We start from the raw sequence: 90365 nt of genomic DNA, 5'->3' as shown, positions 1-90365 counted from the left end.
CTCCATATCAGAGCGCAATGCTTTGTGCCTCGACCATGGCGAATGTATTAGAAGGTGACTATGGGGTGAAGGGCTGGTCAAGAGCAAAGGGCAGACCAAGGTTACTCCATGCCAGACCGCAATGCTTTGTGCCCCACCGTACACTTGTTTGGAAGAATCCATAGTTAGAACCAAGGTTACCCCTCTGTCACACCGCCTCGCTCTTTGCTTCGACCATGGCGATCTTTATGAAGGCAAGGTTCAGGGGAGAACAAGGTTACTCATTCAAACTCAAGAGCATCAAATGTCCCCTAGTAGGTCGATCGGACATTGGTTCCGTTATTCGTGCATAAAGGCCCGAAAAGGAGGACGGATCGGACCGTGGTTCCGTTATTGGCACAAATTCGGCTTGCTTTGGGCGAAAAATCGCTCAATAAGTGCATCTGTGTCCGATACGTGTGTGTTTTCGATGTATTTCATCGAAATAGCGGATCTCTTGTCCGATCGACTACCCTTCTCCCATCAGAGAGGGTAGTTGTTGGCATAGCCTTTTACACTGCCATGCGCAATACAAGTAACTATAGTTTCTTAACTAGAAAAGAGCGGCAAGCAGCCGCTCTTCTCCATATCAGCAGGCGCCGATTAGAACGCCCAGTTACCCTTGCGGAATACCGGCTCTTCCGTACCGTCCGCGGTGACTCCGAAAATATCCATCTCAGCCGATCCGATCATAAAGTCGACATGAGTCAGGCTCGTGTTGAGACCTCTTGCCTTCAACTCGTCCTGCGACAAGCCCTTGCCGCCTTCGAGGCAGAACGCATAGGCGCTTCCGATTGCCAGATGGTTCGAAGCATTTTCGTCAAACAGCGTATTGTAGTACAGGATGTTCGACTGCGAGATAGGCGATTGGTGCGGTACAAGCGCGACTTCGCCGAGATAATGGGAGCCTTCGTCCATTTCGATCAGATTTTTCAGCGTGTCTTCGCCTTGCTGGGCTGTTACGTCAACAATCCGGCCGTTCTCAAAGGTAAGCGTGAAGCCGTCGATGATGTTGCCGCCGTAGCTAAGCGGCTTCGTGCTGGACACTTTGCCGTGAACGCCGGTTGCATGCGGAGCGGTAAACACTTCCTCCGTAGGCAGGTTGGCCACAAACGCATTGCCCTGCTCGTTGATGCTGTCCGCGGCGACCCAAATGTGGCCTTCCGGCAGCTCGATGACCAGATCGGTGCCTGGCGCTATGTAATGGAGCTTCTTGTATTTTTTGGCGTTCAAGTAATCGGATTTTGAGTTCAAGGTTTGGATGTGCTTCTCCCAGGCACCGACCGGGTCGGCTTGATCGACGCGCACTGTTTTGAAAATAGCGTCCCACAGCTTGCTGACTTGCTCTTCTTCCGGAAGCCCCGGGAATACTTTGGCAGCCCAGGCTTTGGATGGCACGGAAACGACGCACCAGCTGAATTTGTCGGACTGCATGTACTGACGGTACTTGGCCATTGCTTTGCCGTAGGTTTTTTGATGATTGACGATCCGCTCCTGCGGTATGCCCTTCAGCAGATCCGGATCGGACGAAACGATGCTGATCACGGCGAATCCTTTTTCCGCAAGCTCCAGCATCTCGGCCGCATACCATTTGGGTTCATCGAGGAACGAGGCGTCGGGAGCCAAGTCGTAGCGCAAACGGGTTACGGTATCGTCCGTCCAGTTGACCTTGACGTGGTGGGCGCCGGTTTCGTACGCTCTCTTGACGAGAAGGCGGACGAGCTCTGCCGCATCGATAGTGGCATTGATGACCAGAGTCTGGCCTTTTTGGATATTCACGCCGATATTCACAATGATATCCGCATATTGCTGAAGCTGCTTTTCAAAACTCGTCATAAGTAAGCCTCCTTTGGAATGGGTTTCCTTCTTTATCTTAACAAAAAACCAACGCAGACTCCAAGTTGAACAAAGCATAAATCGAGGCGGCAGAAAAACGAGGTAACGCGGCGCCTGAATCAAGGACCGGACGAGCTTGCCGTACTTGTGCTGCACAGATATGTCCTCGTCTTCACAAGGGCGGCAAAAATGTGAAAAGGATTTTTTTTGAATAAATGTTGCACTAGAGAAACAAATTTGTATATAATAAAAATAAATTGTACAGGGAAACAAAAGTTGATGAGGAAAACAATTAGAGCCTCGGTCAACTTTTTAGGGGAATAACCATATACTACCCAAAGGAGTGGAGCTCAAGTGAAAAGCAAGCCAATCTCATCGTTCAGAAGGTTTATTATGACGCTTCTTTTTTTATCCGTAGCAGCAGCGCTGGCGGCATGCGGCAATCAGGGGAGCGGCAGTCAGGCGAACGGTAAAATCAAAGTTACAACCACGATCGGAATGATTGCGGATATTACAAGACAGGTCGGAGGACAGCACGTAGAGGTTACCGGGCTGATGAAGTCGGGTGTCGATCCGCACTTATACAAAGCGTCTCAAGGGGATGTCAAGAAGCTGGAGCAGGCGCAAATTATTTTTTATAACGGACTTCATCTGGAAGGCAAAATGATTGAAATTTTCGAGAAGATGACCAAGGATAAACCGACTGTGGCAGTGTCCCGGAACATTCCCGAAAAGCAGCTGAGAGGCTGGGAGGGCGGAGAAGCGTCCCATGACCCGCACATCTGGTTCAATGTGAAGCACTGGATTTCGGCAACGGAAGTCGTACGCGACGAGCTGAGCAAGCTCGATTCCGCACATGCCGCCGACTACAAGAGCAATGCCGAAGCTTACATCAAGCAGCTGAAGGAGCTTGACGATTACGCGACGAAGCAAATCGCCTCGATTCCGGAGAAGCAGAGAGTGCTTGTAACGGCCCACGACGCGTTCGGCTATTTCGGCGACGCCTATCAAATCAAGGTGATGGGGCTGCAAGGCATCAGCACGGCATCCGAGTACGGCTCCAAGGACGTGAGCGATCTTCGTGAATATTTGGTCAAAAATCAAATCAAAGCGGTATTCGTCGAATCGAGCGTACCGAAGAAATCGATTGAAGCGGTCATCGAAGGGGCCAAAAAACAAGGCCATGAAATAAAAATCGGCGGAGAGCTGTTCTCCGATGCGATGGGAGAAGAAGGCACGCCGGAAGGCACTTATATCGGAATGGTTCGCCACAACGTCGATACGATTGTAAAAGCTCTGAAATAAAGAAGCGGAGAGGATGGAGAGATCCTATGAAACAAGCAGCGCCACTCAGCATAACGAATATGACGGTAGCTTATCAGAAAAAGCCGGTTTTGCGGGACATCGCCTTCGAGATTCCCGAAGGGAAATTGATCGGGATCGTCGGCCCTAACGGAGCGGGCAAATCGACGCTCATCAAGGCGGCGTTGGGACTCATTCCGCGCGTAACCGGTGAGGTGAGCATTTACGGCAAGCCCTATGCGGAGCAGCGCAAGCTTGTAGGCTATGTGCCGCAGCGGGAATCGGTCGACTGGGATTTCCCGACGAGCGCTCTGGACGTAGTCATGATGGGACGTTACGGGCATTTGGGCTGGTTCAAGCGGCCTGGCGCGAAGGAGCGGCAGACAGCGATGGAATGTCTCGAGAAGGTCGGCATGGCCGACTTCGCGGGAAGACAGATCAGCCAGCTGTCGGGCGGACAGCAGCAGCGGATTTTTCTGGCGCGGGCATTGGCCCAGGACGCGCGCCTTTACTTTATGGATGAACCGTTCGTCGGCGTCGATGCGGCGACGGAGAAAGCGATCATTACACTGCTGAACGAGCTGAAGACACAGGGCAAGACCGTGCTGGTCGTCCACCACGATCTGGCTACCGTCAAGGAATACTTCGACTGGGTCATGCTGCTCAATGTGCAGCTGGTGGGAATCGGTCCGACGGAAGACATCTTTACGAAGGAACAGCTGCAGCGCACATACGGCGGCAGGCTGACGATGTTAAATCACGACGATGAATCGATCATCGTCTCAGCGAGGTGAGGCGGCATGGAAGGATTCAACTTGCTGGAGCTTTTTCGCGATCCTAATGCGCAGTGGATATTGCTCGGAAGCATCCTGCTAGGCTTGAGCAGCGGGGTTCTCGGCAGCTTTGCCTACCTGCGTAAGCAGAGCCTGATGGGGGATGCGCTGGCGCATGCCGCACTTCCCGGCGTATGTATCGCGTTCATGCTGACCGGCTCCAAATCGATATTTTTCTTCTTGATCGGCGCTGCCATCTCGGGACTGATCGCGACGTTCGGCGTCGGGTTCGTGACGAGAAACTCCCGCATTAAGCAGGATTCTGCTCTCGGTATCGTGCTGTCGGTATTTTTCGGCTTCGGCATCGTTCTGCTGACGCAAATACAGCACGGGTCGAGCGGCAATCAGAGCGGTCTGGATAAGTTTCTGTTCGGTCAGGCCGCATCCATGATTCATTCGGACGTGGTTATCATGACGGTTGTAGCCCTTGTGCTCGTTCTTGTATGTACGCTGCTGTTCAAGGAGTTCAAGCTGCTCAGCTTCGACTCCGGCTTTGCCAAAGGTCTCGGCTATCCGGTAGCTTTTCTGGATCAGCTGCTCATGTTCTTGATTGTCGTTGCCGTTGTAGTGGGAATCCAGGCGGTAGGCGTGGTGCTGATGTCCGCGCTGCTTATTACTCCCGCCGTATCCGCAAGATATTGGACGGAGCGGCTCGGCGTGATGGTCGTATTGTCCGGCCTGTTCGGCGCGATCAGCGGGTTTATCGGCACCTTGATCAGCACGACCTCGAGCAACATGCCGACAGGCCCATTGAGCGTGCTGGCGGCAACGGCATTGTTTATCGTATCGGTCGTATTCGCTCCGCGAAGGGGCATTTTGGCAAAAGTGCTTCAACGGGTATCGGTGAAAAAGGCGGTGCTGGAGGAGAAAAGCCGTCCGGTCAGACCTATCGGCAAAACGACGGCGCAGCCAAGCAAGGAGGGGCAAGCATGAATGACTTTTGGATATTGCTGACGGCGGCATTGGTGGCCTGCTCCTGCAGTCTTCTCGGATGCTTTCTCGTCCTCCGCAAAATGGCGATGATCGGCGATGCGATCAGCCACTCCGTGCTGCCGGGCATCGTTATCGCCTTCTTGCTGAGCGGCTCCCGCGATTCGTTCTTCATGATGCTCGGGGCGGCAATTCTCGGCTTGATCACCGTATTCTTGATCCAGATGTTCCAGCAGAGCGGCGTGCAATCCGACGCTTCGATCGGGGTAGTGTTTACCGCCTTATTCTCCGTCGGTGTCGTTCTCGTAAGCATTTATACGCGGCAGGTCGATCTCGATCTGGATTGCGTGCTGTACGGCGAAATTATCCGCGTACCGTGGGATACGATTACGTTCGCCGGCATGGAGATCGGCCCTAAGGCAGTATGGGCGCTGGGGCTAGTGCTGCTGCTGAGCGGCTCGGTGATCGGCTTGTTCTACAAGCAGTTCAAAATATGCTCCTTCGATCCGGCAATGGCGGCGGCGGTAGGAATTCCCGTAGCGTTCTTCCACTATTTGCTGATGGGGCTAGTGTCCATGACAACCGTCGCTTCCTTCGAAAGCGTAGGCGCGATCCTCGTTGTCGGAATGCTCGTAGTGCCTGCAGCGACGGCCTATTTGCTGACTGAGCGTCTGGGCGTCATGATCGTATACAGCATGATCATCGGCGTAATCAGCTCGACGGCGGGTTATTACGTATCCATGCTGCTTGACGCATCGATTGCAGGTTGCATGATATCGGTAGCCGGAGTATTGTTCGTTATCGCCCTGCTGTTCTCTCCGACACACGGCGTCGTATGGCGCAAAATGAAACAGCGCCGCAGCTTGGTGGAAGAAGCGGCTTAACAGCACATAAGAAAGAGGCCGGTCAATCGACCGGCCTTGTCGTACTGCCAGGCTCTTGTAGAAACCTTATTTTTTCGAAATGTTTGTAATACGTAGGTGGGGATATGCCTCGGAGGAGTTTACGTCCGCCTTTGAAACCTGTGAAAATACCGCTAAATCTATCCGATTCACAGGATTCAACAGCGGCTGGAGGGGCATATCCCACCGGAGTATACAATCAAATTTCGAGTTTCTTTGGTTTCTTAACAAGCTCAGGCCGGTCAATCGACCGGCCTTGTTGTGCTGCCGATATGCATCTCGCATTGAATGCGGATATGCTCAAAGGGAAGCGTCGGGTTGGCGATCCGCCACAGCATCCGGTCTGCGGCACGGTAGCCGGTTTCACGGATCGGCAGAAGCGGGCGTGTAAAAGGCGGCAGGGGACTGCTCCCGGTCTGCTCGTTCAGGAAGCCGATCAGCGACACATCCTCCGGCACCCGCAGCCCAAGCTCCGAGCAGAGCTTGTACACTAACGGCACCTCGCCGTCGATGCCGCAAATGATTGCTGTCGGCTTCCAGCGCCTCCACTTCTCCTTTAAGTCCTCCAGCCAATCCGTGTGCGATTGGCGCGGAGACGTCGAATGCTTCGCAGGATCGACGGCTGTGCCGAAATCGCTCATGGCCTGGCCAAAAGCCTGCCAGCGAAGAGCAAACCCCCGCTGTACATGGATGTCTCCGACATACATGATGCTCGAGTGGCCAATGCTCCGCAAATAGGCGACCGATTGGTACGTTGCTTCGTACACATCCCAAATGACGCTGTCCAGCCGCGTTCCGGGTGGAGGGAAGCTGAGCAGAATCCGCGGCATTGCAAGCTCGAAGAGCGGTCTCTCCCAAGCTTTCGGCACGATGCTCGGCGCTATAAAAATGCCGTCGGCGTATTGTACTTCATGCTCCTCAAGCCATCGCGCCATCGCTCTTTCGCCGATCGTTTTGGGCAGCAGCAGCGTATCGATCTGATGGCCGAAGGAAGCGAATCGTTCATGCAGCCCTTCTAACAGCAGGCGGTTGTAGTTGACCGATTCTTCGGTCTGCACAAGAAGGAAGCGCTGCCGCTCCAACGGATAAGGAGCAATATGCTGCAGCCTCAGGCTGCGGATTTGCTCTCTAGTGTAGTAGCCCGCTTGTTCAGCCGTCCGGACGATCAGCTGGCGGGTCGCTTCGGACATCCCCGGCTTTCCCTTGAGCGCCTTGGAGACGGTCTGTACCGTCAATCCGAGCTCCTTTGCCAACGATTTCAGCGTCACTGCTTTGCGGACAGGCATATACGCCCCCTCCTCGTAATCCCAATGATTGTTCTTCCATCGTATCACGTTTCCCCGATGCAAGTGAATGATAAGTTAAACTAAAGTGAAACTAGTTCCCTCCGTACGGCTTACTATAATGTAAGTATCAGCACCCCAAGCCGGGTCTAAGGAGGATGTTACAATGTCTATTTCAGCCAATGGAAAGTCTTTGAATACGATGACCGTTCCGTCCCAGCAGCTTCCGGTATCCTATACGCCGGATGTCGTAGTGGTAGGAGGCGGGCCGACCGGAATAGCGGCGGCTATGGCAGCGGCCCGCAACGGAGCGGATACACTGCTCATCGAGCAAAGAGGCTATTTGGGAGGGATGGGTACGGCAGCGCTCGTGCCTGCGTTTTGTCCCTACACGGATGGAGAAAAGCCGGTAATCCGCGGCATCGGCCTTGATCTGCTCGAGCGGATGAAGCAGGAGGCGGGAGCGGATTTCCTGAACCGCTACAAGGATCGGCTCGATTGGGTTCCGATCGATGTGGAAACGCTGAAGCGCGTCTACGACGATGCCGTGCTGGCGAGCGGGGCGAAGCTGCTGTTCCACACGTTCGCGGATCAGGTGCTGCTGGACGGGGACCGGATTCAAGGGCTTGTCATCAGCAACAAGACCGGCCGATCCGTCGTTCAGGCGAAGCTGTATATCGACGCTACGGGCGACGCCGATTTGGCAGCGCTTGCCGGTGTGCCGTTCCAGGTAGGCGGCGAGGAGAGCGAGCTGCAGCCGGGCACCATGTGCTACGTAGTCACGGGGGCGGATAAAAGCCGCTTCGACCGGTTCATCCAAGAAACGGGCCAAGGCGGGCAGCTGGAAAAGACGATCGTAGAGGCGCAGCAAAACGGCGACCTGCCGGACGGGCGCAAGCGCATTTCCGGCATCGCCTGGATATCCGATACGGTGGCCGGCTTTAACTTCGGCCATATCTTCGGCATCGACGGCTCGAAGGCGGAGGATTTAACCCGTGCCGCGGTAGAGGGGCGCAGGCTGATCGAGACGCAAATCCGCTTCTTGCGCAAGTATGTTCCCGGCTTCGAGAACGCTCATCTCGTTCATTCCGGCGATCAGATCGGAATCCGGGAGACGCGGCGCATCGCCGGCGACTATACGCTGGTAGTGGACGACTTCCTGTCCATGCGCACCTTTGAGGACGATATCGCGAGAAACTCCTATTTCATCGATATTCATTTGGCGAATGCAACGAGTACGATGACGATCAAGCATTTGCCGAAAGGGCAGTCGCACGGCGTACCGTACCGCTGCATGCTGCCGCAGGGCAAGTCCAATCTGATCGTGGCCGGGCGCTCGGTCTCCTCCGATAGGCCGGTGCAGGGCTCGCTCAGGGTGATGCCGAATTGCTTTGCCATGGGGCAGGCGGCGGGAACGGCCGCGGCGATGCTGAGCGTAACGGGCGGAGGCTTCCGCGATATTCCGATTCGGGAGCTCCAAAGCAAGCTCATAGAGCAGGGCGCATGGCTCGGCGAGCGGCCGGGTCAGGCGGACGGCGGGGTCACGGTTGCCGCCGGCCATGTCACCTATGATGAGGAAAATGAGTAAAGGTGGTTCCTCACCCGCCTCACAGCGATGAGCCGGGGTCACCACGTGAAAGGTAAATCGCATCGCGGCATGACGCGGCTGGCCGCATTTTGCTACTAAAATCCGATCCGTCCCTGGAGGCTCGTCCTCCGGGGCTATTCCTATTAATGACAGTTTTCTTTTGCCGGTGCCTGTGCTTTACTTGGGGTATCTATCATAAATGAAGGGGGCCGGGATTGCATGTATACACTTGTCATCGTGGACGATGAGCCTCATGTCCGTTACGGTCTTCGTCATTATTTTCGCTGGAGCGATTTCGATATCGAGGTGGTGGATGAGGCGGATGACGGGCTGACGGGGCTGCAGACGGTCGAGCGCGTCAAGCCGGACATCGTGCTGACGGACGTTCGGATGCTTCATATGGACGGTATCCGGATGTCGACGGAAATTCGCGACAAATATCCGCATATCAAGATCGTATTTGTCAGCGGACATGACGATGCGGACTATTTGAAATCGGCGCTTCAGGTGAATGCGATCGATTATATTTTTAAGCCGGTCAATATGCAGGAGCTCGAAACGGTTGTGAAACGGGTTACCCGTGAGCTGGAGGAGGAACGGCGGGAGCGGAATCTCATCGCCGATATGCAGGTGAAGCTGACGCAGAGCATGCCGCTGCTCAGAGAGAAATTTCTCATGTCCATAATCCGTGACGGGGTCGGACAGCCGCTGCGTATACAGGACCGGCTTGATTTTCTTGGCCTTAAGCTGCCTGCGGAAGCTTCTTACTGGGTAATAATCGTGCAGATCGACGACAGCGCGGATGTGGTCGAGGTGCGCTCCGAACGGGATAAGCAGCTGCTGGCTTATGCCGTAATGAATGTGTGCGGGGAGCTGATCGCCCGCTATATGGACGGATACGCCTTTGAGAACCGCAGCGGCGAGTATGTCGGCATCGTGTACGGGGAGCACGGACAGGAAGGGCTGGAAGATCAATTGTTCCTGCTGGCCGAGGAGATACGAGACAATTTGGCCCGTTGGCTGAAAATCAGCGTCACTATCGGCGTAGGGGAGCCGGTGCATAAGCTTACCGCTCTGCCGTTGTCGTACACACAGGCAAGGGAGGCTGCCGACCGGAAATGGTATTTGGGCAAAAACCGCATCATTACTATGGATAGTCTGGAAACGGATGAAGACAGCCCTTACCGGTTCGATATGTCTCAGGACGAACGGTTTTTGTCGGCGCTAAAGGCGGCCGAGCCGGAGCCGCTGCTCCGCGAGCTGGACGTCTGGTTCGAGAGGGTGGCGCGAAACCGCAAGGACGGCTTCCACTACGGGCGTATTTTCTCGCTGGAGCTGATTCTTATGTCGAATCGGCTGCTGCTGGAGCTGAACATACATGACAGGGAGCTGGAGAAGAAGGAGACGGAGCTGTGGAGCCGCATTCATAAACAGGAAACGATTCGTGATGTCCGGCTGCTGCTGGAGCAGCATCTGCTCGACGTTTGCAAGCGGATTCAAGAAAAGCGGAGCGGCAAAGCCCGCAACGTGATCGAGCGCATCCGAGCGGTCATGGAGCAAAGGTACGCGGAGAATCTTACGGTAACCGATGTGGCGGCGAGCGTTTACTTAAGCTCCACTTATGTCAGCTTGCTATTTAAGCAGGAAACCGGAGAGACGGTATATGAATATTTGACGAAGGTCCGGATTGAGAAGGCGAAGGAAATGCTTGCCGATCCACAGTACAAGTTTTATGAGGTATGCGAAGCGGTCGGCTATTCAGATCCGAGCCATTTCAGTAAAATTTTCAAGAAATATACGGGGCTCACACCCAGCGGCTACAGGGACCAATTGACATAAGAAGGGGCTAGATTCGGATGAAAAAACGGTACCCAAGATGGATCCGCCAGCTTCCGGCGCTCTTCCGCGGCATCATCGAAGCAAGAAACTGGCTGTTGGCCTATGTGGTGTTCATATTGGTTCCCGCCGGATTTCTTCTGTATACGTACTACCAGAAATCGTCGGCGATTTTGGAGCAGGAGGTCACCCGGACGATGCTGCAGACGATCAAGCAAACCGGGATCAACCTGCAATATCAGCTCGACCGCGTTCGCGATACGTCTAACTCCCTGTTTATGAGCCCCAGCCTGTACCGGTATTTGGCCGAGCCCGATTCCGTGTTTCCGATCGATGTCATGAAAAATTTGCGTTCGCTGCTGGAGGTTGCTGAGAACAACGAAAATGTATTCCGGGTACGGCTCTTCGTCGACGATTCCAAGCTGTATGCCGGGGAGAAAGTCAATTTTTTTCCGGTGGAATCGCTCAAAGGCAGGCCCTGGTATCCGCATGTGCTTGAAGCGGGAGGCTCTCTGGTATGGACGGAAACGTACAAAGAGCATTATATCGACCGCGACGATGCCTACGTCATTTCGGCGGTGCGGATGCTGCGCGATCCTGCGGACTACGACCGGTTCGCAGGAGTACTAATCGTCGATATGAATGAGCAAACGATCGGGAGCTTATTGGGCCGCGTCGAGCTGTCCAAGCGGAATGCGCTGTATATTATCGATAAAAATGGCGCGATCGTTTGGCATCCGGACAAAGCGCGAATCGGGCAGCCGGCTGAACCTAGGGAGCTGCTGTCCCGCATAGTACAGTCCCGGGAAGGAATAGAACAGGCATTGGAAAACGGTGAAGTCAATTACACGGTGTTTACATCGATTCAAAATACCGACTGGAAGCTGGTTGCGGAAGTGCCGGCAGGGGAAATTTCCAGGCAGGCGGTGACGTTGAACCGGTTCTCGGGAGCGGCTATCCTTCTAGGCGCTTCCGTCTTGTTCCTGCTCCTTGTCTTCGTGCTTCTTGCCTTCGTCATCCGGGGCATGAACCGGCGGGTGCAGCTCGTCATTCGTGCCATTCACCGAGAAGGGCTGGAGCGCCTGGACGAGCACAACGTTCGTGAGGGCGGGAGTCTGAACGTACTGGAGCGGAGTGTCGACCATATGATGCACAAGGTCAAAGGGCTGATGGAGGAAACGTACGCCGCCAAAGTTCAGGAGCGGGAGGCGCAGCTGCGGGCGCTGCAAGCCCAGATCAACCCGCATTTTTTGTACAATACGCTCGATATGATCAACTGGATTGCCGTGGGGCGCGGGGCTACGGATATTAGTCAAATGATCGACGCCTTGGCCAAGTATTTCCGGTTAAGCCTGAACAAGGGCAGAGATATGGTAAGTGTGGAGGACGAGCTCGATTTGGCGAAGGTGTATTTAGACATTCAGCAAAGCCGCTTCCCGCAAAGCTTCGAGTTTACTATAGAGGCCGATCCCGAAGTCATGGGCTTCATGATGCCCAAGCTGACGCTGCAGCCGATTGTCGAGAATGCGCTGCTTCACGGCATCCGCAAATCGAAGCGGGGCAAAGGCTCCATCCGTGTGGAAGCACGCCGGGAAGGGAGCGATGTACTGCTCGCCGTCTCGGATGACGGTGCAGGCATGGAGGAGGAGCTGGCCGCCAGGCTGCTGACGGAGCCGCATTCGCAGACCCGGATGGACGGAACAGGCAGCTCCTACGGGCTGTACAATGTGAACGAGCGAATTCGTTTATATGCGGGTGAAGGATACGGATTGTCGGTTCGTTCCAGCCCAGGTGAAGGTACGACCGTGAATGTGCTCTTTACAGCGATACGTCCTGGCCGGATGAATTGAAAACTCCATAGGATTGAACCAGAAACCATAGAATCACCATCTACAGCCGATGACCCTCACCTCCTATAATTACATTATAAGAAGTTGTTTAAAAAGTTCACTTTGACCACATCAGAATGATCGGGTGCTAACTAGAACGGCATTCTGATTGGCGAATAAACCTACTTCTTAACGCGGTCGTTCATCTTCGAAATACCTCGAAAGTAGGTTTATCTCATAACGAAGTCAACCGAGAAGCTACTCGACATCGAATCTTGAACGAAGCCGGGAAGTCCAACCTTCTCGGTTCTGAAACCGAACTTTTTAAACACGCATTATAAGCACTCGGAGGTGACGCTAACATGAACACTACAACCGCTGCCGATATCGACAGCAAGCCTGCGGCAAGAGCCCGTGCTCAGCGGGACAGCCGGTGGAAGCTGTTCCGAAGCCATATCGAGATGTACGTCCTGCTGATTCCGGGCCTGATCTTTTTACTTCTGTTCAAGTACACGCCTATGTACGGCATCGTGATCGCGTTTCAGGATTTCAACATTTTCGACGGCATAGCCGGAAGTAAGTGGGTAGGGCTGGAGCAGTTCCGCAAGCTGATGCAATCGGAGGAGTTTGTCCAGGTGTTTACGAACACACTGCTCATCAGCGTGTACAAAATCGTGCTCCTGTTTCCGGTCCCTATCGTCGTGGCGCTCTTGCTGAACGAGATCCGGCGCATGTTTTTCAAGCGGACGGTGCAGACGATCATTTACCTGCCGCACTTTTTATCGTGGGTCATCATTTCCGGATTGTTCATCAACATTTTGTCGCCTTCCGGCGGGCTGGTCAACCAATTTCTGGCCTGGCTCGGCATGAAGGAGATTTCGTTCCTGCTGGACAACGATTATTTCCGCAGCGTCGTCGTATTCACGGCTGGCTGGAAGGAAGTCGGCTGGAACGCGATTATTTTCATCGCCGCTATTGCGGGGATCGAGCAGGAGCAATATGAAGCCGCTTCCATAGACGGGGCGGGAAGAATCAAGCAAATGTGGTATATTACACTGCCCGGCATTTTGCCTACGATCGTCCTCATGTTCATTCTGCGGATAGGGCATTTGCTCGATGCGGGAACGGAACAAATTTTGACGATGTACAACCCCGTCGTCTACCAAACCGGCGATGTCATCGGGACGTACGTGTACCGTGTCGGTCTCGGTAAAATGGACTACAGCTTCAGCACAGCTGTCGGCTTGTTCAATTCCGTCGTTGGCTTCCTGCTCATCGTATTCGGCAACACGCTCAGCAAAAAACTGCTTCACCGAAGCATTTGGTAAAGGGGGAGAACTCATGCGTAAAAAAACGATCGGCGACATCGGTCTGGATTTGTTTTCTTATACGGTGCTGCTCTTGATGGCCGTCGCCACGCTGCTGCCCTTTGCCAATGTGCTCTCCAAATCGGTGAGCGAGGAGTGGGCGGTCGTCTCGGGCAAGGTCGGTATTTTTCCGGTAGGCTTTCAACTGAAAACGATGGCTTATGTCGTCACCTCCAACCAGTTTATCCAATCGTTTCTCATCTCTGTATTGGTGACGGTCATCGGAACAGCACTTTCGATTCTAATAACGGCTGTAACGGCCTACCCGCTGTCGAAGCGCCACTTGCCTTTCATGAATGTTATCATGGTGCTGTTCGTCTTCACGATGATGTTCAGCGGGGGTATGATTCCGAATTACCTGCTGATGAAAAATCTTGGCTTAATCAACAGCTTGTGGTCGTTAATTCTTCCTGCGGTGATCAGCGTGTTCAATATGCTTGTGATCAAAAGCTACTACGAGAGCTTGCCGGAGGCGCTTGAGGATTCGGCGAAAATGGACGGGGCGCGAACGTTCACGATCTTATTCCGCATTATTTTGCCTCTAAGCGGTCCCGTAATCGCCACAATCGCCTTGTTTTATGCGGTGTATTATTGGAATGATTTCTTCAATCCGATGCTGTATATCAACGATCCTTCGCTCAAGCCTCTGCAGCTGTATTTGCGGGACATCGTTATGGATGCCGACTCGTCCTCGGCCGTCAACAAGAGCGTCGACGATCTGATGAATGTTTCTCCTGAAGGAGTACGGGCGGCTACGGTTATCGCTTCTACGGTGCCAATCCTGCTGGTTTACCCGTTTTTGCAAAAATATTTTATCAAAGGCGTGCTGATCGGCTCCGTCAAAGGGTGATGCGAGGTTTATATTTCATGGGTCGGAACGCCTGAGCGGCATTCCGGTCTTAAGAAATTGAAGCCATAGAAGACAATTCAAGGAGGGTTCATATGAACAAAAAGAAATGGATCGCCGTTACGCTTGCCGCTTTAACTCTCACTTCCGCCGCATGCTCTTCCAAAGGGGGAGACTCTTCCTCAGCTTCATCCGGTACGCCGGCTGCGGGGAATAAGGAAGCGAAGCCGCAGCTTAAGTCGCTGCAAATTTGGCAAAAGGACGATTACAATACGTATCCGGTAGCCAAATTGCTCGAAGAAAAAACGGGCTATAAAGTGCAATACGATATGCTGCCTCAGGACAAACCGCAGGATAAGCTGAATCTGCTGATAGCTTCCTCCGAGCCTTACGATGTGATCACGACGAACGGCGGCAGCGAGTTCAAGGCGATTTATGCCGATTATGCAAAAAAAGGAGCGCTGACCGATCTCGGACCGCTTATCGATAAATACGGACCGAACATCAAAGCGTCCGTTTCCCAGGCAACCCTCGATGCGGCCAAGGTGGACGGCAAGCTGTATGCGATTCCGACGACGGCGATTTCTTTTTCGGGAAGCAGCCTCATGTTCCGTCAGGATTGGCTCGACAAGGTAGGGATGAAAGCGCCTACAACACTGGATGAGCTGGTAGCGGTTTTGAAGGCGTTCAAGGAGAAGGATCCGGGCGGCAACGGCGATAAAAATATTCCGATGACCATCAAAGGCGACGATCCCATCGTAGTCAATATTTCAGGCGCATTCGGGCTTGCCAATTCGTATAACGATGTGAACGGCAAGCTGACTCCCCGGGTTCTGGACCCCGGATATAAGGAATATGTTGCTTTTATGACCGATTTGTTCAAGCAAGGCCTGCTTGACAAGGAATTCGGCGTGAACAAGGATGCGACGATGAAGGAGAAGTTCTCCAGCGGACGGGCGGGCGTCATTCCGCTGCACTGGGCCGACGTGCCAACGGTAGCGGACGCACTGAAGAAAAATCAGCCGGATGCGAAGATGGCCTACGCCCCTGCCATGAAAGGCAAGGACGGCAAGATGGGCATCTCCGCCTCGTCCGGGTTCGACCGGATCAGCTTCATTCCTAAGGCGTCCAAACACCCGGAGGAAGCAATCAAATGGATCAACGCCAAGCTGGATAAAGATACGTTCAAGCTGATGGCGATCGGCGAAGAAGGAAAGCACTATACGTTTAAGGACGGGGCTTACATGCCGATCCTGCCGATTTTCACCGACGAGCGCAATCAAGCGAACAACTTCCTCATGGGTGTCGACGAGAAAAATTATCCGACGTATTGGCAGGCGCGCGTCCGCAAAGACCCTCGCTTGTTCGAGGCATGGGAGTTTCTGAATGTGAAGCAGCCGGCCGAAATGAGAAAGGTCGATCTGCTCGGCATCTCGCCGTTCATGCCGGAGTACTCGAAAAATATCCAGCAGTTGGGCACGATGCTGAACGATTACACGGTCAAGCTCATATTCGGTGCGGAGCCGATCAGCGGACTCGAAGCGTTCCAGCAAAAATATAAAGCGGCCGGCGGAGACGCAAGCTTCAAAGAAGTGAACGATTGGTATACCACGTTGAAAAAGTAAGTGGATAGTATGCCGGTACGGTTTACGGTTAAAGAAAGAACATGATATGCAGTCAGGCTGGCGCACGGGGGGTCCCGGCGTCGGCTTGTTTGCACTAGAGGAGGATGAAACGATGGGAACGATTATCGAAGCGGATGTTGTCGTTTGCGGGGGAGGACCCGCAGGAGTTAACGCGGCGATTGCTGCAGGCAGAAGCGGTGCCAGGACGGTGCTGATCGAACGATACGGCTTTATCGGAGGCATGTCGACGGCTGCTCTGGTCTACCCGTGGATGACCTTCCATACTACGGAAGGCAAGCAGGTGATCAAAGGCATCGCGCAGGAAATCATCGACCGGCTGAAGGAGCGGGGCGCGTCTCCCGGCCATGTTCGCGATACGGTCGGATTTGTGCATACGATCACTCCGTATCATCCGGAGCATTATAAGGTGCTGGCGCTGGAGATGCTCAGGGAAGCGGGCGTGAAGCTGCTGCTGCACAGCTTCATCGACCATGTGGACACAGTCGAGGATCAGAGGATTCAATCGGTCCGGTTGACGACCAAATCGGGCAAAATCGATGTTCGCGGACGCGTATTTATCGACGCTACCGGGGACGCCGATATCGCCTATTTGGCAGGCGCTCCGTGCTTGCAGGGACGAGACGGCGACCGGCTGACCCAGCCTATGACGATGAAATTCCGCATGAGGGGCGTTGATCTGGCGCGTGTGAAGCAGTATATGCTTGAGAATCCGGACGAGTTTTATAAAAAAACGCCGTTCGAGGAGCTGCCGAATTTGCCTCTATCCGGCGTTCTTGGCTTCTTTAAGCACTGGAAGGAAGCGAACCTGCCGATCAATCGCGATCAAGTGCTGTTCTTCACAGGTCCCGAGGACGACGAGGTGCTGGTCAATACGACCCGCGTCCAAGGGCTGGACGGCACCGATGTCGAGGACTTGACCGAAGCGGAGGAGCTCGGGCGCAAGCAGGTGCTGCTCGTCGCCGAATTTATGCGGAGCCGGCTGCCCGGGTTTGAACGTGCGTCCGTCTCGTCCGTCGGAGCGCAAATCGGCATCCGCGAGACGCGGCGGATCGACGGGGTCTACGCGCTGCAGGTCGACGACGTCGTGCAGGGCCGGCGGTTCGCCGACGTTATCGCGCGAAGCGGCTACCCGATCGACATCCATGATCCGTCGGGCAAGGGAGTTACGGCCGCTTGGGTACAGGGAGACGGCGCCTACGATATTCCGTACCGCTGCCTGCTGCCGCAAAGGATTACGAATTTGCTCACCGCCGGACGCTGCATCTCTACGACCCACGAAGCGCTGGCGACGACCCGGCTTACGCCAAGCTGCATGGCAACGGGGCAAGCGGCCGGCTCTGCGGCGGGACTGGCCGTCAAGAACGGCGTTGCTCCCGCCGATGTCGACATGGCTGAGCTTCAAAGTGTGCTTGAAGCGGACGGCGCTTTATTGAACTAACGGCTAGAGACGGGAAGGAGAACTGCACTTATGCAAGTAGAAGGCGAAGAAGAAGTATCCAAGAGATGGCATGGCAGAACCTGGGGGACGCTCGGCGACAGCATTACTGCAGCCGGGGGTTACCAGCCTCATGTTCAGAAGGCGGCAGGTTTTCGCAGCGTGACGAATTACGGCGTCGGAGGATGTCCTATGACCGCGGGGGGCGAAACCGACTATGGCGCTACCGTAAACGTCGGGGAGCGGATCGATTCGTCCCTGGACTGTGTCACGATCTTTGCAGGAGTCAACGATTTCCGGCTTAACAAGCCTATTGGCGTGCAGGAGAAAAGGGACCGCACGACGTTTCTGGGAGCTTACGCGACGCTGGTCGAGCATATTATGGAACGGAATCCGCAGGCCGTTATCAATGTCTGGACGCCGCTGCAGCGGGACAAGGACGGCTACGATATTCATTATGTCAATGCTGCGGGGCATCGTCTGATCGACTACGCAGAAGCTGTGAAGCACATCGGGGAGGCGTATTCGCTGCCTGTCCTCGATCTTTACGCGATAAGCGGATTTACGAAAGAGACGCTGCCGCAGTACACTACGGACGGGCTGCATCCGAACGAAGCCGGCCATCTGCGGATCGCAGAGCTTGCGGCGGAATTTTTGATAAGGCTGTAAGCAAGAGAACAAGCCGTGGCCTCTGGCCGCGGCTGTTTGATACATTGCGCCGGGTTGTGACGTAGATATCACAGCCGTGTTCGCCTATTGCTTAAGGAACAGCAGTATTCGCAACATTTTCCCATAAATTTCCGTCTCTATTTAGAGTTTTTCAAAGGAGACGGTTGCGATCAAGAAAGAGCGTTATTTTGCCGTTTGGATTATCTTGTTATTAATTGAACTAGCGTACTTTTATAATTTGCTGCATCAGGTTCATGACGTAGAGGAAACGGTTTTTATTACCGTCGTTATTGCAGTTACTCTTGTTGTTGGCGCAACCGTCATCATCGTTTCCAATAATCGTTGAAGGGTTTGGGCGGTAATGAGTACTTATTGATACAGAAACACGGTGAAATCTTTCCTTAATATAATATTACTGTGCAGGAGGTGCTAATGTATCGGTAGCTCCTCTTTTTATTTTGATATGGATTTTATTGGCAATATGAAATTTATCCGCAATTCTATACTCTATTTTCAGAAGTCGCTGCGAATATGGTATACTATACTATCGAATATTTTTAACCGTTGCTGTAAGGACATTTGAGGAGGAAGCAATACGATGTGCGGTATTACCGGAACGATGTATTTTGAAGATAGAGAACCGTCCCATGCGATGCTTAAAGCGATGACAGACGTTATCGTTCACCGGGGGCCGGACGATGTGGGCTTTTGGAGCGAGAACCGGATCGGCTTGGGCTTTCGCCGGCTGTCCATCATCGATATCCGGGAAGGGCACCAGCCTCTCGCCAACGAAGACGACACGGTATGGATCGTGTTCAACGGAGAAATTTACAATTACAAATATTTGCGCAACACGCTTCAGGAGAAGGGCCATCAGTTCAAAACCCATACCGATACGGAGGTTATCGTCCATCTATATGAGGAGTATGGTGAGGATTGTGTAAAGCAGCTGCGCGGCATGTTCGGGTTCGTTATTTGGGACCGCCGCAAAAAGCTGCTGTTCGGAGCGCGCGACCAGTTCGGGATTAAACCGTTCTATTATTATAAGGATCATAGACGGTTCTTGTTCGGATCGGAAATTAAAAGCCTGCTTGCGGCCAACGGCATGGACCGCACGATTCATACGGAAAGTCTGCTCAACTATTTGACGTTCCAGTACGTTCCAGAACCCGATACGATGTTCCGAGGCATACATAAGCTTCCGCCTGGTCACACGATCAAGATAACATACGAAGGTGAGATGTCGATCCAGCGTTACTGGGATCCGATGTTCGAGCCGGAGGAGCGCCCGTTCGACTATTACGTCGAGCAGATCCGCGAAGGTCTGAAGGACTCGGTCATCCATCATATGCAAAGCGATGTGGAGCGCGGCTGTTTCCTGTCGAGCGGCATCGACTCTACCGCGATTGCTACGCATATGCGTTCGATCGAGCCGATTCGTACGTTCTCGGTAGGATTCGAGGGCCCGAACAACGAGACGGAGATCGCGCGTCAAACGGCTTCTGCGTTGGATACGGAGCATTTTTCCAAAATCATTACGCAGCAGGATTTCTTCGACACTCTTCCCAAAGCCGTATGGCATCAGGATGAGCCGGTTGCGGACCCATCAGCCATCGCACTGTATCACGTTGCTCAGCTTGCCCGCGAGCAGGTAACGGTTGTTCTGTCGGGTGAAGGCGCCGACGAGCTGTTCGGCGGCTACCGGATCTACTGCGAGCCTCAGTCGCTGCAGCCTATCGAACGGCTCCCGCACGGTCTCAAGCGGATTTTGCATGCGATAGCCAGAATGCTGCCTAGCGGGCTGTACGGCCGCAACTACGTGCTGCGCGGTACGACACCGCTGGAGGAGCGTTTCCTCGGCAACGCGAAAATTTTTACCGAAGAGATGAAGGCGGAGGTCGTCCGCATCGACAAGGAGATGCTGAGCAGCTACACCAACCCGTGGGCCATTGCGAAGCGCTTTTACGATAAAACCCGCCATCTCGATCCGGTGACGCGGATGCAGTATATCGATATGAATCTGTGGCTGCCAGGCGACATTCTGATGAAGGCCGACAAAATGACGATGGCTCATTCTCTGGAGCTTCGCGTACCGTTCCTGGACGTCGAGCTGTACGAGATAGCAAGGAAAATCCCTGCACGCTACCGGATTGCCGAAGGCACGACCAAATATATTTTCCGCAAGGCGATGGAAGGGATCATTCCCGAATTCATCCTGAACCGGCCGAAGCTCGGATTCCCTGTTCCGCTCCGCGATTGGGTGAAGGGCAATCAGGGCAAGGTGATTGTGGAGCAAATCGCCGCCAGCGGCATTGAAGATTACATCAACATCGATACGGTCCGCCAAATGCTGCACAAGCATCAAAACGGGCAAGGCGACTATGCGCGCCGTCTGTGGACGATTTATATGTTTGCTTTATGGCATGTAACCTATATGGAAGAGCTGCCGAAACCGACACTGGCTGAAGCGCTGTAGGAAGGGGTTAATTACGGCATGGGGAAGTATAAGCTGATTGCGTTAGATATGGACGGAACCTTCTTGACCGAGGAAAAAACGGTATCCGCCGAAAACCGGAAAGCCATTGAAGCGGCTGCGGCTGCCGGAGTGACAGTCATGTTCGCTACGGGCCGGGGCATCCCGAACGTGATGCCGTATGTGGAGGAGCTGGGGCTCCAGTCTCCCATTGTAACGGTAAACGGCAGCGAGGTATGGTCGGCGCCGAAGCAGCTTCACAGCCGGACGTTTCTCGAGCCGGAGCTCGTGAAGAGCATGCGTGAGATTGCTCAGAAATACGATACATGGTACTGGGCTTATGCCGTCAACGGGATTTACAACAAGGAACGGTGGACGACGGAGTCGCTGGAGACCGAGCAGTGGCTCAAATTCGGTTATTATTACGAGGATGAAGTAAGCCTGAAGGCTATTCACGACCAACTGGTTTCCTGGGGGCAGCTGGAGATAACGAATTCCCATCCGTGCAATATCGAGCTCAATCCCAAAGGAGTCAGCAAAGCTAGCGGACTCCATGTCGTATGCGGGCTGCTCGGAATCGATATGTCCCAGGTCATTGCTATGGGCGACAGCTTGAACGACGTATCGATGATCCGGGAAGCGGGCCTCGGCGTAGCGATGGGCAATGCCCAGGATGCCGTCAAAAGTTTGGCGGACGTCGTCACCGGGACGAACGAGGAGCACGGGGTTGCGCAAATTATCGAGAAGTACGTATTATCTTGATGGAATCGGGATGTTCGTATGTTAAGGATTAGAGGTGACAGCCTGTGGTCATAGCGGCGTGGATTATCGTTATTTTGTTGTTTGTCATCGGGATGGCCGGAGCGGTATACCCTGTTCTCCCGGGAGCGTTGGCTATTTATGCGGCGTTCTTCGTTTACGGCTTCATGGTGGATTTCAGCCCCTTCGGCTTCTGGTTCTGGTTTATCCAGACTACGATTGTGGTCGTTCTTCTGATAGCCGATTATTTGGTCAGCGCGCTGGGTGTGAAAAAATTCGGCGGCACCCGCGCCTCGGTCATCGGCAGCACGATCGGCCTGCTGCTCGGTCCCTTCGTCATTCCGGTGGCGGGCTTGCTGCTTGGGCCATTCATCGGTGCCGTCATTGGGGAAATGGTGGTCGGCACGGAGTGGAAGCAGGCGCTCAAGGCGGGCGTCGGCGCTGTGGTCGGATTTTTCTCGGGCCTCGTGGTCAAAGTGATTTTGCAGCTTCTGATGATCATTTTGTTCTTCATTTGGGTGCTGCTTTAGTAATCGGGCGGAGACGGCCGCTTGTTTCGTAAATGGCTGCCGCCCGGTTTAATTCATCAGGGGGAAGGGAAAGTCTTGGCAAAGGATTCGCTAGTCAAAGGTACGTTAATATTAACGTTAGCGGCGCTGGTTGCGCGTGCCCTGGGGGTCGTGCAGCGGATTCCGCTTGTTTTTCTGTTGGGCGAAATCGGGATGGCCGCCTACGGGATCGCATTTAACTTGTATTCGATGCTGCTTGTCGTGGCGACGGCGGGAATACCGAGTGCGCTAAGCAAAATGATTTCCGAGCGAACGGCGCTCGGACTCCATGCGGAGGCGAACCGGATCTACCGTGCAGCTCTTTTGTTTGCCGGGGGAGCCGGTCTTGTCATGACCTTGTTCCTGTACGGGGTCGCTCCGTACTACGCGGACAGCATTTTGAACCCTCAGGCGACGCTGCCGATACGGGCTCTCGCTCCGGCGCTGCTGCTGTTTCCGCTTATCGCCATTATGCGCGGATATTTTCAGGGCCGCCGGATGATGATGCCGAACGGCTTGTCGCAGATCATAGAGCAAATCTTCCGCGTCGTGACCTCCGTCGTGCTCGCATACATGCTGTTAAGCCATAGCATGGAGTGGGCCGTCGCCGGCGCTTCGTTCGGCGGCGTAATCGGCAGCATCGCCGCAGCTGCCGTCATGGTGTACTATGCGCTGCGGCTGCGGCGCACGGACACGGCGGAGCGCGCGGCGGTGAACGCCGGCGCTGACCGGACCCAGGAAGGCGTCGCGACCAGCTCGCTCGCCTTCAAGACGATTTACAGCCAGCTGTTCCGGCTGTCGATTCCGATCGTCATCTTCTCGATGACGGTGACGCTCATCTACACGATCGATTCCTCCATCGTGACGCTGCTGTTGAAGGACCAGGTCGGGGAAGAGAGCGCGCGGGAAATTCTCGGGATTCTCGTAGGCCGCGCCCAATCGCTGGCAGGAATCCCGATCATTCTGGCGGTTGCGCTCAGCCAATCGATCGTGCCGATCATTTCATCGGCCTATTCGCAAAAGGACATGAAGCAGGTGTCCGACCAGACGGGAAAAGTGCTTCAGATCTCCATTCTGAGCGGATTGCCTATGGTACTGCTGATTTGTCTGGCCGCAGGGCCGATTAACGAATTTATATTCGGCAACCCGAAAGGTTCGGCAGCCGTCGATACGTACTCGGCTCCTATCATTATCGCGCTCACCATCAGCGCCATATTCCAGATCGTCATGCAGACGTCCGGAGCCGTGCTGATGGGGATGGGCAAGATGCGGGCACTCGTGCTTGGGGTTATTGCAGGCATTGCGGTCAAGCTGGCCGCCAGCTTCGTATTGGCTCCATGGCTCGGAATTTACGGTATCATTGCCGCTACCTGCCTGTGCTTCGTCGTGATGACGTGGATTAACCTGAGCGTGCTGCGCCGGGAGATCAAGTTCCGCGTGCTCGGCGCCCGCTGGGTAGGCTTGATCGTTACGACGGCCGTCATTACTGCCGTCGGCATCGCGTTGGACTGGCTCGTCCAAGCCTATGTGACGCCTTTCGGCAGTCCGCGCCCGGATGCGTTCCTCCAGACGGTTATCATCTGCGCGGTGGCCGGTGCCGCCTATCCTGTACTGCTCATGCTTACGAGAACGGTTCGCCTGACTGATCTGCAGCATATGCCGGGACCGATCCGGCGCTTGGTCGGCCGCTTTGCTCCGCGCTTGTTGAGCGGCGGCAAGGAAAAGCAGGGCAGCTAATTATTTGTCTGGAAACAACAGCGGCTTGAGGAGGTATCCCGCCGGGGGACCTTGCAAAAATTTCAATAATAGGTTGCTCAACAAGCTCTACCGGAGATACGTTATGGTATCTCCGGTTTTTCTTACCCCAATGTTCCCATAAGCTATCGCCGGTGGTAAGATAAGAGTTATTTATTTCATAAGGAGACTTGCATATGCCGAATACAAACATCATGGTTAGACGAGCCGAGCGGAAGGATGTGCCGCAGCTGGCGGAGCTGATGAAGCAATATATGGAGTTCTACCAAAGGCCGCTTCCGGAGGACGGGAAGCTTCAGGACTTCATCGTCCATTTGCTGGATCACCCCGATTCCGGATTGCAGTTCGTAGCTGAATCGGACGGGGAGCTATCAGGCTTTGCAACCCTTTACTATACATTCAGTACGCTGCAGCTGAAGCGGGCTGCCGTTATGAACGACCTGTTCGTAGCCGCCGATGCTAGGGGCCGCCGAATTGGCGAAGCGCTGTTCCAGGCGTGTCTCGCTTACGTCCGGGAGCACCATTACGCGTATATGACTTGGGAAACGGCTCGCGATAATCATTCGGCGCAAGCCTTTTATAACAAAATGGGCGGACAGCGGTCGGACTGGGTCGTGTACGAAATCAATTAGCCCAGGGACGGAAAGATCGGAGCAGGAAGGACGTTTGCTTGAGTCTGATGCCTTTCTTGCGGCCATATAGTTGAAAATTCGTCCGTATCGGATATACTGAAACTAATTTTGAAATATTTTCAGCTGATGGTGGTGTTCCGATTTGTCGCTTTTGGGCCAGGAAAGAAAAGAAATTATACTGCAGACATTATTGCGCGACGGGAAAGTAAAAGTGATTCCCATGGCGGAGCAGCTCGGGGTATCTACAGAAACGATCCGCAGAGATCTGGATGCGCTGGAATCCGAGGGAAAGCTGCAGCGGGTGTATGGGGGAGCGGTCCGGTCGGGGTACGAGCACGGTGAGCCGACGTTCCAGCAAAGAACCGAGCTGCATGTCGATGCCAAGAAGAAAATCGGGCAGCGTGCGGCGGAGCTTATCGAGAACGGCGATACGATTGCGCTGGATGTAGGCACAACCATGATGGAGCTGGCCCGGTCGATCGTCGGCAAAAAGAATCTGACCATTCTCACCAATTCGCTGCCTATCGCGTCCTACCTGTCGGATGCCCTGAACCATAACCGGTTTACCGGCAAAGTCATCGTGCTCGGAGGACAGCTGAATCCGGAGCAGCAATCGCTTACTGGCCCTCTGTGCGAGCAGATGATGGGGCAGTTTTATTTGAACAAAGCATTCCTGTCCATAGGAGGGCTGTCGTTAGCCGGCGGTGTGACCGATTATGATATGAATGAAGCCTATATATCGCGACAATTTGCCGGTGCGGCCCGGGAAGTGATCGTTCTTGCCGATCAATCCAAAGTCGGGGTGCAGGCCTTTACCCGGATAGCTCCACTGGATGATGTAGACATCATTGTGTCCGATCAGGAAGCTCCGAAAGATTGGAACGGGCTTTTGGAGAAAAAAGGCATTCTCTGGCTGACCTGCGAATAGGGAAGAAGGTTCGGTAATGACTTTGACCGAACCTTTTTTTGCGGATGGATTTCTACCCAATCTAATCCTTTAGTATTTATCCTCTGAACGGGGTCTCACTCCCGCCGGAGACTGTCTGCACGGACAATCTCCTTTATTCGATATCACACTATCTCCAGCAGCTCTGTCAGCCGCGTAATTTCATAGGAAGGTCGGTTGCCGGAAGGCGCTGTCCTCCGGTGATGATTGATCCATACGTTCCTCATTCCTACTCCGTTAGCCCCGCGAATATCCGTATCCAGATTGTCTCCTACCATCAGAGCTTCCCCTGCAGTTACATCCAGCAGCTTGAGCGCATGCTGAAATATGGCAGGAGCAGGCTTCCCGGCTCCGAAAGTACCGGAAATGACAATGTGCGCGAAAAAGTCCGCCAGCCCCGGTATGCTGTCCACCTTCTCCTGCTGCAGATCGGGCGCGCCATTGGTAAGCAGCAGCAGCTTGAACTTCCCGCTGAGCCGCTCCAGCACCGCGAACGTATCGTCGTAAATCAGGGGACGGCGCCTTCTTTCGTCGGCAAACCGCAAAGCAAGCGTCCGGGCGAGCTCCGGATCGTCCGTGCCCGTCTTCAGCAAGCCGCGGGACCAGGCTTCCGTCTGGTATTCGGGTGCAAGCTGCTGAAGCTTCAGGAACGCAGGGTTCCCGCAAGAATCAAACCGGCCCCACAGTGCTTCCAGATAGGTTACTTCTATCATATTGGCCCATTCATAGATTTCCATGGAAGTGAACAGCTCCGAAGCGGAGTCGCGAACGGCAGTCTCAAGCTGTTCTGGGGCAGCGCCCGTTTGGTCCGCTGCGAAAGTACAAACAGCTTGGAATGCTTCGTCTATACTTTTTTCATCCCATAGTAACGTATTATCCAGATCGAAAATAATAGCTTTTGTAGTAGACATCCTACTCATCCTCTCGATAGTCTACTATTAATTTGCAACAACAAACAACATAAGTCAACACTAAAAACCAAAATAACAAACATTATTATCTAACTCCACAAATCTCCGGCAAGCACAGCAAGCTCGATTTTATTGAGTCCAAAGCAATATTCATGAGTCATATCAAAGGAAAAAGGCGGCTCCACAGACGCAAGATATCGAAGCGAGGCGTCGAGAGTTTCCGCGCTCAGCCAGTCCTCCGGTTCGATCTCATCGACAGGACGATCTTTCCACACATCGGTAAGACGGGGGCTGTACAGCGGTACGGCACCCGGACGGAGGGAGCAGCCGTCAAGCCATTCCTTCAGCTGTCCTCTCGGGACGGGCGGCGCTTGACGGATCGGGGCGAACAGATGCGGCCAGTAGTCGGAGCGGGAGCCGGTATGACGCTGAGCTGCGGCGTAGCGCACAGCCCCTTCCAGTACGACAGGGATGCCGAACAGGATGGCATACAGCTTCTTGCCCAGCTCGATTCGCTCCTGCAAATCGCTGAAGCTTTCCAGAATAAGACCTGCGAGCCGAAGGCGGCCGTCGATGTAATAAGGAAACACCACCTGGTTCAGCTGCAGCTTGGATTGCGCGTTGAAGAACAGCGTGTCCAGCACGGTCGTGCGGTAGGTCGGATGGCGCACCACTCTGTGCTCTATGTAATGCTGCTCGTTCACGATCAGCGCCATTGTAAGCAGAGCGGAATCGCGCCGCTCCCAGAATAACTCCCAGACAGGAAGCATGAAGGAAGATACATTGAGGCCTCGCAGGCAGTGGAACTGGGTCTTGCCCGCCCTCAGGCTCGCTTCATACAGCAGAAGCTGAGGATAAGCGTCATGGAAAATAAGCGCATTGGCGCGTTCGAGAAAGGCGTACACGTGCTCCTGCTGTTCCGTGCTCAACAAATAAGGAAGCAGTTCGCCTTTTACGTCCGTCATATTCCAGCCGCCGTTGCGCGAAACCATATGGGCCAGCAACGACCAATGCAGCTCGGGATGGCGGGTGAACATGTCTAGATAAGCGGCTGTTCTCGTTATGTTGCTGCGGTTCCGGCGTGCAGTTTCCAAGCGGATGTGCCTGACAAGCTCCTGGTCCGCGGCAGAGAGCGATTCGGCAGCTTTGCTCGCATCACCCAGTGACTTTCCCTTTACAGACATCGCCGGACCAAGCAATCCCCGGAGCTGTTCTCGCAGTATGCCTACCTCTTCATCCCGTATTTGGATGACCTGGATGTGCTCCAGCTGATCCTTTTCGTACAGGAACGTATCCGTCTTGTCTTTTGCCCAATGGATGATTTCTTGCGGGACGGTCGCCAGCTTATGCAGCAAATCCGAGACGCCCCATCTGTACTTTCCGCGCTGCATAGAGGCTTTCCCTCCTTTCCCGATACAGTGCCGAATGATTTTCATGACAAATAAAGGAATGGGTCGTTGCACGTCGTATAACTTATAGGAGTGCTTTTGCAAATGAATATTGAATCTTTTCCAAGAGATTTCACGTAGTACATTATGCTTGCAGCACTGCATTTATTTTACACTTATTGGAGGTTAGCAATGAAAAACATCACCATGCAACGTTGGCTATCCCTGCTGCTGATTGTCATGCTTGTCGTTCTGGCAGGATGTCAACCCGTAAACGGAGTCGATTTAAACAAGCTCATCGAGAGCAGCTCCAGCGTGAAAACATCTCAGGGCACTCAAACGATTACCTTCGATCTAATCCGCAACGCTTCGGTGAAGCCGAGTGAAGAACAGCAAAAAATGCTCGATCTGTTCGGTAACGTAAAGCTCAGTATTACGGATATGAAGCAGCAGGATCTGACGCATCTGTCTGTCAAAGGAACCTTCGAATATGCCAAAGGCAAAATTCCTTTCCAGATCGTCATGTCGGATCAACAATACATCATCCAGGTTGAGGGTGCCAAGAAACCGATCGTGTTACATAACAGCGGCGGAGCTTCCATGGAGCAGCTTCAAAGCACGCTCTCCAAGGAAATGCAGGAGCAGATGAAGCAGCTCCAGAAAAAAGCGGAGCAAATGGCGCCTACCTTCGTTACTTATTTCGGTACCAAGCTGCCGAATCCGAAGACGATATCCATCACGGATTCCAAGCAAACGATCAATAACGAGAGCTTGAATCTGAAGCAAGTTCATGTAGAAGTGAAGGGTGACGAGCTGCTTAATTTGGTCAAAGGCTTTTTGACTAATTTGCTGGCAGACGAGAAGGGCATGAAAGAGCTGATCGGTCAATTGTACGATCTGGTGCTGCCGCTGGCCCAGCAGGCGATGAAGGAAAGCAAGGCGCAAAATCAAGAAAGTCCGATGGACGAAATGATTGCACCGTATTTGAACAACAAGACGTTGGCAGTAGAATTCGCTTTTACGTTCCTGCAAACGAATTTGAAAAAGACGCTCGATAACTACGATCAATCCGTTCAAGAGGCGTTGAGCTCACCAGCAGGCTCCTCCTTGCGCGAGCTGTTGAGCGAGAAAAACTATTTGAAATTAGATCTTTATGTAGACAGCGATTTGATTCCTCGCAAATCTTATATGGAGCTTCTGGTTAACTTTCCAACAACCGGCGAAGAATCGGTTACAGGTATGAAAGTGACTTCGACTTCCGAAGTGTGGAACATCAACAAGCCTGTCACAGCGGATACGATTGACGTTAGCGGCGGCAAGCTGGAGCTGGAATCGTTGAACAAGCCGGGCAAAGTGCTCCAGGCGCTTGATTCCAAGTCCAAATTGTATGAGCTCTTGAAATCTGATCTTCATATTACGAAAAAAGAAATCAACATGTTTATGGACGATTCGGAGGACATCTACGCCGATTCCGTGAAGCCTTATAACCGTAACGGCGTGGTCATGGTGCCAGCCCGCTTCGTTGTTGAACAGCTGGATGCGGATGTAACCTGGGATGCTGCAACGCAGCAAGTCTCTATCGTCGACTCGATTAACGGGACGGTCATCAAGCTCAATATCGGCAGCAAGCAGGCTTCCGTCAACGGCATGATCAAGCCGCTGGAAGCCGAAGCGGAGCTGACGAACGGCTCGACGTTCGTTCCGGTCCGATTCATTGCCGAGAGCATGGGAGCAGTTGTAAGCTGGGACCAGGAGCTGCAAATGGTAACCATTACCCGGGATTAGTATATCCGGTTCCGGCTCGTCTCATGAACGCAGCCGGATAAGCAGTCTAACAGATATTTTGCATCGATAACTTGAAATACTAAAAAGAATAGAAAAAAGCCTGATTCCGCCGGATCAGGCTTTTTTCTATTGCAAAGAATAAGAACCTCCGCCCGCTCAAGCCTCGGGGGGCTCGGACTCTTCCGGGGGCGATGATGCCAAAGGACGCGGGCCAGCTAGTCTTCCGGCCCGGGATGCCGCCTCGCGCAGCAGAAACTCGATATGCCCGTTAACGCTTCGGAACTCGTCCTGGGCCCATCGCTCGAGTGCCTCATATAGCTTGGGATCGAGCCGGAGGGCGAAGTTTTTCTTGGATGCCATAAAGAGAGGGGCAGTCTAATAAAGACTGCCGGTGTTAATTACAGGGTTGGCGGAACGATCGGATACGATTGCGACCAACAAGTTATTGATCATCGCCGCTTTGCGCTCTTCGTCGAGCTCGATGACGCCTTCTTGCTGAAGCTGGGAGATGGCCAGCTGCACCATACCTACCGCACCTTCCACAATTTTGGAGCGGGCGGAGATGATCGCGGTAGCTTGCTGACGCTGCAGCATGGCGCTGGCGATCTCTGTCGAGTAAGCCAGGTGGGTCAGACGGGCTTCCAGCACCTCAACGCCTGCGACCGATAAGCGCTCCTGCAGCTCGGTGCTGAGCTCTTGGGCAATTTCCTCCGAGTTGCCGCGCAGCGAGTACCCGTTATTGTTCTCGAACACATCATAAGGGTACTTGTTCGCAACATGCCTTAGAGCTGTTTCGCTCTGAATTTCGACGAACTGCTCGTATTTGTCCACATCGAAGGTCGCTTTCGCGGAGTCTACGACCTTGAATACGATGACTGCGGCAATTTCAATAGGATTCCCTTCGACGTCGTTTACTTTCAGCTTGGCGCTGTTGAAGTTGCGCACTCTCAAAGACACTTTGCTGCGTGTGGAGAAAGGAACGGTCAGCCACATCCCGGCTTCACGAATCGTTCCGACATAGCGTCCGAAGAACGTCACGATGTAGCCTTGATTCGGTTGAACGATCGTGATACCGGATATAAGAGCAGAAGCGACAATCAACAGAATGACGCCCAGTACGATGCTCTCTTGGATCAAGAGCAGTACGCCGGCACCCGTAAAAATAAAGAAGAGCAATAACCCGATAAATCCGTTTAACACCCATGCCTTATGTTCTTTCATAATACAACACTCCTTTTGTGATTGGGATTAGCAATCATTTGAATATCGATTTGATATTTTTATGATATCACTTTTAGAAATAATTGTAAAGTAGCAGCATTTCCCAATTGGAATAAGGGCGGGTTGACAGGGCGGATGCGGCATGCTATAAGTGGTGTAATACTAAGCTAAAGGCGGTGCACATCTAATGGAACAAGTAAAATCCGAACAAGTATTTGAAGAGAAAATCGCATCGGCAAAGCCGACGGTAGCCGTGTTTAAAACGACTTGGTGCAAAGACTGCCATTTTATCGATCCTTTCATGCCGGAAGTGGTTGAAGCGTATAAAGACCGTTTGAACTTTATTCAGCTGGACCGCGACGAAGTGCCTGATTTGTGCGAGAAGCTGAACATTCTTGGCATTCCTAGCTTTATCGCGTTCCGTGAAGGCAAAGAGCTGATCCGCTTTGTAAGCAAGCTGCGCAAAACAAGAGACGAGATCGAGCAATTTCTGGATCGTTCTCTCGAGGTTGCCGACGCGCTGCAGAAATAAGCCGTTTCCAAGCACCAAAAGACCATTCTGTTCGGAGCTATCCGGATGGAATGGTCTTTTTTTATCCCCTTACAGGATGCGCAGCGGCCTGGCGGGAATGGACATCGTTCGTTCATTCTTGTTTCAACGGTTTGTAACAATTCCGCATGGATTTGGTCTAGTTTTATGGCTATAATGATACATGAGCGTTAACATTTGTCTCATTTTGTCGAGACTTACTATACAGTAAGGGAGCTCATCGCATGAATACGCAAAAATGGTTGAAGTGGTCCTCCTTTGCCAGCATGTACGGCATGCTGTTAATCTTGATCATGGGCGCTCTTGTGACGAAGACGGAATCGGGTCGGGGCTGCGGTGACGATTGGCCGTTATGTAACGGCAAGTTCGTTCCTGCTTATACGATCGAATCTATTATTGAATACAGCCACCGGTTTGTGACGGGTATTGTCGGAATGATTTTGCTGGTAACGACGATACTGGTATTCATGTACAGCCGCAGAAAAGATGCCAAATGGTTCGTGTCTCTCGCCATGGTGTTTACGATTTTACAAGCGATTCTGGGAGCTATTGCCGTCATTTGGCCGCAATCCTCCGCCACGCTGGCGCTGCATTTCGGCATTTCGCTGATTGCCTTCGCTCTGACGCTGCTGCTGGCCCTGGTCTATACGCGGTATGGCACCGTGTTTACAGGGAAAAAGGGAACGATGACCGCAGGTATTCAATGGGGCGTATGGCTGATCGCCATTTATTGCTATGTTGTAGTATATTTAGGCGCCTTCGTAAGGCATACGGAGTCGTCCGGCGGATGCATAGGCTGGCCATTGTGTAACGGTCAGGTCATCCCGGAGCTGTCGGGCGCTACGCTGATCGTGTTCGTCCACCGTCTCGGAGCGATTCTGCTGTTCGTATTTATTGCCTGGTTCTTCTTGGCCGTGAGAGCGCGGATGAATTCGACGGATAACACCTATCAGGCTTCCAAGTGGGCACTTATATTAGTTGTACTGCAAATATTGAGCGGCGGCTTCGTCACGCTATCGATGGGTTACGATTGGTATTTGCTGGCAAGCATGCTTCATACGATATTGATCTCCTGTTTATTCGGAATTATATGTTATCTATGCGTGTTGACGCTTCAGGCCGGCAAGAAGACCGCTTAATGAAAAAGAGGCTTACGCAAGCTTGGACGGCTGCGTAAGCTTTTTTGCATATATAGAAGTGATAACCGGGTCACCCTGCAAAGTATCTGATTGACTTCGAAGCAAAGCTCCGCTTTGTGGGGTTATTGGCCGCCGGAAGCGGCTATGCCTTTTAATGGGACGGGCTGCCTCGTATCACAGCCGCAGGAAGGGCGCATACTACCATTTATTACCGATGAACGGGATAGCCTGAGATCTATACAGAGGGGAAGGGGATTCACATGCTTAGGGGGTTGTTTAACGAGCCGCGCCGCAAGGACCAGGGGGCTTTGAAGGAGGCCAACGATTCGATCCGACAATACATCCAGCTGCTGGGCTCGCTGCCGGTTAAGGAGCGCAATCAGCAGGAGCGCCGCTATATGATATGGAGCGGAAGCTTGTTCCGGTCGCTGGATGAGTTTGAGCAGAGCCACTATGCTGCGGTCCGGTTTGGAAGCCGGGTCCGAAGCAGGTACCTGGACGAGATGAGCGAAGAGGAGCAGGACGACTATCATCGCCACTTGTATTTTTACAACAATGCCATCATTCGGTTGTTCGCTATTCTGGATAAGCTCGGCCAATTCATGAACGAGCGGTTCCGGCTCAAAACCGAGGAGATCAAATCGCGGTTCTCCTATTTCACCGTGCTAAGGAATATGCATCAAAACCGGCTGTACATAGAGCTGGAAGAACAGCTGTACGGCTTGAAGGTCAAATATAAAGAGCCTGTAGAACGGCTTCGAACGCAGCGCAATCTGGAAATTCATACGATCAGCGCGGATTTGCTGGATGATTTATTGAAAGCAGCGGAGGCCAAGCAGGAGTATGACGAGCGGATCAAGACGGAGGACGTAGAGCAGCATTTGCAGGATTTGGCCAAAGGCTGTGAAATGACGTATCAAGCCGTTAACTTCGTATTTACCTATATCTTCAAGCTGTCTCAATCTTCGGGAAGATATCCGGCGGTTGTAACGGAAAGTTGAATCGGCTCCACGCATCCTCTATACTTGAATGAGGCGGTCCGGTACTTGCCGGAGCCGCAATGTGAGTTTAAGCTTAAGGAGAATTCAGGGGGCGGGCATGATCGAACAACGCAAAGTTGCACTCATAACGGGAAGCGCCAAGGGCTTAGGTAAAATGACAGCGCTTCTGCTCGCCGATTCCGGCTGCGATATCATAATCAATTACGTTCATAGCGAGAAAGAAGCGCTTCAGTTACAAGATCAAATCCGGAGTAAAGGCGTTCGCTGTCTCGCCATCCAGGGCGACGTCGCCCTGCAGGAGCAGATGAGCGAGCTTGTCGCTCAGGCGGTACAAGAGCTCGGGAGCATCGATATATTGATTAACAATGCCGGGCCGTTCGTAAGGGAACGCCGGCTGTTCGGGCAATACGAGCCGCAGGAAATCGACTATTTGATGAACGGCAACTTGCTCGGCGTCATGCAGCTGGATCACCTTGTGCTGCCGCACATGAGACGGAAGCGCTGGGGGCGTATCGTTCATTTCGGCTTCGGTCATGCGGCGGAAGCAAGGGGATGGCCTCATCGAGCCGTTTATGCGGCAGCCAAGGTCGGTCTCGTATCCTTCACGAAGACGCTGGCGGTGGAGGAAGCGCCGAACGGCATTACCGTCAACATGATCTGTCCCGGCGACATTCGGGGGGCGAATAAGGAGAAGACGATAGCGGAAGTGGAGCACGAGCAGGATCAGGAGTCGCCGCGGGGGCGTCCCGGTGCGGGCGAAGATATTGCCAGAGTCATCGCCTTCCTGTGCGAGGAGCGCTCGGACTTCATCACCGGCAACATCATGGATGTCTCCGGCGGTCTGGACCCGATCCGCGCCATTATCGGACCATCGTCTGCCGTATCCGCATCGAACCGCACCAGCTGATAGGGGGGCGAATATTCCCTTTTGCGGACAAAGAAGAAGACCCTGCTGCAAAGGAAGGATAACCGTTCCGCTGCAGAGGGCCTTTTCTATCGCTTTTTTCCAACGTAGGAAAAGAAGGAATTAGAACACTTGGACAACCTCTTGTACGCCTTCCACTTCTTCGAGAAGGGCGCGTTCAATACCGGCTTTCAGTGTAATGGTCGAGCTTGGGCAGCTGCCGCAAGCACCCACCAGCTTCAATTTAACGATGCCGTCCTCGACATCAACAAGCTCTACGTCACCGCCGTCACGCTGCAGGAACGGGCGAAGCTTATCTAAAACCTCCAGTACTTCATCGTACATGGTGCTTTGTGCGTTTTCACTCATTTCAATCATCTCCTTTCTACCTTATATTATATTACATCGGGATCAAAAATAAAATGGTTAACAAGGGGGTTGCCTAGCCATGAGACCCATCATTGAATTTTGTACGAACAATATGCATCACGGTACCGATAAATTAATGAAAAAGCTCGAAGCGAATCCGGATTACGACGTGATCGAATATGGCTGTCTCGGCAATTGCGGGGAATGCTACATGTTCCCTTATGCGCTAGTCAATGGAGAGATCGTAGCGGCAGCCACGGCGGAAGAGCTCGAAAAGCAAGTGGAGCATAAAATAAAAGAGATCGAAGCGATGTTCGATCTCCTGGGTGAATAATTAGCCGAAATGGCGCTTCGACATCCAGAGCACGCCGCTCTTGATGGCCCGCGGCACCATACCTGTAACCGGGCGTTTGCCGAGCAAGGCAAAGCCCGATTTTTTACCGAGCGATCCCAAAACCCCTTTGAGCTTGATTTTGCCGAGCCGAGGGGTTTCGTTCTTCCAGATGGCTCTTAAGACTTCCGCTACCTGCTTGCCTTGACCCTGTGCCGCCTGGGCACTAGGAGAGAATGGAAGCGAGGCGCAGTCGCCGATGACGAACACTTCCGGGTATTCTTCTATTTGATGGTACTCGTTAATGATGAGTCGGCCTTGATTATCTTTGGGAAGCTGCAGCTGCTGCACGATCGGACTTGGTTGGATTCCCGCCGTCCATATAGTGACGTCGGTGTAAATAAGCTCCTGCTGATTGTGCAGGATACCGTTCTCGAGACGCGTAAGACAAACATGCGATCTCATTTCAATGTCATGCTCGAGCATCCAGTCGCGAACGAACGACTGAAGCTTGCCGGGGAATGCGGACATTACGCTTGCACCGCGGTCGAGAATGCGGATGTTCAGATCGGAACGGCTCTCCCGCAGCTCAGCCGCGACTTCAACGCCGCTCAAGCCACCGCCGACGATGGTCACTTGACCGTACGGCGCAATGTCATTGACCTTCTGATACGTTTTCCGCGTGGAGGAGAGCGTCTGAATGCTTTCGGCATACTGATCGGCGCCTTCGATCTGATGAAACTTATCGACGCAGCCGAGGCCGAGCGCAAGCCAGTCGTAGGACAACGGCTCATCGTTTTGAAACAGAATCAGCTTGTTTTCCAAATCCACGCCGGTGACTTCACCGTATTTCAGAATAAGACGAGGGTCTACAGGGAATTGTACCCTAATGTCCTGATCGGATACCGTTCCTGCCGCAAGAGCGTAATATTCCGTTTTCAGACCTTGATACGGCATCCGGTCTACAAGCACAAGCACCGTGTCCGACGGCAATTCTTTTTCCAACAGCTCGGTAGCTACAGTCAATCCGCCGTAGCCGCCACCCAAAATAACCATTTTCTTCATCATGAACTAACCCTTTCTTTTGTAAAAACATCTATGCAGTAGAGACAGTGGCAATTAGTACACTTTAATTTCATTGTAGAATGTATCGCGTTCAACAGGGATCCGGCCGGCGCCTTTTACAAGCCATACCAGCTCGTCGCGTGTCAAGCCTTCCGGAGAAAGCGCGCCTGCGGCGTGGCTGATCCGTTCTTTGACAATGGTTCCGTGAACGTCGGAGGCTCCGAACGTGAGAGCAATTTGCGTCAGCTGTGTGCCGAGGTTGATGAAATAAGCTTTAATATGCTGGATGTTATCCACCATCAGACGGCTTATGGCGATCGTCTTGAGATCGTCGAATGCCGCTACACGGCGTTTGATGCCTGCATTGACGCTGGCCGGCTGTACGGCGTTAGGAATGAATACCATGAAGCCGTTCGTATCGTCCTGAAGCTCGCGCAGCTGAATCATATGCTGGATGCGTTCCTCAATCGTTTCGATGGAGCCGTAGAGCATCGTTGCATGCGTTTTGAGGCCGAGCTCATGGGCTTCCCGCTGCACCTGCAGCCATTGGTCGGTGGTCGCCTTGCCGACGCCCATTTTTTTGCGGTAACGCTCGGACAAAATTTCGGCGCCGCCGCCGGTAAGAGTAGCTAGTCCGGCATCCATTAATGTTTTCAGAACCTCTTTATAGCTTAACCCACTGATGCGGGAATAAAACTCAATTTCTGCTGCCGTATGCGCCTTGATGGTAACTTGCGGATACCGCTCCTTCAGCTTGCGGATACAGTCGACATAATATTCGAACGGCACGTGAGGGTTATGCCCTTGAGCAATATGAAATTCCCGCATGTCCGGGTGAATGTGCTCATCGATAAATTCGTACATTTCCTCCGGGCTGAGCGTGTAAGCACCTTCTTCGCCTTCGTCGCGGCGGAAATGACAGAATGCACAGTGAGCTTCACACACGTTCGTGAAATAAAGACTCATATTATCGATAAAGTACACTTTCTTCCCGTTTTTGCGCAAATTGACTTCATTCGCTAATTGACCAATGGTTAACAAATCGTCCGATTGGTACAGGAAAACTCCATCCTCCAGGGACAGCCGCTCCCCATGCTTTACTTTTTCTGCGATTTCCGCCATTCTTTGATCGGGATTACTGATTACGATGCTCATAAAGCCACCTCCATATTAATAGTAGTTGTATAAATAACAAATCACGTGCTCGGCACGTAAGAAACCAGCTGATCCAGTGCAGTGAAGTGTGTCCGTGCCATGCAAAAGCTCATGAAAAATACCGGCTTGCCGCGCTTCCGGTTATCGTCATCCTTCGGGATGAGCTGTATCCATTTCACTTGTGAAAGGTTGCACATGGATACACGGTTCGCTGCGAAAAGTAAGCCGAATCGGTAAACAATACAATCTATTATAAACCTCATGATGTGGACGGGCAATACATAACTCGACAAAATGAATTTCTCAGCCTTATAAAGGAAGTTTAATGATGGGGAATGAACAGGAAAAAGTCAGCACGGTAGATAGAAGTCCTTGAGGAGAATCCTTATAAGGAGTATACTATAGAAGAAGAAGCTTTATGTTGATCTGTCCCAGGATGTCATTACTTATGTAGTGCATCTATCGGGTTCATGATTTCCATATAGCGGCAATCGATGATTTGCCACAGTTCCCATGTGGATCACACTCGCAAGGAGGTAGGAACAATGATTAAAATTAGCGAAACGGCTAGCGATAAAATTAAAGAACTGTTGGAAAGCGAAGGTACGCCGAACCTTTTTCTCCGTCTTGGCGTCAAGGCGGGAGGCTGCAGCGGTTTTTCATATGGAATGGGCTTTGACGATCAAGAGAAGGATGATGACCAATCGTTCGAGCTGAACGGCCTGAAGGTCGTAGTGGACGGAGACAGCGCCAAATATTTGTACGGCGTGGAAATCGACTTCAAGGAAGCGGGTATGGGCGGTGGCTTCACCATCAATAACCCGAACGCGGTTGCTTCCTGCGGTTGCGGCTCCTCGTTCAAAGTGAAGGACGAAGAGGGCGCGCCGGAGAAGTGCGACGATAAGGTCGAGGCTTAATAGAGATTCAAGGCTAGTAGAAAAGCACCCTTTGTGGGTGCTTTTTTTGGGAAGTCGGGAAGTAGCGCAATGCACAGAGTAGAACAAGAGAGGAATGGGTGTGGGGTGGAGGAACGGTAGCGTCCGCATTTAAAGTTCGTGTTCCTACCGCGGCAAGCCTACCATTCAAAGGAACATGATTTCAATAGCGGCCGGAATTCCACACCCAATTCCCTCCCACTAACAAACGTATATTGTAAACCAAGGACCTGGCCGAAGGCCGGTTTTTTTATTTTACATGGAAGCCGCCCTAATCGTTACCAAGAGACGATAAGTTCCAACATGAAACGAGCTTATTCCTAGCAAAATTTATTATTTCTGGCAGCAAATTTCGAGGGTCTTTTCAAAGCCGTTCCTATATAATGCAAATAATCGCTTTATTGCGTTCGAAAAATAGCAATCTATTATATGAAACCAACAAGAATAGGATGATGCGCATGACTTATATTAATCACGTTCACTATGCCAATATGCAGGGCAACGTTTATTGCTGCTTGCGCAATAAAATTGTTCCTCTCAACGAATCTCAGATAAAAGATTATTGTCAAGGTTGCACGATGTTCAGGGGCGGGGAAGCGGGCAAAAGCGTCCAGTGCTACTGGAATGACGTTCGGGATGTTCAGGACCCGCACGAAGTGTACGAGCCTCAGATGGAGTTCAAAAGCATGCAAAAACGAAAATTTTTGCTCGAGCCGCAAAACGAACGCAATAAAAGCGCGCTTGCCTAAATGCAAGCGAAAAAAACAGACTGTTCTTTCCGATAAGGAAAGGCTGTCTGTTTTTCTTTTTGATTATTTTTTTTTATCACTGAACGGTTGGGGAAACTGTGTATAACCTTGTCCACATTATCCACCCCATAATCATACATAATTTTACACTTATTAACAACATACGCACAGCTTATACACAATTTCATGTGGATAACGGAACGCTTGTTCTAATTTTTGGGACGTGTTAATATAATTTTACATTAAAGAAGTAAGGTGATTGTATGAGATTGATGAGCAATGAAATTTTAGTCGATTCGTACTTCAAGGCATTAAACCTGAAACTGGATGAGGAATTTCTCGAATTGCTGCTGGCAGAGATAAAGCGACGCAAGTTAAACTTAGAATATTATAGAGGCGAGGTTCAGGTCAGCTGACCTGCCTCTTTTTTTTGCCCTTTTTGCATAGAAAAAAGCGCCTCGCGCTCCGACAAGAAACGGGAACGAAGCGCCGTGCAGCGGATACGCTACAGCTTCATGCTGCTGCTGTGTCCAGGGGACAGCTTCGCATTCGGATCGATATACACCTTCGCGTTGTTGATAGCGGTAGGCGCTTCGCCGAATCCGACGGCGATCAGCTTCAGCTTGCCCGGATACGTCGTAATGTCGCCGGCTGCGAAAATGCCGGGAATGCTCGTTTCCATGCGGGAGTCAACGACGATCGAGCCGTTGTCGATCTCAAAGCCCCACTCCGCGATAGGACCGAGCGAAGAGATGAAGCCGAAGTTGACGATGACGGCATCGACATCGAGGTCGAACGACTCGCCTGTTTTGCAATCGGCCAACGTCGCTTTGGTGATAACATCATCGCCGTGCAGCGCAGTAATTTCTTTTGGCGTCAGCACCTGCACATTGGAGTTCATCAGGTTCTCAACACTGTGCTCGTGCGCGCGGAACTTGTCTCTGCGGTGGATGAGCGTGACTTTCTCTGCGATAGGCTCAAGCATGAGCGCCCAGTCAACTGCGGAGTCGCCGCCGCCGCTGATAAGCACCTTTTGGCCTGCGAACTTGTTCAGATCGCTGACGAAATAATGCAGGTTTTTCTTCTCGTACCTCGCCGCTTCCGGCAGCTCCAGACGTCTTGGCTCGAATGCGCCGACGCCGCCGGTAATGATCACGGCTTTGGAATAATGAACGCCTTTATCGGTCGTTACCTCGAACAAGCGCTCGTCTTTCTTGACGACCTTAAGCACTTTTTCTTCGAGGCAGATGTCAATAGGAAAATGCTTCATTTGCTTATCCAATTGGTTAATCAGCTCTTGAGCCGTTACTTTTGGAAAGCCGGCAACATCGTAAATGTGCTTTTCCGGATACAGAGCAGCCAGTTGACCGCCCAGCTGGGGCATGCTTTCGATAATTTTGACCGATGCCTGACGCATCCCGCCGTAAAAAGCGGCAAACATGCCGGCTGGACCGCCGCCTACGATAACAATATCAACCGTTTCATTTTGCATTCCTAAAACACACCTCCGAGGCTTAATTCATTCGCATTATATTATAAAAAAAGTTGGAAAGAAAGAGAAACATTCTCAATTAGGATGAGTATAAAAGGGTAGACATAGCAAGGCCGCTTTTTCCAAATAGGGATAACGACTCGGTACAAAAGAACTGCTTCCGAATGCCGTGCCCGGCCTCCGTTTTTTGGATATTTTTGAATGAAAATAATGCTTGCTATTTGACAATATACATTATATTATGTCTTGAGAACTGGTTAAAAACTGGATTGTTTTCGCACGTTCACTTATAATTTGAATTTTCTTAGTCAAGACTGAGAATTACAAATTTCCGACTTACTTTGTGTAATTTTTCACAATCAATTTTGTTAGATCATACAATACAGAAAATAACGTGATGGAAGGGATTAAACCATGAGTCGAATACCAAGAATAGTCATTTTGGGAGCAGGTTATGGCGGCATTGTAACGGCTATTCGCTTGCAGAAGGAATTGAATTATAACGAAGCGGACGTTACGCTCGTGAACAAACATGACTACCACTACATTACGACCCATCTGCACATGCCAGCGGCAGGAACGGATAATCCGGAGAACGCACGGGTAAATATTTTGAAGCTGATCGACGAGTTCAAAATCGATTTCGTGAAATCGACAGTCGTCCAAATCCGCCCGCAAGAGAAGAAGGTCATCCTGGAGGAAGGAACGCTATCCTATGACTATCTGGTAGTAGGCCTGGGCGGCGAGCCGGAAACGTTCGGCATTCCGGGACTGAAGGAATATGCTTTGAGCATCCGCAGCATCAACAGCGTACGTTTCATCCGCGAACATATCGAGTATCAATTCGCCAAATTCAAACGGGAGCCTTCCCGTACCGACTATCTCACCTTCGTAGTGGGCGGAGCCGGATTTACAGGCATCGAGTTCGTCGGCGAGCTGGCTGACCGCATTCCGCAGCTGTGCAAGGAGTACGACGTAGATCCATCGCTCGTAAAAATTTATAACATTGAAGCAGCACCTACCGCATTGCCGGGCTTCGATCCCGAGCTTGTCGAATATGCGATGAAGGTTCTTGAAAATAAAGGCGTTACGTTCAAAATCGCTACGGCGATCAAGGAATGCTCTCCTGAGGGCGTCCTGCTTGCTACCGGCGAAGAGATCAAATCGACAACAGTCGTATGGACCGGCGGTATTCGCGGCAACCATATGCTGGATGAAGCCGGCTTCGAAACGATGCGCGGCCGGATCAAGGTCGACGAGAAGCTTCGCGCTCCGGGGCACGATAACATCTACATCCTTGGCGATTGCTCCATTGTCATGAGTCCGGAAGGACGTCCATACCCGCCGACGGCGCAAATCTCGATGCAGCAAGCGGATGTGTGCGCGCATAACCTGGTTGCTTCCATCCGTGGCGAGCAGCTGAAAAACTTCGTCTACCAGAGCAAAGGAACGGTTGCATCCCTTGGCCGCGGTGAGGCTATCGGCATCGTCGGCTCCCGCAAGATCAAAGGCGGCGCAGCAGCGGTGATGAAAAAAATCGTCGATATGCGTTACTTGTATATTATAGGCGGCATCCCGCTCGTGCTGAAGAAAGGCCGGTTCTAAGCTTATGCGCCACTGCAGCGTACAAGTACGCGGATTGTTGACACGTGAAGAGCTGGACCGCTACAATGCACTGATGGACGTCGGCCATTATTTGGAATCCCAGACGCGCTACGACCTGGTCTATACGGTGCAAAAGGAAATCGATATTCTGATCTTGCCTGCGATCGAGCGTCTGAAAGAGAAGTCGCGTCAGCGCGACCGCGATACGGAAGCGTATTTGGCGCAAAAAAACGCCGGGCTCCTCGAAGACGAGGATGACGACGAATAATAGAATGACAGCCCTGCGGTGACGACCGCGGGGCTTTTTAGCTTTTATAACGTGAAAAGCAAAAAGACCTTCGACCGCATGGGGTCAAAGGTCTCCAAGAAGCCGGATTACAGCTTCAGCATAGCTTCCATCTTGCTGCGGTCGAGCAGATTGCCGACATAGAAATCGCCAAACTCGCCGAAGCGGGCGCTGGTCTCGTCAAAGCGCATTTCGTGGACGATTTTCTTGAATTGCAGAGCATCGTCCGCGAACAGCGTAACGCCCCATTCCCAGTCATCGAGGCCGATGGACCCGGAAATAATTTGTTTGATCTTGCCGGCATAATTACGGCCGATCATTCCGTGGGAACGCATGAAGTTGCGGCGCTCTTCGGTAGACAGCATGTACCAGTTATCGTTGCCTTCGCGGCGCTTGTTCATCGGATAGAAGCAGACGTGCTTCGCTTTCGGCAGGATCGGCTTCAGACGGGCTAAGATGTCAGGATCCTGCATCGGATCGACGCCCGGCTTGGCCATATAGCCGCCTAGCTCGACAATCGACACATAAGAGTATGTAGGAATGGTTACTTGCGCAAACAGCGATTTATTGAACGCGGTTTCCAGCTCGTTCAGCTCTTCCAGCGTTTCACGCAGATGCATGAACATAAAGTCCGCTTTTTGCCCTACGATCGAATAGAACGCCGTGCTGCCCAGCTTCTGATCTTCGGTGCTTTGATATTGGGCCAGCAAGCTGTACAGCTCGTCCTCGGCACGGTTTCTTTCCTGCTGCGTCAAGCTTTTCCAGGCAGTCCAGTCGATGGCGCGGAAGTCGTGCAGCACGTACCAGCCTTCCAATGTGTTAACCACTTCGCTCATGGGATACACTCCTTTATTTAGACATTCAATATATATTCTATTAACTTGTTTCATTGTATCGAAATCGATCTGAAAGGGCAAATTGGCTAGAACCGTTTTTGACTTAATTCAGAGAAATGCCATACGTGAAGTTCAAGAAGCGTTCACTTTACCCGGGAGACTTTTTTATATAAAATAAACATAAGTGTATCTGAAGTTTGCATAAAGGAGTTGGCTGAATTGCTGCAGCTGATTATTGTTACGGTGCTGCTGTTCGTGTTGTTTTTCGGGCTCGGATTTATATTGAACATGCTTATGAAAACGACCTGGTTTCCTATCTATGGATATATCGCCCTCGTTATTGGTCTGGTCATTTACTGGGGATGGGAGACAGGTTCGCTTGCCTCCAACCTTTCGGAATATTCCATTGCCGATTACATTCCCGCTATCGGGGGCTTAATCGGCGCCATTCTTAGCGGCTCGACGATTAAATCGCTTCGGGACAAAGGCTTCAAAATGTTCTAGGCCGAGCATCGACGGAGAATCTACCTCTTGGATAAGAAAGCGAGTGTACTGCAATGAACGGACAGCTGCGTAAAGACGTCATTCCCGGGAGAAGGGTCCAGGTCGTGCAAAAGCAGGATCAGCGGACGGGCAAGCTCACCGAAGGGATCGTCAAAGACATATTGACCAATTCGGCCAGCCATCCTCACGGGATCAAGGTGAGACTCACGGATGGAACCGTAGGAAGAGTGAAGGAAATCATTGCAGAGTAAGAGAGGAAAGCATGGAAGCCGGTACGGACGGTGACCATGTTTTTTCTTTTCGCTCTGGAGGTATTTTCATTTGATTTTCATGCCCTGGGTGTCGATTTATGTGGTAAAATGAAGGCTACTAGTTAAGATATAGATGGGATTGAGTTAATGCGGATTACGAATATGCTTCATTTTTCGGAATATCACCGCTATTATGTCGTGCGGGATTTTTCGTTAAGCAGTATGGATTTGAAAATGTTATCGACCATATACCAGCCTATGATCGGGGCTTACGCGATCAGTCTTTACCATACATTATACCAGCAGCTGCCTGCCGACAAAGTAGGCAGTTCTTTGATGGAGCAGCAGCGCAAGCTGTTTCTCTCCCTGGAGCTGGAGGGCGGCGAGCGGGGACGCAAATGGTTTATCGAGCAAACCTCGAAGCTGGAGGCGATCGGTCTGCTCAAAACGTGCCGCCGGTTCGTCGAGGCGTCGGACGATTATGTCTACGAATATACGCTGTACGCTCCGCTGCCGCCGGAAGAATTCTTCAAAAACCAGCATTTGATCCTGCTCCTGCGGGATAAGGTAGGCAAGTATATGGTTTTCTCGCTGAGAGACGAGCTGATATCGGCGGAGCACGAGGAGCTGCGGGAGGCTAATTCGGAAAACTTGTCCGTACCTTTCTATGAGCTGTTCCGCTTGAATACGCAAGTTGTTGACTACGAGCTGGAGGAGGCCCTGTTCGATGCGGCGGGTACTAAGCAGGATCAATCCAGGCCGGAAGTGGTTATCAAAGGGTTTCAATATTCGGATATTATTATGCACTTCCCCCGGGAATCGGGAAATCGGGCGTATGTAGAACGATTGAAGTACGAGCCGGAGCAAATGGCCCAAATCAACTTCGTGGCGAAGAAATACGGCTTGTATTTGACCGACATGTGCCGCCTGCTCGATGAAGACGGCGTGTTCGATCCGAACGGCGAGATCGCCCTGGAGCTGCTGCAGCATAAGGCTAACTCGATGTTCCGCCAGGACAAGAAGCGGAGCGAGGAGAGAGCGCGGTATTTGGCCCGAGTCGAGCAAGGACGAGGGGCTGCGTCCGAAGCGGCTGTTTCCAAGGAAGCTGCAGTGGAAAAAGCGGTCGAGATGGAATTTTATCTCGGGGTGCCGGATATTTTTCAAGGAGAATGCAACCAGCATCAATACAATTTTATATTGCGCAACGAGCCTTACACGTTCTTGCTGGAGAAAATTTTCTCCAAAGGAACGGTCCCTGACGGGCTGCTCGATACGCTCGCCAAGGTTGACTTGAACTACGGCTTAAGTGATGAAGTGATTAATGTTCTTATTCATTATTTATATGTGAACAAACGCTCTTGGTCGAGAGCTTCGATTGAATTCAGCGTTACGGATATGCTGGCCAAACAGGTCGGCACGTACGAGGAAGCCGTGCAGTATATTCGCGAGCAGTCCAAGTACAAGGATGCCAAATCATCGCCTCGAGGCGGCAGGACGGGGGCAAGCTCCGCAAGCAGTCAACGCGGCGGAACGAGAGGCAAGGCGAAGCCTCAGCTGCCTGTAGTGGAGGACAAGCCGGCAGCGGCAAGCCAGCGGACGGCCGAGGAGCGCGAGGCGATGCGCCGCAGAGCGCAAATGCTCGACGGCAAAATCTAAGACGGGGGAGGGTGGCCATAACCTATGGAATCGCTTGGTGAAGTGTTAAGATCTTTGCCTAACCCGAAATACAGGAAGCAGGCGGAACAAAAAATCCAGCAAATATTGGCCGATCCGTTAGTACAAAAGCTTCGCGCCAAATATCCGATGCTGGATGACCATACGATCAAAATCAATATGAACCGGTTATATCAATATGTAACCGAATATAAGAGCTGTTCCCAATGCCCGGGGCTCGACAAGTGCCCTAACGATTTTACAGGGCATTACACGATGATTACCGTCGAAGGGACCGAAGGCGACGCCCGGCTGTACGACCATAAAGTATCCTGCAAGAAGTTTCTCGCCGAGCAGGCGCAAAGTACGATTCGCAGCCGGATTCGCAGCTTTTATGTGGACGAGCGCGCGCTGTCGGAAGGGTATTCGTCCACTGAAATTTTCGATAAGGACCCGGCTCGCGAGGAAGCGGTCGACAAGCTGATCAGCTATATTTTGCAGACGAAGCAGGAAGGGCTGCAGAAGCAAGGGTTGTATCTGGCAGGCCCTTTGGGAACCGGCAAGACGTTCCTGATGTGTTACCTGCTGCATGAGCTGGCCAAGAGCGGATATACGGGAGCGATCGTCTATATGCCTGATTTCGCCGAGGATCTGAAGGCGATGTTTCAGGATTCGGCGAAGCTGAAGGAAACGATCGACGTGCTGAAGGAGACCGATTTGCTTGTATTCGACGATATCGGAGCGGAGAATTTGAATCCGTGGCTGCGCGATCATGTGATGGGGGCCATTCTGAACTACAGAATGAACCGCAAGCCGACCTTTTTCACCTCGAATCATGATTTGTCGGCACTGGAGCAGCATTTCAGCTTTACAAGCAAGGACGGCGACGAGGAGTTCAAAGGCAAGCGGATTATGGACCGCATACGTCCGTTTGTTGATATGGTGATGGTGAACGGATATAACAAACGCGGGAAATAACGGAGCGCGTGACAACCCGATGGATGAGGCGTAAGCCTTGGCTGTCGGGTTTGTTTTGCGTTAACACTGGCACAAAGAGAAAACCCACCATCAAGGCTTCACTAGGATGTGTGAGCGCGTTTGAGGTAGGTTTTATCGCAATAGGAGGGATCTTCGCTGCGCCTATCGTTCTAGTGAGCTTAAAGCTTCCCTAAATATAAAAAAGCCTGCCCCGCAGCTTAAGCTGCTGGACAGACCTTTGGTAACGATACATTAGCGAGTCATGATTTGGATTACAGTTGCTACTACGCCCATCAACAGCATAACTCCGAAAAATGCTCCGAAGCCGATGGCAACATCCAAAAAGTCATTGGTCGGTTCTTCCATTACATGAAGTTCCGGGTGTTTAGGATCGTTCATACAGTAATATCCTCCTTAGGTGGTACACGGCATAGATCTAATTACGATCTAGTATACCCAACTTCCAAGATAAATGTAAAGCAGGGGAAAGTGACAATTATTCGACGATTTTGTTACATATTTCGAATTTGCCGATATGGTCTTTTGGAAACAGATGGACGACCCGCGCCGCGGTTGAAAAAGGGGGGCGTTGTGGTATACTTTACATGTTGACAACATTTTATCGGTTGAAGGGAGAAGGCTTAAATGGCTATCGTTAATGTAACGGACCAATCTTTCAAGAATGAAGTTGAAGGATCCGGTACGGTTCTTGTTGATTTCTGGGCGCCTTGGTGCGGACCTTGCAAAATGATCGCTCCGGTATTGGAAGAGCTTGATCAAGAATTGGGAGACAGCGTAAAAATCGCTAAAGTGAATGTGGATGACAATCCGGAATCCGCATCCCGTTTCGGCGTAATGAGCATTCCTACGCTGATCGTGTTCAAAGATGGACAGCCTGTTGACAAAGTGGTGGGCTTCCAATCCAAGGACGCTTTGAAAAACGTCGTTACCCGCAATCAATAAGATCGATTTCTACAAAAAACGGTTAATGAGAAAAAGCTCCTTTTCTGCTATGCTGAAAAAGGAGCTTTTTTTGCTGGACAGCTCCCCCAAAAGTAACAGGACTAAGCTTCGAAGCATGAATTTCACTTTTGGGGATTGTTCTTGGACAGAAATGGGATGGGGTCCCGGGAAGGAGTGATTCGGATGACGAAGCAGGACGGGGAGCAAGAACGCAAACGCAGAGCCGAGGCGATTCGCAACAAGCTGGCGCTGCTGCCCGAGAAGCCGGGCTGTTATTTGATGAAGAATAAAGACGACACGATTATTTACGTAGGAAAGGCGAAGGTGCTCCGCAACCGGGTGCGTTCTTATTTCACCGGCAGCCATAGCGCGAAGACGCAGGCGCTGGTCAACGAAATCGTGGATTTTGAATATATCGTAACGGCGAGCAATGTCGAGGCGCTTATTCTGGAATGTAATCTGATTAAGAAGCATCATCCCAGATATAACGTGCTGCTGAAGGACGACAAATCGTTCCCTTACATTAAAATAACGAACGAGAAGCATCCGCGGCTGGAAGTAACCCGCAAAGTGTACAAGGATAAAGGGAAATATTTCGGGCCGTATCCGAATGCGTTCGCCGCACAGCAGACGAAGAAGCTGCTGGACCGGCTGTACCCGCTGCGCAAGTGCAAGACGCTGCCGGATCGCGTCTGTCTGTACTTTCATCTCGGCCAATGCGTCGCGCCCTGTGAATACGAGGTGGCGACCGAGGAATACGACCGGATGGTGCAGGAGATTACGCGGTTCTTAAACGGCGGACATGACGAGATCAAGCAGGAATTGTCCCGCAAAATGACCGAAGCCGCCGAGGAGCTGAACTTTGAGAGAGCGAAGGAGCTGCGCGACCAGATCGTTCATATCGACGCGGTCATGGAGAAGCAGAAGATTACGACGATGGACGCCGTGGACCGCGACGTATTCGGCTATGCTGTGGATAAGGGCTGGATGTGCGTGCAAATCATGTACATGCGGCAGGGGAAGCTGATCGAGCGTCACGCTTCGTTATTCCCTTATTATGGAGAGGAATACGAGGACTTCATCTCCTTCGTTACCCAGTATTACAGCGACAATCCGGCGCTGCCGAAGGAGGTATTCCTGCCCGCGGAGCCGGAGCAGGAAACGGCGGAATCTTCCTCTGCGGAGCCGGTGGAGCAAGCCGCCGATGAAACGGCGGCAGAGGCTGCAACCAGAACGGACGTGAAGGACGCGCTGGAGAGCTGGCTGAAGGTCAAGGTGCATATTCCTCAGCGCGGCATGAAGAAGAATATGGTTCAGATGGCCTGCGACAATGCCGGCGTCAGCCTGGAGGAAAAGTTCCGGCTGATCGAACGGGATGAGCAGAGGACGGTAAAAGCCGTCGAAAATTTGGGCGAATGGCTGGGAACCGGTGTCATTCACCGGATCGAGGCATTCGATAACTCGAATATTCAGGGCTCCGACCCGGTATCCGCGATGGTCGTCTTCACCGACGGCAAGCCGGACCGCAAGGAATACCGCAAATACAAAATCCGCACGGTACAAGGCCCGGACGACTATGAAACGATGCGGGAAGTAGTGCGGCGCCGCTACGAGCGCGTGCTGAAAGAGAATCTTCCGCTGCCGGACCTCGTTGTCATAGACGGAGGCAAAGGGCAAATATCGGCGGCCGTCGATGTGCTTGAGAACGAGCTTGGGCTGTATATCCCGGTATGCGGCTTGGTCAAGGACGCGAAGCACAAAACGGCGCAGCTGATGATGGGGGATCCGCCCGAGGTGGTGCCGCTGCCGCGGGATAGCCAGGAGTTTTACCTGCTCCAGCGCATTCAGGAGGAGGTTCACCGTTTCGCGATTACGTTCCACCGCGAGACGAGAGCGAAGTCGATGGTGGTCTCGACGCTGGATTCGGTGCCGGGGATTGGAGAGAAGCGGCGCAAGGCGCTGCTGAAGCATTTCGGCTCGTTGAAGAAAATCAAGGAGGCCTCCGTCGAGGACTTCAAGCCGTTAGGCATCGGCGAGAAGCTGGCGAGACAAATTCTTCAATCGCTTAACGGCACCCCGGAGAGCGAAGCCGCAGCCGATGCGGATGTGGATGGAGAAGAACCGAATCAGGATGACCAGATGTCTCCGATTGAAGCGACGGAACCAATCTAAGCGAGCAAAAAGCATGCAGCCGAACCGGAAGGGGAGCGGGCACGACACGCCGTCCCCGAATCGGCGAATGCTGCAGAGAATCAAGTAAAAAGGCCGAAAGGTTATCAGGCAGATCGAGATTCAATCTGCAGGAGCACCTTTCGGCCTTTTTGACATGTATTGAGCCAAATCTCCACTTAGTGGGGAAATTTTGCACTTTATCCGTTCAATTCGGGGGAGACGATGCGCCGGCCGGGGCCGATCGTCCGGTGCAGCCATGCAACAGCCCAGCCGATAAGGGCGGGCAGTACGATGTAAAACAGGCCTACTGCCGTTATTGCCGTGCTGCCCAAATCGAGCAGCGACAATCCCATCAAGATGCTGTCCATAGCCGCATGGGCGAGCATGACGGTCAGGAAGCCGTATTTCAAGAAGGCGTAGCCGAAGATGATCCCAATAATCGTTACCTCGATAAAGCGTGTGTAAACGGGATAAATCGGGTACTGGGTATGGCTCAGCGCCCAGATCATGCTCGGGAGCAGCACCGCGGCGAACCGGTTGCGCGTCAGCTTCATGAAGAAGGCGATGCCGAACAGCCGGTATACAGCTTCCTCGGAAATCGCGGCAGCCCATGCCATCAGCGGGAAAAAGGCGGGCGCTGCCATGTTGAGCACCGAGTCGGACGGGTCATTGACCGCCCATACGTCGAAGTATTCTCCTGCAACAAAGAACAGGCTTTGCTGGATTCCGAGGATGAACAAGCATAGCAGGTAGCCTCTGCTCGTTGCGACAGCCATTTGATGGCCGAACGTGGCGTCCTTCCACACGGGCCATGTCACCCAACCTAACCGCTGCCACATGTAGCGGCCGGACAAGAAGGAAAAGTAGACGCTAACAGCCATCAACGCGATGAACACATTAAGGAACCACAGGTTGAACATCGCTTCCCATTGGGAAGGGCCTTCGGAATGCATCGTCCGGAAGGCAGGCACCATATTGAAGTTATTGCCGATATAAATGGCCAAGAATACAAAGGTCATAAACAGTCCGCGTCGGAACGTGATTTCTTTGCGGTATCGGATCACGATAATGAAGGCGGCTACAGCCATAATCAAGGAAACGCCCATACTGATGCGGGTCATGAAGGAAGCATTGTCATTTTGCTTCTCCTGCCACTCTGCGAAGGAAGCTGGGATGCTGAACGCGGGATGGAAGGAGACGACTTTGCCGCCGGCTACGGCGAGCTGCAATTGCAGAGTGGATTCTCCAATCTTCTTGTCGATGCTTTCATAGATGATTTCTGCGCCCCAAACTCCCTCGCTCCGACGGTCTTGAGGCGTTTGCTCTAGCCGGGTAAACTCGCCGATCGAGTAGCCTTGTTCTTTGATCGTCTGCTCGATCAAAGCCCGGGTATCGGCCGAGCCCGAAGCGACGGTCTGCTGCTTGGCCGACGGGGAGGTGTAGGCGTTCCATCCGAGAATATGCAAATTGGTGAAATTGACGTCAATGTAGTAGGTGGTTCGAGATGCGGGGTCATTGATCTCAACCTCGAAATAATCGATCGGATAGTCGGCAAACCGTTTCAAATAGTCGTCCAGCAGCTGCTCCTTTTGCAAATAGCCGCTTCGTTCCGTATGGGATTGAAACAGGGTGCTTGTACGATAATCGGGCGATAAGGAGAAGCGCTCCCGGACAAATCGAACGGCCGCCTCTGCCGCGGCCTGCTTCGTTACGGAGGGCTGCTGAGAGCCCAGATCGGGTTCATTCCTTGCATGCTGCAGCCATAGGGACCCCAGAGCTACCGATACGTATAACAAAATACCTATAAGGGCCAGCTTCAACAGGGAGGATTCGAAATAACGTTTCAGCATGGAATAACTCCTTGGATTGGAATGGATGCCGCTTAACAAAGGATACGGATATCAAGTTTATACATTGTATTCCATAAACTTAGCATACATGCCCACCGAAAATCCAATGATTAGAAGCGTTAGGACGGGCAAAACGGTGAAAAGCAGAGCGATAATAGGGTCCGCAGTAAATCCGCCAATGTTATATTCGAATAATTCGTCAATTTCGAGCAAAAGTGACTTTGTGCTTCCCGGGAAAGAGGATTATAATTCTTATCAATTGAATAAAGCCGAATTTCTTATTGAAAACGGGGGAACCATGTGTAGTAAGGGGTGAATTCGTTTCCACTTCAGTAGTGGTACGATAGGATACCTGTACATCCGAATCCGACAGCTAACCTCGTAGGCTTATGACAGGAACCTGTAGACATTGGGTTTCCCGTGTCTTTTTTTGTTGTCTGAAAATCATGATGAGGTGAAAGATGAAAGCAACAGCAAGGAAATTTGAGCTAACCCCGCCGCAAATACTGGTCATCGGCTTTGCAGCGATTATTCTGATCGGGGCTACGCTGCTATCCCTGCCTATAGCTTCGGCTACGGGACGGCCGCTGCCTTTTCTGGATGCATTGTTCACGGCGACCTCAGCTACTTGCGTAACCGGACTGGTCGTAGTCGATACCGGCACTTTTTTTACGAAATTCGGGCAGATCGTCATTATCGTGTTGATTCAAGTCGGCGGTCTTGGCTTCATGACCATGGCGACGCTGTTTGCTTTTGCGCTGAAAAAAAGGATTTCGCTTAAAGAGAGGCTGATCCTTCAGGAAGCGATGAACCAAGGGAGCATGGAAGGCATTGTCCGCCTGATCCGCAAAGTGATCCAATATTCTCTTACCATAGAATTGGTTGCGGCGATTTTGTTCTCCATTCGCTGGTCATTCGATTTGGGACCGGCCAAAGGGATCTATTTCGGGATATGGCACGCGATTTCGTTTTTCAACAACGCAGGGTTCGATCTGTTCGGGTCGGTCTCCGGGCCGTTCAGCAGCTTGACCTCGTATGTGGACGATCCGCTGGTCAATGTCGTATCCATGGGATTGATTATTTTGGGCGGCATCGGCTTCGTGGTGATGTCGGATGTTATGGACTACAAACGGCATAAACGGCTGTCGCTGCATTCCAAAGTGGTGCTTAGCGCGACCGGTGCGCTTATATTGGTGGGTGCTCTAGTTATTTTCATCTTTGAGTTCACCAATCCGAAAACGTTGGGACCGTTGACTTGGAGCGGCAAAGTTTTGGGTTCGTTCTTCCAATCGGTAACACCGAGAACGGCGGGAGCCAATACGCTCGATTTGGCGGGCTTGCGGCAGGCCAGCCAATTTTTCATCATCATTCTGATGTTTATCGGGGCGTCACCTGGATCGACGGGAGGCGGGATCAAGACTACCACCTTCACAACGCTGATCGGTGCCATCATAGCGATGATACGGGGCAAGGAGGATATTGTCCTGTTCCATTACCGGCTGGGTAAAGACCGGATATTGAAAGCCATTACGCTGACGATGATCGCATTATTCCTCGTTATTGCTGTGGCGATGATTTTGTCTACAACGGAGGATCATCCGTTCCTAATGATCTTGTTCGAGGTGACGTCCGCTTTCGGAACCGTCGGCTTGACCATGGGCTTGACGACCGATCTGAGCGTGGTCGGGAAAATATTGATTGCACTTATGATGTTTGTCGGCCGTCTGGGACCGTTGACGTTGGCTTACGCGTTGGGACCTAAGGCGGAGAAGGAGCTATACAGATACCCGGAAGGGAAAATCACCATTGGATAGGGGAACCGTAAATGAAACGTAGTCAGTACGCAGTTATCGGGTTGGGGAGATTCGGATCCAGTCTGGCGCAGGAATTGATCAATCTGGGTTATGAGGTTTTGGGAATCGATAAGGATGAAGAAGCGGTCGAGGAAATGAGCAATATTTTGACGCACGTCGTCGTTGCCGATTCTACCGATGAAGAGGTGCTTCGGGCGTTGGGCATCCGCAATTTCGACTGTGCCATCGTCTCCATCGGAGACGACATTCAATCGAGCATTTTGACTGCTATTTTACTGAAGGATATCGGCGTGAAAATGGTGGTCACCAAGGCGCTGTCCGAGCTTCACGGCAAGGTGCTGAACAAGATCGGGGTCGACCGGGTGATTTATCCGGAGCGGGATATGGGCATCCGTGTCGCTCACCAGCTTGTGTCGCCCAATTTGCTCGATTACATCGAGCTGTCGAAGGACTACACGATCGCCGAGCTTGTCGTGCCAAGGCGTCTCGCAGGCCGCTCCTTGAGAGAGCTTGACCCTCGCGCCAAGTACGGATGCAGTGTCGTGGCGATCAACAAGCAGCACGGCGTAATCATTGCGCCGACGGCGAGCGATACGTTAGAGGAAAAGGATGTTATGGTTATTATCGGAACGAACGATCAAATCGAGCTGTTCCAAAATGAAGTTATCGGACGGGTAACCGCGTAGGTTAATCAAGCGAAACGGAGTGCACTTAGATGAGCGGCGAAGTCACCGAAATGATTCATCATGTATTGTTCTTATTAATTTTCATATTAGCTATGGGTGTTCTTTTCGGAAGACTTTCGAGCTGGCTGAGGCTGCCCGATGTCGCCTTGTTTCTGGTCGCCGGCATCATCGTCGGACAAGGGCTTCATTTGGTTACGGAGAGCAGCAGCTCTTTTTTGAACCAGTTCATCCTGACGATCGGTTCGGCGCTTATATTGTTTGACGGGGGACGCAATATCCGGCTGTCGGGGTTGAGAAAGGTATGGATTACGGTCGCTCTCCTGAGCGTACCGGGGGTGCTGATTACATGCGGGATCGTAGCCGTCACCGCGCATTGGCTGCTTGGCATTCCGATGATCTATGCCGTCCTGCTCGGGGCCATCATCTCGTCGACGGATCCGGCTACTTTGATTCCGGTATTTAAGCAGGTTCGCATCCGCACCAAAGTAAGAGAAACGGTCGAAAGCGAATCGGCCTTCAATGACGCGACCGGCTCCATCCTTACGTTCACTGTGCTTGCGATTGTGACCGGTACGCAGACGTTCTCCGTCTCAGCCAGCATTATCGAATTTGTGAAAACGGCTGCGGGCGGCATTGTCGTCGGTGCGGTTGTAGGCTTTCTGATCGTTTTCTTGACGGGCCATCTGAAGCTGGGCTGGTTTCGGGATTACGCCACGATCGCAATGGTCGTTACGGCTCTTGGAGCTTATTGGCTGGGAGACACACTGCATGTCAGCGGATTTATGGCGACGTTCACGGCGGGTCTCATCTGGGGGAATGCGGATGTGTTCAAAATCAAGCTGGAGGACAAGCTTCACGAGATCGGCCACTTCAGCGAGAACATGACCGTTATTATGCGGATGCTCATTTTTATCCTGCTTGGCAGCCAAGTCAACTTTCAGGTCATACTGGCCAATTTATGGCCTAGCCTTGCCGTTATTGCCGTGTTTATGCTTATAGCCCGGCCGTTGACGGTGCTGGCTTCGACGCTGCCTGACCGCAAGGCCGGATGGAAATGGAACGAGATCGTCTTCATGTTCTGGGTGCGTGAAACGGGGGTCATCCCGGCAGCGTTATCGGGTATGGTCGCCGGGATGGGTGTGAAATATGCGGATGTTATCGCTTCGGTGACGTTTATGGCCGTGCTGCTTACGATCGTGCTGCAGGCGGGAACAACGGCCTATGCCGCGCGAAAGCTCGGCATAGAGGAGCCTGGGGTTCGGCATCACTAACACTAGTTGCCGCCGCGGTTGAAATAATCTTTGGCCTTCTCGATGAACTGCTGGGCCGAAGGATGATGAACGACCTCTTCTGTGAACAACAGGGAGGTCGTTCTTGTCATTTGCTCCAGAGCGGGAATGAACCGGACGACGAGCTCGTTGTCTTTGATCAGATTGCTTCGCAGGTATGATTCCGGCAGCAGCGTTGCCGTCTTACAAGTGGATACGAGGCGGATGATGGCCTCGAAGGAATCGATCTCCATCTTGACGTCGGGCTGAATTTCATAGCGGTGAAACATTTCATCCATCAGCACGCGGTACCAGGTTCCTCTGGAGAACAGAATCATGGGCAGCTCGTGCAGGCCGGCGATATCTATAGAAGCTTTATCGACGTACGGGTGGCCGAGCGGCAGCACGAGACACAAATGATCGTCGAACAGGGGGACGCATTTTAAGCCCGGATGCTCGATCTTCGACGCGACAAGTCCGATATCGACTTTCCGGTCTTTGACCATAGGGACGATTTCGTGCGTTTTGCCGGTTATGGCCTTGATATCGGTATTTGGGTAATTTTTCGTATAAATGGTGATGAGATCGGGCAGCGTCGACTGCAAGGTCGTCAGGCTCGCGCCGATCGTGATGCTGGCGGGCTTGATCGACGTCTTGAATTCCTCGATGGAACGGTGCAGCTTTCGTTCGAGATGCTTTTGCTCCAAGGCGTATTCGTAGCAGATTTGTCCCGCTCGGGTGATTTCGAGACGCTTTCCTTTACGGGTGAACAGGGCGACGCCGAGCTCCTCCTCTAGCCGCTGAATTTTGCGCGACAGGGCGGGCTGGGATATGTTTAATGCCTGCGATGCTTTGTTCAGGCTTTCCAGTTCGACGACTTTGGCGAAGATATCGATATTTTCCAACACGAAGAGTCCTTCTTTCTATTATTTAAAAGTGATGCTCGGGAGATTCTCTACTTTTACTATAAGTTTTTAGAATATAGTGATTAAGATCATTGCATATGTCAAAACTGAATAAGAGTTTATAAATAATCGGCACTTCCATTATAAGCGATAATGGAGTACTATGGGATATGTCAATTATTGTTCACATTTTTTCAAAGGCTTTGCATAAAAATTTGTCGATGCATGGAAAATAGGCGTAGCGAATCTTGTTGACGCTTGTTTCTTGCGGGAGTACAATGAAAAATGGTTTGTCAAATCGTGTGAACAGCACTACATACTTTTGAGGGGGGAAAGGATTTCAATGTTTCGTAATTCGTATTTTTCGCGAAAGCTGCATTCATTGCTTGGTGTAATCCCGGTCGGTTTCTTCCTGATCGAGCACCTGCTGACGAACTACTCGGCAACGAAAGGGCCTGAGAAGTTCATGGAGCACGTGAACTGGCTTCATGATTTGCCGCTGGTTCTGCTGCTAGAGATCGTAGGGATCTGGCTGCCGCTCTTGTACCACGCGGTATACGGCCTGTATGTCGCCTACACGGCGCGCAACAACGTGTCCAACTATGGTTATTTCCGCAACCAAATGTTTTTCTTGCAAAGGGTTACGGGCGTACTCACATTCTTGTTCGTAGCGTTCCACTTCTTCCAAACACGTCTGCAAATCACATTCGGTTTGCCGCAGGATGAGATCGGAATTCAAATGCACAGCATTGCATCGAATCCGGTTTTCTTTGTGATTTACTGTATTGGGATTGTGTCCGCGGTATTCCATTTCAGCAATGGAATGTGGTCGTTCCTCGTAAGCTGGGGAATCACGATCGGTCCACGGGCGCAACGGGTATCCTCCGTTATCTGGATGGTAGTATTCGTTGTCATGTCGATTATGTTTATCATGTCTTTGAGCGCGTTTGTCGATCCGTCGTTCCAAACGGTGCCGCAGATGACGAAAGGTTAAGGAGGAGTGAACAACAATGGCTAATCAAAAAGTTATCGTAGTCGGTGGTGGTTTGGCCGGGTTAATGGCTACCATCAAAGCCGCAGAAGCCGGGGTTCACGTTAGCCTGTTCTCTTTGGTTCCTGTGAAACGTTCCCACTCTGTTTGTGCGCAAGGCGGCATTAACGGAGCGGTTAATACAAAAGGTGAAGGCGACTCCACTTGGGAGCACTTCGATGATACCGTGTACGGGGGCGACTTCCTCGCGAACCAGCCGCCGGTAAAAGCAATGTGTGACGCAGCACCGGGCATTATCCACTTGATGGACCGTATGGGCGTTATGTTCAACCGTACGCCGGAAGGCTTGCTGGATTTCCGTCGTTTCGGCGGAACCCAATATCACCGTACGGCATTCGCGGGCGCTACGACAGGCCAACAGCTGCTGTACGCTCTGGATGAGCAAGTGCGCCGCTGGGAAACAGCCGGCCTGGTTACGAAGTATGAGCATTACGAGTTTATGGGCGCGGTTCTTGACGACGACGGCGTATGCCGCGGCGTAGCTGCTCAGGATCTTCGCAGCATGGAAGTGCTGACATTTGGAGCCGATGCCGTTATTTTGGCGACAGGCGGCCCTGGCATTATCTTCGGTAAAACGACGAACTCCGTTATTAACACGGGTACGGCGGCAAGTGCCGTGTACCAGCAAGGCGTTCATTATGCGAACGGCGAGTTCATTCAAATTCACCCTACGGCGATTCCGGGCGACGACAAGCTGCGATTGATGTCCGAATCCGCGCGCGGTGAAGGCGGCCGTATTTGGACTTATAAAGACGGTAAGCCATGGTACTTCCTTGAAGAGAAATATCCAGCTTACGGTAACCTGGTTCCGCGGGATATCGCGACTCGCGAAATTTTCGCAGTCTGCGTAGACGAAAAGCTCGGTATCAACGGCGAGAACATGGTATACCTTGACCTGTCCCATAAAGATCCGCACGAATTGGATGTTAAATTGGGCGGTATTATCGAAATCTATGAAAAGTTCATGGGCGACGATCCGCGCAAGATTCCGATGAAAATTTTCCCTGCCGTTCACTATTCCATGGGCGGAATGTGGGTTGACTTTAACCAAATGACGAACATCCCTGGATTGTTTGCCTGCGGTGAGTGCGAATACCAATATCACGGTGCGAACCGACTCGGAGCGAACTCCCTGTTGTCCGCGATCTATGGCGGTATGATTACCGGTCCTAAAGCGATCGAGTACATCAAAGGCTTGTCCAAGCATGTCGACGACATTTCCTCTTCCGTGTTCGACCGCGAAAAGAAGAAGCATACGGACAAGTACGAAAGCCTACTGAAAATGGACGGCAAAGAGAACGCGTACGTGCTTCATAAAGAGCTTGGCGAGTGGATGACCAACAACATGACCGTTGTTCGTTACAACAAGAAGCTTGAAGAAACGATCGCCAAAATCAACGAGCTGAAAGAGCGTTACCGCAACATTAACATGACGGATACAGCCCGCTGGAACAACCAAGGCGTAGCGTTCACGCGTCAATTGTGGAACATGCTGGAGCTGTCCCATGCGATGACTTTGGGCGCCCTGCTTCGTAACGAAAGCCGCGGTGCGCACTACAAGCCGGAATTCCCTGACCGTAACGACGAGGACTTCTTGAAAACGACGAAAGCAACTTGGACTCCAGACGGTCCTACGATCAGCTGGGAAGATGTTGATACATCCTTGATCAAGCCTCGTAAACGCGACTACTCCACTGACAAGAAGAAGGGAGGAAATTAATCATGGCTGAAACGACTGCGACCAACAAAAAAGTGAAATTCATCGTTACCCGTCAAGATTCCCCGGAAAGCAAGCCGTATACGGAGGAGTTCGAGGTTCCTTACCGCCCGAACATGAACGTCATCAGTGCGCTTATGGAAGTACAGCGGAATCCGGTTAACGCAAACGGCAAACAAACGACGCCGGTATGCTGGGAATCGAACTGCTTGGAGGAAGTATGCGGAGCCTGTTCCATGGTTATCAACGGCAAGCCGCGCCAAGCTTGCTCTGCGCTTGTAGATAAGCTGGAGCAGCCGGTTCGCATCGCGCCGATGAGCACCTTCCCTGTCGTTCGCGACCTTGTTATCAACCGTGAGCGGATGTTCTCCGCCTTGAAGCGCGTTAAAGCGTGGATTCCTATCGACGGAACCTACGATTTGGGTCCTGGTCCGCGTATGGCCGAGTCCAAGCGTCAATGGGCTTACGAGCTGTCGAAATGTATGACCTGCGGCGTCTGTCTGGAATCCTGCCCTAACGTCAATGATAAAACGACGTTTATCGGACCGGCAGCGATTTCCCAAGTTCGCTTGTTCAATGCTCACCCAACAGGTGAGATGAACGCGGAAGAGCGTCTGGAAGCATTGATGGAAGACGGAGGCATCGAGGGCTGCGGTAACTCGCAAAACTGTGTGCGTTCCTGCCCTAAAGGCATTCCATTGACGACATCCATTGCAGCGATGAACAAAGATACTACGAAGCACTTGTTTAAACAATGGCTCGGAATTTAATAATGTAAATTGAAGAACCTCTTGCGAATTTTGTTCGCAGGAGGTTTTTTTTGTTTTTTAAAAGGGCAGGTTTAATTATGACAGAGGTTGACATATTTGTGAGGGTATAATCGGATATAGATCATGAATGAAGGGAGTTTAAGCTCATGAAACCTCTATTAGGAAAAGTAGCTTTGGTGGCAGGCGCAACAAGAGGGGCCGGCAGAGGAATAGCTATCGAATTGGGAGCGGCCGGCGCAACGGTATATGTGACGGGACGAACGACACGAGCACAACGCTCCGAGTACAATCGTCCTGAAACGATTGAAGAAACCGCTGAGCTTGTCAACAAGGCAGGGGGGCAAGGCATAGCGGTTCAAGTGGATCATCTTGATCCTGATCAGGTTCAGGCGCTAATCGCTCGTATTGAGAGAGAGCAGGGGAGACTGGACATCCTGGTTAACGATGTATGGGGAGGCGAATATTTGACGCAGTGGAATACGCCCGTCTGGGAGCACTCGCTCGAACGGGGGTTTCGCATGCTGCGGCTTGGGATGGATTCGCATATTATTACAAGTCACTTTGCGCTGCCGCTGTTAATAAAAAATCAGAATGGACTCGTCATTGAGATGACGGACGGTACGGCGGAATACAATGATAAAAACTATCGTCTATCGCTGTTTTACGATCTAGTCAAGTCGTCTGTGATTCGAATGGCCAAAGCTTTGGCTCATGAGCTTTCACCCTATAAATGCACCGCTGTAGCTATGACTCCCGGCTGGATTCGTTCCGAAATTATGCTTGAGCATTTTGGCGTTACGGAAGAGAACTGGCGTGACGCCACGGAAAGGGAGCCGCATTTCGTTATTTCCGAATCGCCGCGATTTGTCGGGCGAGCAGTTGCGGCTCTAGCCGGAGACCCGGAGGCGGCCCGATGGAGCGGCGACTCGGTTTCAAGCGGTCAGCTGGCGCAGGTGTACGGATTTACTGATCTGGACGGCTCACAGCCGGACTGCTGGCGGTATATTGTTGAAGTGCAGGAAGCAGGAAAGCCTGCTAATGCTGAGGGCTACCGCTAAATAACGAACCGCCTTCTCAAAGGAAGGCGGTCATACAGATTTTCGAGCAGCCTGGTTTACCCGAAAAACTCCAATGAGCCGCCCTCATCCGTGGCGGTTCATTTTTTTGCCCTTCGAAAAAGGCTATTGACGGGGAAGCAAATTTTTTCTAAAATAAATTTAAACGTTTTAATTGAAACGTTTAAATGATAAATAAAGGAAGTCTTTTATGAGCAAACACCGTTCCGTTACCATTGTAGATATTGCGGAAGCAGCCGGCGTCTCCATAGCTACTGTATCCAATGTATTGAACCGCCGCAAAGTGCCCATGTCCGAGGAAACGATCCGTAAGGTGGAACGAACGGCTGAAGAGCTTGGTTATCGGCGGAATGTCATGGCCGCAAGCCTGAGCCGGAAAAAGTCTTACGAGCTTGGCTTGATCGTCCCCGGCTTCATCGGGTACTACGGGCTATTCGCGGAGGAGATGGAACGTACGGCGCACCGGTTCGGCTACCACTTGTCCGTATTCTCGGCAGGCGGATACGATCCGGAGATGGAGCGAAGACACTTGGACGTGCTTCTGCAGCGCAGAGTCGACGGCTTGTTCTGCCACGGCTTGGCTATGTCCACTGAGACAACCCGGCAAATCGTAAGCGACGGTACGCCTCTCGTCTTGTTCAACGGCTGGAATTGGCCGGAGGATATCGCGGTCGGCGCGGTCAATCTCGATTTTGCCGGAGGATGTGTGGAAGCGGTTCATCACCTGGTGAAGCAGGGCTGCCGCTCGCTGTTTTACCTCGAGAGGTCAACCGCTCATGAGACGAACAAGCAGCGGCTGCTGGGATTCCGCAAAGGCATTGCGGAGGCCGGGGAAGAGGTATGCTCCTTCGTTATCGAAGGAGACAAGCAGCCGATGCACGAAATCGTTCGCATGACGCAGGATATGGGAGGCGGTCACGGGCCGATCGGAATTCTCGCCTTTGACGATCTCGTAGCGCTCCGCTTCATGTCGGCGGTTGCAGAGCAAGGGTATCGCGTGCCGGAGGATTACAAAATATTCGGCATTAACAATGACATCATTTCCTCCTCGTGCTATCCGCAGATAACGACGCTGGATATTCCGTACAGCCAGCAAGCGCAGTGGGCGGTTTCCCTGATGCTGCGCCAGCTTGGTGAAGAAGATAAGCTCGCCGGAGAAGCGATGATGGAAATCCCGGAGGCGGGGAATGCCGGCAATGAAATCCGGATTCCGCTCACGCTCATTCAGCGGTTGTCCACTTCGACAGCATTCCGTTAAATACGCGGCCGATGAGAAGAGAAATGACAGCAAAAATGCACTTTATTCAAACCGATGAGGAGAGAAGGACATGAGCATGTGGAAGCAGGCAATTGAAGACGCGGTACAAAAGACGAGAGCCAATATCGAGAAGTATGGCGACTTGTTCCCTCACGTCAGCACTGACGGGAAATATCAGCTTAACGACAATACGGATTGGACGGACGGCTTCTGGTCCGGCATTTTGTGGCTGTGCTACGAGTATTCCGGAGACCCGGTATTCAAGCAAGCGGCTGAGAAGACGGTAGCCAGCTTCCGCAAACGGCTGGATGCGAAGAGCCATATCGATCATCACGATATCGGATTCTTGTACTCTTTATCCTCTAAAGCACAATGGATCATCGAACGCGACGAAGCTGCCAAGCAGCTGACGATTGAAGCGGCCGATTGGCTGTTGACCCGCTGGAGAGAGAAAGGCCAGTTCATCCAAGCATGGGGCAAAGAAGGAGATCCGATCAACGGCGGACGGATCATTATCGACTGCATGATGAACCTGCCGCTGCTGTACTGGGCTTACGAGCAAACAGGCGACGCCAAATATCGCGACGTAGCGATCAAGCATGCGGACAAATCCCGCCGCTTCCTCGTTCGCGGAGACGACTCCTCATACCATACGTTCTACTTCAATCCGGAAAATGGAGAGTCGATCCGCGGAGGCACGCATCAAGGATATCAGGATGGTTCGACTTGGACGCGCGGTCAAGCATGGGGCATCTACGGCTTTGCGCTGTCGTATCATTACACGAAAAATCCTCTTTACTTGGATACGTCCAAACGGTTGGCTCGCTACTTCCTGGAGCGTCTGCCTCAGGACGACGTCGTATATTGGGACTTCGATGTGCCTGTCACCGACAAAACGGAGCGCGACAGCTCGGCGTCGGCGATTACGGCAGCAGGTCTTATCGAGCTGCTGTCTCACCTGGACGCGAACGATCCGGAGCGCGCTTTCCTTGAGGACGGCTTGCAGCGTTCGTTGAAGGGCCTCGTGAACGGCTATGCGACGATCGGTCAGCCTGATGCGGAAGGCTTCCTGGAGCACGGCTCTTATCATGTACGCGGCAACAATGCGCCGGACGATTATATGATCTGGGGCGACTACTACTACCTGGAAGCGCTGGTTCGATTGGATAAAGGAATCAAAGGCTACTGGTACGAAAGATAGTCCATCCGTTCAAAGCTATGAAAAATCCCTCCCTGAAGAAGCAGTTCTCTTCGGGGAGGGTATTTTTTTGACGTTTCAAGGTGATCGGAAGCGAAGCTCGCCACAAGGAAGAGCATCATTAATGTTCATGTTTATGCTCGTGTTCATGTTCATGTTCATGTTCATGATGCTTTTCTTCCTGATGGCGGAGAAATTCCTTGCCGTACTCGCCGTGCGGATGAATGCTGGCATTCTCCATCTGGATTGTCGAGTGCTCAATGCCGTATTTGTCCTTCAACGTCTCGTTTATGGCGAGGATAATACAGAACGGCTGAATTTTATTGTCAATAAACACGTGAGCGGTCAAGGAGTAATGATCCGTCGAGATTGCCCATAGATGCATTTCGTGAACGTCCTCTACGCCTTCAACTAGGGCGATGTCTTTGCGGATTTCATCCAGGTTGAACTTCTCCGGTACGGACTCCATGAGGATCATGTACGATTCCTTGATAATTTTCGAGCCGCCCGCGAAAATAATGCCCCCAATGACCATACTGATCAGCGGATCGAACCATTGCAAGCCGGTGAAATAAATCAGCGTCGCCGAGATGATAACGCCAACCGAGCTGAGCAAATCGCCGATAAAATGCCACAAGGCGCTCTGTACGTTCAAATTCTCCTCTTCCTCCATGCTTCGGCTAAGGACGAAGGTCAGAACAATGTTGACTATAAGACCGATGGAAGCGATGATCAGCATCAGCTTGAAATCGATGGGCTCCGGATTAATAAACCGGCGAATCCCTTCGATGAAGATGCCGACGGCGATAATGGCCAGCGCCAGACCGTTAAGGAAGGAGGCGATGATTTCAAAGCGCAAATAGCCGAAAGTAAACCGGGCGTTAGGGTGACGCGTCGCCAAATAAATCGCCACCATGCTGAGCCCGAGCGCGAGCACGTCGGATATCATATGCGCTGAGTCGGAGAGAAGGGCCAATGAGTTCGAGAGCAAGCCTCCGACAATTTCCACTATCGTAAAAAATAAGGTCAAGTACAGCGTGACCCACAACGTTTTCTTAGATCGGGATTGTTCCTTTACATGATGTAAATGATGATAATCGTATTCCGCCATGATGGCTCACCTGCCTAAATGAAAAATGTTTTATGTCTCGGATTATACGTCAAGGTCGAAATTTTGGCAAATACTTTAATTGAGACCGTTTATCATCAATTTGAGAGCAATTATCACCGATTTGAGAAGTTTTTTCAATTATTTGAGAGCTTTTCTCAACTACGCTAAGGAAGCGCTTTTTTCTGAAATAAATCGAAAGCGTTTTCTAAATTGTTACACAATTGAAATATTTCTGTTACGGTTTTAACATGTTTCCTGTGTAATATAATAAACAAGACCCCCTTTTTAATATATAAACACTTCAGATCCGGCCCCGTTGGCTGGGTCTCTTTTTTTGTGCAGGAACAACGATTTTGCGGTCGAACATAATCATAATATGTAATTTAGCGCTGAGATTGACGGCGTAGAATGGTGGTTGTCATGTCCGCTCCCATTATATCCACGAAGCTCCATATTCCTCCGCTCCGCTCTAAAGCAGTTCTCCGGCATAGGCTGACCGGGCGTCTGATCAAGGGAATGAAGCGCAAGCTCTCCCTCGTTTCCGCATCTGCAGGCTATGGCAAAACAACGCTGGTTGCAGAGTGGCTCTCCCGCTGTACTCAACCTGTCGCCTGGCTGTCCCTGGAAGAGGGGGACAATGAGCCTGCCCGCTTTTTGACTTACTTCATCGCTGCATTGCGTAAAATATCGGCGAATATCGGAGAAGCCGCATCCTTATTGCTTCAGTCACCACAGCTGCCTACGGCTGAATCGGTTATTGCATCACTTATTAACGAGATAACCTCCATTACAGACCATTTCGTACTCGTTCTTGATGATTATCACGTAATAAATGCCAATGGTCCGATTAACGATGCCGTAGTCCTACTGCTTGAGCGCATGCCGCCGCAAATGCATCTGGTGATTATTACCCGCGAAGATCCTCGTCTGCCTTTGGCAAGGTTACGAGTGCGGGACGACTTAACGGAAATACGTGCTGCAGATTTGAGATTCACTTCCTCCGAAACAACCGAATTTTTGGACGGGGTGATGGGTCTAAGTCTTGCACCGGAGCAGGTCGCTCTCCTTGAATCCCGCACCGAAGGGTGGATTGCCGGTCTGCAATTAGCCGCACTTTCTATGCAGGGACATGAGGATCCCGCGCAGCTGATTCCATCCCTCACCGGCAGCCATCGGTTCGTGCTGGATTATTTGGTCGAAGAAGTGCTGAAGAAGCAGCCCGCAGCCGTACAGCACTTTTTACTGAGTACCTCCATTCTTGACTGGCTTTGCGGTCCTCTTTGCGATGCTGTCCTCGATACGGATTTCGGAGAGCAGAGCGTCCCCTTCACTTCCGGGCGGGAAATTCTTGCTTATCTCGAACAGGCCAACCTGTTCATCGTGCCGTTAGATGATGAGCGGCGTTGGTACCGTTATCACCATCTTTTTGCCGAGCTGCTGCGTAAACGGCTCCATCAGAGTGGTGATGAGAGACAGGCGGCGGAGCTTCATCTTCGCGCAAGCCAATGGTATGAAGACCATAACCTGCTGCCGGAGGCCTTTCACCATGCCGCAGCGGCCCGGGATACCGGGCGTGCCGCCAGGCTGCTGGAAGGGGAAGGAATGCCGCTGATCTTTCGCGGGGCGGTGGCTCCGCTGCTGCAATGGCTTCATTCGCTGCCCCGTGCGGAATTGGATGCATGGCCCGCGTTATGGGTGATGTACGCATCAGCACTGCTGTTGACGGGCCAAATGAGCGGCGTGGAGCCGAAGCTCCAGGCGGCTGAAAAAAAACTCGAAGGCTACGGGCAAGACAAGAAGACGAGGGATCTTATCGGCCATATTGCAGCCATACGCGCAACACTGGCTGTCAGCAAGCATCAGGCGGACATGATTTTGGCGGAATCGCAGCGCGCTCTGGACTTCTTGGACCCGGGCAATCTGCCTGTCCGCACAGCCACGGTCTGGACGCTTGGCTATGCCCATCAGCTCCAAGGGGATCGTGCCGCAGCCAGAGAAGCTTATACGGAAGCATTATCGAGCAGCCGGTCGATCGGGCATATCGTCATCACGATTATGTCTGCGCTTGGCCTCGGGAACTTGCAAGAGGCAGACAACCAGCTGGACGCGGCGGCAGAGACCTACAGGGAAGTGCTCGCGATGGCAGGCGATCCGCCTCTGCCGACCGCATGCGAAGCACACCTGGGCTTGGCCCGTATACGGTATGAGTGGAACGATCCGGAGGCTGCTATGAAGCACGGCCTCCAGTCGGTCGAGCTCGCGAGGCAGCTCGAGCATACGGACAGAGCCGTTGCGGGCGAGGTGCTTCTCGCCCGCCTGAAGCTGGTGCGGGGCGACAGCAGCGGCGCGGCCGCCCTATTGGCCGAGGCGGAGCGCACCGCACTTCGCCGGCAATACGTGAGCCAGCTGCAGCCTATTGCAGCTGCAAAGGTGCTCGTGCTGCTTCGCCAGGGCCGACTGATGGCGGCCTCCCGATTGGCGCAGAAGCACGAGCTTCCCGTTAGCCTTGCACGGGTGTGTCTGGCGCAGGGAGACCCGTCTGCTGCTCTCGCGCTGCTGGAGCCATTGCGAGAGCAAGCGGAAATACAGGGCTTGGAGGATGAGCTCCTCCGGATCATAGTCCTCCAAGCGGCTGCTTTGTACGCGCATGGCGAAACGTTGAACGCCTTGCGGCTGCTTGAGGAAGCCTTGACCGCAGCGGAGCCTGGCGGGTTTATCCGGCTTTTTATCGATGAAGGCGTCACGATGTTCAGCCTGCTGCGCGAAGCGGCTGCTCATGAGATCCTGCCGGACTATACAGGCAGGCTGCTCGCTGCTTTTGAAGCCGAGGCACGGGGAGAAGACGCCGATTTGGGCCTGCCGCAAGCAGAACCGGGCTCGAACCCGGCTGAACAGCATGTATCTCCATTCGTTCAGCCTCTTGTAGAGCCGTTGAGCGGACGGGAGCTGGAAGTGCTGCAGCTTATCGCCCAAGGACTCTCGAATCGCGAGATTGGCGAGCGGCTGTTCATAGCACTGCCTACGGTGAAGGGGCATAACCGGATGATTTTTGACAAGCTGCAGGTAACCAGGCGAACCGAGGCGATTGCACGAGCCCGCAACCTGGGTCTGTTGTGAGGTTTATCCGTACTCGCGTCGTTCCAGCGCCTCCCATCTTCAAAACCATACTTTAGTATCTGTAAGTCCATGCCGTACTGCAGCTATACTGAGTGCAAAATGAGGTGTGGAGGAAACGGATGAAACCGATGAAACCGATGAAACCGATGAAACCGATGAAACAAATGAAAGCGATGATATGCACAAAATACGGATCACCGGACGTTCTGGAGCTTAGAGAGGTACCGAAGCCTGCTCCCAAGGACAATGAAATATTGGTAAAAGTTCGTGCGACTTCCGTAACGACGGGAGATTGCAGAGTACGAGGCTTTAACAGTCCTCTCTCGTACTGGATCCCCATGCGAATTTTTCTCGGCATTCGAAAGCCAAGACAACCGATCCTTGGGGTGGAGCTGGCAGGCGAAGTAGAGGAAGTCGGAAAAGCCGTGACACGATTCCGTAAGGGAGACCGGATTTATGCAATGACCGGGATGCGGTTCGGCGGATACGCCGAGTACACATGTATGGCGGAAGACGGCTTAGTGGCCGAGAAGCCGGCCAATGCGACCTTTGCGGAAGCCGCCGGAGTCCTTTTCGGGGGAACTACCGCCTTGCATTTTTTTAGAAAAGCCAATATCCGGGCCGGCCACAAAGTACTGGTCTATGGAGCGTCCGGAGCGGTCGGGACTTCCGCGGTGCAGCTGGCGAAGCATTTTGGAGCGGAGGTTACGGGGGTATGCAGTGCAGCAAACATAGAATTGGTGAAATCTCTCGGAGCCGATAAGATCGTCGACTACACGACAGAGGATTTTGCGGACGGAACAGAGCATTACGACATCGTGTTCGATACGGTCGGCAAAGCAGCAAAATCCCGCGCCAGGAAAGCGTTGGCTCCGAACGGAATCTATGTGTCGGTCGAAGGGCAGGGAGTGGCAAAGGAACGCAGGGAGGATGTGCTTCTCCTCAAGGAGCTTATCGAGACGGGCAAAATTAAACCGGTCATCGACAGACTCTATCCGCTGGAGCAAATTCCTGAGGCCCACCGCTATGTAGAAAAGGGCCACAAAAAAGGCAACGTAGTCATCACGGTGAGTCACGAAGACAGCCTGTAGCTGAAAATTGCATTATAGCTGGAAAGTTTTGCCTTACACCAATAAAGTCCCGTCTATGGAGATGGCTCCGCAGGCCGGGACTTTTGCAGGTTTCAGGATCATTCCACTTTGGCGCCGAACGAGCGCAGGAAAGCGATGGCCTGCCCTGCGTCCATACGAGCTCCTTTAACGGAAACGGACTGAAAGTCAACACCGTCCAAAATAGCCCCGCGCAAATCCGCTCCCTGAAGCTGGGCTTGACTCAGCTGGGCCCGCGTCAGGTCTGCGTCGCGAAGATCGCATTTCTCCAGATTGCAGCGGAACAAATCCGCTTCTACCAAACGGATGCCCTGCAGTGATTGCTTGCTTAAATTCACGTGGCGCAAATTCGTGTAAGACCAATCCCCTCTATCGATCGTCACGCCGTTCATATTGCACTCCGAAAAGTCGGAGCCAACCAGCTTGCATTCCTCGAACCTGGCTACGAACAGGCTGGCCGCCTTAAAGCGGCAGTTCGTAAACGCCGAGCCTGTGTGTATGGATGCGTTCAGCAAGGCCCCCGAGAAATCGCAATCGACAAAATGGCATCCCGTCGTCTGCAATTCCTCCATGGAAGCCCCCCTAAAGCTGCAGCGAACAAAGGTGCAGTATTTCATCTCGCTGTCCCGAAAATCGTTATTGCTAAAATCCGCTTCGGAATAGCATTGGTCCGTAATGGATTGCATCGTAAAATCCCCTTTGCTAGTGATCAGCTTTTATTATGTAACGGCGGCCTTACATTCCGCAAGTATAACCGAAGAAGACCTCCGAGAAGCCCGTTTCATGTGCTTTGGTGACAGTGACGGATGACGATTTGGAAGCTGCTGCATATTTTAAAGTAAGCAATACCGTTTCAGCATACAAGGAGAGAGGGGAAGATACACCATGGCCAAAGGATTTGACTGCGCAACGCCGCTGACAGAGAGTACGGCCGCGGCGTTTAAACGGGACGGATATGTATTCGCAGCCCGTTACCTTGTTCCAAGCAGCTGGAAGGCATTGAGCCGATCCGAGGTTGAAATCATCAGCAATGCGGGACTGCAAATCGTCTCTGTCTTTGAAACGACGGCGAACCGGGCATTGGGCGGAAGAGCCGCAGGATTAAGCGACGGTGCCACGGCAATGGCGTTGGCCGCCCAGATGGGTCAGCCGGCGGGAAGCGCCATCTATTTCGCCGTAGACTTTGATGCCACGCCGACTCAAATGGCCACGATCATCGAATATATTAAAGGCGCGAGCAACGCGACGCCTAACTACTATACGGGAGTGTACGGATCGTATTCGGTCGTTGAAGCGGTCTACGCCGCCGGAGCATGCTCGCGATTTTGGCAGACGTACTCCTGGAGCGGAGGCAGGCAGTCGGATATCGCGAATATTTATCAGCACAGGAACGATATTACGGTCAACGGCATCCCTGTCGATCTCAATGAATCATACGGCGCCGAAGGCTGGTGGAGCATCGTACCGTCAGGCTATTCGCTGGATGCGGACGATGCCAATAAAATCATCGGTTTTCTGAAGGCGGGATATGAGACGGCTAATGACGAGCAGGGGAAGGAAGACTTTCACCGGTTAGCTAATGAATTAAGGAAAGCTTCGGGGCAGCCGGAGGAATAGGAAGTTTGCGGCTTTACAACGGGGGCTTCTTATAGGTGCCGTTTCTGTCAGGCCGGTCCTGCTTGTTGGCGACGAGCGCGATCACGGTAACGGATACGACGATAAGCAGGCCGCTCTCCCAATAGGTCAGCTGCCCGTTCGTTGTCCACAGGAACGTCATGAACAGCAAAATCCACATGTTCACGTAAATGTATTCGTACAGCAGTCTTGGCATAAACTCACCCTCATTTCTTAAATGTCGGAGTTCGTATCATTTTATGAAGCGGATACGTCCAAGGCTACATGCAAACGAAAAAAATATAAACCCAAGAGCGGCGGCAGCGGAGAAGAAGGGTTTACAGAAAGTATAGACGGTGGTACGATAAACTATGTTAAGTAATTGTTAAGACAATTAATTATTTTCAACATTGTTCCTGTGCATATGGAAATCATGTTACCAGTCGGAGGCTCTCATGGAATCATGGAAACGAAATTTATGGCTCCTATGGGTAGGATGCTTCATTACGTCGGCCAGCTTCTCCATGGTCGTTCCGTTTTTGCCGCTTTTTTTGCTGCATATCGGGGTTAATCAGAATATTGAAATGTGGTCGGGGCTGCTGTTCAGCTCCGCTTTTTTTGCGGGCGCCATCTCCTCGCCCTACTGGGGAGCGCTTGGGGACAAGTACGGCCGCAAGCCGATGATCATACGCGCCGGATTTGTATTATTCGTCATTTACGTGCTGACCTCCATGGTGACGAACCCGTATCAGCTGCTCATTCTGCGTATATTGCAGGGACTTCTTAGCGGCTTTATTCCGGGCTCAATCGCTCTAGTAGGCACCAACACGCCCGAGAAGCACGTCGGCTACGCGTTGTCCATGATGTCCACAGCGACGGCAACCGGAGGCATAATGGGACCGCTGCTTGGAGGGATTATCGCCAAAATTTTCGACAGCCGGATTGCATTCGCGAGCGCAGGGGTGTTCGTATTATGCAGCACGCTGCTGGTCTTGTTCTGGGTTAAGGAGGAAAAATTCGTTCCGAGCAAGGGCCGGGCTTCCGTCATCGAGTCGATGAAAATGGCGGTGAACAACCGGCCATTCTTGACTGTGCTGAGCTTGTCGCTGCTGACCCAATTCTCGGTTATGACCATCGAGCCGGTGCTTCCTCTCTACATCGTGCAGGTCGGCGGCTCGGCCAAGGACGCTTCGCTCGTCGCGGGAATCGTCTTCTCTCTCGTCGGGATCGCCAGCATCTTGTTCGCTCCGCGCTGGGGCAAGCTGGCCGATAAAATAGGGTTTCACAAAATTCTTGTGATCGGCCTGCTGGTCGGAGGACTCGGCAATCTGGCGCAGCTCTTGTTCCACGGCATTTGGGGATTCTCGATCGTCCGGTTCATTTACGGAGCCTTCTTCTGTGCCGTGTTCCCGGCGCTGAACGGCCTTGTGGTCCGTTCTACTCCAACTGATTTCCGTGGCAGAGCCTTCGGCCTCAATCAGACCGCGAATCAGCTTGGAGGCATGCTTGGACCTTTGGTCGGGGGAGCGATCAGCGGCGTGTTCTCGATCCACAGCGTCTTTTGGGTGACGGGCATCCTTCTGCTGTTAGCAGCCGGGCTCGCCTATCGGACGAACAGTCCGAGGCCGTCGACAGGTCAGGGATAACGAAAGGGGCTTGCTCTCTTGAAACGACTTTGTATCATTCCTTGCGGTTCCAGGAAAATATGGGATACGGATCCGGCAGCAGCAGGCCCTTATGCGGCAAGGTTCGTCTACACGGGCGCCTTGCACCGCAAATGCCGGGCTTATGCGGAGCTTTTCGTACCCGAGTGGGTGATTTTGTCGGCCAAGCACGGCTTCCTGCTTCCGGATGACGAGGTTCAGGGCAACTACAATGTTGCGTTCGGTACGAACCATCCGGATATCATCCCGCCGGCTGAGTTAAGAAGGCAAGTGGAGAAGAAAGGCTTGAACCGCTATGATGAGATCGTAGTGCTGGGCGGAAAAAAGTTCAAGGGCATCGTCCCGCAGCTGTTTTCGGACAAGCCTATCGCTTATCCGCTTGAAGGCAGCAAAGGCATCGGCCATATGCTGCAAAGGCTGGACCAGGCAGTGCAGCTGAAGCAGGAGCTTGCCGGCGGCTAAACTCTGTCCACAATATGTAAAGAAAGGCGCCTTCGAGCGCCATTAAAATACTTGTAACGAAAAAACGGCAGTCTCGAGAGAAATCTCTCTGAGACTGCCGTTTTTTCGTTTCGGCTGTTAGCCGAACTTGCGAAGCGCCGAATGCATCGTCGGCCCGACATACCCGTTCAGCGGGAAGCCGTGTTGAATGGCGTTCATGATGAACGATTTGGCCGTTGCTACGGCCTGCTTCACATCACTGCCTTTGGCCAGTTCGGCCGTGATTGCAGCCGAATAAGTGCAGCCTGCTCCGTGCGTGTACGACGTCGGGATTTTGTCCGACTCGTACAAATCGAACGTCGTACCGTCGAAGAGCAAATCGACCGCCCGAGGATGGTCCAGCTTCGCTCCGCCTTTGATCAGGACGTACTTGGCGCCGGCGGCGTGAATGATCTGCGCCGCTTCCTTCATGTCGTCCAGCGTCCGGATCGGAGCGGTATTAGCCAGCTGTGCCGCCTCGAACAAGTTCGGCGTAACGACGTCCGCTACCGGAACGAGCAGCTCGCGCAAAGCGACCGTAGATTCCGGATGGAGCGCTTCATCGTTGCCTTTGCACACCATGACAGGGTCGATGACGACACGGCTCAACCCTTTTTTCTTAATCGTATCCGATACAAGCTCGATGATCTCGACCGACCCGAGCATCCCCGTCTTCAAGGCGTCGACGCCGATCCCGCCCAAAACCGTCTTCAGCTGCTCCTCAATCGTAGGGAGCGCGACCGGATGAACGCCGTGATGCCAATGGTTGTCCGGATCCATCGTGACGATGGTCGTCAGCACGGTCATCCCGTACACGTCGCGTTCCTGGAAGGTTTTCAAATCCGCCTGAATGCCCGCGCCTCCGCTAGTATCCGATCCGGCGATGGTTAATGCTTTGTACATGCTCATAATGCTTCTCTCCTAAACGTATGATTACTGTGACTGGTATTCTTAATCGTATCACTTTACGTGAAATTTTCAATGGCAAAAACGAATATGCATTTTTTTCGATTCATAACCTTTTTTGCTGAAACCGCAAAATGGGTGAAAAAACGATAAATCGGACAATTGGCTAATGAATAATTCTTGGTTATGATCACAGGGAAGACGTTGGCAGGGGGAAATTTCCTGGGAACTACGGATGAAAAAGAAGAGGAGCGGGACTAACTATGTCGCAAAAAATTCGTTTTGCCGTAATTGGAGCAGGGGTCATAGCCCCATTGCATGCAAGAGCGATTCAGCAGCATCCGGAGGCGGAGCTTGTTGCGTTCGTCGATTCCGTGAAGGAGAAGGCGGAGAAGCTGGCGAAAGAATATGGCGTATCCGAAGTATACGGAGATATCCGCGAGCTTCTTCAGGAGAGCGACGTAGACGCGGTCTGCATATGTCTCCCAAGCGGCTTGCATAGCGAAGTGACGATCGCCGCAGCCGAGGCGGGCAAGCATGTGCTGTGCGAGAAGCCGCTGGACATCACGTTGGCCAGTATGGATGCGATGATCGCAGCCTGCCGCAGCCATAAGGTAAAGCTGGCTACCGTGTTCCAGAAGCGGACGACGGAGCTCGCCATTCAAGTCCGCAAAGCGGTTCAGGAAGGCAAGCTCGGCAAGCTGGTGCTGGGGGACGCCTATTTGAAGTATTACCGCAGCCCGGAATACTACAAGAGCGCCGACTGGAGAGGGACATGGGCGGTGGACGGAGGCGGAGCCCTGATGAACCAAGGGGTTCACGGCATCGACATCATCCGTTGGATCATGGGAGATGTAGATAGCGTGTTTGCCTATGCTGCGCCTCTGGTAAGAGATATTGAGGTGGAGGATACCGCCGTTGCGGTCGTTCGATATAAAAACGGCGCCTTCGGAGTCATTCAGGGCACAACTTCGGTTAACCCGGGACAAGAACCGCGATTTGAAATTCATGGCGAGCACGGCTCCATCATTTATGGAGACAGCGGCATCAAGCTGTGGAAGACGATAGACGGAGAGGAGCCTCCTGCCGCTGCGGCGAGCAGCAAGGCGGAAGGCAGCAATGATCCGCAGGCGATATCCAATGACGGGCATTACATCCTCATTGACGATCTTATCCACGCGATCCGCGAGGACCGGGATCCTCTCATTTCCGGGGAGGAAGCAAGGAAAGCGGTCGAGCTGATCTTGGCGATCTATGAATCCGCACGCACCGGCCGGGAAGTCAAATTATAGGAGAGGAGTCGTTACCTATGGGAGATACTACGCTGAGAATCGGCATGATCGGACTCGATACGAGTCATGCGCCTGCTTTTGCTGAACTGCTGAACGATCCGAACCATCCCTATCACATTGCAGGGGGCAAAGTAGTTACCGCTTATCCGGGGGGCTCGCCTGATTTTGAACTGAGCGCATCCCGTGTAGAAGGATTTACGGCGAAGATCCGTGAAAAGTTCGATGTAGCGATGGCAGGCTCGCCGGAAGAGGTGGCCGAGGCAAGTGACGCGATTTTGCTGCTTTCCGTTGACGGGCGTGTACATCTCGACCAATTCCGGAAAATAGCTCCCTACGGCAAGCCGGTGTTTGTCGACAAGCCGTTTGCGGTCAGCAGCGGCGACGCCCAGGCGATCGCCGAGCTCGCCCAAGCTCACCGGATCCCGCTCGTGAGCTGCTCCTCGGTCCGGTATGCGCAAGGGCTGACGGATGCGCTGTCCGATGACTCTGGAGGCGCTCTTATCGGAGCCGACTGCTACGGACCGCTGGAGCTGCAGCCGACGCAGCCGGGGCTATATTGGTACGGCATCCATACGGCGGATATGCTGTATGCCGCTCTCGGGCAAGGCTGCCGGCAAGTACGCACCGTCACGAATGACGATCATGATCTCGTAGTTGCCGAATGGTCGGACGGGCGTGTCGGGACGATTCGCGGCAACCGGAAAGGGAACAAGACCTTCGGCGCGCTGATCCATAGGGAGAAAGGAAGCCGATTCGTCGATGTATATGCCCATCCAAAGCCGTATTACGCCAGCATGCTGGAAGCGGTCATGGCGATGTTCCGTACCGGTGTGCCTCCTATTGACCTGAACGAGACGCTGGAGGTCATCCGTTTCATTGAAGCGGCGAACGAGAGCCGGAGTACCGGCCGGACAGTACAGCTATAAGGAAAGCTATAGATAGAATGGGTTTCATCCAAGGAGGTTGCCAATGAAGCTGCCATTTCAGTTAGGCATAATGACGGACGAGGTATCCCAGCATATCGAGGATGCCATCCGGATGGCGCACGAGTTCGGGCTGACCGCCCTCGAGCTGCGCTCCGTCGACGGCTTGCAGCTGCATCAGCTCGAGCCGCAGCGGCTGGAGCAGATCGGGGAGCAAATTCGCAAAGCCGGACTTGCGGTGTGCGCCTTGTCCACGCCGGTGTTCAAATGCGAGCTGGACGATCCGGAGGAGGTGAAGCGGAGCAAGGAGATTCTGCTTCAGGATTTGCGGATCGCCAACCTGCTTGGTGCCGGCATCCTTCGCGGCTTCAGCTTTTGGGCGAAAGCGGACGTGCCGTTCGCCGACGCTTTTCCGCGCATCGTAAGGGAGCTGCAAAGCATCGCTCCGCTGCTGGAGGAAGCGAAGGTCGTGTTCACGCTGGAGTTCGATCCGGCAGTATACGCAACGAACGGGGCTAAGGTAGCCCGTATAGTAGAAGCCGTCGGCTCCCCGTGGATCCGGGCGCTGTATGACCCGGGCAACGACATGTGGGACCCTGATGGAGAGGTGCCCTACCCGGACGGGTATGAGCATTTGAAGCCTTACATGTGCCATATCCATCTGAAGGATGCCGTCCGCAGCGGAGAAGAGGTCGAGGCGGTAGCCGTCGGGACCGGTCAGGTCGATTACAGAAGGCTGTTCGCCCGATTGGCGGAGGACCGGTACGCGGGATATTGCATTGTGGAGACGCATTACAGGCTCCGCTCCAAATTGACGGAGGAGCAGCTGAAGCGCCCGTCCGGCCACCTGTTTTCGGAGGGCGGCGAGGAAGCTTCAAGACAATGCCTGCAAAGCTTGTTCGGGCTGCTTGGCGAGCTTTTCCATGAGAAGCCGCAGCAGTAGCCGGCTGTAATGCAAAGCAATAACAGCAATTAGTAAAGAAAAATGGTTGAGCAGCGCATTATGACTGCTCGACTATTTTTCTTTTTTTATATTGATCGAAATATCGATTGCATAGAAGGAAGAAGTGGCTTAAAATATCATCCATGATAATCATTCTCAGTATCTCGGGACAAGAGGCTAGACGAGTACTTCAAGCATTATGAGAATTGGAGACAGCATATATGAAGCCGCATAACGATAACACGATATCCTTGCAAAGAGCGATTTATGATATTCAAGCATCCGGCAAATCTCAAGCGGTGCCTGAGTGCATCGACGAGCACCGTGCCTTGGAGCATCAATTGATTTTGTATGCTGCCAAAGGAAAGGGAGACATCTTCATCGATGGGAAACGTGAACAATTAGAGAGAGAGTCTATTTATGTTCATGCACCCGGCACCAAGCTGGAAATCCAATTGAGCCCCGGCTCATCCGCAATGTTTTACTGGATTTCATTTGATTTGTTCATTTTATCGGAAAAGACAGATTCCCGAAGAGGCTTTGTTCTGGAAACGACCTTCCCACTCCAGGGCAAGATTCGAGCATTTAGCAGCCAATTCAAACGGTTCATGTACTTGCTTATATCGGATACGAAACTGGAATCGGATGAGAGCAGACGATTTCATAGACAGCAGCTTTTGCACAATATGCTGAACGATTTGTTGACTCATGCTACGGCAGTAAACGGCAATGATACCGAGAACAGGCTGAGAGTGACGATTGAGTATATGCAGCGGCATTATCGGGAGAATATCCGGATGAGCGAGCTTGCGGAATTGGGACAGTTCCATCCTTCGTATTACTCCCAGGTGTTCAAACAAACGATGCAGAAAACACCGATGGCCTATCTGACCGACTTAAGAATCAACAAAGCAAAGGAAATGCTCCTTGTTACAGACAAATCGATTTCCGATATTGCCGCTCATGTCGGGTATGGCGATGAATTTTATTTCAGCAAAAGGTTTAAAGCTACAAGCGGTTATTCACCGACGGTATTTCCCGGAAAAAAGAAATTGAACATTATATCGCTTTCCGCCCCTTACACGGATCACCTGTTTACATTAGGGCACACACCTCGCGCAGCTCAGGTGCATCGTCACATACCGCTGATCACAAAGCAGTTGAATCTTCCTAAGCACGGTTCCGAGTCCTGGAAGGCCAGCCGGGACATTTTTCTGGAAGTGAAGCCCGATTTAATCGTTTGCAAGGATAATGTATTAAGTAAAGCACAGGAACATATTAACGACATTGCTCCTATCATTTCTATCCCGTGGGTCAACAAAGACGTATACCAGCACCTGATCGACATTGCGGAGCTCATTGATCAACAACGATTGGCGCAGCAGTGGATCGACGAGCACGGCAAAAAAGCGGAAATGTGGAGGAAAAAACTGAAGCCGATCATAGGGCAAGCGACCGTAGCCTTGTGCGTATGCAAGGGACATGATCTTCGCTTGTATGGTGACCGAAACATCGGTCATGTATTTTACCGCTCGCTAAATATTTGTCCGCCGGAGCGAATCGCCAAGGAAATGGGGAAGTCTCCCGCCGGTACCGTGTTTACTTGGAAGGCCATAGCTCCTGATGAGATAAGGTTCTATGAGTCCGATTTTTTGTTTGTTGCTATTGAGACGGAAAGCGACCGACAGCGCATTCTCCATTTGCTGCGTTCCAATCCGTATTGGACCGGCCATCCTGCGGTTCGCCGGAAATCGCTATATTTTCTCGATTGGGACAAATGGATTGTCTACGCCCCTTACGCCATCAATCAACAGCTGGATGAACTAGGACATGTGCTTGCAGGAACGATCTCCCACTACTAAAGATCTAAAATTATTCCAGTTGCAATTCTTGAAAAAGATCATGTACAATTCATCTGTATCTTATAAAATGATAATGATAATTATTATCAAATGATAACGGAGAGAAGGGGTTCTTGCTTATTGTTATGAATGGAAGCAAACATACGGTCTTTTTTTTGCTACTGTTCGCTGCGTTGCTCGGATTAGGGGCTACCTTATTCATATCTGTTTCGTTTGGCGCCAAAGAGTTAACCATGAGCACGGTATGGTCAGCTGTCTTGCACTATGATGCGGAATTAACATCCCACCAGATCGTTCATGAGATCCGCCTTCCGCGTGTATTAGGCGCAGCCATAACCGGAATGGCCTTTGCAGTGGCAGGAGCGATCATGCAGGGCGTTACCCGCAATCCGATGGCTGATACCGGAATTCTCGGCATCAACGCCGGATCTACGCTTATTGTTGCTCTCAGCTTCGCCTTTTTACCGAATTTGTCTTATTCTGCTTTGATTCTCTTATCCTTCGCGGGAGCAGCTATGACGACGGTATTTATTACACTGCTTGGTTCGTCTACGCCTGGAGGGCTGAGCTCGGTTAGATTAACGATCGCTGGGGCTGTCGTTGCAGCCATATTGCATTCTTTGAGCACAGGAATAGCCATATATTTTGCTTTGAGTCAAGATCTGGCCTTCTGGTACGCGGGAGGCGTGGCGGGAGTAAGCTGGTCCCACTTGAAGCTGTTGGTTCCTATTATTCTGATTACGACGGTATGGGCGTGTACGATGGGGCGCTCTATCAGCTTTTTGTCTCTTGGCGATGAATCGGCGACGAATTTGGGGATTCGAACCGATAAAGTCCGTTTCTTAGGCATGGTCGCTGCGGTAATCTTGGCAGGCACTTCCGTCTCGGTAGCCGGATCCATTGGATTTGTAGGGTTAATCGTTCCTCATATCGTACGCTCTCTTGTGGGTGTGGATTACAGGAAGATTATTCCCCTCTCGTCCATTTTGGGTTCTATTTTGCTGGTATGGGCAGATTTTGCCTCGCGCATGGTCAACCCTCCCAGAGAATTCGCGATCGGGGCCATGGTGGCTATGGTCGGCGTTCCTTTCTTTCTTTATTTGGCGCGTAAAGAAAGGAGAGATTTGTAGCTATGGACGTGAATGCACTATCCAGTCAAAGAAGAAAGAGAGCGGTCTATGTTTCGCTTGTCTTGTTAGGCGTGGCATTGACGGTTATTTTTATCAGCTTGAATACGGGAACGTTTCGTCTTCCGCCGTGGAACGTTGTCAAGGCTTTGTTCGGTTATGGCTCGGTCGAAGAAAGCATGATCTTGTTCGAATTCCGGCTTCCCCGAATTGCCATTACTATGCTGGCGGGAGTCGGTCTTGGCATTTCCGGTGCGGTATTTCAAGGGGCGTCGAGAAATACGCTTGCCGATCCCGGTATTTTGGGAATCAATGCCGGAGCTGCATTCGGATTGATTGCCTACATATCTTTTTTTCAAAAGCTGGACGGACCTGCCGCGCTGATGATTCCTCTGTTTACGTTTGGGGGAGGAGCCGTGATCGCGTTGGTGATTTTTTTGCTGGCTTACGATCGCGTAAAAGGATTGATCCCTATCCGGCTCATTTTGGTTGGAATCGCCATTTCGGCAGGCATAGGGGCTATGACGCTTCTGCTCTCGCTTCGATTGGATGAAGACACGTATGCGTTTGCCGCGCGTTGGCTGGCCGGCAGCGTCTGGAGCAAGGATTGGATCAATGTGTGGGCCTTGCTGCCATGGATTGTTGTCTTGGTTCCCATCATCTATTACCGCTCCAGTACGTTAGATTTGTTTGCGCTGGGTGATGATACGGCAGTCGGTGTAGGAGAGGCGGTTATAAAGAGCCGGGTTGTCCTGCTCTCCCTTGCTGTAGCGTTATCGTGCGCCAGCGTTTCGATGGCGGGAGGCATCGGATTTATCGGCTTGGCCGCGCCGCATATTGCCAAGCGGCTCGTCGGTCCCCGCCACAGACATTTCCTCCCTGTCGCAGGCTTGGTGGGGCTGGTCATTCTGGTCGCTGCGGATACGATCGGGCGGTCCTTATTTCAGCCGAACGCCGTGCCGGCAGGTGTTGTCGTGGCGGCCATCGGCGGCCCTTATTTTTTGCTTTTACTGTTCAAAACGAAAGCTTGAATACAGAAATCATACTAACTCGGAGGTACGAGATTCATGAACAGAAAGTTTGGTAAATCATTAATCATTGTATCGTTAATTGCCCTATTGTCGGCATGCGGTGGTCAATCGGCTGCACCGGACAAGGCAGCATCCGGCTCATCCGCATCAACGGAAGCTGCCGGCAGCGCTAAAAAATCGGGTGCAGATACCGCAACGAGTGTCGATCCGAAATCGAAAATCGCTTCGATGTCCATTCACATGACGAATAATTTGCTGGCGCTTGGCATTAAACCTGTCGGATCGGCCATCGGCGGCGGGGTAGGCGATTTCCTTCCCCATGTGGCGGATCTTCTCAAGGGAGTTGCCAAGCTGGGCGTAGTTGGAAACTCCGATATGGAAGCCGTGCTGGCGCTGAAGCCGGATTATATTTTCATAGATGAGCATTTCGGTGGGGAAGAGCGCGCGAAGCTGGAAAAAATTGCGCCGGTCGTTAGCACCAACCTGGACGAAGGAACTTGGCGGGATCAATTGAACCGGGTAGCAAAGGTTGTAGGGCGCGTTAAAGAGGCGGAAACCTTCATCAAGGATTACGACGCGAAAACGGAGCGGGTTAAGAAATTGATCGCAAGCGAGCTCGGAGAGGGCGCCAAAGCGATGGCGATCCGGGTATCCGCTAAAGAAATTCGGGTACAGAGTACAGGCAGACCTCTTGGCCCTATTATGTTCCAGGATTTGAAGCTGAAGCCTGCGGGCGGCGTTGAAAAGATTCCTGCACAAGAGCCGTACGCCGTGATCTCTAAGGAAGTGCTTCCCGATTATGATGCCGATGCCATTTTCCTTATTGTGAACAATGACGACAATGCCAAGAAGGTGTATGGCGAGCTGGAAAAGAACCCTCTGTGGAAAAATTTGAAAGCAGTAAAAAATAACCACGTATATACTCTTGACGGCCAAAAGTGGCTGGATTATTCCTCTCTCGGTCAAAGCATGGCGATGGACGATGCCGAGAAACTGTTTACGAAAAAATAATTCTCAACATACCAAAAGCCGACCGTATGTAAACGGCCGGCTTTTCTCTTTTCTCACTCCGCCAATAACGGCGAAGCATACTTTTTGCGGTATTCCCCCGGAGTGATCCCAGAGTACCTTTTGAACATCCGAATGAACGAGTTGGCGTTCTGATAGCCGACGTTGGCGGCGACCTCCTGAATTTTCAGCTCGACGTTCTGCAGCAGCTGCTTGGCCCGCTGAATCCGGATATCGTTCAAATAGTCGCTGAAGTTCATCCCCGTCTTTTCCTTAAAGTAGGTCGATAAATACCCCGGTGTAATATTCAACTTGTCGGCCATCAAATCGAGCGTGATATCCTCATGCAGATGCGAATCCAAATAGTCGATGACGAAGCGGGTGATAGGGTCTTGATCCTCCGTCTTATTCTGGATGAGCCTGATGACCGGCTCCAGCAGCTGCACCAGCCAGTCCCTGAACTGCTCTCTGCAGTAAAAGCTTTGAAGCTTGGCGAACGGGGGAGCCGTTCCGCTGCGCTGTCCGTTAAGGTTCAGCTTTTGCAGCGATTTATCGATCTGCTGCTCCACTTCTCTGGCCAGCTGCGAGTAATGCTCGACCGGAGCCGCTTTTTTGCCCATTTGGTCCAGCTGCTTGTCGATCCAATCGTACATTCCTTTCTCATGGCCGCTCATAAGCCTCGTATGAAATTCTTCCTCCATCGAGACGGTGAAATGAAACCGCTCGGCCTTCCACGGACCGTCTTCCATAATCTGCGTCTCGTTGACGAGCCTGCGCTGCTTCAGCCGTTCCGTCAGCTCCTCGTACGCCGAAGTAAATTCCGATGAAGCCGGATATACGGAGCTCGCTGCCATGGTGACCAAATACAGGTCGCGTTCAATATCGAACATCTGCTTCAAATAGCCGATCGGCTTCATGATGCCGCTAAGCTCGGAGTCTTCGGCGAACACAATCGACAGCACCAGATTCCGCTCCAGCTGGAACGTGACGGCATGCTGATATGTTTGCAGCAGCACGCTGTCAATGTACTCACGGATATAATAAGTTCCTTTCTCATGATCCATGTCGAGCTCGGCGTACTGCTCTTTGAAATGAATATCGAACAGAACGATCCGGAACGGCATGCTCGTATCGGCCATTTCCCGCATGTCGGCGAGGTTCATATGGATATGCTTGAGCCTGTTGCTCAAGGCGTATTTGCGCAGGATGGACGTTTTCTGGGCCAGGTCCTGGGCGATGTCCTGATTCGTCTTCATCATCCGGTGCATCGTATGGCGGATCAGATCGTATTCGCGGATCGGTCCCTGCTTCAGGAGCGAGTCGTCATCGGGCGAAGATTGGAACGACTCGATAATTTTACGCAGCGGCGTGTGCAGGCTGCGGCTGAACAGAACGGATGCGATGATGCTAATCATAGCAGCCAGAACCAGCAGCACAATGAGAATCATGTTCAAGCGGACGAGCTGCAGGGAAATCTTTTCCGCAGGCACCATGCTGACATAGGTAAACCCGGTCTCCTGCCCTTTCTTATAAAAGGTATAATAATTTCCTTTCAGAACGGATGACTCCGACGCTTCAATCGCACTGAGCGGCTCGATCTTGAAATCGCTTGCGGAAGTGTAGATCGGATTGCCCTCCGGATCCAATATATAGAAGCGCTGATCCTTCGAAATGTTGTGGATCTGAAACAGCTTCTGCGCATCCAGCATGACGATCAGATACATATCGTTGTAGGGCTGCTGCTTGATGAGCACCGGCAGCAAATAGCCTTTGTGCATTTCGATTCCGGCGGATTTCTCCGTAAACTCCGCTGCCGGCAGCACGCTGAAGCCGACGCGCTCGTCGAACTTTCCGTTCCAGAAGGAGAGCGGGTAGCGGGGACTGTAATAATATTTGCCGAACATGTCCTGTGCGCTGCTCGTTCCGTCCTTTTCCACCACGAAGGCGTCGTTCTTGAAGTAAACGATGATATTCTCGAACTGCAGGAACGGGTTGGCATACAGCGTCTTCAGCTCCGCCCGTACATCCTCGACGCTGGCATAGCCGTTGTTTTGCTTGACGTTGCGGAGTATGTTCAGGTTCATCAGCCAGCGGTCGTTCTGGTTCAGCCCTAGCACCATATTTTTGGACAAGCGAAAATGATTCTCATAGCCTTCGACCGTATGGGTGATGCTCAATTCGTTATATTTGACGATTTCGTCGTGAATTTTATTTTTCAAATATATGGAAGTGATGAAGTTGAAGGCTACCAGCAGGACAATGACGGCCAGAAAGCCGGTCAGCATTTTGGAAAATAAAGATCTCGGTTTGATCGAACGGGGGATAAATTCCGGCATCCTGCTTCCAACCCTTCGTTGTTGAAGTCACCTAATCGAGTCTACAAAGTCCAGGTGCGATTACTCCTATCATACGGCTTTTGCTTGGCTAGGAACAATATGCACTTTTTCCACTTCATGCACAACGTTACCACTTCTTTAATAAAAGAGCGCCGGGCCGATAACATGCAGATTTATTTTGCAGGACGGCTCGATTATGATAACGCTAGATGACCGGGGACCCTACGGCGGAACGAGCGAGCCTAGAGCTCCGGAAAGAAGATAGTGATGGAGTCAAACACAATCGTGCATAAGGGGGTGGAGGAATGGAACAAACGTCATGGATCCGAACGTGGAACCGCAGCAAATATTTATGGCTGCTCTTTTTACCGTGCCTGCTGTATTTTATCGTCTTTCGTTACGCCCCGATGTTCGGTTTGGTTATTACGTTCAAAAATTACAATACGTTCAAAGGCATCATGGCAAGCGAATGGGTGGGGTTCAAATATTACCGGATGTTTTTGGAGAACCCCGATTTTTTTCTGCTGCTGCGCAATACGTTTTTGCTCGGCTTGTATAAACTGATCTTCGGTTTTCCTGCACCGATTGCATTGGCGCTGCTGCTCAACGAGCTTCGAAACGCCGTCTTCAAAAAATTCGTGCAAACCGTCAGTTATTTGCCGCATTTCATTTCCAACGTGATCGTGGCGAGCATGGTGATCATGTTCTTGTCGCCTACCGGCGGACTGGTCAATCAATTGCTGGAATCGCTCGGCTTTCAACCGGTTAATTTCATGATGGAGCCGGGCATGTTCCGCAGCGTGTACGTGCTATCGGAAATATGGCAGCATATCGGCTGGGAGACGATCATCTACCTGGCGGCCTTGACGGCGGTGGATCCGCAGCTGTATGAGGCGGCAAGCATCGACGGGGCGACCCGGTGGAGAAAGCTGTGGCATGTAACGCTGCCCGGGATTGCGCCTGCTATCGTGATCATATTCATACTCAATGTAGGCAAAGTGCTCGAGATCGGGTTCGAAAAGGTGTTCCTGATGTACAATCCGGCGACGTATGAGACGGCGGATATTATAAGCACCTACGTGTACCGTGTCGGTTTGGAGCAGGGCAATTTCAGCTATGCGGCGGCGATCGATTTGTTCATGGGCATCATCAGCCTGATCTTCATATGGACAGCGAACACCATTAGCCGAAAAGCCGGAGAGACGAGTTTGTGGTAAAGGGGGTAGCGGGAGTTGAGAGAAAAAATCGGGTTGTTCACCATTGTCAATGCGGTGATTTTACTTGCCGTCGTTGTCATTACGCTGTACCCCTTCGTCTATATGCTTGCCGTATCGCTAAGCCAGGACATTTATGTGATGAAGGGGGAAGTGACTCTTTGGCCGAAAGGGTTTAATCTGAAAATGTATAAGCTAGTGTTCGACGATCCGAACATATGGCAGGCTTATAAAAATACGATTGTATACGTTGGCTTAGGCACAGCCATTTCGATCATCGTCACCTCGATGGGAGCTTATGCGTTATCGCGAAAGGATATGGGGTATCACAAGCTGTTTACGTTAATGATCGTCTTCACGATGTTTTTCAGCGGCGGCATGATTCCTACCTTCCTCGTCGTCCGGTCGCTCGGGCTGATGGATACGGTGTGGGGGATGGTGCTTCCGGGGGCGGTCAATACATGGAATTTAATCTTGATGCGGACCTTTTTCAGCGGCATTCCAAAGGAGCTGGAGGATTCCGGCCGCGTGGACGGATTGACGGATTTCGGGATTTTTTTTCGCATCGTCATCCCGTTGTCCAAGGCGGTGTTTGCTACGATAGCTTTGTTCTACGCTGTGGCGATGTGGAACAATTTCATGCTGCCTCTGCTGTATTTGCGCAACCCCGACTTGTTTCCGCTGCAGGTGCTGCTCCGCAATCTGGTGTTGGCGGGCAGTGTGAGCTCCGGAGCGGTTACGGGTATAGGCGGGGACAATCTCGTGGTTGAGGATTCGCTCAAGTTCGCCACGATTATGGTGTCGACGCTGCCGATTTTGCTTATTTACCCGTTCGTGCAGAAGTACTTCGTGAAAGGTGCTATGATCGGTGCAGTGAAGGGATAGACGCAGCTGCAGGGAAGGCTGTTGATAAAAGAGTTGTCAAATCGGGTCCCGCTTGGGATTGGGGATAGGCGTCAAAAGCAATCTTCACTTTATAAGGAATGAAAAGGAGAGGGTCCTATGTATAAAATCGTTACGTCCTCCGTTGCGTCAGTCATGGTATTGTCCTTATTGGCCGGCTGCAGCGGCACCGGAAAAGAGCCGGGAGGAGCGGTCAAGGAAGGGTCACCGGAAGCGTCTGCGAAGAAAACGTTCACGGCGCTGCTCGATAACAATGCGACATTCCCGTACAGCAAGGATTGGCCGTTCTGGAAATGGCTTGAGGAGAAGACGGGCGTCACCTTGCAGGTGCAAACGCCTTCGGGGAAGCTGACCGATTCGCTCAATTTGACGATTGCCTCGAACAATTTGCCTGATCTGATGAGCATGCCGAGCCGGCGCGATTCGGACCGGTTTGGACAGCAGGGTGCGCTGGTGAACATACTGGATTATCTCGATCAAATGCCGAATTTGAAAAAGTGGATTGAGAAATATCCCGATGAAGCCAAGGCGATGCTGGCGGCCGACGGCAAAATGTATATGTTCCCGAATCAAGGCTTCGGCGAGACGAACCGGATGATTTGGATGTACCGTGAGGATATTTTCAAGAAGCACGGCTTAACGATGCCGAAAACGTATGAAGAGCTGTATCAGACGATGAAAAAACTGAAGGAAGCGTATCCCGACAGCTATCCGCTCTCGCTTCGCTTCGGCCAAATTCCGGATGAGATGTACGCTCACATGACGACGAACTATCAGACGGGGGCGGATGCTTATTACGATTTTGACAAGAAGGAATGGCGGTACGGCCCGATCGAGGACAATTACAAAGCAATGGTCGCGATGTGGAACAAATTTTACAAGGAAGGCTTGATTCCTCCCGACTTCCTGTCCATCCAGACGAAGCAGTGGCAGGATACAATGTCCACGGACAAGTCGTTCATTACGATCGATTACATCAGCCGGGTCGATTTCTTCAACAATGCGATGAAAAAGGAGAAGCCGGATTACAACATGCAGTTCATGGCTCCGCCTGCCGGATTGCCCGGCGGTAAGCAGCTGAATCCGTACTTCCATTATCTCGACGGCGGTATGACCGTAGCTTCGACTTCCAAGAACGTTAAGGATGTCATGAAATTTATGGACTTTTTCTATACGGAGGAAGGCAAGACGTTGGCAAGCTGGGGCAAGGAAGGCGACAGCTATGTCGTAGAGAACGGGCAGAAGAAGTTCAAACCGGAATTTACCGATGTGACGGAAATGCGCAAAATTACCGGGCTGCAGGCGAACCGGGGCGTGTATACGTGGATCGATTACAATTCTCATCTGTCACTGTTCTCCAAAGATTTGCAAAATGCGTATAAAGAAGCGGCCAAATACGATCCTGTCGCGATGCAGCCGAGACCGTCCTTTACGGAGAAGGAGAACGAAGTATTGTCCGTAACGGGTCAAGCACTCAAGAAGCACCGGGAGGAGAGCTTTGCCAAATTCGTGCTCGGCACGAGAAGCCTGGACGAGTGGGGCAAATATGTCGAGGAGATGAAAAATCTTGGCGCGCAAAAGCTGGTCGATACTTATAAGGAAGCTTACAAACGGGTTGAGAGCACGCAGCTGAAGGTGAAGTAAGTGCTATGATTGCACGATTTCGTGAAAACATGGAGGGGAAGAAGAGATGATTCAGGTAACGTTTCGTCCTATGCTCGCTCTAATGCTGTCCCTGCTGCTTGCCGCCCTGTCGCTGACGGTTGCAGCTCCACTGCCAGTACACGCCGCAGCAGCGATTACTATCGATACTCCGTCTTCCGGCGCGCAAGTATCGTCGGGGAAGATTCGCATTGAGGGAACCTATAGCGGATTGTACGACGTCAAGCTGTATATCGATGCAGCCGAGCAGGTATACGCGTCCATGGATGATCCCGATGCGGACGATGCAGGGACATGGCATTATGAGCTCGACACCCGAGATTACAGCGGAATCGTGCGAATCTATGCCGTCGGCTCGGATGTCCAGACTCGTTACGGCGTATGGAGCGAACCGATCGAGTTGAATATTGACCGTCCCAAAGCCGATGCTCCGCAGGTGACGATTGTGAGCCCCACTGAGGGAGTATCCGTTAACGGAACGGTTTCCGTCCTAGTATCGGTGTATGCCGATATGCCGGTTCGCCGCGTGGAGGTTCGAATCAACGGGGGAGCGTGGCAGGAGGCTTCACGGAACGGTGCCCATTACAGCTATGCGTGGAATACGAAAGGCTTGGGCGATCATACAAGCAGTATCGAAGCAAGAGCGACGGATGTGCGGGGCCGGACCGGCCGCAGCATGACGACCTACGCCAAAGTAGGTCAAGGAACGCAGCTGCAGCCTGTGCCGATGCCGTCGCAGGATCGGGCGATATGGATTTGGGAGTCGGAAGCCTATAAGCTGCTGCTCAATCCCGGCTCACGCTTGGTGCTCGACTCCTTCGCCAAGGATACGGCAACCTTTCAGTCGGATCCTGTGACGACATTGTATTTGGCGGTCGGTCCGATGGCGGGTATGGATATTATGGAGGACGATCCCGATAAAGTCCGCGATTTTCTCGCATGGGCTCACAGCCTGGGCTACCAGGTGCAGGCCTGTATTGCCGGAGGCACGACGCCGCCGTATATGGGGGCTTATGAAGCCTATCACGAGCGGGCTGTGCGGGAAATGGAGAGAATCATCAACTTCAACATCGCTTCCTCGGAGACGAGCAAACGGTTTGACGGTGTGAACGTGGATATCGAGCCGTATATCGCGCCGGATTTTAAAACCAATTATCCGTCGCTGCAGCTTCAATATTTGGATGGCCTGCAAAAAATGATCGAGCGCCGCGACGCTTCCGGCATTTATCTGCCGTTCGGGCCGGCCATTCCGAAATGGTTTGATTCGTCGCCGCAGGCGCAAAGTGTGAGCTGGAACGGCCAGACGAAGTGGCTGTCCGAGCATGTTCAGGACATCAGCGATTATATCGCTATCATGGATTACCGGGATACGGCGGACGGGGGCGCAGGCATTATAACGGGCGCTCAAGGGGAAATCGACTATGCCGATAGGATCGGCAAGCCGCGTTCCGTTGTCGTCGCGGTCGAGTCGCTCGATATCGCCAACAGCGGCGATCCGGAGACGATCACGTTCCGCGAGGAAGGACGCGCCGCGATGGAGACGGAGCTGGATAAAACGTACGCGGCCTTCCAGGGCAAGGCCTCGTTCGCCGGCATCGCGATGCATCACTATGATTCGCTGCGGACGCTGCCGTCCTATTGGGGAGCGGGAAGCGTCAGCTGGGAGCCGCCGGCGGACACGGAGGCGCCCACGAAGGTCACTGACCGTCCGCAAGCGGAAGCGGTCGATTACCGGCAGATCGATATCCGCTTCGGCATGGCGCTGGACAATACGGACATCGACCGCTATATCGTCTATCGCGGGACGGAACCGCATTTTACTCCTGATGCTTCGAGCATCGCCGGCTATGCGCGGTCTTTATCGTTCCGTGATGCCGGCCTGCTGCCGAACACGAAATATTACTACAAGGTGGCCGCCAAAGATTTGCAGGGTAACATCGGCCCGGTATCGGACGCAGCTTCAGCCAAGACGGAGTGGACCGATCTGCAGCCAATGATCGTCACCGGCATGAACATCGAAATGAAGGGCTCCAACGCCGTCGTGACGATGCAGGTTGTCGATCGTGCGACCCGACAGCCGTTAGCCGGGGCGCTGGTCGAGGGCCGCTTCCATTTCGCGGGTGGCAAGTACACGGGCGGCCGGACCGACGCGAATGGCAAGATCACCTTGACTTCCGAAGCGATTCCGCAAGGAAGGCAGGTCGGCTTCGAGCCGAGACGGGTCACCGCTCCCGGCTACTACTGGGCGCAAGCCTACGACGAGCCGCACACGGTTACGCTGGTTCGTTAGAGGGCTTGTGAGGTAGCGGCATGCGGCCTACGGTTACGGTGGCTCGTTAGTCGGCTTGCAAGAGCAGCGCCATGGCAACGATACATGGCAGAAAAGGCAGCGCGCCACTACGTATCGTAGTGGCGCTTTGTTATGGGGGGCAGCTGTGGGCTTGGTTGAGAATGGAAGGCCATGTATTCCGGAGGTGAGCCTGACTGGACTGGATTGGATTTGACCATAGTAAACCAGGCTGAATCGGACAGGAGTCGGATAGGTCTGGGCGATTTCAGACAAGATCGGGTAGGATCAGACTACACTGGGGTTGGACCAGACGGTACCTTCAATGTATCGGACTGTGGTTCCGCTATTTGTGTAAAAATGCGCCAAATTGAAGGGTGATCGGACAACAGATCCGCTATTCGGCTGAAATCTATTAAGCCCCCTAATTAAATTGGAGAGTACTTAGGGAAATAAGGTACTATTAAATTAAGGGGGCGATGGAAGATGAGACAGAGAAATCAAGC

Annotated in this window: 79 protein-coding genes and 1 riboswitch; of the genes, 60 read left to right on the top strand and 19 right to left on the bottom strand. The window is 52.2% G+C overall.

Going from position 1 to position 90365, the window contains the following annotated elements:
* Positions 1-621 precede the first annotated feature (621 nt).
* Entirely contained in the window at positions 622-1854 is a 1233-nt protein-coding gene (locus ACFQ88_RS35365; protein ID WP_239628410.1) for an aminopeptidase, read from the bottom strand.
* A 393-nt stretch (positions 1855-2247) separates the two neighbouring features.
* On the opposite strand from ACFQ88_RS35365, the gene ACFQ88_RS35360 reads away from it, so the two are divergent.
* Genes ACFQ88_RS35360 through ACFQ88_RS35345 form a run of 4 tightly spaced genes read left to right on the top strand, consistent with a single transcriptional unit; the run spans position 2248 to position 5803 of the window.
* A complete protein-coding gene (locus tag ACFQ88_RS35360; protein WP_379462211.1) occupies positions 2248-3159 on the top strand; it encodes a metal ABC transporter solute-binding protein, Zn/Mn family in 912 nt (303 codons plus the stop codon).
* A 26-nt stretch (positions 3160-3185) separates the two neighbouring features.
* Positions 3186-3950 (top strand): metal ABC transporter ATP-binding protein, encoded by a 765-nt coding sequence (locus ACFQ88_RS35355; RefSeq protein ID WP_379462078.1) that lies wholly within the window; start codon positions 3186-3188, stop codon positions 3948-3950.
* Between the two features lie 6 nt (positions 3951-3956).
* Entirely contained in the window at positions 3957-4922 is a 966-nt protein-coding gene (locus tag ACFQ88_RS35350) for a metal ABC transporter permease (protein ID WP_379462076.1), read from the top strand.
* Complete coding sequence (locus ACFQ88_RS35345; RefSeq protein ID WP_239628403.1) at positions 4919-5803, top strand: metal ABC transporter permease; 885 nt, start codon at positions 4919-4921, stop codon at positions 5801-5803. The genes ACFQ88_RS35350 and ACFQ88_RS35345 overlap by 4 nt, the downstream gene beginning before the upstream one ends.
* A 260-nt stretch (positions 5804-6063) precedes the next feature.
* Here the strand turns inward: ACFQ88_RS35345 and ACFQ88_RS35340 are convergent, their stop codons facing one another.
* Positions 6064-7107: a LacI family DNA-binding transcriptional regulator gene (locus ACFQ88_RS35340; RefSeq protein ID WP_379462073.1), complete on the bottom strand. Its 1044-nt coding sequence runs from the start codon at positions 7105-7107 to the stop codon at positions 6064-6066.
* Between the two features lie 163 nt (positions 7108-7270).
* Between ACFQ88_RS35340 and ACFQ88_RS35335 the strand changes: the two genes are divergently transcribed.
* The 14 genes from ACFQ88_RS35335 (at position 7271) to ACFQ88_RS35270 (ending at position 25416) form a co-directional block, all read left to right on the top strand.
* Positions 7271-8692, top strand: a complete 1422-nt coding sequence (locus ACFQ88_RS35335) for an FAD-dependent oxidoreductase (RefSeq protein WP_379462071.1) — start codon at positions 7271-7273, stop codon at positions 8690-8692.
* A gap of 219 nt (positions 8693-8911) precedes the next feature.
* Positions 8912-10531, top strand: coding sequence for a response regulator (locus ACFQ88_RS35330; protein WP_379462069.1), 1620 nt, complete (start codon positions 8912-8914; stop codon positions 10529-10531).
* Between the two features lie 17 nt (positions 10532-10548).
* Positions 10549-12378, top strand: coding sequence for a sensor histidine kinase (locus ACFQ88_RS35325; protein ID WP_379462067.1), 1830 nt, complete (start codon positions 10549-10551; stop codon positions 12376-12378).
* A gap of 341 nt (positions 12379-12719) precedes the next feature.
* The gene (locus ACFQ88_RS35320) at positions 12720-13685 is read left to right on the top strand and encodes an ABC transporter permease (protein WP_379462065.1); all 966 of its coding nucleotides are present in this window, start codon (positions 12720-12722) and stop codon (positions 13683-13685) included.
* 13 nt (positions 13686-13698) lie between these two features.
* Positions 13699-14574, top strand: coding sequence for a carbohydrate ABC transporter permease (locus ACFQ88_RS35315; RefSeq protein ID WP_239628392.1), 876 nt, complete (start codon positions 13699-13701; stop codon positions 14572-14574).
* A 92-nt stretch (positions 14575-14666) separates the two neighbouring features.
* A complete protein-coding gene (locus ACFQ88_RS35310) occupies positions 14667-16196 on the top strand; it encodes an extracellular solute-binding protein (protein WP_379462063.1) in 1530 nt (509 codons plus the stop codon).
* Positions 16197-16308: 112 nt separating this feature from the next.
* On the top strand, positions 16309-17655 hold the full coding sequence (locus ACFQ88_RS35305) for an FAD-dependent oxidoreductase (RefSeq protein WP_379462209.1): 1347 nt from the start codon (positions 16309-16311) through the stop codon (positions 17653-17655).
* A 30-nt stretch (positions 17656-17685) separates the two neighbouring features.
* Positions 17686-18321 carry an SGNH/GDSL hydrolase family protein gene (locus tag ACFQ88_RS35300; RefSeq protein ID WP_379462061.1) on the top strand — a complete coding sequence of 212 codons (636 nt, stop codon included), beginning with the start codon at positions 17686-17688 and terminating at the stop codon, positions 18319-18321.
* Positions 18322-18919: 598 nt separating this feature from the next.
* Positions 18920-20797: an asparagine synthase (glutamine-hydrolyzing) gene (gene asnB / locus ACFQ88_RS35295; protein WP_379462059.1), complete on the top strand. Its 1878-nt coding sequence runs from the start codon at positions 18920-18922 to the stop codon at positions 20795-20797.
* A gap of 18 nt (positions 20798-20815) precedes the next feature.
* Positions 20816-21556, top strand: coding sequence for a Cof-type HAD-IIB family hydrolase (locus ACFQ88_RS35290; RefSeq protein ID WP_379462057.1), 741 nt, complete (start codon positions 20816-20818; stop codon positions 21554-21556).
* Positions 21557-21600: 44 nt separating this feature from the next.
* Entirely contained in the window at positions 21601-22083 is a 483-nt protein-coding gene (locus ACFQ88_RS35285; RefSeq protein WP_379462055.1) for a DUF456 domain-containing protein, read from the top strand.
* A 75-nt stretch (positions 22084-22158) separates the two neighbouring features.
* Positions 22159-23838: a putative polysaccharide biosynthesis protein gene (locus ACFQ88_RS35280; RefSeq protein ID WP_379462207.1), complete on the top strand. Its 1680-nt coding sequence runs from the start codon at positions 22159-22161 to the stop codon at positions 23836-23838.
* Between the two features lie 194 nt (positions 23839-24032).
* On the top strand, positions 24033-24488 hold the full coding sequence (locus ACFQ88_RS35275) for a GNAT family N-acetyltransferase (RefSeq protein WP_379462053.1): 456 nt from the start codon (positions 24033-24035) through the stop codon (positions 24486-24488).
* Between the two features lie 142 nt (positions 24489-24630).
* A complete protein-coding gene (locus ACFQ88_RS35270) occupies positions 24631-25416 on the top strand; it encodes a DeoR/GlpR family DNA-binding transcription regulator (protein ID WP_239628372.1) in 786 nt (261 codons plus the stop codon).
* A gap of 143 nt (positions 25417-25559) precedes the next feature.
* Here the strand turns inward: ACFQ88_RS35270 and ACFQ88_RS35265 are convergent, their stop codons facing one another.
* Together ACFQ88_RS35265 and ACFQ88_RS35260 are read right to left on the bottom strand one after the other, a co-directional pair.
* On the bottom strand, positions 25560-26345 hold the full coding sequence (locus tag ACFQ88_RS35265) for an HAD family hydrolase (protein ID WP_379462051.1): 786 nt from the start codon (positions 26343-26345) through the stop codon (positions 25560-25562).
* A gap of 89 nt (positions 26346-26434) precedes the next feature.
* The gene (locus tag ACFQ88_RS35260; protein WP_379462049.1) at positions 26435-27736 is read right to left on the bottom strand and encodes a DUF2515 domain-containing protein; all 1302 of its coding nucleotides are present in this window, start codon (positions 27734-27736) and stop codon (positions 26435-26437) included.
* A gap of 189 nt (positions 27737-27925) precedes the next feature.
* Here ACFQ88_RS35260 and ACFQ88_RS35255 point away from each other — a divergent pair, with 189 nt between their 5' ends.
* Positions 27926-29518: a copper amine oxidase N-terminal domain-containing protein gene (locus ACFQ88_RS35255; RefSeq protein ID WP_379462047.1), complete on the top strand. Its 1593-nt coding sequence runs from the start codon at positions 27926-27928 to the stop codon at positions 29516-29518.
* A 156-nt stretch (positions 29519-29674) separates the two neighbouring features.
* Here the strand turns inward: ACFQ88_RS35255 and ACFQ88_RS35250 are convergent, their stop codons facing one another.
* Together ACFQ88_RS35250 and ACFQ88_RS35245 are read right to left on the bottom strand one after the other, a co-directional pair.
* Positions 29675-29878, bottom strand: a complete 204-nt coding sequence (locus tag ACFQ88_RS35250; RefSeq protein WP_239628365.1) for a type II toxin-antitoxin system antitoxin — start codon at positions 29876-29878, stop codon at positions 29675-29677.
* A 15-nt stretch (positions 29879-29893) separates the two neighbouring features.
* Positions 29894-30739, bottom strand: coding sequence for an SPFH domain-containing protein (locus tag ACFQ88_RS35245; protein WP_239628363.1), 846 nt, complete (start codon positions 30737-30739; stop codon positions 29894-29896).
* Between the two features lie 187 nt (positions 30740-30926).
* On the opposite strand from ACFQ88_RS35245, the gene ACFQ88_RS35240 reads away from it, so the two are divergent.
* The 4 genes from ACFQ88_RS35240 (at position 30927) to ACFQ88_RS35225 (ending at position 34336) form a co-directional block, all read left to right on the top strand.
* A complete protein-coding gene (locus ACFQ88_RS35240) occupies positions 30927-31271 on the top strand; it encodes a thioredoxin family protein (RefSeq protein ID WP_239628361.1) in 345 nt (114 codons plus the stop codon).
* Positions 31272-31513: 242 nt separating this feature from the next.
* Positions 31514-32428: a COX15/CtaA family protein gene (locus ACFQ88_RS35235; protein WP_239628359.1), complete on the top strand. Its 915-nt coding sequence runs from the start codon at positions 31514-31516 to the stop codon at positions 32426-32428.
* Between the two features lie 260 nt (positions 32429-32688).
* Positions 32689-33429, top strand: a complete 741-nt coding sequence (locus ACFQ88_RS35230) for a Cthe_2314 family HEPN domain-containing protein (protein WP_239628357.1) — start codon at positions 32689-32691, stop codon at positions 33427-33429.
* Positions 33430-33526: 97 nt separating this feature from the next.
* A complete protein-coding gene (locus ACFQ88_RS35225) occupies positions 33527-34336 on the top strand; it encodes an SDR family oxidoreductase (RefSeq protein WP_379462043.1) in 810 nt (269 codons plus the stop codon).
* 120 nt (positions 34337-34456) lie between these two features.
* Here the strand turns inward: ACFQ88_RS35225 and ACFQ88_RS35220 are convergent, their stop codons facing one another.
* On the bottom strand, positions 34457-34702 hold the full coding sequence (locus ACFQ88_RS35220; RefSeq protein WP_239628353.1) for a NifU family protein: 246 nt from the start codon (positions 34700-34702) through the stop codon (positions 34457-34459).
* Between the two features lie 79 nt (positions 34703-34781).
* Here ACFQ88_RS35220 and ACFQ88_RS35215 point away from each other — a divergent pair, with 79 nt between their 5' ends.
* Positions 34782-35036: a YuzB family protein gene (locus ACFQ88_RS35215; protein WP_239628352.1), complete on the top strand. Its 255-nt coding sequence runs from the start codon at positions 34782-34784 to the stop codon at positions 35034-35036.
* Here ACFQ88_RS35215 and ACFQ88_RS35210 read toward each other — a convergent pair whose 3' ends face one another.
* Together ACFQ88_RS35210 and mqnE are read right to left on the bottom strand one after the other, a co-directional pair.
* Positions 35037-36098 (bottom strand): NAD(P)/FAD-dependent oxidoreductase, encoded by a 1062-nt coding sequence (locus ACFQ88_RS35210; RefSeq protein WP_239635527.1) that lies wholly within the window; start codon positions 36096-36098, stop codon positions 35037-35039.
* Between the two features lie 54 nt (positions 36099-36152).
* Positions 36153-37253, bottom strand: coding sequence for an aminofutalosine synthase MqnE (gene mqnE / locus ACFQ88_RS35205; RefSeq protein WP_239628351.1), 1101 nt, complete (start codon positions 37251-37253; stop codon positions 36153-36155).
* A gap of 494 nt (positions 37254-37747) precedes the next feature.
* Here mqnE and erpA point away from each other — a divergent pair, with 494 nt between their 5' ends.
* The 3 genes from erpA to sda all read left to right on the top strand — a co-directional run bounded on the left by erpA (position 37748) and on the right by sda (position 39353).
* Positions 37748-38170, top strand: coding sequence for an iron-sulfur cluster insertion protein ErpA (gene erpA, locus ACFQ88_RS35200; protein WP_379462040.1), 423 nt, complete (start codon positions 37748-37750; stop codon positions 38168-38170).
* A 476-nt stretch (positions 38171-38646) separates the two neighbouring features.
* Positions 38647-38937 carry a hypothetical protein gene (locus ACFQ88_RS35195; RefSeq protein WP_239628349.1) on the top strand — a complete coding sequence of 97 codons (291 nt, stop codon included), beginning with the start codon at positions 38647-38649 and terminating at the stop codon, positions 38935-38937.
* Between the two features lie 263 nt (positions 38938-39200).
* Positions 39201-39353, top strand: coding sequence for a sporulation histidine kinase inhibitor Sda (gene sda / locus ACFQ88_RS35190; protein WP_239628348.1), 153 nt, complete (start codon positions 39201-39203; stop codon positions 39351-39353).
* Positions 39354-39442: 89 nt separating this feature from the next.
* Here the strand turns inward: sda and ACFQ88_RS35185 are convergent, their stop codons facing one another.
* Positions 39443-40429: an NAD(P)/FAD-dependent oxidoreductase gene (locus ACFQ88_RS35185; RefSeq protein ID WP_379462037.1), complete on the bottom strand. Its 987-nt coding sequence runs from the start codon at positions 40427-40429 to the stop codon at positions 39443-39445.
* A gap of 414 nt (positions 40430-40843) precedes the next feature.
* Here ACFQ88_RS35185 and ACFQ88_RS35180 point away from each other — a divergent pair, with 414 nt between their 5' ends.
* Together ACFQ88_RS35180 and ACFQ88_RS35175 are read left to right on the top strand one after the other, a co-directional pair.
* Positions 40844-42034: an NAD(P)/FAD-dependent oxidoreductase gene (locus ACFQ88_RS35180; protein ID WP_239628346.1), complete on the top strand. Its 1191-nt coding sequence runs from the start codon at positions 40844-40846 to the stop codon at positions 42032-42034.
* 4 nt (positions 42035-42038) lie between these two features.
* A complete protein-coding gene (locus ACFQ88_RS35175; RefSeq protein WP_379462035.1) occupies positions 42039-42302 on the top strand; it encodes a hypothetical protein in 264 nt (87 codons plus the stop codon).
* A gap of 107 nt (positions 42303-42409) precedes the next feature.
* Here ACFQ88_RS35175 and hemQ read toward each other — a convergent pair whose 3' ends face one another.
* Positions 42410-43156 (bottom strand): hydrogen peroxide-dependent heme synthase, encoded by a 747-nt coding sequence (gene hemQ / locus ACFQ88_RS35170; RefSeq protein WP_379462033.1) that lies wholly within the window; start codon positions 43154-43156, stop codon positions 42410-42412.
* Between the two features lie 219 nt (positions 43157-43375).
* Between hemQ and ACFQ88_RS35165 the strand changes: the two genes are divergently transcribed.
* From ACFQ88_RS35165 to dnaI, 4 genes are all read left to right on the top strand, one after another.
* A complete protein-coding gene (locus ACFQ88_RS35165) occupies positions 43376-43660 on the top strand; it encodes a YuiB family protein (RefSeq protein WP_239628340.1) in 285 nt (94 codons plus the stop codon).
* Positions 43661-43713: 53 nt separating this feature from the next.
* Positions 43714-43911, top strand: coding sequence for a YwbE family protein (locus ACFQ88_RS35160; protein ID WP_379462030.1), 198 nt, complete (start codon positions 43714-43716; stop codon positions 43909-43911).
* Between the two features lie 147 nt (positions 43912-44058).
* Positions 44059-45567, top strand: a complete 1509-nt coding sequence (locus ACFQ88_RS35155) for a replication initiation and membrane attachment family protein (protein WP_379462028.1) — start codon at positions 44059-44061, stop codon at positions 45565-45567.
* Positions 45568-45591: 24 nt separating this feature from the next.
* Positions 45592-46542 (top strand): primosomal protein DnaI, encoded by a 951-nt coding sequence (gene dnaI / locus ACFQ88_RS35150; RefSeq protein ID WP_379462026.1) that lies wholly within the window; start codon positions 45592-45594, stop codon positions 46540-46542.
* A gap of 252 nt (positions 46543-46794) precedes the next feature.
* Here the strand turns inward: dnaI and ACFQ88_RS35145 are convergent, their stop codons facing one another.
* Positions 46795-46941, bottom strand: coding sequence for a YqzM family protein (locus ACFQ88_RS35145; RefSeq protein ID WP_239628334.1), 147 nt, complete (start codon positions 46939-46941; stop codon positions 46795-46797).
* 246 nt (positions 46942-47187) lie between these two features.
* On the opposite strand from ACFQ88_RS35145, the gene trxA reads away from it, so the two are divergent.
* Both trxA and uvrC read left to right on the top strand, forming a co-directional pair.
* A complete protein-coding gene (trxA, locus tag ACFQ88_RS35140; RefSeq protein WP_079909707.1) occupies positions 47188-47505 on the top strand; it encodes a thioredoxin in 318 nt (105 codons plus the stop codon).
* A gap of 183 nt (positions 47506-47688) precedes the next feature.
* A complete protein-coding gene (uvrC, locus tag ACFQ88_RS35135) occupies positions 47689-49677 on the top strand; it encodes an excinuclease ABC subunit UvrC (protein WP_379462023.1) in 1989 nt (662 codons plus the stop codon).
* 197 nt (positions 49678-49874) lie between these two features.
* Here uvrC and ACFQ88_RS35130 read toward each other — a convergent pair whose 3' ends face one another.
* Positions 49875-51527: a CPBP family intramembrane glutamic endopeptidase gene (locus ACFQ88_RS35130; RefSeq protein ID WP_379462021.1), complete on the bottom strand. Its 1653-nt coding sequence runs from the start codon at positions 51525-51527 to the stop codon at positions 49875-49877.
* 257 nt (positions 51528-51784) lie between these two features.
* A riboswitch (cyclic di-AMP (ydaO/yuaA leader) is annotated at positions 51785-51930 on the top strand.
* Between the two features lie 58 nt (positions 51931-51988).
* Between ACFQ88_RS35130 and ACFQ88_RS35125 the strand changes: the two genes are divergently transcribed.
* Genes ACFQ88_RS35125 through ACFQ88_RS35115 form a run of 3 tightly spaced genes read left to right on the top strand, consistent with a single transcriptional unit; the run spans position 51989 to position 55298 of the window.
* Positions 51989-53341: a TrkH family potassium uptake protein gene (locus tag ACFQ88_RS35125; protein ID WP_379462019.1), complete on the top strand. Its 1353-nt coding sequence runs from the start codon at positions 51989-51991 to the stop codon at positions 53339-53341.
* An 11-nt stretch (positions 53342-53352) separates the two neighbouring features.
* Positions 53353-54027: a potassium channel family protein gene (locus tag ACFQ88_RS35120; protein ID WP_239628322.1), complete on the top strand. Its 675-nt coding sequence runs from the start codon at positions 53353-53355 to the stop codon at positions 54025-54027.
* Between the two features lie 29 nt (positions 54028-54056).
* Positions 54057-55298, top strand: coding sequence for a cation:proton antiporter (locus tag ACFQ88_RS35115; RefSeq protein ID WP_239628320.1), 1242 nt, complete (start codon positions 54057-54059; stop codon positions 55296-55298).
* Between the two features lie 2 nt (positions 55299-55300).
* On the opposite strand, the gene ACFQ88_RS35110 is transcribed toward ACFQ88_RS35115, so the two are convergent.
* On the bottom strand, positions 55301-56200 hold the full coding sequence (locus ACFQ88_RS35110) for a LysR family transcriptional regulator (RefSeq protein ID WP_379462204.1): 900 nt from the start codon (positions 56198-56200) through the stop codon (positions 55301-55303).
* A 343-nt stretch (positions 56201-56543) separates the two neighbouring features.
* Between ACFQ88_RS35110 and ACFQ88_RS35105 the strand changes: the two genes are divergently transcribed.
* The 6 genes from ACFQ88_RS35105 (at position 56544) to ACFQ88_RS35080 (ending at position 63273) form a co-directional block, all read left to right on the top strand.
* Positions 56544-57194 carry a succinate dehydrogenase cytochrome b558 subunit gene (locus ACFQ88_RS35105; RefSeq protein ID WP_239628317.1) on the top strand — a complete coding sequence of 217 codons (651 nt, stop codon included), beginning with the start codon at positions 56544-56546 and terminating at the stop codon, positions 57192-57194.
* 16 nt (positions 57195-57210) lie between these two features.
* Complete coding sequence (gene sdhA / locus ACFQ88_RS35100) at positions 57211-58971, top strand: succinate dehydrogenase flavoprotein subunit (protein WP_379462016.1); 1761 nt, start codon at positions 57211-57213, stop codon at positions 58969-58971.
* A 2-nt stretch (positions 58972-58973) separates the two neighbouring features.
* Positions 58974-59738: a succinate dehydrogenase iron-sulfur subunit gene (gene sdhB / locus ACFQ88_RS35095; protein WP_239628313.1), complete on the top strand. Its 765-nt coding sequence runs from the start codon at positions 58974-58976 to the stop codon at positions 59736-59738.
* 146 nt (positions 59739-59884) lie between these two features.
* Positions 59885-60796 (top strand): SDR family oxidoreductase, encoded by a 912-nt coding sequence (locus ACFQ88_RS35090; RefSeq protein WP_379462013.1) that lies wholly within the window; start codon positions 59885-59887, stop codon positions 60794-60796.
* A gap of 208 nt (positions 60797-61004) precedes the next feature.
* Positions 61005-62072 carry a LacI family DNA-binding transcriptional regulator gene (locus ACFQ88_RS35085; RefSeq protein WP_379462011.1) on the top strand — a complete coding sequence of 356 codons (1068 nt, stop codon included), beginning with the start codon at positions 61005-61007 and terminating at the stop codon, positions 62070-62072.
* A 70-nt stretch (positions 62073-62142) separates the two neighbouring features.
* On the top strand, positions 62143-63273 hold the full coding sequence (locus ACFQ88_RS35080) for a glycoside hydrolase family 88 protein (RefSeq protein WP_239628305.1): 1131 nt from the start codon (positions 62143-62145) through the stop codon (positions 63271-63273).
* 118 nt (positions 63274-63391) lie between these two features.
* Here ACFQ88_RS35080 and ACFQ88_RS35075 read toward each other — a convergent pair whose 3' ends face one another.
* Positions 63392-64381, bottom strand: a complete 990-nt coding sequence (locus ACFQ88_RS35075; protein WP_379462009.1) for a cation diffusion facilitator family transporter — start codon at positions 64379-64381, stop codon at positions 63392-63394.
* A gap of 420 nt (positions 64382-64801) precedes the next feature.
* Between ACFQ88_RS35075 and ACFQ88_RS35070 the strand changes: the two genes are divergently transcribed.
* Positions 64802-67498 (top strand): winged helix-turn-helix domain-containing protein, encoded by a 2697-nt coding sequence (locus ACFQ88_RS35070; RefSeq protein ID WP_379462007.1) that lies wholly within the window; start codon positions 64802-64804, stop codon positions 67496-67498.
* A 164-nt stretch (positions 67499-67662) separates the two neighbouring features.
* Positions 67663-68589 (top strand): NAD(P)-dependent alcohol dehydrogenase, encoded by a 927-nt coding sequence (locus ACFQ88_RS35065; RefSeq protein ID WP_379462202.1) that lies wholly within the window; start codon positions 67663-67665, stop codon positions 68587-68589.
* A gap of 98 nt (positions 68590-68687) precedes the next feature.
* Here the strand turns inward: ACFQ88_RS35065 and ACFQ88_RS35060 are convergent, their stop codons facing one another.
* The gene (locus ACFQ88_RS35060; RefSeq protein ID WP_239628298.1) at positions 68688-69293 is read right to left on the bottom strand and encodes a pentapeptide repeat-containing protein; all 606 of its coding nucleotides are present in this window, start codon (positions 69291-69293) and stop codon (positions 68688-68690) included.
* Positions 69294-69492: 199 nt separating this feature from the next.
* Here ACFQ88_RS35060 and ACFQ88_RS35055 point away from each other — a divergent pair, with 199 nt between their 5' ends.
* Positions 69493-70224: a DUF1906 domain-containing protein gene (locus ACFQ88_RS35055; RefSeq protein WP_379462004.1), complete on the top strand. Its 732-nt coding sequence runs from the start codon at positions 69493-69495 to the stop codon at positions 70222-70224.
* A gap of 13 nt (positions 70225-70237) precedes the next feature.
* On the opposite strand, the gene ACFQ88_RS35050 is transcribed toward ACFQ88_RS35055, so the two are convergent.
* Positions 70238-70438 (bottom strand): hypothetical protein, encoded by a 201-nt coding sequence (locus tag ACFQ88_RS35050; protein ID WP_239628293.1) that lies wholly within the window; start codon positions 70436-70438, stop codon positions 70238-70240.
* Between the two features lie 238 nt (positions 70439-70676).
* On the opposite strand from ACFQ88_RS35050, the gene ACFQ88_RS35045 reads away from it, so the two are divergent.
* Positions 70677-71867 (top strand): MFS transporter, encoded by a 1191-nt coding sequence (locus ACFQ88_RS35045; protein WP_379462001.1) that lies wholly within the window; start codon positions 70677-70679, stop codon positions 71865-71867.
* A gap of 18 nt (positions 71868-71885) precedes the next feature.
* Positions 71886-72347: a DUF6884 domain-containing protein gene (locus tag ACFQ88_RS35040; protein ID WP_379461999.1), complete on the top strand. Its 462-nt coding sequence runs from the start codon at positions 71886-71888 to the stop codon at positions 72345-72347.
* A gap of 117 nt (positions 72348-72464) precedes the next feature.
* On the opposite strand, the gene pdxK is transcribed toward ACFQ88_RS35040, so the two are convergent.
* Positions 72465-73274: a pyridoxine/pyridoxal/pyridoxamine kinase gene (pdxK, locus tag ACFQ88_RS35035; RefSeq protein WP_239628286.1), complete on the bottom strand. Its 810-nt coding sequence runs from the start codon at positions 73272-73274 to the stop codon at positions 72465-72467.
* A gap of 260 nt (positions 73275-73534) precedes the next feature.
* Here pdxK and ACFQ88_RS35030 point away from each other — a divergent pair, with 260 nt between their 5' ends.
* The 7 genes from ACFQ88_RS35030 to ACFQ88_RS35000 all read left to right on the top strand — a co-directional run bounded on the left by ACFQ88_RS35030 (position 73535) and on the right by ACFQ88_RS35000 (position 81460).
* Positions 73535-74563, top strand: coding sequence for a Gfo/Idh/MocA family protein (locus ACFQ88_RS35030; protein ID WP_239628283.1), 1029 nt, complete (start codon positions 73535-73537; stop codon positions 74561-74563).
* A 17-nt stretch (positions 74564-74580) separates the two neighbouring features.
* Positions 74581-75489, top strand: coding sequence for a Gfo/Idh/MocA family protein (locus ACFQ88_RS35025; RefSeq protein WP_379461996.1), 909 nt, complete (start codon positions 74581-74583; stop codon positions 75487-75489).
* 43 nt (positions 75490-75532) lie between these two features.
* On the top strand, positions 75533-76429 hold the full coding sequence (locus ACFQ88_RS35020) for a sugar phosphate isomerase/epimerase family protein (protein WP_379461994.1): 897 nt from the start codon (positions 75533-75535) through the stop codon (positions 76427-76429).
* Between the two features lie 221 nt (positions 76430-76650).
* Complete coding sequence (locus ACFQ88_RS35015) at positions 76651-78291, top strand: helix-turn-helix domain-containing protein (protein WP_379461992.1); 1641 nt, start codon at positions 76651-76653, stop codon at positions 78289-78291.
* Positions 78292-78416: 125 nt separating this feature from the next.
* Entirely contained in the window at positions 78417-79421 is a 1005-nt protein-coding gene (locus ACFQ88_RS35010) for a FecCD family ABC transporter permease (protein ID WP_379461990.1), read from the top strand.
* A gap of 2 nt (positions 79422-79423) precedes the next feature.
* Complete coding sequence (locus tag ACFQ88_RS35005; RefSeq protein ID WP_379461988.1) at positions 79424-80449, top strand: FecCD family ABC transporter permease; 1026 nt, start codon at positions 79424-79426, stop codon at positions 80447-80449.
* 36 nt (positions 80450-80485) lie between these two features.
* Complete coding sequence (locus tag ACFQ88_RS35000; RefSeq protein WP_239628267.1) at positions 80486-81460, top strand: ABC transporter substrate-binding protein; 975 nt, start codon at positions 80486-80488, stop codon at positions 81458-81460.
* Positions 81461-81513: 53 nt separating this feature from the next.
* Here the strand turns inward: ACFQ88_RS35000 and ACFQ88_RS34995 are convergent, their stop codons facing one another.
* Positions 81514-83793 (bottom strand): helix-turn-helix transcriptional regulator, encoded by a 2280-nt coding sequence (locus ACFQ88_RS34995; RefSeq protein ID WP_379461985.1) that lies wholly within the window; start codon positions 83791-83793, stop codon positions 81514-81516.
* Between the two features lie 305 nt (positions 83794-84098).
* Between ACFQ88_RS34995 and ACFQ88_RS34990 the strand changes: the two genes are divergently transcribed.
* The 4 genes from ACFQ88_RS34990 to ACFQ88_RS34975 all read left to right on the top strand — a co-directional run bounded on the left by ACFQ88_RS34990 (position 84099) and on the right by ACFQ88_RS34975 (position 89862).
* On the top strand, positions 84099-85010 hold the full coding sequence (locus ACFQ88_RS34990) for an ABC transporter permease (RefSeq protein ID WP_239628262.1): 912 nt from the start codon (positions 84099-84101) through the stop codon (positions 85008-85010).
* A gap of 15 nt (positions 85011-85025) precedes the next feature.
* Positions 85026-85892: a carbohydrate ABC transporter permease gene (locus ACFQ88_RS34985; RefSeq protein WP_379461982.1), complete on the top strand. Its 867-nt coding sequence runs from the start codon at positions 85026-85028 to the stop codon at positions 85890-85892.
* A 117-nt stretch (positions 85893-86009) separates the two neighbouring features.
* Entirely contained in the window at positions 86010-87554 is a 1545-nt protein-coding gene (locus ACFQ88_RS34980; RefSeq protein WP_379461980.1) for an extracellular solute-binding protein, read from the top strand.
* Positions 87555-87600: 46 nt separating this feature from the next.
* Positions 87601-89862: an Ig-like domain-containing protein gene (locus ACFQ88_RS34975; RefSeq protein ID WP_379461978.1), complete on the top strand. Its 2262-nt coding sequence runs from the start codon at positions 87601-87603 to the stop codon at positions 89860-89862.
* The last annotated feature ends 503 nt before the right edge of the window (positions 89863-90365 follow it).

This window comes from Paenibacillus sp. NPDC056579 (genome assembly GCF_042793215.1).
Lineage (GTDB): Bacteria > Bacillota > Bacilli > Paenibacillales > NBRC-103111 > Paenibacillus_S.
This window is presented reverse-complemented; position numbering and strand designations above follow the sequence as displayed.

Bases quoted from the DNA above. Each gene is read 5' to 3' on its own strand.
- ACFQ88_RS35120 (WP_239628322.1), top strand. From the start codon at position 53,353: ATGAAACGTAGTCAGTACGCAGTTATCGGGTTGGGGAGATTCGGATCC.
- ACFQ88_RS35355 (WP_379462078.1), top strand. From the start codon at position 3,186: ATGAAACAAGCAGCGCCACTCAGCATAACGAATATGACGGTAGCTTAT.
- ACFQ88_RS35335 (WP_379462071.1), top strand. From the start codon at position 7,271: ATGTCTATTTCAGCCAATGGAAAGTCTTTGAATACGATGACCGTTCCG.
- ACFQ88_RS35175 (WP_379462035.1), top strand. From the start codon at position 42,039: ATGCGCCACTGCAGCGTACAAGTACGCGGATTGTTGACACGTGAAGAG.
- ACFQ88_RS35045 (WP_379462001.1), top strand. From the start codon at position 70,677: ATGGAATCATGGAAACGAAATTTATGGCTCCTATGGGTAGGATGCTTC.
- ACFQ88_RS35180 (WP_239628346.1), top strand. From the start codon at position 40,844: ATGAGTCGAATACCAAGAATAGTCATTTTGGGAGCAGGTTATGGCGGC.
- ACFQ88_RS35245 (WP_239628363.1), bottom strand. From the start codon at position 30,739: ATGAAAGAACATAAGGCATGGGTGTTAAACGGATTTATCGGGTTATTG.
- ACFQ88_RS35145 (WP_239628334.1), bottom strand. From the start codon at position 46,941: ATGAACGATCCTAAACACCCGGAACTTCATGTAATGGAAGAACCGACC.
- ACFQ88_RS35090 (WP_379462013.1), top strand. From the start codon at position 59,885: ATGAAACCTCTATTAGGAAAAGTAGCTTTGGTGGCAGGCGCAACAAGA.
- ACFQ88_RS35345 (WP_239628403.1), top strand. From the start codon at position 4,919: ATGAATGACTTTTGGATATTGCTGACGGCGGCATTGGTGGCCTGCTCC.
- ACFQ88_RS35250 (WP_239628365.1), bottom strand. From the start codon at position 29,878: ATGGCATCCAAGAAAAACTTCGCCCTCCGGCTCGATCCCAAGCTATAT.
- sdhB (WP_239628313.1), top strand. From the start codon at position 58,974: ATGGCTGAAACGACTGCGACCAACAAAAAAGTGAAATTCATCGTTACC.
- ACFQ88_RS35315 (WP_239628392.1), top strand. From the start codon at position 13,699: ATGCGTAAAAAAACGATCGGCGACATCGGTCTGGATTTGTTTTCTTAT.
- dnaI (WP_379462026.1), top strand. From the start codon at position 45,592: ATGGAATCGCTTGGTGAAGTGTTAAGATCTTTGCCTAACCCGAAATAC.
- ACFQ88_RS35065 (WP_379462202.1), top strand. From the start codon at position 67,663: ATGAAAGCGATGATATGCACAAAATACGGATCACCGGACGTTCTGGAG.
- ACFQ88_RS35360 (WP_379462211.1), top strand. From the start codon at position 2,248: ATGACGCTTCTTTTTTTATCCGTAGCAGCAGCGCTGGCGGCATGCGGC.
- ACFQ88_RS35020 (WP_379461994.1), top strand. From the start codon at position 75,533: ATGAAGCTGCCATTTCAGTTAGGCATAATGACGGACGAGGTATCCCAG.
- ACFQ88_RS34990 (WP_239628262.1), top strand. From the start codon at position 84,099: ATGGAACAAACGTCATGGATCCGAACGTGGAACCGCAGCAAATATTTA.
- ACFQ88_RS35210 (WP_239635527.1), bottom strand. From the start codon at position 36,098: ATGAAGAAAATGGTTATTTTGGGTGGCGGCTACGGCGGATTGACTGTA.
- ACFQ88_RS35275 (WP_379462053.1), top strand. From the start codon at position 24,033: ATGCCGAATACAAACATCATGGTTAGACGAGCCGAGCGGAAGGATGTG.
- ACFQ88_RS35160 (WP_379462030.1), top strand. From the start codon at position 43,714: ATGAACGGACAGCTGCGTAAAGACGTCATTCCCGGGAGAAGGGTCCAG.
- ACFQ88_RS35105 (WP_239628317.1), top strand. From the start codon at position 56,544: ATGTTTCGTAATTCGTATTTTTCGCGAAAGCTGCATTCATTGCTTGGT.
- hemQ (WP_379462033.1), bottom strand. From the start codon at position 43,156: ATGAGCGAAGTGGTTAACACATTGGAAGGCTGGTACGTGCTGCACGAC.
- ACFQ88_RS35290 (WP_379462057.1), top strand. From the start codon at position 20,816: ATGGGGAAGTATAAGCTGATTGCGTTAGATATGGACGGAACCTTCTTG.
- ACFQ88_RS35055 (WP_379462004.1), top strand. From the start codon at position 69,493: ATGGCCAAAGGATTTGACTGCGCAACGCCGCTGACAGAGAGTACGGCC.
- ACFQ88_RS35220 (WP_239628353.1), bottom strand. From the start codon at position 34,702: ATGAGTGAAAACGCACAAAGCACCATGTACGATGAAGTACTGGAGGTT.
- mqnE (WP_239628351.1), bottom strand. From the start codon at position 37,253: ATGAGCATCGTAATCAGTAATCCCGATCAAAGAATGGCGGAAATCGCA.
- ACFQ88_RS35005 (WP_379461988.1), top strand. From the start codon at position 79,424: ATGGACGTGAATGCACTATCCAGTCAAAGAAGAAAGAGAGCGGTCTAT.
- ACFQ88_RS35340 (WP_379462073.1), bottom strand. From the start codon at position 7,107: ATGCCTGTCCGCAAAGCAGTGACGCTGAAATCGTTGGCAAAGGAGCTC.
- ACFQ88_RS35325 (WP_379462067.1), top strand. From the start codon at position 10,549: ATGAAAAAACGGTACCCAAGATGGATCCGCCAGCTTCCGGCGCTCTTC.
- ACFQ88_RS35305 (WP_379462209.1), top strand. From the start codon at position 16,309: ATGGGAACGATTATCGAAGCGGATGTTGTCGTTTGCGGGGGAGGACCC.
- asnB (WP_379462059.1), top strand. From the start codon at position 18,920: ATGTGCGGTATTACCGGAACGATGTATTTTGAAGATAGAGAACCGTCC.
- sdhA (WP_379462016.1), top strand. From the start codon at position 57,211: ATGGCTAATCAAAAAGTTATCGTAGTCGGTGGTGGTTTGGCCGGGTTA.
- ACFQ88_RS35080 (WP_239628305.1), top strand. From the start codon at position 62,143: ATGAGCATGTGGAAGCAGGCAATTGAAGACGCGGTACAAAAGACGAGA.
- trxA (WP_079909707.1), top strand. From the start codon at position 47,188: ATGGCTATCGTTAATGTAACGGACCAATCTTTCAAGAATGAAGTTGAA.
- ACFQ88_RS34980 (WP_379461980.1), top strand. From the start codon at position 86,010: ATGTATAAAATCGTTACGTCCTCCGTTGCGTCAGTCATGGTATTGTCC.
- ACFQ88_RS34995 (WP_379461985.1), bottom strand. From the start codon at position 83,793: ATGCCGGAATTTATCCCCCGTTCGATCAAACCGAGATCTTTATTTTCC.
- ACFQ88_RS35365 (WP_239628410.1), bottom strand. From the start codon at position 1,854: ATGACGAGTTTTGAAAAGCAGCTTCAGCAATATGCGGATATCATTGTG.
- ACFQ88_RS35010 (WP_379461990.1), top strand. From the start codon at position 78,417: ATGAATGGAAGCAAACATACGGTCTTTTTTTTGCTACTGTTCGCTGCG.
- ACFQ88_RS35155 (WP_379462028.1), top strand. From the start codon at position 44,059: ATGCGGATTACGAATATGCTTCATTTTTCGGAATATCACCGCTATTAT.
- pdxK (WP_239628286.1), bottom strand. From the start codon at position 73,274: ATGAGCATGTACAAAGCATTAACCATCGCCGGATCGGATACTAGCGGA.
- ACFQ88_RS35130 (WP_379462021.1), bottom strand. From the start codon at position 51,527: ATGCTGAAACGTTATTTCGAATCCTCCCTGTTGAAGCTGGCCCTTATA.
- ACFQ88_RS35015 (WP_379461992.1), top strand. From the start codon at position 76,651: ATGAAGCCGCATAACGATAACACGATATCCTTGCAAAGAGCGATTTAT.
- ACFQ88_RS35310 (WP_379462063.1), top strand. From the start codon at position 14,667: ATGAACAAAAAGAAATGGATCGCCGTTACGCTTGCCGCTTTAACTCTC.
- ACFQ88_RS35070 (WP_379462007.1), top strand. From the start codon at position 64,802: ATGTCCGCTCCCATTATATCCACGAAGCTCCATATTCCTCCGCTCCGC.
- ACFQ88_RS35115 (WP_239628320.1), top strand. From the start codon at position 54,057: ATGAGCGGCGAAGTCACCGAAATGATTCATCATGTATTGTTCTTATTA.
- ACFQ88_RS35195 (WP_239628349.1), top strand. From the start codon at position 38,647: ATGACTTATATTAATCACGTTCACTATGCCAATATGCAGGGCAACGTT.
- ACFQ88_RS35025 (WP_379461996.1), top strand. From the start codon at position 74,581: ATGGGAGATACTACGCTGAGAATCGGCATGATCGGACTCGATACGAGT.
- sda (WP_239628348.1), top strand. From the start codon at position 39,201: ATGAGATTGATGAGCAATGAAATTTTAGTCGATTCGTACTTCAAGGCA.
- ACFQ88_RS35225 (WP_379462043.1), top strand. From the start codon at position 33,527: ATGATCGAACAACGCAAAGTTGCACTCATAACGGGAAGCGCCAAGGGC.
- ACFQ88_RS35320 (WP_379462065.1), top strand. From the start codon at position 12,720: ATGAACACTACAACCGCTGCCGATATCGACAGCAAGCCTGCGGCAAGA.
- erpA (WP_379462040.1), top strand. From the start codon at position 37,748: ATGATTTGCCACAGTTCCCATGTGGATCACACTCGCAAGGAGGTAGGA.
- ACFQ88_RS35350 (WP_379462076.1), top strand. From the start codon at position 3,957: ATGGAAGGATTCAACTTGCTGGAGCTTTTTCGCGATCCTAATGCGCAG.
- ACFQ88_RS35000 (WP_239628267.1), top strand. From the start codon at position 80,486: ATGAACAGAAAGTTTGGTAAATCATTAATCATTGTATCGTTAATTGCC.
- ACFQ88_RS35030 (WP_239628283.1), top strand. From the start codon at position 73,535: ATGTCGCAAAAAATTCGTTTTGCCGTAATTGGAGCAGGGGTCATAGCC.
- uvrC (WP_379462023.1), top strand. From the start codon at position 47,689: ATGACGAAGCAGGACGGGGAGCAAGAACGCAAACGCAGAGCCGAGGCG.
- ACFQ88_RS34975 (WP_379461978.1), top strand. From the start codon at position 87,601: ATGATTCAGGTAACGTTTCGTCCTATGCTCGCTCTAATGCTGTCCCTG.
- ACFQ88_RS35265 (WP_379462051.1), bottom strand. From the start codon at position 26,345: ATGTCTACTACAAAAGCTATTATTTTCGATCTGGATAATACGTTACTA.
- ACFQ88_RS35060 (WP_239628298.1), bottom strand. From the start codon at position 69,293: ATGCAATCCATTACGGACCAATGCTATTCCGAAGCGGATTTTAGCAAT.
- ACFQ88_RS35330 (WP_379462069.1), top strand. From the start codon at position 8,912: ATGTATACACTTGTCATCGTGGACGATGAGCCTCATGTCCGTTACGGT.
- ACFQ88_RS35300 (WP_379462061.1), top strand. From the start codon at position 17,686: ATGCAAGTAGAAGGCGAAGAAGAAGTATCCAAGAGATGGCATGGCAGA.
- ACFQ88_RS35240 (WP_239628361.1), top strand. From the start codon at position 30,927: ATGGAACAAGTAAAATCCGAACAAGTATTTGAAGAGAAAATCGCATCG.
- ACFQ88_RS35255 (WP_379462047.1), top strand. From the start codon at position 27,926: ATGAAAAACATCACCATGCAACGTTGGCTATCCCTGCTGCTGATTGTC.
- ACFQ88_RS35185 (WP_379462037.1), bottom strand. From the start codon at position 40,429: ATGCAAAATGAAACGGTTGATATTGTTATCGTAGGCGGCGGTCCAGCC.
- ACFQ88_RS35230 (WP_239628357.1), top strand. From the start codon at position 32,689: ATGCTTAGGGGGTTGTTTAACGAGCCGCGCCGCAAGGACCAGGGGGCT.
- ACFQ88_RS35260 (WP_379462049.1), bottom strand. From the start codon at position 27,736: ATGCAGCGCGGAAAGTACAGATGGGGCGTCTCGGATTTGCTGCATAAG.
- ACFQ88_RS35125 (WP_379462019.1), top strand. From the start codon at position 51,989: ATGAAAGCAACAGCAAGGAAATTTGAGCTAACCCCGCCGCAAATACTG.
- ACFQ88_RS35085 (WP_379462011.1), top strand. From the start codon at position 61,005: ATGAGCAAACACCGTTCCGTTACCATTGTAGATATTGCGGAAGCAGCC.
- ACFQ88_RS35050 (WP_239628293.1), bottom strand. From the start codon at position 70,438: ATGCCAAGACTGCTGTACGAATACATTTACGTGAACATGTGGATTTTG.
- ACFQ88_RS35215 (WP_239628352.1), top strand. From the start codon at position 34,782: ATGAGACCCATCATTGAATTTTGTACGAACAATATGCATCACGGTACC.
- ACFQ88_RS35235 (WP_239628359.1), top strand. From the start codon at position 31,514: ATGAATACGCAAAAATGGTTGAAGTGGTCCTCCTTTGCCAGCATGTAC.
- ACFQ88_RS35075 (WP_379462009.1), bottom strand. From the start codon at position 64,381: ATGGCGGAATACGATTATCATCATTTACATCATGTAAAGGAACAATCC.